The following is an 88,400-nucleotide window of genomic DNA, read 5'->3' as shown; positions in this document are numbered from 1 at the left end:
TGTGAAAACTTGCCCCCTGTGGGGGCGCGGCTTCCCGCGTTTTGGGTTTGCATACAAGCGGGGCAAAGCCTCGCTCCCACAGGGGATTGCAGCTCAGCGGGAAACCGCATTCCTCAAATCACATGCGCCTGCTGCAATTCCGTCAATGACAGGACCTTGAGGCTCGCCAGTATGGCGTCGCGGCGATCCCTCGGATGAGCCAGTTCCACGGCCAGCTCCTGACGGATATTGCTCGGCCGGTTGCACATTACCAGTACCCGATCACTCAGATACAGCGCCTCGTCCACATCATGGGTCACCAGCAACAAGGCGATGGCATGCCGCTGGGCGAGCTGCAGCAGCAGGTCCTGCAGCTTCATGCGGGTGAAGGCGTCTACCGCGCTGAACGGCTCGTCCAGCAGCAAGACTTTGGGGTGTGAGTACAGCCCGCGAGCAATGGCCACCCGTTGCGCCATGCCACCGGACAGCGCCTTGGGCAACGCGTCAGCAAACCCCGCAAGACCGACCTCTTCGATCAACTGCGCGACCCAGTCCTTGTCGTAGTGCTTGTCGTCGCTGAAACCGATGTTCTGCTCCACCGTCAGCCATGGCATCAGGCGCGGCTCCTGGAACACAAACGCGACTTCGTCAGCGGTTCGATGCAACTCACCCTGATAGTCTTTTTCCAGCCCGGCGACGATCCGTAAAAGTGTGCTCTTGCCGCAGCCACTCGGTCCCAGCAGGCTGATGACTTCCCGGTCGTGCAGCTTTACATGCACGTTGTGCAGCACCGTAGTGCTGCCGAACGATTTGCGTTGGACGTTGATATCCAAAAGCACTTCAGTCATCTCTCAATCTCCGGTGCTTTGGCCACTGAACGTGTCGCGCCAGGCCAGGAAGCGTTTTTCAAGACCGGCTAAAGCGCCGTCGCTGATTTTGCCGAGCACTGCCAATACGATGATGGCTGCCAGTACGATGTCTGGTCGCGAGGTTTCCCGGCCGTCACTGAGCAGATAGCCGAGGCCTTTGGTGGCGGCGATCAACTCTGCGGCAACGAGGAACATCCATGCCAGGCTCATGCCGCTGCGCAAGCCGGTGAACAGGCCGGGCAGGGCGGCCGGCAACAGGATGCGGCGGGTCAGGCGACCACGGCTGAAGTCATACATTTGGCCGACTTCGACCAGCTTGCGGTCGATATTGCGAATCGCTGCCACGCCGTTGAGGTACACCGGAAAGAACGCGCCAATTGCGATCAGAACAATTTTCGAGGTCTCGTCGATGCCCAGCCATAACAGCAGCAGCGGCACCCAGGCCAGACTCGGGATTGATCGCAGGCCGGCGAACGTTGGCTCCAGATAGGCTTCAGCCTCACGGCTCAAGCCGACCCACGCGGCGAAAATCAACGCCAGGCTAGTGCCGATGGCGAAGCCGATCAATACCCGCAACAGGCTGGCGCTGATGTGTTTCCACAACGGCCCGTCAGCCAGGTCGCCAAGGGTCAGAGCGATCTCGCTGGGCGCTGGCATCTGGTACGACGGCAGCCAGCCGATGCGCACGATTATCTCCAGAAAAACGATGATCAGGAGCGGCAGCACCAGGCCTTTTCCACGTCGCTTCCATGCAGCGCCGGATGTCGGATTAGGCAGCGCGAGCGGCGCTGGCAGGTCTTTGCTTTTGCTGTTCATGGGGGGGCTCTAGCTAAACATAACCATCTGAACTGAAATGAAGCCGCTCTGGGTTTTACTGACTCGCCGTCAATGTCTTGCTGAAACCCGGATCGATCAGTTGATCAATTACCTGGTCAACATTCACACCACGGCGAACCAGTTCTTCAGACACCAGAATTGGCGCTGCACCTTTGGAAGACGCGACATCCTTGCCGCTCAATTGAGGGGTGCTCAGGTCGGTGCGGGTCAGTTGCAGCTTGGCAACGTCCAGCGGCAGGCCGGATTCCTTGGCCAGCAATTCGGCCAGTTCATCCGGGTGCTTGACCGACCATTCGCGGGCTTTTTCGTAGGCGCTCAGTACGGTTTCGATGGTCTGTGGATGTTCCTTGGCAAACTTCTCGGTAACGCTCAGCACGCCATAGCTGTTGAAGTCCTTGTTGCGATACAGCAGGCGCGAACCGGCCTGGACTTCGCTGGCAGCCATGTGTGGATCAAGACCGGCCCACGCGTCGACATCTCCTTTCTCCAGCGCGGTGCGGCCATCCGGATGCTGCAAGTGCACCAGTTCCACGTCGTCTTTTTTCAGACCTGCCTGTTGCAGGGCGCGCAACGTGAACAGATACGGATCAGTGCCCTTGGTGGCGGCGATTTTCTTGCCTTTAAGGTCGGCGATGGTTTTGTACGGTGAGTCCTTGCGCACCAGCAATGCGGTCCATTCGGCGCGGCTATAGACATACACCGACTTGATCGGGCTGCCGTTGGCGCGGCTGAGTACTGCTGCCAGGCTGGCCGAGGAGGCGAAATCCACGCCGCCGCTGTTCAGGTATTCAAGCGAGCGATTACTGCCCTGACTTAACACCCAACCCACTTTGCTATCCGGAAGGGCCTTTTCCAGCCAGCCGAAATGCTTGAGCACCAGGCTTACTGGCGAGTAATAGGCGTAATCCAGCTTCACTTCCGCCGGGGCGGTTTCTGCTGCGAAGGCCAAGGGATTCATGCCCAGAGCCAGCACACTGGCGCCGATCAACAGCTTTACGCGAGTAAAGGAAAACAGGGTTTTAGCGTTCATTTGGAACAGCTCCAGGCAAGGCGATATCAGAGATTTTTCTTATTCACAAAAATGGCAGTAGGCTGATTGCTTTCCTGCTTAAAAGGAATATTGCAGGCTCTGTGCCAAATGGCCGGGAGTTGAAATACAGGGGCTGGAAGTGTGCGGGACAAGGTTTTGCTGTCGGTGGGGAAACAGTCTGTTGAGCGACTGTTGCCGGAGCAACAGTTCGCGGGGATGCCGACGATGGCCATTCTGGTTGTCATGCATTTTCTGTGAGGCCGCCCGGCGTCCCTGATACAGCGCTGTCGCGCAGCAAACCGGGAATTGTAGGAGCGCGCTTGCCCGCGATAGCGTCACCACAGTCGATACATTTGTCGGCGGATAGAACGAATCGCGAGCAAGCTCGGCTCCTACAGGGGCGGTGGTTTGTCAGGTATTCAGGGCTTCCAGATTTCCACATCTTTGGCATCCACCGCTTTGGGCAGCAAGCTTGCAGCAAAGAACGCGTCGGCGATTTTCTGTTGTTCGCCGAGTTGATCCGCTTTCACCGGGCGCACTTCATACGTGCGGTGGCTGTTGGCGATTTCAACGGTGGCCGGATCAAGGTTGCCCCACAGCGGGCCGAGCAAAGCGGCGGCTTCTTTCGGATTGCCTTTGACCCAGTGACCGGCTTTCTGCAATTGATCGAATACCAGCTTGAGCACCTCCGGATGGGACTTGGCGTAAGGCGTGCTGGTCAGGTAATAGCGTTTGTAACTGGCCAGGCCGGTGCCGTCCGCCAGAGTGCGGGTGGGCAATTGGCGCTGCACGCTGGTCAGGAAGGGTTCCCAGGTCACCCAGGCGTCAACTTTGTTGTTCTCGAACGCAGCACGCCCATCAGCAGGTGTCAGATAAGCAGGCTGGATGTCAGAGAACTTCAGACCGCCCTTGGCCAAGGCTGCGATCAGCAAGTAATGCGTGCCGGCTGCTTTGGTCACGGCGACTTTCTTGCCTTTCAGGTCCGTCAGTTCCTTGATGGGCGAATCCTTTGGTACCACGATGGCCTGGGCGGAGGGCGATGGCGTCTCTTCTGCGAAGTAGGTCAGCCGGGCCTGAGCCGCCTGAGCAAAGATCGGCACGGTATCGGCGACATCTGCGCTGATATCGACGTTGCCGATGTTCAACGATTCCAGTAACGGCAAACCGCTGGGGAATTCATGCCAACTGACGTCGATGTTCGCATCGTTCAGGGCCTTCTCCAGCCTGCCCTGGGTTTTCAGTACGGTGATCAGCGTCGAGGACTTCTGATAGCCGATGCGCACGGTTTCCCGAGCCTGGGCTGGCAGCATCAGCGTCCATGCGGCGGCGATGGCCAGGCCTGCAAGCAGCGGGCGACGCAGGCGAATATTCAATAGCGGTTTCGACATGGCATTCTCGAAGATGGATAAGTATTTGCAGACGAAGAAGAGGGCGCTATTGCGCCCTCTGGAAGTTTTGCAGCGTTATCAGGCGACTTTTTCCTGAGCCTCACGCTCACGCTTGGCCACCAGTTCGCGGGTCAGCGGGATGAGTTTCTTACCGTAGTCGATAGCGTCGTCCAGCGGATCGAAACCGCGAATCAGGAAGGTGGTGATGCCCAGGTCGTAGTAATCCAGCAGCGCTTCAGCGACCTGCTCAGGTGTGCCGACCAGTGACGTTGAGTTGCCTTGCGCGCCCAGCAGGCCGGCGATACCGGTCCATAGGCGTTTGTCCAGGCGTGAACCTTGCGCAGCAGCGGCCAGCAGGCGGCGCGAGCCTTCGTTGGGTGGCTCACGACGCACGAAGCCATTACCTTCGGCGATGGCTTTGGCGCGCTCCAGAATGCTGTCGGCTCGGGCCCAGGCTTTTTCTTCGGTTTCCGCCAGGATCGGTCGCAATGACAGACTGAAACGCACCGTCCGACCATGCTTGGCGGCTTCAGCGCGGACTTCCTTGACGACCGCGCGGACCTGCTCGTAAGTCTCGCCCCACAGCGCGTACACATCGGCGTGCTTGCCCGCTACGGCAATGGCCGCCGGCGAGGAACCACCGAAATACACCGGGATGTGCGGCTGTTGCGGGGACTTCACCAGCGAGTGGGCGCCTTCAAACTGGTAATACTCGCCTTTATGGTCGAAGGGTTTCTCGCTGGTCCATTCTTGACGCACGATGCCCAGGTATTCATCGGTGCGGGCGTAGCGCTCGTCCTTGCCGATATGGCTGCCGTCGGCGCGCAGTTCCTTGTCGTCACCACCGGTAATGATGTGGATCGCGGTGCGCCCGCCGTTGAACACGTCGAGGGTCGCAAACTGACGCGCCGCCACGGTTGGCGAGATGAAGCCAGGCCGGTGAGCGATCAGGAATTTGAGTTTGCTGGTGACGCTTGAGGCATGAGCGGCAACAAAAGCGCTGTCCGGGCTGTTGGAGTGGTAGGCCACAAGTGCGCGATCAAAACCAGCGTCTTCATGGGCTTTGGCAACTTTCGCCACGTATTCGGGCTGGATGGTCGGGCCGCTGCGCGGGTGGATTTCCGAGCCTGGCTGGGTGGCGATGTAGCCGATGAATTCGATGCTCATGAACAGCTCCTTCTTGTATTCATACCGTATGGGGTCGAGACAGTGGGGATGAGTTTTCCCGAAACCTGAATCCTTACCTGCAACATATGGCTATAGAAGCGAGCTGTGAAATTCTATTTTGACCTAAGGTTATTATAAAAATATTGCATGTACTTTTGCTTCAGGATCAGTGTTCGGAATTTTTCTGACCGGTATCAAATCGCCGTAAATCCTGATGTCTGCCTGCGGAGCAATAAGTGCGGCCCGATTTCCGGAATCGAGCAGACCCCAAGCATGGCCATGTCTCGCGACACTTCATCTCTGAGCAACTGAATTGCGTGGTCCACACCTGCTTGCCCGGCCACTGATCCTGCAAAGGCAAACGGTCGGCCGACAAAGACGAAGCGCGCACCCAGCGCCAGCGCCTTGATCACATCGGTGCCGCGGCGCACACCGCTGTCGAGCATCACCGGAATGCCTGGACAGGCTTTGACGATTTCCGGCAAGACTTGCAGGGGGGAGACGGCACCGTCCAGTTGGCGACCGCCGTGATTGGAGACAATGATGCCGTCGACACCGCATTCACGGGCCTTGATGGCATCATCTTTGTGCAGGATGCCCTTGATGATCAGCGTGCCTGGCCACTGCTTGCGAATCAGTTTGAAGTGTTCCCAGTTCAAATGGCCGCGGGGCGCAAAATCCCTGGCCACATGTGACGAAACAATTGGCACGCCGCGATGTGCATAATTATTTTCGAAGTGCGGCATGCCGTGTTTGAGCAGCGTCCTGAAGAATGTACCGAATAGCCATTTGGGATGGCTGATGCCGTCCCAGGCGAGACGCAGCCCGGGTCGCAGCGGCGTGGAGAACCCTGTGCGCAGATTATTCTCGCGATTGGCCGCCGCCGGAACGTCGACTGTGATCACCAGGGTTTTGAAGCCGGCTTTTCCCACTCGCTCGATCAACGCCACGATATTTGCTTCGTCGCCTGGCAGATAAGCCTGAAACCAGGCATCTGGATTGGCCTTGACCACATTTTCAAGCGGGATCAGCGATGATCCGCTCATGATCATTGGCAGGTTGGCGGCCGCTGCGGCCTGGGTCAGGATCAAGTCGCCACGGTAGGCGTAAAGCGCGCTGATCCCCATGGGCGCGATGCCAAACGGGACGGCATAGCGACGGCCGAACAGCTCGGTCGTCAGCGTGCGCCGGGAGATATCCACCAACGCACGCGGTGCGAAACCGTAGTCCTGAAACGCCGCCCGGTTCCACTTCAGCGAGAGATTGTCTTCAACTGCACCTGCTACATAGCCGAAGATCGGTCCAGGCAAGTGTTTCTGTGCCGCCGCTTCGAAGTCATCCAGACGCAGCAGTTTTTTCAGCGCTTTGCCGGGGGCGGCAGCTGAATTCGATGGTGAACGTGCACTTGCGGTTGGCAGGGTCGACACGCTGTTGATTATTCCGATGATTTGAAAGAGGCCACACATTAGTTCTGATGGGCATCATACGTTTATCTGCAGGTGAACTTATATTACCGATCCGCAGGGATATATCACGCTCGTTAATCAATTAAAGGGTTGAAGATGCAGGGGGTATTGTGCAGTCCACGGTTTTACTACTTATAGGCGTTTGGCAGAGGCTTATAACGGGCCGGGTTATAAACTTATATTATCTGAGTATTTCGTTTTACGAGGTTGGGTACTTAGCGTGCGGGCCTTTAGGTCGGGGTGTTCAGGCTGATTGTCTGCAGGGGCGGTCCCGATGTGTTCGGGTTATCAAGGAATGTTAAATGTTCAAGTCAACACTGACGGCCGCGGTGGCGGCGGGTCTGGTTGCACAACAGGCAGCCGCGGCGGGTTTTATCGAGGACAGTAAAGCGACGGTGACGGCCCGTAATTATTATTTCAATGGTGATAGTCGGGACGGCGCAGCCGAACCTTCAAAACAGGAAGAATGGGGGCAGGGCTTTATTATTGATTACACCTCCGGTTTTACTCAGGGTGTTGTCGGTGTGGGTGTCGATGCGTTGGGGCTGGTCGGGATAAAACTGGATTCGGGTAAAGGCACGGCTTACAACTCTGGCAGTTCTTCCGGTGGCGCAGTTTTTCCAAGTGACAGCGATAATCGTGCGGTCGACCAGTTCGGCAGTCTGGGGTTGACGGGTAAAGTTCGAGTTTCGAAAACCGAACTGCGCCTGGGTACCTTGCAACCCAAGTTACCGGTCGTCACCTACAACGACGGTCGCCTGTTACCGCAGACGTTCGAAGGCGGGCAGATCACCAGCAAGGAATTCGACAACTTGACGCTGATCGGCGGCAAGCTTGAACACGCCAAGGGGCGCAACTCCACCAGCGCGGACTCGCTGTCTATTTCCGGCTCCAACAGCCGTACCGGTCAGCGCAGCAATGCCTTTTATTACGGCGGCGCTGATTACCGGATCAGCAAGGACCTGCTGGCGCAGTATTACTACGGCAATCTGCAGGATTTCTATACCCAACACTTCTTCGGCCTGACCCACAACCTTGAGTTGCCCGCGGGCAAGTTGAAAACTGACCTGCGGTACTTCCTCAGTGACTCAGACGGCAAAAATGCCAGTCAGGAAGGACGGCTGGCAGGTTATCGCACGTCTGGCCGCCCAGGTACTTCGGGTGAGGTGGATAACCGGACCTGGAGCGCTTTGTTTACCTACAGCCTGGCAGGGCATGCACTCAGTGCGGGCTATCAGCAGGTTAACGGCAACAGTGACTTTCCTTTCCTGAATCAGGGCGACGGAGCGACGGCGTATCTGATCACCAATAAGCAGATCGGCAAGTTTCAGCGTGCTGGCGAGCAAACCTGGGTCAGTCAGTACGGCTACGACTTCGCGGAAATCGGCGTGCCGGGTCTGAAGAGTTCTATTTCATATTTGCGTGGCAGCAACATCAAAGCGGCTGGCGCGGGACATGAGTGGGAGCGTGACCTGAGCGTCAGCTATGTAGTGCCGACCGGTACGTTCAAAGGGCTGGGTCTTACCTGGCGCAACGCAGCCTTGCGTTCCGGCGTCGCCAGTCAGCGCGACCAGGACCAGAACCGCGTCATCGTCAGCTATTCCCTGGCGTTGTTTTAACCCCTTGAGGTGACCTGTCATGTACAAAAAAACCGTTAATTCGTTGTTGTTCGGCGCCACGCTTCTGGCAGGCATCGGTGCCGCTCACGCTGATGCGACGCTGGACAAAATTCAGCAGCGCCACGTGATCAGCGTCGGGATCATGGTCAGTGGTTTGCCGTTTGGCACTCTGGACCCCGCGACCGGCGAGCCCAAAGGCTACAACGTCGAGCTGGCCCAGGGCGTTGCCGATGGCCTGGGTGTGAAAGTGGAGATGGTTCCGGTCCTCGCGCCGAGCCGTGTGCAGTTCTTGCAGCAGGGTAAGGTCGACATCCTGATCGCCAACATGAATCTCACGCCGGATCGGGCAAAAATGCTCGATTACGTGCCGACGCCTTACGAGGAAATTGCCGCCGCCGCATTGATGCGCAAGGACGCAGGTATCAAGCGTTGGGAGGACTTGCGCGGCAAGCCGGTGTGCGTGTCCCAGGGCAGCAATTTCATCAACTGGTTGCGCGGCACCTATGGCGCTGAAATCAAGGCGTTCCGCAGTCAGTCCGAGTCGCTGCTGTCCTTGCGTGGCAATGGCTGCGTAGCGGCGGTGCATGTCAGCCCGACCTTGCAGGCGTTGTTGGTCAACCCCGAGTGGGCCGACTACGAAATCCCGCTGCCGGCAGATCGAGACCCGCTGCAGTCGGTGATCTGGGTGCGCAAGGGTGAGCATGATATTCAGGGCAAGATCGACGCCATCGTCCGTGACTGGCACCGCAGCGGCTGGTTGATCGAAACCGGCAAACGCAACGGAATGGTCCCGTCGCCCGGGCTGTTGGCGTTGCATGAGAAATATCGTGATTCGGTGCCGTTAGGCAAATAAGTACCCGTGGGACCGGCTTTAGCCGGGACGGCATTGTTCCTGAAACAAGATATACAGCGAAGCTTCCGGCCCCTCCCGGCTAAAGCCGGTCCTACGGTGTTCATGCCGCTGCACAAATGTTGCCAGTCAAACAGGAAACCCAAACATGCCCATAGGTTTCAGAGTCCTCAACCGCCAACGTGCGGTGACGGCTGAGCAGGTCGAGCGTTACCGGAATCTGCCGGTGGCCAATATCAGCGATTCAATGCAGCGCATGACAGCGGGTGGTGCCGGTTTGCGGCCTTATCATCGCGGTGCAGCGCTGGTGGGTGTTGCACTGACGGTCAAGTGTCGGCCCGGCGACAACCTGATGTTGCATCACGCGCTGAATATCGCTGAGCCCGGCGATGTAATCGTGGTCGACGGAGGAGGGGATCTGACCAACGCGTTGATCGGCGAATTGATGCTGACCTTCGCCCGGAAAAAACAGTTGGCCGGGGTGGTCATCAACGGGGCTGTGCGTGATACCGCGAGTATCGCTGCCATCGACTTTCCGGTGTACGCCCGTGGTGTGACTCACCGAGGCCCGTACAAGAACGGTCCTGGCGAAATCAATGTGCCGATTGCCATTGACGGCATGGTTATCGAGCCCGGGGACCTGATCGTTGGCGACTCTGACGGGGTGCTGTGCGTGCCGTTCGATCAGGTCGATGCCGTGTATGAACTGGCCAGTGCGAGACACTTGGCCGAGCAGGCAAAGCTGCAAGCCATCGCCGAAGAACGTAACGACCGCGCCTGGGTGCTGAATGCCTTACTGGCCGCTGGTTGCGACCTCTGATTCAAACCGGCACATCACCCAGGATCGTCGCCCGATGCATGACGCGCCGCTGCGGCCGGTAGTCATCCACTGCGTAATGCTGAGTGACGCGGTTGTCCCAGAACGCCACGTCATCGGCTTGCCAGCGCCAGCGGATGGTGAACTCCGGGCGAGTCGCGTGGCTGAACAGAAAGGTCAGAAGCGCGGCACTTTCTGTTTCACTCAGCTCGTTGATACGCGACGTGAAACCGTCGTTGACGAACAGTGACTTGCGACCACTGACCGGGTGCGTGCGGATCACTGGATGCGAAATCGGCGGGTACTGACGGCGGGTCTGTTCCCAGCGGGCGATGTCTTCCGGTGTGGTGCCAAAGCGCGCCAAGGGAAATGAGCGGGTGAAATCATGCGTCGCAGTCAAGCCATCGAGCAGCGTTTTCAGGGGCAGTGACAACGCTTCATAGGCCGCGATGCCGCTGGCCCACAACGTGTCCCCACCGTATTCCGGCAGTTGTTTTGCACTGAGCACGGCACCCAGCGCCGGAGTCGGCAGGAACGTCACGTCGGTGTGCCAGATCGCGTTATCGCGTACGTCGGTAACCGCAGTATCGAGGATCAATACCTCGGGTTGCTCCGGCACATTCGGGTAGATCGGGTGCACGTGCAGTTCGCCAAAACCGGCGGCAAACCGCGCCTGTTGTTTGGGTGTCAGTGGCTGATTGCGAAAGAACAGCACCTGGTGTTTCAGCAGCGCTTGTTCGATGGCCTCGCGCTGTTCGTGGGTCAGTTCCTGGCTCAGATCAATGCCGCTGATCTGTGCGCCGAGGGCAGGGCTTAGGGGTGATATCTGGATAGGCATGCAAAGGTGTCCGGATTGTGCGCAGTTCGTCGAAGGACCGTGGCGATCTATGTGGCAGCTTCTTCAATGACTCTGCCCATGCCATGGCACCAGCTTGCGCTGCAGTGCGCGCAAGCCCATTTCCATGGCAAAGGCGATCACGGCGATGACGAGGATTCCCAGCACCACCACATCCGTGACCAGAAACTGCGCCGCTGACTGAACCATGAAGCCCAAACCGCTGGTCGCCGCGATCAGTTCTGCAGCCACCAGCGTCGACCAGCCGACACCCAGCCCGATGCGCACGCCAGTGAGGATTTCCGGCAGCGCGCTTGGCAGGATCACGTGGCGAATCAACTGCCAGCGAGTGGCCCCCAACGATTGCGCAGCACGCAATTTCGTCGGGTCAACGGTGCGCACGCCGGTCGCGGTGGAGATAGCGATGGGGGCGAAAATCGCCAGGTAGATCAACAGCACCTTGGAGAACTCGCCGATGCCACACCAGATCACGATCAGCGGCAAATAAGCCAGCGGAGGGATAGGGCGGTAGAACTCGATCAGCGGGTCGAAAATACCTCGCGCGATGCGGTTGTGACCGATGGCGATACCCACCGGAATGGCCGTGAGTACGGCAAAAAACAGTGCCAGACCGATGCGCTGCAAACTCGCCCCGAGGTGCTGCCAGAGGGTGGAATCCATGTAGCCGCTGGTCATCAGCAGCCAGGCTTTTTCCAGCACCGCAGAGGGCGGTGGCAGGAACAGCGGTTCGATAAGTTCTGCGGCAGTCACCGCCCACCACGCTGCCAACAGCACCACCAGTGTCAACACGCTGATTGCACGCGTGCTCAGTTTCCAGCGCACAGGGGCGGGGATAGTTTCAGGGGCAGCGGTCGTGCTGCCCGGCAATTCGTAGCTGTTCATGCGTACTGCTCCCGAGAGACGCCGTGCTGGGAAAAGACGCTGGCCAATACATGTTCCCGGGTGTCGATAAAGCGTGGGTCAGACTTTATCGAACGGGCCGACTCCCCGGCGGCATAACGCTGCCCGAAATCCAGTTGCAGGCGTTCGGCGATGTGTCCCGGATTTGGCGCCAACAGAATCAGGTCGGTGGCGAGAAACACGGCTTCTTCAATGTCGTGGGTGATCAGGAACACCGGTTTGGCGGTTCGCTGCCAGACCTGCAGCAGCAGCTCCTGCATCTGTTCGCGGGTGAATGCATCCAGTGCGCCGAAAGGTTCATCCATTAGCAGTACACATGGATCCGCCGCCAGTGCGCGAGCAAGGCCAACACGCTGCCTCTGGCCACCGGACAGCTGCCAGATCTTGCGTTGGTCGAAACCGGCGAGGTCGACCAGAGCGAGCATTTCCCTGGCTTTGGCCTCACGCCGATCGCGCGGTACACCCGCCAGTTGCAGGCCAAACGCGACGTTGCTCAACACGTCCTGCCAAGGCAGTAATGCATCGTCCTGGAACACTACGCCACGTTCTGCGCCCGGGCCATTGACCGTCACACCGTCCAGGCTGATGTTGCCAGCACTGGGCTGTACGAAACCGGCAATCAGATTGAGCAGGGAGGTTTTGCCGCTTCCCGAGGGACCCAGTGCCACCAGCAATTGCCGAGGGCCGAGGCTGAGGGAAATGTCCGCCAGCACCGGTTCGGTCGCGCCGGGATACTGTGCGCTGATGCGCTCCAGTTTGAGCAAAGCCATGGGCTGAAACTCCGCTTATCGGGTGATGAATTTATCGCTGACGTAGGGTGCGTAATCAGCCAGTACCGCATCGACCTTGCCTTGCTCCTTGAGGAACGCAGCGGTCTTGGTGACAGCATCGATGGTTGGCGCACCAAGCAGCGCGCTTTGATCTGCGGCCAGCGGGTAGACGTTGCCTTGCAGCAGGCCCGGGATGTCCGAGGTTTTAGCGCCGGAGAGCTTCACCAACTTGTCGACGTTGCTGGATTTGGCCAGCCAGGCGGCGGGGTCCTTGCGGTACTCGGCGTAGGCATCGAGGGTGACTTTGGCGAAGGATTTGACGATTTCAGGGTGCTTGTCGGCGAAGTCCTTGCGCACGATCCAGGCATCAAAAGTGGGTGCTCCGACCTTGGCCAGTTCACCGGAAGTAATCAGCACTTTGCCGTTTTCCTTGGCGACACCCAAGGCCGGGTCCCAAACGTAGGTGGCGTCTATGTCACCGCGTTTCCAGGCGGCGGCAATGGCCGGTGGCGCGAGGTTAAGAATGGTGACTTTCGACGGATCGATGTTCCAGTGTTTCAACGCGGCCAGCAGGCTGTAGTGCCCCGTTGAAACGAATGGCACGGCGATTTTCTTGCCGATCAGATCCTGCGGTGAATTGATCCCTGAACCATTGCGCGCCACCAGCGCTTCAGCGGCTCCGATCTGAGTGGCGATCAAGAAGGTTTCAACCGGCAGCTTGCGAGTGGCGGCGGCGGTAAAAGGACTGGAGCCGAGGTAGCCGATTTGTACATCACCGGAGGCGATGGCAGTGATCACGTCGGCACCGTTTTCGAATTTGCGCCAGGAGATTTTCGAGTCAGTGGCTTTTTCGTACGCGTTATCCGCCTGGGCGACTTTGGCCGGGTCGACGGTGGTCTGGTAGGCGACGGTGAAGTCGGCTGCTTGAGCCAGATACGAAGCGCCAGTCAACGACAGTGCCACCAGAAGGCGAAGAGGGAAGTGCAGTTTCATCATGAAGCTCCGAATCAGGCTGGCCGGGGACTGGCTGAGGTTGGAGACTAAATGATCTAAGAAAATCTAAATAAATAACCTTTTAGAATTAGCTTATGAGCGAAGCTCGAGTCGATTGCAAAACAGTTGTCGGTGACGCCTGCCCTTAATCCACCGGTTTTATTGGGGGAACGCTCTGGTTCAAGGGTTGTAACGAGGCTGACACAATTTGACACAATCTACCGTCGGAACTTTTCGAGAATAGCTAACGCAAGTTAATGGTAATCACTACTATTCGCGCCAAATTCAATCTCTCCTTTGGATGCGCTCCAGATGTCTGTTCTTTTGCGTTTTACGCCTGCTGCCCTCGGTTTTTGCTCAATTCTGACCGCGGGTGTCAGCTTTGCAGCTACTGCGGTTTTGCCTGAAACCTCCATCAATGCCGAAACCGAAGCTGAAAACGACGATCCACGCGTCAAGGAAACCAGCACCGCGACGCGTACTGCCACTCCCGTACGCTATGTACCTCAGGCTATTGATTCGGTGAAAACCAGCAGTGTCGCGAGTTACGGGACCAACGATCTGGGCAGCGCCTTGAGCGGTATTCCCAACGTCAGCAGTGGTGCCGATACGCGTTTTGACAGCTTGCGCATCCGTGGTTTTGATGCGAGCAACGACTTTTATCTCGACGGCATCCGCGATGACAGTCAGTACGTGCGCGATTTGCACAACATTGAAAGCATCGAAATCCTCAAGGGGCCGGCCGCCGTGCTCTACGGGCGTGGTAGCCAGGGCGGGATCGTCAACCGGGTCAGTAAACAACCGCAAGCCGGACGCCGCTCAAGCATTGAAGCGCAGGGAGGCAGCGATGATTTGCGCAGCCTTTACGCAGACCTGAGCACCGATCCGAGTGACACGATCAGCCTGCGGCTGAACATGGGCAACATGGATCAGAACAGTTTTCGCGACGGCGTCAGCGGCAACCGTCAGTTGTTCGCGCCGTCCATGAGCTGGCAACTGACTCCAGATCTGAACTGGCTGGTGCAGTACGAATACAGTCGCTACAACCGTACCCCAGATCGTGGCATTCCCGGCATCGGCGGGCGCCCTGCGGATGTGGGCCGCGATACCACCTATGGCAGCGAGCACGACTACATCGATGACAAGTCGCAATCGCTGCGCTCCAGGCTCAGCTACGAACTCAATGACAGCTGGCAGCTTAGGCACACTCTGGGCGTGTTCAAGCTCGACAGCGATTTTGATAACACCTACCTGACCGGTTTCATCCCGGCCACTAACAGGGTCACGCGCCAGCATTGGCAGCAGGACCTGACCACTCGCAATGTATTCAATAACCTTGAGCTGGAAGGTGCGCTGGAAACGTTTGGCCTGGAACACCGTCTGCTGACCGGCGTGGAGACAGGCAGCCAGCGTCGGGATCCAAAGCTTTATACGGCGGCGACATCAGGAGCTGGCTTCTCTGCTGTGCCGTCTTTGGACCTGTACTCTCCCAACCGCGACTTGCGTCACACGGGACGTATGCAGGTATCGAGCGACAATCACACTGAGGTGGAGAGTCGTGGCCTGTATGTGCAGGATCAGTTGCGCCTGAATGATCAATGGCAGGTACTGGCCGGGCTGCGTTACGACACATTCGATATCGAGTCGACCAACCGCCTTCGAGGCTTGACCGAGGAGCGTGACAGTCATAGCACCAGCCCGAGAGTCGGCCTGGTCTGGACGCCGCTGGAAGATCATTCGTTTTACGCCTCCTGGACCAAAACGTTTTCGCCTGTCGGCGGCGGCCTGATTGGCATTACTCCAGGCGCAGCAGGCAATACCAATGACCTGAGCCCGGAGCTGACCAAGCAGAAGGAAATCGGCGTCAAGAGTGACTGGCTGGATGATCGCTTCAGCACGACGTTCGCAATCTACGAACTGGAGCTTTACAACCGTCGTACCAGTGATCCCAATAATCCGACAGTGACCCTGCTCAGCGGTTTGCAACGTTCTCGCGGTATTGAGCTGACGGGCACCGGCAAGATTGTCGGCAACTGGTATATACGCGGTGGTGTCGGTGTGCAGGACGCGACCGTAGTGAAAGACAACAACGGCTTTGAAGGCAATCGCATCAGTAACGTTGCCAAGCGTAACGGCAGTCTGTTCCTGACCTGGAAACCCGAGATGGGCTGGTACGCAGAAACCGGTATGACCTTGGTGGGCCAGCGCTACGCCGACAACCTGAACACTACTGTGCTGCCAGGTTACGGACGTTGGGATGCGTTGGCCGGGTTCCGTCAGAAGGACTGGGATCTGCGCGCTGCGCTGAACAACATCACTGATCAGACCTATTACTCGTCGGCGACCAGTGCCGCGCAGATCCAGCCCGGTGCGCCGCGCAATCTGGTGGTAACCGGTACGTATAGTTTCTGACGGGTTATTTCCACACCGCCTGTTCGACGTTGATCTTTTTCGGGAGCAATTTGTTCTCGAAGAAGAGGTCGGCCGTCGCCTGCTGAGCGGCAAGGATTTTTGCGTCCACCGGCAGGATTGGCGACGGTGGGCGGTTATCCAGGTAGCGGGTGATCACCGGTTCCGGCAGGCCCATTGAGCTGGTCAGGATGTCGATACTCTGTTGGCGCTGGCTGCGTGTCAGCGCTTCGGCAGCGGTGAGTTCTTCAAGCACGGCGTGAATAAAGTCCGGGTGTTGATTGGCGTAGTCGCGACGTGCGCTGTAGATCGGGCCAGACAAACCTAACCCCGTGCCATTGGCCAGCAGACGACTGTGCCCTTCGATCAGGGCCAGTGAGGCATAAGGGTCCCAGATCGCCCAGGCATCGACGCTGCCTTGTTCAAAGGCGGCACGGGCGTCGGCAGGGGTGAGGTAGATCGGCTGGATATCCTTGAAGGTCAAACCGGCCTTGTTCAGTGCTCGCAGCAATACGTTGTTGGAACTGGAGCCTTTCTGGAAGGCGACTTTTTTGCCCTTCAGGTCGGCGACGCTTTGCAGCGGACTGTCCTTGCGCACCAGGATGGTTTCTGCGGCGGGCTTGGCAGGCTCGGCGCCGACGTAGACCAGGTCTGCTCCGGCCGCCTGAGCGAACAGCGGCGGGATATCGCCGGTGGAACCTAAATCCAGCGCGCCGACGTTGAGTGCTTCAAGCATTTGAGGGCCGGCGGGGAATTCGATCCACTGGATTTTGGTGTCGGCGAAGCGTTTTTCCAGCAGGCCTTTTTCCTTGGCGATCACCAGGGCGATGGAGCCTTTCTGGTAACCGACGCGCAGGGTTTGCGGATCGGCTGCCAAGGCTGATTGTGCGGATGCCAGGCCGATCAGACCTGCGAAGAGTAGTGCTATGGATTTCATTGGGTGCTCGCTTATTTCTGACTGCACATAACTTGTCAGGCTAATGAAGATCCCTTGTGGGAGCGGTGCTTGGTCTGGGCGGCATTCCGACGATACATGAGACGCGCATTGACGACATACCGCGTTATCGTTTATCGCGGGCAAGCACCGCTCCCACAAGGGAGGTTGCATTCCACAGTGGAATTGCATTTATTGGCTTTGGATTTCACTCCGCCAACGACGGCTTCTCCCACAGGTTTATGCCGCCTTCCTGAGCGAAGCGGTCGATTTCGGCCAGCTCTTGCGGGCTGAAGTCGAGGTTTTTCAGCGCTTCGACGTTCTCGATGATTTGCTCCGGACGGCTCGCACCAATCAACGCCGAGGTCACGCGTGGGTCACGCAGGGTCCAGGCCAGGGCCATTTGCGCCAGGCTCTGGCCGCGACGCCTGGCGATTTCGTTCAAGGCGCGAACGTGAGCGATGTTGGCTTCGGACAAGTGCGAAGCCTGCAAAGAACCACCACCCGGACGATTGATCCGCGCATCCTGCGGCACGCCGTTGAGGTATTTGTCGGTCAGTAAACCCTGAGCCAATGCAGTGAAGATGATGACCCCTGCGCCCAGTTCATCGGTAGTGTCCAGCAGGTCCTTCTCGACCCAGCGATTGAGCAGGTTGTAGGCCGGTTGGTGAATCAACAGCGGCACCTTCCACTCTTTCAGCAGCGCGGCTATTTCACGGGTTTTGCCGCCTGAGTAGGAAGAAATACCGATGTACAGCGCTTTGCCTTGCTGCACGGCAGTCGCCAGGGCACTGGCAGTTTCTTCCAGTGGTGTGTCTGGATCGAAGCGGTGTGAGTAGAAAATGTCCACGTAGTCCAGACCCATGCGCTGCAGGCTCTGATCGAGGCTGGCCAGCACGTATTTGCGTGAACCTCCACCTTGACCATAGGGGCCAGGCCACATGTCCCAACCGGCTTTGGTGGAGATGATCAGCTCATCGCGATACTGCTTGAAGTCCTCGCGCAACAGCTTGCCGAAGTTACTCTCGGCGCTGCCATAGGGCGGGCCGTAGTTGTTGGCCAGATCAAAATGATTGATGCCCAGATCGAATGCCGTGCGCAGCATGGCGCGCTGGGTGTCGATCGGCGTGCTGTCGCCAAAGTTGTGCCAAAGACCCAGCGATAACGCGGGCAGTACCAACCCACTGCGGCCAGTGCGGCGATAGGGGATTTTTTCGTAGCGGTTTTCGGCAGCGGTATAAGTCATTGTGGCTCTCATTCGGTAGTCGAAGACGGTGTCGCTTGCGCTGGCCAGTGATAGAACTCCAGGCCCAAAGCGCTGCGATTCTTGAAGCCTTTCCAGTAAGTGTGATCAGGTTTTTCGCGTCCGGTTTCGTCCGTCGACCATTTGCCGTCGGCGGCCCGTGGCACCAGAGTCAACCATGCTTGACGGTCTACGCTTTTGAGTTGCTGATCGAGAAAGGCCAGAACAAAGTGCTGATTGATGTTGTTGATCCGGCTGCTGTCCCAGACCGGCTCAGCATAGGCGGAAAAATCATCGGGATGGCTGCTCGCCGCCGCAGGGGGCGGATTAGGCGCAATGTTGTGGCGGGCATTTTCGTAGACGAGCAGGTAGCGGTCAGCGTTTTTGGCGCCTTCAGCCAGGCGTCTGACACCGTCAGCGTAACCGGCGACGTCGTCCTGATCACCCGCGATGAACAGGCTGGGTACGCGCAGTCCTGCCAACCCTTTCTCATCCAGCAGACCTTGCTGTCCGCCCCATGGTGCGAAAGCGATCAGTGCTTTGATGCGTGCGTCTCGTGCCGCTTCGAAGTCGGGGTTACCCGCTTTTCTGGCCTGTAATGCAGTGCCTGGCACAAAGCGTGATGCCACCGCGCTGGTGCCAACGCCTGCTGCATTCAGTACGCCATAGCCGCCCATGGAATAACCGAGCAGGGCGGTGTGGCGGGTGTCTATTTTTCCAGCCAGCGGACTGCCACTGCCTGACTTCGCCCAGTCAGTGATCTGGTCCAGCACGAACAGAATGTCCAAGGGACGGTTGAGCAGGGTGCTGGCAAAACCGGCCTTGTCGGCACGAGTTGCTTCCGTGTGATCGATGGCGACGACTGTATAGCCGTGAGAGGCGAGAAACTCGGTCAGGTAACTCATCTGCAAGCGTGAGCCCGGATACCCATGGGACACGATCACCAGTGGAAACTTCTTGTCTTTGAGCGGCTGCGCATCGCGTGCGGCCCGGCCTTCGAACGTGAACGCGGTGTTGGGCCGAGCCGGGTTGTTGGCGCCTGCGCCGAGCACGTCGGTGTAAGTGCTCAGCTCGGCCTGGCCAGTTTTCAACTGCGCGGGATACCAGACTTCAAGACGCAGCGGACGGTCGTAACGAGGGTTACTGTCGGTACTGGTAACCGCGAGGATGTTGAGTTGATCGCGATGGACCACATCAATGGTTCGCACACCTACCTGATAAGCGCCACGTGCGGCCAGTTCCGGTGCATCCGGGCGTGGATCGCCATTCAGCGCAAATGCGCTGCACGACAGGCTCCATACCAACAGCAGGCTGGCGACTCTCAAGGGGTTGCAGCTCACTTGGAATCCTCCGCAAAACGGTGACGTGGCCGTTGCAGGCCGAGGTTTTCCCGCAGCGTGCTGCCGGTGTACTCGGTACGAAACAGGCCACGGCGCTGTAGCTCAGGCACGACGTAATGAGCCACGTCTTTAAGCCCTCCGGGCAGGTGCGGTACCAGCACATTAAAGCCGTCGGCGGCGCGTTCCTCGAACCAGACTTGCAGTTCATCGGCGATTTGCGTCGGGGTGCCGATCAGGCTGTAGTGTCCGCGACCTCCGGCAATTCGGCGGCCCAGTTGGGCTAGGGTCAGGTTTTCATCCCGGGACAGCTGGGTCAGCAGCTTCTGGCGACTTTGCTGCCCGCTATCGGTCAACGGTAGCGGCGGCAACGGTTCGTCGAGGGCGTAACCGGACAGGTCGAAATTGCCCAGCATCCGGCCGAGCAAGGCGACGCCGACTCGTGGCTCTACCAGCTCCTGAAACGCTTCGAATTTTTCCCGGGCCAGGGCTTCGCTGTCGCCGACCACGACGAGCACGCCGGGCATCACTTTCAGGCTTTCTGGGTCACGGTCGAAGCGTGTCATGCGGCCTTTGATGTCAGCATAAAACGCTTGGGCATTGGCCAGTGACGTTTGCGCGGTGAACACCACTTCGGCGGTTTCAGCTGCCAGGTCACGGCCGACTTCCGAAGAGCCTGCCTGAACGATGACCGGCTGGCCCTGAGGCGAGCGGGCCACGTTCAGCGGGCCTTTGACCCGGAAGTGTTCACCCTGGTGATCCAGCACATGCAGTTTGGCCGGGTCGTAATACTCGCCGCTGGCTTTGTCGCGCACAAAGGCGTCGTCTTCCCAACTGTCCCACAGACCGGTCACGACCTTGTGAAACTCCCGAGCGCGGCTATAGCGTTCAGCGTGGCCGATATGTTCTGCACGGCCGAAGTTTTGCGCCTCGGCGGCAGCGTCGGAGGTCACCAGATTCCAGCCAGCACGCCCGCCAGACAGGTGATCCAGCGAAGCAAACTTGCGCGCCACGTGATACGGCTCGTTGTAACTGGTGGTGGCAGTGCAGATCAGACCGATGTGTTCGGTGACTGCGCTGAGCGCTGCCATCAGGGTCAGCGGTTCAAAATGATCGGAGCGTGCCATGTGACTGGCGCTGGGGCCTGTTGCTGCGGCGACGCTGTCAGCGACGAACAGCGCGTCGAACTTTGCTGCTTCGGCCACTTGGGCCAGATGTTTGTAATGCTTGAAATCCAGCCCGGCGTTGGCCGGCACATCCGGGTGACGCCAAGCCGCTACATGGTGCCCGGTGGCCATGAGAAAGGCGCCGAGCTTGAGTTGGCGAGGTGTGTTGCTCATGTGTTGTTCCTTGTTGAATCAGATCTTTTATAGGCGTTCACGAGCATCGCGAGGCAGCGATGGCGGTCTGTCTGATACACCGCTATCGCGGCCTCGCGGTGCTCGTGTGCTCCTACAGGTTCCCGTTTACTTAGCGACAGCGTGGTGTCAGGGATGCCGAGCTACCTCCTGTCAACATGACAATCTGATTTGAAATGAGGTTTCTGTAGGAGTGAGCTTGCTCGCGATAGCGTCCGTTCATACGATAAATGCGTCGATCAGGAAATCGAATCGCGAGCAAGCTCACTCCTAAAGGTCTGTGTTTACTGCGCGACAGCGTGGTGTCAGGGATGCCGAGTAGCTCCAACTGCTATGCATCAAAAATCCTTACGCAATTGCACACCAAAATAGCGCTCGTCATCACGCGGTACGGCGCGGGTGATGTAGTTGCCGCCGGTGGCCAGGCCGGGTGAATAGGATTTGTCGGCCAGGTTCTTGGCCAGTAACGCGACGCGCCAGCCGTTGGTGTAGTCGGCGAGTGCGACGCTGGCGTTCCAGATGCCGTAGGCGCCTTGTTTGGTGTCCGGGTTCTGACTGATGTCGTACTGCACTTCGCTTTGCCAGCTGTAATCGGTGCCCAGTTCCACATCCAGACCGTTTTCCAGCGGGATGCTGTAATCGGCCCGCACGTAGCTTTTCCAGTCAGGCGAGAAGGGCAGGGTTTTGCCGTCCACGTTGCAGGATGCGGCCGCGCCCGCCGGGCAGGCGAAGGTGTCGATGCGCGCTCTGGTGTAGGCCACTGCGCCGGAAAACTTCAGGTTCTGCGTGGCCTGCAAGGCGAAATCGGCCTCGACACCTTCGGTGGAAACGCTGCCCGCGTTGATCAATCGCGTTACGACGCTACCCGCGACGGTATCGAAGAAGTTCGCCTGATAGTTGTCGTAGTCGCTGTGGAATACCGCAAGGTTGGTGATCAGACGGTTGTTCCAGCTGGTGGCTTTGACGCCCAGTTCCCAGGTGTTGGAAGTCTCCGGTTTGAGGGCATCGGTGTCTCGCGGCTGCATGTTGAAGAACACGTTGTAAGCCGGGCCTTTATAGCCGCGCGAATAGGTCAGGTAGGTCATGACGTTATCGGTCAGGTCATATTGCAGGCCCAGGCGTCCGGACCAGCCATCTTCATCCACTGATCCGGAGCTACTGGTCGCGGGATTGATGCCCGCCACTTGAGTGGCCGAGGTCGAGACCCTGCGGTGATCGTATTCCAGCTCGTCGTGGGTCCAGCGCAAGCCGGCGATCCCGCGAAAGGCCGGGGTGAAGTTCAGGGTGCTTTCGCCAAACACCGAATAGCTGTCGCTGGTGGTGCTGTAGTCCGCTACACCCACGGCACTGGCGGTTGGCGTGACCAGCGTGCGGCGATAGGTTTCTTCATCCTTGCCGTGCATGTAATACAGGCCGCCGACGTATTCCAGAAACTGACCTTTTGGCGAGGCCAGACGCAGTTCCTGCGAGTACTGATTGAAGTCCAGGTCGCCCTTGTCTTCAGTACCGGGGAATGCCGCCGTGATGTTCGCCAGGCGATCGCCGTCCTGCCATTGAGTGTTGTTCCAGCCGCGCCAGGCGGTAATCGACGTCAGGGTGTAATCGCCCAGATTCCAGTCCAGTTGCGCAGACAGACCTTTGTTGATGTCTTCCACGTGGCTGCGGTAATCGCTGACGATATCGCGGTTGTGATTACTGGCAGCGGCAGGCGCCAATGCACCGGCAAAGGCCGGGGTCAGCGCTGAACTGACCACGCCGTTCGGTGCGTCATCGTGGGCTTGCATGTAGTCGGCGATGACGGTCAGTTTCACGTCATCGTTGGGGGTGAACTCCAGCTTGCCGCGTGCGCCCTTGCGGTTGTATCCGTTGACTTCCTGGCCATTGGCTTTGTTATCGACGTTGCCGTCGTAGCTGCCGAACAGCGTCGTGATGGAGGCTTTGAGGGTGTCCGGGATCAGGCTGCCGCCAATGCCGAAACGCGTACGGCTCTCGTTGCCGCTGTAGTACGACTGATCGATGTAACCATGGGTTTCTTCGGTCGGCGCCTTGCTGATCACGTTGAGCACGCCCGCCGAAGCGTTCTTGCCAAACAGTGTGCCTTGCGGACCGCGCAGCACTTCAATGCGCTCCAGGTCGAGCAAGTCCAGCGTCGCCTGACCAGGCCTTGCGTAAACCACGCCGTCGACAACGGTCGCTACCGTCGGCTCGACACCTGGCGAGGTGGAAATAGTACCCACGCCACGAACGAACAACGAGGTGTCCTTGTTCGAGGCGCCGGTCCGGAAGTTCAGGCTGGGGATCTGCTGGACGATGCTGGATACGCCGTTACGGTTGTCGCGTTCCAGTTGTTCGCCTTCAACCACAGAGACCGCCACCGGTACTTTCTGCAGCGATTCTTCGCGACGAGTAGCTGTCACGGTCACAGCTTGCAATGTCGCGGTCTGGCCTTCGCTCGTAGTGGTGGTGTTGCTGTCGGCGGCGAGGCCTGGCAGCGAAGTCAGTGCCAGTGCAGTGGCGATGGCCTGCGCCAGGCGCGCTGGTTTGATGATGTCCCCATTAGTGTGTTGCATGTCGATGCTCGCTTGAAAGATGCCCTGACTGCCGTGACTCTTCGGTCACTGCTCCTGATGTAGGCGTTGGCTGTTCCGCGGCATTCGCTCAAGCGAGTAGCTGACAAGATCATTCCGTTAGCGCTAACATCGCCAGTATCAGGAAGTACGAGATAGATCGTCCAATACTCAAAAATTACTTTTATATTCCTTTTTGTTAGAAGGGCATCAGCCTTGAGCGATCAGAAAAGTCCGCCGCGCAAACGTCGTGGGGCAGGGCGCATCACGCTGGATACGGTGGCTAAACACGTGGGTGTTTCGACGATGACGGTCTCGCGTTATTTCAATCAGCCGGATCAGGTGTCGGATGAGCACCGCGAGCGTATTGCGACCGCAGTGGCCGAACTGGGTTATGTCCCCAATCTGGTGGCGGGTGGTCTGGCATCGGCGCGGGGAAGGATTGTCGGCATGGTGGTGCCCAACATTTCCGGGCCGATCTTTGCCAATACCATTCAGGGTTTCAGTGACACGCTGACGCGTCATGGTTATCAGTTGCTGCTGGCGTCGAGTTACTTCTCGGCGGAGCAGGAGGAGAGCGCTGTTCGTGCCTTTCTCGGCTGGTCGCCTGCGGCGCTGGTGGTGACCAGTCATTTTCACAGCGCAGGCACCGAGAAGATGCTCGCCGACACGGATATTCCACTGGTGGAAACCTGGGATTACCAACCGGATCGGGCGCCGATTCAGATCGGTTTTTCCCACTACGAAGTGGGTGTCACGGCAGCGCGATACCTGCACGGCAAGGGCTACCGACGGATTGCCTTTGTACAAAACAGCGCACCGGGCGACTTCAGTGCTATCGAGCGTCGTGACGGCAGCGCGGCGGCGCTGATCGAGCTGGGGCTGACGCCGATCCTGTTTGCGCCGGATCCGGATCGAGCGCCGTTCGAAGCGGGGAAACAGGCCATGCAGGCCTTGATGAGCTCGGCTGAAAAGCCCGATGCCATCGTCTTCGCCAACGACAACCTGGCGGCGGGTGGTTTGCTGGCGGGGCAGCGCGCCGGGCTACGTATTCCGCAGGATTGTGCGGTGCTGGGGTTTGGTGATTACGCCTTCGCCGAGATGCTGTTGCCAAGTCTGAGCACCATCAAACCACCGGCGCTGGAAATCGGCGTGCTGGCCGCTACGCGGTTGTTGCAGAGCCTTGGGGTAATCGAACTGGAAGGCGAGTTGCAGCGCTTGAATTTGCTCAAGTGTGAAGTGATCGAGCGGGAGAGCACGTGATTCCGAGCTGGGGGATTTTCCCTGTGGGAGCAGAGCTTGCTCGCGATAAGGCTGGGCCCGGTTCACTTTAAATCGCGTCCAGCCTTATCGCGGGCAAGCCCAGCTCCCACGGGTCAGCATTCGCAAATTGAAATTGGGTGTTATGCAATTAACGAATAACTATCTGAGAAAATATTCTTTTAAGAAATATACCCTCTCGTGGATTATTTAACCCAGGCGTCGTCGCAGAGCTAGCCGCTCTGCCTCGGGCTTTTCATTTGAAGGTTTTGCAGGAGCACACAATGGGCAATGTCCAAAGCGCCAGCGCACTTGATGTGCTGTGGCGTCCGGCACCGAGTGGCGAGTTGCTTGATCTGGGGCGCATCTATCGCGGTCCCTTGGCGCTGTCGCGTCTACACAGCACGCCAAAACGGATTTTGAGCCGTCGTGAGGCCGTATTGCTGGGCGTATTCGCCTTGGTGTTGCACGGTGCGGTTATTTACTGGGTCAACCAGAACCCGCCTGCGCCGCTGCCGGTAGCACCACCCGAAGTCCCACCGATGACCATCGAGTTTTCCCAGCCAGCGTCACCGGTTGTTGAGACTCCACCGCCGCCGCCCGAGCCCATCGTGCAACCGGTGGTTCAGGAACCGCCACCGCCCGTGGAAGACGAACTCGCGGTCAAACCCCCACCGCCAAAGCCGATTCCAAAGCCCAAGCCAGTCGTCAAGCCTGTGCCCAAGCCGGTCGCCAAACCCGTGGAACAACCGCCAGCACCACCGGCACTGCCGCAACCGGTCGCAGCACCTGCACCGCCAGCGCCACCCGCACCAAAACCAGTAACGCCTGCATCTGCCAACGCCGGTTACCTGAAAAATCCGGCCCCGGAATACCCGGCACTGGCCATGCGTCGCGGCTGGGAAGGGACGGTGTTGTTGCGCGTGCATGTACTTGCCAGTGGCAAACCGGGTGAGATTCAGCTGCAGAAAAGCAGCGGACGCGATCAGCTCGACGATGCGGCACTGGCAGCGGTGAAGCGCTGGAGCTTTGTACCGGCCAAGCAGGGCGATGTCGCCCAGGATGGTTGGGTCAGCGTGCCCATCGATTTCAAAATTCGTTAACGTCCATTCGTTTTGACTCTGCGAGCTACCTGAACAAAAGGCGCATCGCTACACCACACATGCCTTGTTCAAAGAGAGCCGCGCCATGAACCTACTTGCTTCCCCTTTCGAATCCGTCGAGCACGCCGTCATCTGGCTGCTGGTCCTGTTTTCCGTGGCGACCTGGGGCCTGGCCCTGCTCAAGGGCGTGCAGTTCACTCGCCTGAAGAATCAGGATCGCAAATTCCACAAGCAATTCTGGGCCGCATCGAGCCTTGATTCCGCCGCTCAACTGGCTCAGGAACAACCGGGCGCAGCAGCCCGTGTAGCGTTGGCCGGTTATGCGGCTATTCAGGTGCCGGATGGCGCGCAAGCCACTGATCTGAGCCAGGCGATCAACCATCAGGACCGTCTGGAACGTGCCCTGCGTCAGCAAATCGTCCGCGAACGCCGCTCGCTGGAAACCGGTCTGGCGGTGGTTGCCAGTATCGGCAGCACCTCGCCGTTTATCGGTCTGTTCGGTACGGTCTGGGGCATCATGTCGGCGTTGAAAGGCATCAGCGCTGCGGGCTCGGCGAGCCTTGAAACCGTTGCTGGCCCTATTGGTGCTGCACTGGTCGCTACCGGTGTCGGGATCGCGGTCGCCGTTCCTGCGGTGCTGGTTTACAACTACTTTCTGCGTCGCCTGAAACTGACGGCTGCGGATCTGGACGACTTCGCTCACGACTTCTACAGCCTGGCGCAGAAGAACTCGTTCCGCGTCCTGCTGCACCCCGTATTGAACAAGCACGCTGCACCGGCAACTGGTCAGAAAGTGCAGGAGGCGTCCTGAGATGGCTTTCTCCACACAAGACAGTGACGAAGTGCTGAGCGAGATCAACGTCACGCCGCTGGTAGACGTGATGCTGGTGCTGCTGGTGGTCTTCATCGTGACCGCGCCACTACTGACCAACTCGATCCCGATCAACCTGCCAAAGACCGAATCGGTCGCCCCGGTAGAACAGAAAGATCCTTTGGTGGTGAGCATCGACGGGCAGGGCAAGCTGTTCATCAACAAGGATGAAATCCAGCCGGACCTACTGGAAACCAATCTAAAGGCCGCCAGGGAAAAAGCACCGGACGTACGCGTGCAATTGCAGGCCGACAACGGGGTGAACTACGGCGAAGTGGCGCGAGCCATGGCGTCCATCGAGCGGGCAGGGATTACCAAATTGTCGGTGATCACCGCCAAGTGACTGGCTGAAAGCTATTCAAAAACTTCGTTGTTTTTACAGGCTGTTCCTTTGGCATGAGGGCAGCCTGTTTTTTTATGGGGATTACGCCTATCCCTGTGGGAGCCGAGCTTGCTCGCGATAAGGCTGGATACGGTTCAATTTAGATCGCGCCCAGACCTATCGCGGGCAAGCACAGCTCCCACAGTTATGTGAACACTCGTCCATAGTGTTTCACCCCTTTGGCCAACCACCGCCCAGTGCGCGGTACAGTCTGATCCGGTCAATGGCGGCCGCCGTCGAGCTATCCACCAGAGCACTTTGGGTATCCAGCAGCGCACGTTGCACATTGAGCACGTTGATGAAGTCTGCTGCGCCTTGGGTGTAGCGGTCGCGCGCAGTGCTCAGCGCGATGTTGTTCTGGCTGACGGCTTCCTGCAGGGCAGTGTGCTTTTGTTTCTCGGCTGCGTAGTCGGTCATGGCGTTATCGACTTCATGCCAGGCGCCCAGCACCACTTGCTGATAATTGAGCGCGGCCTCCTGTTCCTGACGCTTGCGCAATTCCAGAGTGCCGGTCAGGCGTCCGCCCTGGAAAATCGGCAGGTACAGGCTCGGGCCGTAGGTCCATTGGCGAGCGCTCCACGCGCCGACATCCGAGCCGTCCAGCGCTTGTGTGCCGAAACTGCCGCCAAGGCTGATGCGTGGATAGAAATCCGCTTGCGCAACGCCAATTGCCGCCGTGGCCCGGTGCAGCGCAGCTTCACTTTGCTGAATGTCCGGGCGCCGCTGAGCCAGTTCCGAGGGCAGGCCCAGCGGTACGTCAGGTGCCGGATGAGGAATGCTTTTCGGTTCGAGCAGTTCAGCGCTCAATGCACGCGGTGGTTCGGCGAGCAAATAACTCAGGGCGTTGATCAGGCGATCCTGCTCGGCACCCAGCGTCGGGATGACAGCCTCGATGGTCGCCACCTGCGCAGCCGCATTGGAGGTATCAAGATTGGTGGTCACGCCATTGTCGAAGCGTGCCTGAGTCAACTGTCGGCTTTGTTTGGCGATCTCCAGGTTCTGCCGCGCGACACCGAGCTTGGCCTGCACGCCGCGCAGGCGAATGTAGTCGGTGGCCGTTTCGGCAGCGATGCTCAACAGCACGCCGTCACGTTGAGCCTGGGTCAGCTCGATCTGCGCATCGGCCGCTTCGACGTTGCGCCGTACATGGCCCCAAAGATCAAGTTCCCAACTGGCATCCAGCGTACCGCTCCACAATTCAAACGGCGCATGACCCTGTTCGCCGGAAGGATCATTCAGGCCTTCAGCGCTGTTGCGCGCGCGGCGATAGCTGCCATTGGCCGCAACGCCGGGCAGTTGCTGACTACCGGTGACCTGACGCATCACCCGGCTTTGCTCAAGCCGATTACTCGCTGCGCGGACATCCAGATTGGCCTTGGCGGCACGTTCAACCAGAGCAGTCAGTTGCGGGTCACCCAACTGCTGCCACCACTGGCTGTCAGCCGGGCTGCCAGGCGCTGTACCGGGGCGCAAGGTGTTTTGCCAGGTCTCTGGCAACTGCGCTTGTGGGCGCTGAAAGTCGGGGCCGACCGAGCAGGCACCCAGGCTGAGCATGGCGGCAAACAGCAGGCAGCGCTTCATATCAATGCTCCTGCGCGGTGTCGATACGCGCCACGACCGACATACCGATCCGCAGCTTCTGCAGATCCGGCTGATCGGCATCGAACCTGATTTTCACCGGCAACCGCTGGGTCACTTTGGTGAAGTTACCCGTCGCGTTATCCGGCGCAATGGGCGAGAACGAGACGCCGGTTGCCGGGGCAATGCTGTCGACGTAGCCGCTGAATGGATGGTCGGGGAAGCTATCCACCGTCAGTTCGACTTTCTGCTGCGGCTGCATGTGAGCGAGCTGGGTTTCGCGAAAGTTGGCCACCACGAAGGCGTCCTGCAATGGCACCACGGCCATTAGCGCCTGGCCTTGCGAAACATAGGCGCCGACGCGTACCGAGCGCTGGCCAATCATGCCGTCTTGCGGTGCTGTGATCCGCGTATAGGACAGGTTCAGGTCAGCCTGTTGCAAAGCCGCCTCGTCTTTAGCCAACGCTGCCCGGGCGACTTCTAGTTGCGCTTTGAGCACATCCAGACTTTTCGACGCGGCGACTCGCGAGGCTTCATCGCGGTCACGCGCGGCCTGCCAGCCGAGCAACTCTGCATCTGCTTTCTGACGTTCCTGCTGAGTGCCTGCACCGGCGTTGGAGAGGTTCAGGTAGCGCTTGGCGTTTTCCTGGGCAAATTTGAGGGACGCAGCGGTGGCGCGGGTGGTCGCAGCGGTCTGATCAATGACCGCCTTTTGGCGTTCGATACTGGCCTGCAGGTTCTGGATCTGCGCGGACGCCGCCTCGACGTTGGCTTTGGCCGACAATTGCGCGACCCGATAATCAGCGCTGTCTATTTCAGCCAGCAAATCACCGGCTTTGACCCGCTGATTGTCCTCTACGGCGATCCTGATGATCTGCCCGGAAAGACGTGGCGAAACCAGTACCGAGTCGGCGCGGATATAAGCGTCATCGGTATGTTGCACGGTACCGCCGCTGATCAGGCGATAGCCGATGTAGGCCACGCAAACGATGACGGCGACGCAGGCCAGGGAGAGGGCGGTTCTGTGCTGTTTCATGACGGTACCGGAGGTTGCGGTGGATAGGCGCGCTTGGGCAGGGTCAGCAGAATGACCAGCAAAACGCCGATGACGGCCAGCAATGCGAGAAAGGCATCGCTGAAACTCAAAACGTAGGCTTGTTCCTTGACCTGCCGAGCCAGCGCAGCGGTGCTCTGCATGCTGTGCAAGGGCTCAAGGCCCTGCAGCCTTGTGCCCACGCCGTCCAGCAGGACGTTGGAGTGGAAGTGCTCACGATGGGTGACAAAGTTTTCCAGCGCAGCCCCGGCAATCACCGAAAACAGCCCGCGCAGCGTGTTGACCATGGACGATGCGAACGGGCCTTCAAGCGGTTGAATCACGCCAGTTGCATTCATCAGCAATGGCACAACCACCAAAGGCTGCCCAAAGGTGTGGAGCAATTGCAGCAGGTAGAAGTCATCACGAACCCATTCGCTGGTGATCTGCGAGCCGCCAAGACAGGCGAGGGTCAGCAAGCCAAGACCGAAGGCAATTACATAGCGCGAGTCGACCCAGTTGCGGTTGATTACCAGCGCCACCAGCGGGGCAATCAGCAGTTGCGGCAAGGCGATAATCAACGCCGTGGGCATGGTCTGCAGCGGACGATAGCCTTGGATCTGAGTCAGGTAAGACGCTGGAATTGCACTGCCCGCCAGCCCGACGAATAGAAACAGGCACAACGTGATCAAGCCATAGCTGAAGTTTCGACGCTTGAGCAGTTGCAGCTTGAACAGCGGCAGCGGATGAAACCATTCGTTGATCAGAAACGCGGGCAGACACACCGCAGCGCCCAGTAACAGGAAGCTGATCAGTGGCGAGTTGAGCCAATCCAGACGCTCTCCCTGCGTCAGGGCAATGATCAGCATGGAGACGCCGCTGACCCCCAGCAATGCTCCGCGCCAGTCGGCTTGTCTGAAGCGCTCCAGACGCAACGGGTCTTGCGGCAGTCCATACGCTATGAGCGCCGCACCGATCAGCCCGGAAGGGATGATCTGCCAGAACACCATTCGCCAGTCGACGCCTTCTGTCCAGAGTGCAGCCAGTGGCATGGCCAGGTTGGGGCCGAAAGTTGCCGTCAGCGCGTAGGCGGACAAACCGTACAGCTTGATATGCCAGGGGAGAAATCGCAGTGCTGCAGTCATCAGCAACGGTGGTAGAGCACCGCCCGCCATGCCCTGTAAAAGACGCAGAGTCACCAGGCTTTCCAGATTGGGCGCGAAGGGAATGATGGCGCCGAAAAAGGTAAACGCGAACGTCGCGACAATAGCGAAGCGGCGCAGAGAAAAAGTCACTGCAAACCAGGGGGCGAGCAACATGGCCGAAACTTCCGCCGCCGCGTAGACCGAACTGACCCATGTGCCGTCATCGTGTCCCAGGCCATACACGCCTAAAATGTCGGCCAGTGTGATATCAGTGACGCGATCATTAATCCCGGAAGTCAGCGCAGCAATCAGCACGCCGATCAGACCCAGGGCTAGACGGAGCGTAAAGGGAGCCGGAGAGGGCGGAGGGGAAGGCGCTGACACGTAAAAAATCCTGCTGAGGTGTTTCAGTTTTTAACTGCAAGGCGGTACACTGTATCAATCAGTGGTACTTATGACAAGGTGTGTCCATGACGATAACGGATTCAGATCGCGGCGGCGTGCAGGTTATTTCCCGGGCAGCGGCGATCCTGCGCAGCCTCGAAGGAGAGCCTGCCGGCTTGAGCCTTGGGGAGATCGCCAAACGCTGCGAGTTGCCTCGCTCCACGGTGCAGCGACTGGTGGACGCCTTGGCGCTGGAGGAGTTGCTGGAAGTGCACGGGCGAGGCGGCATTTGCCTGGGCCCGGCGTTGATGCGTCTGGCTTCTCATAGCCATGTAGATATTGTGCAGAAAGCACGGCCATACCTTGAAAAGCTGGGGGTAGAAACCGGCGAGACGATCGTACTGTCCAGCGCTGCGGGAGCTGAGCTGTTGATCTTGCACACCGTGGTGTCGAGCCATTCCCTGAGGGTTTCTTCCGGCCCCGGCGGCATCCTCAACATCTATGGCATTGGCGGCGGTAAAGCCTTGTTGGCCCGAATGGACAATGAGTCAGTGGTCAAATTGATCGGCCGCAAGATCAAACCGCTGACAGCCAATACCCTGACCTTGCCGCTGCTGCTTGAGCAACTGGATGAGATCCGGCAAACCGGGATCGCGTTCGGCAATGAAGAACATACCCAGGGCGTGGCGTCGGTGGCCGTGAGTCTGCAGACGCCGCAGGGTTTCTACTCTATTGACGTGGCAGGCCCGGCCTGGCGAATTGCCCAGGCCAGGGAAAGCATCGAGAAAGCGCTGCTCAAGTGCCGGGAGGAGTTGATGAGTGGGTTGCGGGGTGTTGAGTGATGGGGCATTGCATCTGCGCTTCCTGTAGGAGCCAGCTTGTTGGCGAAGCGGTGTCTCAGCCAATGACGATACTGGCCATGCTGACGCCTCGCGAACAAGTTCACTCCTACAGTTGATTAGCGGTCAGGCGGATGATTTCGCAAGCCTACCGATAAAGTTTGTTTAACTCCCCTGCAACGGCTTGGCATCCTGGAAGAAGTAGTCCTTCCACGAAGCAGGCTTGTTCTTGATCGCGCCGACCCGGTGCAGGAATTCGGCCAGTGGGTAAGTGTTCTTCGGTGTGATGGTGAACTCGAAGTCCTTGTTGTCGATGATTTTCAGCAATGCATCCCGATCAATTTTGGCTTTGGTGACACGGATGTAAGTGTCTGCCGCAGCGCCTTTGTCTTTACGAATGAAGTCTTCAGCTTCGCTCAGCGCCTCAATGAACGCTTTGTAGGTCTTCGGGTTCTCGTTGCGGAATTTCTCGGTGGCGAACAGCAGTGTCGGCGAATTCGGGCCGAGCAGGTCGTAAGTGTTAAGCACCACATGCACGCCTTTGGCGGCTACTTCCTGCTCCTGGAATGGCGGGTTGGAAAAGTGCCCGGTCAGTTCGGTGCCGCCTGCAATAATGCTTGCGGCGGCATCAGGGTGTGGCAGGCTGACGGTGTATTTGTCCAGACGGGCATATTCCGCATCGCCCCAGAGCTTGGCCGACGCATATTGCAGATAACGCGACTGAACCGAAACGCTCACCGCAGGCACTGCAATGCGATCCTTTTCAGTGAAGTCAGCGATGGTTTTCACGTTCGGATTGTTGCTGACCAGGTAGTAAGGGAAGTTACCCAGCGAAGCCACGGCCTTGACGTTCTGCTTGCCGTGGGTTCGGTCCCAGATAGTCAGCAATGGCCCGACACCCGCGCCGGCAATATCCACAGCACCGGTCAGCAGTGCGTCATTGACGGCCGCGCCGCCCGACAATTGGGTCCAGTCGACTTTGATGTCCACCCCATCCGCCTTGCCGTGTTTCTCGATCAGGTTCTGATCGCGCACCACGTTGAGCAGTAGATAAACAATCCCGAACTGCTCGGCGATGCGCAGTTGCCCTTCGGCCTGGGCAGCGGTCGGCATGGCAAAGCTGCCGGTCAGCAGCGTGGCGGCCAGGCCCAGTGAGCTGGCCAGCCGGGAAAGTCGAGGGCGACGCGTCGAGATGTTTGTCATGCCGTGCTCCAGCGTTGAACAAAGAAAGATGTAAACGATGAGCAGACGATATAGGTATAAGAAAAATTATTTAAATAACATTAGTGAATAACGTTAGGTCATCATCCCTCGCTAGCCCGGGGCAAATGCCCGGGTAATTGTCTTAAATGTTGATATAACATAACATTGATAGCCATTTTCAACGCCTGCAGCATTCAGCCAATTGCTGTTTCTTATCCGTTTTGGCACCAATCCCTCACCATGAGCTTTTCAATGACGACCCTCCCTTCGAAGTCTCAGGCTTCCACTCGATTGCAATCGATCGACGCGTTGCGCGGCCTGATCATTCTGTTCATGTTGCTCGACCACGTTCGGGAAACCTTCCTCCTGCATCTGCAGGTTTCAGACCCAATGGACGTGACGACCACGCCGCCCGAATTGTTTTTCAGCCGCACGCTGGCGCACCTGTGTGCGCCGCTGTTCATCTTCCTCACCGGGCTGTCGGCTTACCTCTATGGCGAGCGCCACGGGGCGAGCGAGGTGTCGGGCTTTCTGTTCAAGCGCGGGCTGTTCCTGATTGCCCTGGAAGTCACGCTGGTCAACTTCGCCTGGACCTTCCAGTTCCCGCCGACCACGGTTTACCTGCAGGTGATCTGGGCCATCGGCTTGAGCATGGTGGCGCTGGCCATCCTGGTAAAACTGCCAAGACCTGCTCTGGCGGTGATCGGTGTGGCGATCATTGCCGGGCATAACCTGCTGGATACGCTGCACTTCACCCAGGAGTCGGCGATGTATGTGCCGTGGGCGATCCTGCATGATCGCGGTTGGCTGGTGCCTTGGGATGGCCTGCGTCTGCGCACGTCGTATCCGCTGCTGCCTTGGATCGGTGTGATTGCCCTGGGTTACGCGGCGGGCCCGTGGTTCGCTTCCACGGCAGACTCTCGAAAGCGTCAAAACCGGCTGATGTTGGCAGGCCTGGGTCTGCTGGTGCTGTTCTTCCTGCTGCGTCTGGTTAACGGTTACGGCGAGAAGCCCTGGTCAATCGGTGAGACCGGCGTGCAGACGCTGATGAGTTTCTTCAACATCACCAAGTACCCGCCATCGTTGTTGTTCCTCAGCCTGACGCTGGGCATCGGTATGTTGTTGCTGGTCTGGTTCGAAAAGGCGGCAGGGCGGGCGTGGTTCAAGCCGTTGCTGGTATTCGGCGCTGCGCCGATGTTCTTCTACCTGCTGCACCTGTATGTGCTGAAAATTCTGTACCTGATTGCCGTGGCGATCTGGGGCACGAACAAAGGCAATTACTTTGGCTTTGATTCAGTGGGCGCGGTGTGGCTCTGCTCGGTGTTGCTGGCAGTGGCACTGTTCCCGGCTGTGAAGGCATTTGCCAGCTTCAAGGCGCGGCGTAAGGACATCGCTTGGTTGAAGTATTTCTGAGAATTTTTCCACCGGTCGGCAATCTCGGTGGGACGAGGGAATTCAATGCCCCTGTGGGAGCTGGGCTTGCCCGCGATAAGGCTAGACGCGGTTCACTTTAGATCGCGCCCAGCCTTATCGCGGGCAAGCCCGGCTCCCACATGGAATTGCATTTCAACTCAAACTGTTATGCGTTTAATCGTGATGCGCCTCACCCAAAAACGTCAGCGAAGTAAACAACCCTTGCTCATCAATGTCCGGATTGCCGCTGACTTTCACAACGGTTTCGGCGGCGATGATGTTCAGGCCCTCGTTGCGCACCACAACATTGGCCCGCCCCTGGGCATCAGTGGTTGCGCTGACTTCATCGGGCTGGCTGCGGTAGTCGCCGATCAGTTTGATCCCGGCCAATGGCTTGCCATCCAGCAGTACTTGTACCGGCAGCGCTTTGCCAGGGCCGACGCTCAGCGGGTCGGCCAGTGGCATGATGATCAGTTTCAAGCCTTTCAGTGTCGGCAACTTCACGCCCGGTTCGTAGATCGCCAGGCTGTACTTGAAGGTCTGCAAGGCTGTGACCGCACCGGGGACTTTGGTGCGGCCTTCATTGGTCCACTTCTTGTCGGCGGTCTGCGACCACATGCCGTTGTTCAGCGCCACGGACATTACTGCAGGCCTGCTCAACGGTTGTAGCCGCGCATGGTCGGCAAGGCGTTCGACGGTCACCGGGATCATCTTGCCGTTGATGTCGTAGGCCCAGGCGCCGCTGACTTTTTCGGCCTTGAACTTGCTGTCCTCGGCGCCATGGCCGTAAACCACTTCGATGTTGCCGCGACGTTCTTCAGTCCACAGGCCATGGGCACTGGCCTGTTGAATGGAGAAGGCGCCGAGCAGGCTCAGGGCCAGAATAGTTTTTGTAACGTGCATGGTAAGTCCTTGTTGATCAGAGGCTAAGGGTCAGGCTGACGGTGAAATTGCGGGGTTCGCCGGGGGCGACCCAATAGTTGCTGTAGGAGCGCTCGTAGTATTTCTCGTCGAACAGGTTGTTCAGGTTCAGGCCAACCGTGACGTTTTCGGTCGCCTTGTAATGCGCCAGCAGGTCGACGGTCTGATAAGCAGGCAGTTCGAAGCTTGTGCCTGCCTCGCCGGATCGATCACCGACATAAGTAAACGCGGCGCCCACGTCCGAGCCTTTGAGCAGTCCATTCTGGAATTCGTAGACGCCCAGCAGACTGCCGCTGCGTTTGGCCACGCCAAGGATGCGGCTGCCTGTCGGAATCGTTGTATCGCCTTTGGTGACTTCGGCATCGATGTAGGCAAACGCGCCAATGACCCGCACCGCGTCGGTGACTTGTCCGGTGAATTGCAGGTCGACACCTTGGCTGCGGGCCTTGCCCATGGCCCGGCTTGAGTCAGTCCCCGGATCAAGCGCCAATACGTTTTCCTTCTCGATATGGAAGGCGGCGACGGTGGCGCTCAGGCGGTCGTCGAACAGTTCGGTCTTGACCCCGGCCTCGTAGCCAACGCCTTCTTCGGGCTTGAAGCTCTTGCCTGCGGTGTCTATTCCGTTGTTGGGCTTGAACGAGGTTGAGGCGTTGGCGAACAGGCCGATTTGCGGCGTGAGTTGATAGAGCAGGCCGGTGCGATAGGTCAGTTCGTCATGGCGCTGCTTATTGGTGACGTCGCGGGTGTAGTCATCCGTGCTTTGCTCAATGTGTTCGAAGCGCGCACCGATCATCCCGCGCAGTTTGTCGGTGAAGACAATCTGGTCTTGCAGGTTCAGCGCCTGGCTTTCGACGTGCTCAAAGAAATCCGTGCCGGAGCGCGCACCATTGGGCTTGGGCTGGCCGTAAACCGGCTGGTAGATGTCGATGGCATATGGGCTGCCTGCGGTGGTGGTCACGCGCTCGTTCTTGCGGTAGTTCTCGTACTCGGTGCCGATCAACAGCTGGTGCTCCCAACTACCGATGTCCACCAGGCCACGCAGTTCAAGCTGGGTAATGCTGTCGTGCCAATTCATGTCGCGTTCGCGATACCGGCGGTTGACTGTCTGAGCATCGGCATTCAGTGCGCGGCTTTCCGAAGCGTAACCGGACAGCTCACCTTCCTTGTAATGACTGGCCAGACGCAGAGACCAGAAGTCATTCAGGCGATGCTCCAGCGCCGCCTGGATCATGTTGTTGTCGTTATCAATGTCGCCGTCGTTGGGTTCACCGAGGAAGGTTCGCCGGGACATGCCGCTCCACTTGTTGTTGGGCGCAACGATGCCTCGGTCAAATGTCGAGCTGTGACGGACAAACTCGGTCTCCACCGATAGAAACGTGTCTGGACTCAACTGCCAACTGAACGTCGGGGCAACGAAAACCCGCTTGCTTTCGACGTGATCGCGAAAGCTGTTGTTGTCTTCCACCGCGAGGTTCACTCGGGAAAGCACGCTCTTGTCGTCGTTGAGCGGGGCGTTGACGTCCAGCGCGGTGCGATAGCGATCCCAACTGCCTGCGCTGGTCTGCAGGGTGGTGAAGGCGTCGGCCTGAGGTTTCTTGGTGACGATATTCACTGTGCCTCCCGGATCGCCACGGCCATAGAGGCTGGCAGCGGGGCCTTTGAGCACTTCGATGCGCTCGACGTTGGCGGCATCCGGTGTGCTCGGATAACCACGGTTGGCGCTGAAACCGTCTTTGTAGAACTCGGACGTAGTGAAGCCGCGAATGCTGTATTCGTAGAGGGTCAGGCCGCCGAAGTTATTCTGTTTCGATACGCCACCGGCATAGTCCAGCGCGCGCTCCACGTTATGACTGCCCAGATCCTTGAGCACGTTGGCGGGGATGACGCTGATCGATTGTGGAATGTCTTTGATCGCGGTATCGGTTTTAGTCGCAGTGGCGGAGCGGGTGGCACGGTAGCCGCTGACCGGGCCTGTTGCCGTTTCATAGTTTGAATCGGCATTGACGGTGAGGGCGTCGAGTTCATAGGTATTCGGTGTTTGTTCTGCGTAGCTGGCGTCGGCCAAAAGACCAAAAGCGAGGCCTGCGAATGAGGCCATTTTGCGAGGGGGCATTTCTGACATTCCTTATAGATTCGTTATAGTATAACGTCTCTATCGGGAATTATTTCTATTTGTGTTTATGTCTGGATGTTTCTGAATGTTGCGGCAGGTCGAAGGGCTTCTTCGACCTGCCGCCATCAATCAAGTCCGGAAACGTTTGACCAGACCGTCCAGCTCACTGGACAGAGCGGCCAGACTGCGTGAGTCGGCGCGGGCCGATTCGGCAAGCTCGGCCACCAACTGCGCATCGCCATGGATCTGGCTGATGTGCCGGTTGATGTCTTCCGCCACGTGGTGCTGCTCTTCAGCAGCGGTCGCGATCTGGGTATTCATGTCGCGGATCACGTCTACCGACTCACGGATCTGCCCGAAGCTGCTGCGCGCCTGGCCGATTTTCTCGACCGATTGCTGCGACACGGCAAGGCTGGCATTCATCTGTTGCGTCACGGATGAAGTCCGGCGGGCGAGGGTGCCTAGCAGGTTGTCGATCTCGGCGGTGGAGTCCGCAGTCCGTTTGGCCAGTGCGCGGACTTCGTCGGCAACTACCGCAAAACCACGACCTTGCTCACCGGCACGGGCCGCTTCGATGGCTGCGTTGAGGGCCAGCAGGTTGGTCTGTTCAGCAATGGAGCGGATGGTATCGAGGATGGACTGAATGGCGTTGCTGTCTTTTTCCAGCTGCACCATGGCGGTGGCAGATTGGGACAGTTCAGAACTCAACTGATCAACGCTGCTCACCGCATCGTCGATCTGCCGCTGGCCTTCGCGGGCCTGCCGCTGGCCGTTGTCTGCCGAGTCTGCGGCCTGGCTGCAGGAGCGGGCGACTTCGTTGGCCGTGGCGACCATTTCATGGAATGCAGTGGACACCATGTCCACCGCTTCACGCTGACGTCCGGCCGCATCGGCCATGTTGTTCGAGACCTGAGTCGAGCTGGTGGAGGTGTCGAGAATCTTGTTGGCGGCCAGACCAATATGCTGAATCAGGTTGCGGATCGCGGCCAGGAACTTGTTGAACCAGTTAGCGAGCTGGGCGGTTTCATCGTTGCCGCGCACATCGAGGTTATGAGTCAGGTCGCCTTCACCCTGGGCAATGCCTTCCAGACCGCTGGCCACACTGCGGATAGGGCGCACGATGAGCGAAGCGAAGCTGGCCCCGACAATAGCGAAAATCACGGCTAATACGGCGGCGATAACCGCGATCAGCCAGGTCAGGCGGGTGGCCGAGCCCATGACTTCTTCCTGTTTGATCAGACCGATGAAGTTCCAGCCCAACTGATCGGAAGGGAACACGTTGGCCATGTAGCGTTCGCCATCCAGCGTCACTTCGACCAGCCCGTTGCTGACTTTCGCCAGGTCCGCATAACCGTCACCCAGCTCGGTGATTTTCTTGAAGTTGTGTTCGGGTTTGCGCGGGTCAACCAGGATATTGCCGTTCTTCTCCAGGAGCATCAGGTAGCCGCTTTCGCCAAGCTTGATCTGCTTGACGATGCTGGTCAGTTGCTTGAGCGTCACATCAATACCCACTACACCGCCGGGGTTACCCAGTGCGTTGGTGATAGTACGTCCGGTGTTGACCATGACCGCGTCGTCAGCCGCCCAGTAATAGGCGTCGCTGCGCACCACCTTGCCCGGGTTGGCCAGGGCCGCCTTGTACCACGGGCGGACGCGTGGATCGTAGTCACCGAATTTCTGCCCTTCAGGCCATGGCACATAACTGCCGTTGGCCAGACCGTAGGAAATATAGGAGTAGGCCGGGTGGCTGACGCCCAGGCGGTTGAACAGGGCAATGATGCTTTTGTCGATCTCAGACTCGGGAGCATTCTGCTGATCAGCGGTCATGTAGCTCTTGAGGCCATTGCCTGCACCGGTCACCAGAGGGTTGGCCGCAAGGTATTCGACGTTTTGGCTGATCCCGTCGAAAAACAGCTGCATCGCGTTGGCGACCTGGCGTATTTCGCGACCGCTGCTGTCGGAGAAGCCATCAGTGGCGTCGCTGCGCAGGTTGATGATGACGATGCTGGCCACGACGATGATCGGCAAAGACGCGATCACCGCGAACGCCCACGTCAGTTTCTGTTTGATGTTCATCCATGCTCCGATTGCAGTTCTGGCTCACGTCCCGAGTGAAACCCCGGGTCAGTTTTGGCAGGCACGCAGTAGTGTTGCGAATTTATTGTTGTGGTAACCCGGCTATCGGCTAGGCGCAGGGGTTCTTGAAGGTCTTCACACGATATGTCGATAACCGACTCGCGCATTTCGTCGGCATTGAATCGCGATGGTCTGAACGTCTCTCATGCGGACTACTCCACCTAACTGACGGTTGCGTCATTCAGGTGTTTTCGCAGCGGTTTACGTCCGCAAATCCAAAGACGATCCATAACCGATTGACGAGGTGCCGACATGGCCAAGACAAACACCAGAACGACCGTTGCCGACTTGTTCATTCATGAGCTGTCCGACGTTTACAGCGCCGAAAAGCAGATCACCAAAGCCTTGCCGCGGCTGGCGCGGGCTTCAACCAATCCGCTGCTCAAGGAGGCGTTTGAAGCGCACCTGGAGGAAACCTACGGGCAGATCGAACGTATCGATCAGTTGGTGGAGCAGGGCGAGCTCAAGCTCAAACGCATGAAATGCGCAGCGATGGAAGGGCTGGTCGAGGAAAGCAAGGAACTGCTTGAGGAGATCGAAAAAGGTGAGGTGCTGGATGCGGCATTGATTGGTGCTTGCCAGAAGGTCGAGCACTACGAAATCGCTGCCTACGGCACGTTGATTGCCATGGCGAAACAGCTGGGCATGAAAGATGCTGCCAAGCTACTGGCCGAGACGCTGACAGAGGAAAAGTCTGCGGATGAAAAGCTGTCGGCCATTGCCGAGCAGGGCGGAAATCAGGCGGCGACGATAGCGTCGTAGAGCGCGTCGTCTCGCAGGAAACGAGCATCTGTAGGCGTGAGCTTGCTCGCGATAACGATTAATCAGGCGAGTTTCTTTTGACTGATCAATTGCAATCGCGAGCAAGCTCACTCCTACAGGGCGGGGGTGTTTCAAGTCAATGTTTGATGAGATACATCCTCTATCAAGCGATGCTGTAACCCTCAAACGCCTTGCCCTGTTGCAGCGCAGTGACGACATTTTTGCGGTTGACCGGCAACTCGTTGCCTTCGTTATCGGTGAATGTCTCGCTCTGCAGGGCAGCTTCGTCGCCTTCGCCAACAAAAGTGAAGCCGAGGAATTCAAAGGCTTCACGGTCGACATTCAGGTTGGAGCGCGGCGTACGCAAAGGCAGGCTGACGCTTTGACCGTCCTTGCTGATGGTGTAGACCTCGGCTTCTTTCTTGGCGCGGGCCACCTTGCTTTTGCCTGTGCTCGGGTTGCTGATCGCCTGATGAGTCTGGTTCAGCACCTTGAGAGCCAGGCTGTAGACCAACTCTTGAAAGGCAGGATCGTCTTTATAGCTGGACAGGATCCGGCTGATCGGGAACTGCGTGCTCAGGTCGGCCAACGCTGCGCTGTCGGCCGCCTCGGCGTCCTTGAGACGTTTCAGTTCGCCCATCAGTTCGTAGGCTTTGTCGTCGTCGAAATCGTCCTGGGCCTGGCGGATCGCGGCCCGCAGCTGACGGATTTCGTCGCTTTCCTTGGCGGTCTGGAATGCATCAAGCACCATCTCGCTGATGGTCTTGGCCTGAGGCACATGCTGTGAAAGACCGATGGAGTTTTCGTACTCCAGCTTGGAGGAGGTCACGGATTCAGTTGTCTGGGAATCAAGCATTGAATTTCACTATTTCAGGTTTGAGGCGCGAAAAGTCACTGGCCTTTCGGGGCGCTTAATCTAGTGGACGCAAGCCCTGTTGTCACGGACCAATGCCCGAGTGGTCTATTTCGCGCGTTTTAGACAAGCATTAGCAAAACCGTACAATGCTGTACTTGTGTTTTCCCCCGCAGCTGTTGATCATCGCGCCCTTGAATCACTGACCAACAGAGAAAGTTGCACATGAGCACAGGCTTGACTGAAGACGATATGCGCAGAGCGCTGGGGCTGGATGTTCCATCACCGGCGACACCAGCACCTGTAGAACAAGAGGTCAAGCCCGAACCGGTTCAGACGCCTGTGCCTGCGCCAGTTGCCAAAGCACCGTCCCCGGCGCCGCGCCCGAAAGCCAAACGCTTGTCCCCGGCTTTGCTGGTGACCTTGAGGGTGACCAAAGAGTTTGAAGGCGAGGAAACACTGTTTGTCCACGAAGCCAAAACCTTGAGCACCTTTGACGCCGAGCAAGAGGCCCGCAAGGCGGCTGCGAAAGAGAAGTACAAGTACTTTGAAGTGGTATCGATCAAGCGCGTTGAATGACAGCATTTTCAGATGAAACACGTTACTGGTAGGAGGCAACTTGTTGGCGAGGCCTTAGCCGAGTTAACACAGGGTAAAAAGCCTCGCCAACAAGTTGCCTCCTACCGGTTATGCGGCGGATAAAGATAACTGTCACCCCACTGCACTCAACCCGTGATATCCCCGATCAAAGTAGACCAGCGCCGCGGCATCCTGCTGTCGACTCAGCGCTACAACCTCGCAGAAAAGAATGTCATGAGTGCCGACACTGACGGTCTGGCTGACCTTGCAATCAAAGGAAGCGGCAGCACCTTCAAGTACCGGCGAGCCGGTGACCCAGGACTCCCATTGCGCCGCAGCAAACCGCTCGGCCATCGGCGTTTTACCGCCAAACAGACTGGACAGGTCTTGCTGCTCACAGGTCAGGGTGTTAACGCACAGTGTGGCGTTGGCCGTCAGCGCCGCGTGGACCGACGCCGAGCGGTTCAGGCAGACCAGCAGCGTCGGCGGGGTATCGGTGACGCTGCACACTGCGGTAGCGGTAAACCCGAAGCGGCCGTGCGGGCCGTCAGTGGTGATCACATTGACGGCTGCGGCCAGTCCGGCCATCGCATTGCGGTAATCCTGTTGAGGGATTGGCAGCAACGTCTGGGCGACCGCGAGAAGTTCGGATGCTTGCATGGGATATCTCCGCTCAGGCCTGTCTGGCCAGATAGTCGAGAAGAACACGATTGAATGGCTCGACGTCGCTGACACTGGACGCATGGCCGCCATATTCAAGTAACGCTAACTGCCCGGCGGGCAGCGTATCGGCGAGGTGTTGCGAGCGTTGCCATGGCACCAGCATGTCGTCGCGGTTAGCGATCAGCAGCGTGGGTGTGTTGATGTTCGCCAACTGACCTTCGACATCAAAGGCCTGAAGCGCGGCAATTCGGCGTAGCAGGTTATCGATATCGGGGAAGTGCGCCAGTGCGTGAGCTTCGTCTTCGGCCAGTTGGGCACTGTGCCCGGCGATCCAGTCTGCGGGATAGAGAAACAGCGCCTGTGCCTGCACGTAGGCAGCGGGGCCAGTGTCGCGCAGCAGGTTCTTGCGCACCGCGAAGCAGCGCTCGCTGTGTGGGTTTGGACTGCTCCAGGCGTTGATCAGGACCATGCTTCGCAACAGTTGCGGCCGTTGCAAAGCCAGTTCCAGTCCGACAAGTCCACCCAGCGCATGGCCGATGAAGTGACAGTGCTGCACGTCAATACGGTCGAGCAGTGTGAGCAATTCGGTGGCCATGGTCGCAATCGAATAATCCTCGGCAAGGGTCGCCGGGCTGCGGCCAGTTCCGGCCTGATCGTAAACCACCACCCGATAGCGCCCAGTCAGCACCGGCAGTTGCGGTGCCCAGAATCGGGCCGAACCACCCAGGCCTGAACTCAGTACCAGTGTCGGCGCGTCAGTTGCCTGATTGCCGAGGATTTCGTAATGCATGCAAGGCTCCAATTCAGACGCTCATGTGCCTGTTTGTTATGGGGAGGGGACTCATCAATGTTGAGCCTCGATTTCGCGGCAAACGTCGGACCTGTAGGAGCTGCCGAAGGCTGCGATCGCGGTATGCCTATATGAATGCTTCGCAGCCTTCGGCAGCTCCTACAGGTCCAATGTTTGCCATCCGATACGGCCAGCTTTACACCCGGAGAAATCAGCCGATGTGGGCGATGCTGGCAATCTCGATCAGCGCTTCGGGCTTCACCAGTCCGCACTGAATGCAATAGCGCGCAGGTTTTTCCCCGGCGAAGTATTCGGCGTAGACCTCGTTGACCTTCGCGTAGTCGGCCCAGTCCTTGATCATGATCATGTTGAACGTAACGTCGTCCATGGTGCCGCCTGCGGTTTCAATCACGTTCTTGATGGTCTCCAGCACATGGCGGGTCTGGGCCGTCGCGTCGCCGACATGCACCACATTGTTGTCCTTGTCGAAGGGCAGGGTGCCAGATACATACAGCACGCCGTCAGCCATGGAGCCTGGAACGAATGGGGCGATTGGCTTGGTGGTGCCAGCAGGAATGATCGCTTTCTTGGTCATGGGTTTTCCTCAGAGAGTGGTCGTTTGTGGGGTGAAAGTGCTGCAGAAATCTTCAACGCTGGACACCCAGCCGAAAAACGTTTCGATGTTGAACAGCGCCGCCTGCTGAGCGAACGCAGGCCCTGCCTGATGCGTGGCATCGGCCAGCACGACACCGAAGTATTCAAGGAAGAAACCGTCGCGCAGGGTTGACTCGACGCAGACGTTGGTGGCGATGCCGGTAAACACCAGATTGCGGATGCCACGGCTGCGCAGCACGCTGTCGAAGCTGGTATTGAAGAAGCCGCTGTAGCGGGTTTTCGGCAATACGATGTCGCCCGGCTGTGGTTGCAGTTCGTCCACCAATTGATAGTCCCAGCCGCCTTTGGCCAATAGCTGGCCTTGCAGCTCGGGGCGCTTGCGCATGGTTTTCAGCGCGTTGGACTTGTGCCAGTTGGGTGAACCCGGGCCGCCTGCCTCGACGTATTCCGGATCCCAGCCGTTCTGGAAGAAAATTACCGGCATGCCCGCAGCGCGTGCAGTGATCAACGCTTTCTGAATGCTGGCGATCACCGGGCCGGTAGTGCTCACATCGAACCCGGCCAGGTCCAGATAACCGCCCGGCGTCGAATAGGCATTCTGCATATCGATCACGATCAGAGCTGTTTCGCTGGCCTTCATGCTCAGCGGTTCCGGGCTTGCCTTCAATTGGCGGGCGGGCTCGTTGGTGTCTGGCGATAGATAGCCTGAAACGGGAGCGAGGGCATTCATCAGGCAGATTCCTTGAGCAGATTGATGTGTTGGCGACTGGTCATCAGCGGCTGGATCTTCTGCCCGAAATCCTCCACGCCCTGTACGAAGTCATCGAAGGTCAGCATCACGCCTTGGGTGCCCGGCACGGTCGCGACCTCGTCGAGCATGCGTGCCACCGAGGCCCATGAACCGACCAGCGTACCCATGTTGATATTCACTGCTGACGTCGGGTCGGCCATCTGGCGCATGTTCGAACCGGGGCTCTTGTCGGCGGAGCCTTTATCGCTGAGCCAGGCAATCGCCTCCTCGTCGGCACCCGCCTTGATGTGCTCCCAGCGGGCGCGGGCGGCTTCATCCGTGTCATCGGCGATGATCATGAACAGTGGGCATGAGGTGACGTTGCGGCCGGTTTTCTCGTTGGCTTCGATCAGCTTTGCAGCGGTCGGCGCATAGGCCATCGGGGTGTTCACGCCTTTGCCGAAACAGAAGTTGTAGTCGGCGTATTGCGAAGAAAAGGCCATGCCCGCTTCGCTCTGGCCTGCACAGATCAGCTTCATGTCGGCTTGAGGTTTAGGGCTGACGCGGCAGTCGTTCATGGTGAAGTACTTGCCTTTGAGATCGCTGTGCCCGGTGCTCCACAGGTCCCGCAGCACTTGGGCGTACTCGGCCAGGTATTCATAGCGCGTCGAGAAGAAGTCATCTCCCGGCCACATACCCATCTGCTCGTATTCCGGCTTCTGCCAGCCTGTCACCAGGTTTACGCCAAACCGCCCATTGGAAATCGAATCGATGGTCGACGCCATGCGCGCGACGATGGCCGGTGGAATGGTCAGGGTCGCAACCGTCGCGAACAGGTGGATGCGGCTGGTAACAGCGGCGAGTCCCGCCATCAGCGTGAAGGACTCCATGTTGTGTTCCCAGAACTCGGTCTTGCCGCCGAACCCACGCAGTTTGATCATCGAGAGGGCGAATTCGAAGCCGTAATGCTCGGCCTTCTGCACGATTGTCTTGTTCAGTTCGAACGTCGGCATGTACTGCGGCGCGTTGCTGGAGATCAACCAGCCGTTGTTACCGATAGGGATGAAGATTCCAATATCCATGTGAAGGCCTCTTGCATGCGGTGGCAATGAACGGTGCGCCCGGCGGAGTCCGGCAGCACGCTACACAAGCCGTTTTGCATGAAGCAGGCCAGCTTTTGATTGTTGTTTTAAAACAAAGGGTTGGTTGGTGAGTGGTCGTGTTTTCAGACCATTTGGTCTGGATTAGAGCACTTGGTTTGTGCGTGGTGCACGCAGACGGGGCAGAGAGTTGGATTTGATCCGTATCCTGACGCCGCGCTGTCTTGAGGCAGGCATGGTTTCTGTAGGAGCTAACTTGTTGGCGAGACGTTGGACCTGCACAGCCAGACATTCCGTCTCGCCAACAAGTTGGCCCCTACAGGTTTCGCGTTTTCTGCGAGAACGCTTTACCCAGCCCCCATCCACCGAGGTAAAGTGCCCCGGTATTCAATGTTGACGCGGTCGTAAATGTGAACAACCAACCTCCAGTGACGCCTCCCAAATCAGTCAAACGCAGCCGTGTGGTGAAGCCCAAGGCGGCTGTGGTCAAGGCCAAAGCCAAGCCTGTGGTCAAAGGCAAGGGGACGCGCGAAGCCAGTGCGTCGACGGTCAATCGGCGGATGCGTTTAATAGAAGGCAAGCGCACGGCGATTCTGGATGCGGCGCTGGAGATTTTTTCCCGCTTCGGTTTGCATGGCACCAGCCTGGACCAGGTGGCGAACATGGCTGATGTGTCCAAGACCAATCTGCTTTATTACTTCGCCAGTAAAGAAGAGCTCTACACCAGTGTGTTGCGACAGCTACTGGATGTCTGGCTAAAACCGCTGCGCGGCTTCAGTGCGGAGCAGGATCCGGTTGAAGCGATCAGTGAGTACATTCGGGTCAAGCTGGAGTTGTCTCGCGATCATCCTGCCGAGTCACGGTTGTTCTGTCTGGAGATCGTTCAGGGGGCGCCGTTGATGCTGGCTGAGCTGGAGCAGCCGTTGCGCGATATCGTCGAGGCCAAGGTCTCGGTGATTCAGGGCTGGATAGAGGCGGGTAAACTGGCGCCGGTTGAGCCGCATCACCTGATCTTTTCGCTGTGGGCCACGACTCAGCACTATGCGGACTTTGCCAGCCAGATCAATGCGGTGACTGGCAAGACGCTTGATGATCCGGTGTTCTTTGCGCAGACGCTGGAAAATCTGCAGGCGATGATTCTCAACGGCATCCGCCCGCGCTAAAAGCCCATCCCATTGACCCACCTCAATGCCCATGCCCGCTTTTCGTGCTCGTCCCGCCCAAACCAAGTGCTCTGCTTTGGACCATTTGATCTGTTTTTAGCGCTCTGAAAAGCTAACCATCTGAAACGTATAGCTATTCAAAGACTGGCACAGTTACTGCTATCCCCTGAGCAGCTGTCCGGTCGGAGATTCTGATCGGTCGAGCCTTATCCCGCTGCTGGCCTACCATCAGGATGATCAACAATGCTCAACAGATTTCTTAAGCAAACCTTGGGTGCGGCAATATTGCTGGGGCTGGCGAATGGCGCTTCCGCAGAGGGGTTGACCCTGGAGAAGCCGGCGAAGATCGCCATGGTTTACATCAGCCCACGCAATGACGGTGGCTGGACTCAGGCGTTCGATGAATCGAGGGTCAAGCTGGAGAAAGAGCTGGGCACCAAAATTCAGTACGTGGAAAGCGTTCCTGAAAACGCCGCTGCAATCACACCGGTGGTTGATCGGCTGATCGCTCGGGGCGCCAACGTCATCATCGGCACCGCGTTTGGCTACTCCGACACCTTCCTTGATCTGGCGAAGAAGTACCCGAAGATTGCCTTCCTCAATGGCTCGGGTACCACCAATGCGCCGAATCTGGAATCCTTTTACGGTCGCACTTACGAAAGTCAGTACCTGTGCGGCATGGTCGCGGGCGCGGCATCGAAGACGGGCAAGCTGGGCTTCGTCGCTGCCAACCCGTTTGGGCAGGTCAATTGGACAGTCAATGCCTTCGCGCTGGGCGCGCAACAGATCAACCCGAATGCCACCGTTAACGTGATTTACACCGGCGCCTGGAATGACCCGGTCAAAGAGCGCGCAGCCGCCATGGCTCTGATCGATAACGGCGCCGATGTACTCGGTCAGCACGTGGACAGCCCGACGCCACAAATCGTTGCGCAAGAGCGCGAAGTGCTGGGCACCGGCTACCACCGTGACTTGAGTGAGTTCGCGCCCAAGGCCACCGTTTGTTCTTCGGCCTGGGTCTGGGATCGCTTTCTTGCCCCTGAACTGAAGAAGATCATTGCTGGTAACTGGGTGCCTGATCCAAAAGGCGCGCTGCTTTCCATGGAGCAAGGTGGCACAGACATTACGCTGACGGCGGGCGAGCACATTTCTGCCGAGAACAAGCAAAAGATCGAGGCCGCTCGTGAGGAGTTGATGAAAGGCCAGAAGATCATTTACAGCGGCCCGATGAGTGATCGAGACGGCAAGGAACGTATTGCTGCCGGTACAAGTTTGCCGGATGCCGACCTGTGGAAGATGGACTGGTTTGTCAAAGGCGTGGCCTCTCAGCAATGAGTCAGGCGAACGCGATCCAGCTCATCGGCATCAGTAAATCCTTCGACGGTTTCAAGGCCCTGACTGACGCGCACTTCTCCGCTAAATGGGGCGAAGTGCATGCCTTGCTCGGTGAAAACGGTGCAGGCAAATCATCGCTGATGAACATCGCCGCGGGTTTGTACGCGCCGGAGAGCGGCTCGCTGTTGATCGACGACAATCCGGTGCGGCTTGGCGGCCCGAAGGATGCGAGCCGCTACCACATCGGTATGGTTCACCAGCATTTCAAGCTGGTGCGACCTTTTACGGTTGCTCAGAACATTCTGCTTGGCCTGCCTGATGCTGTGGGGCAGGGCAGCTACAGCAAACGCTTGAAAGCACTTGAAGAACAGATCAGCGCCAAGGCTCAGGAACTGGGCTTTGCTATTGATCCGCGCCAGACCATCGAAAATCTGTCGATTGCCGAACAGCAACGAGTGGAAATCCTCAAGGTGTTGCTGGCGGGCGCGCGCATCCTGATTCTCGACGAGCCCACCGCAGTGCTGACCGATCAGGAAGCCGAGCGCTTGCTGGCAACGGTTCAGTCATTTGCCCGGCAGGGCGCGGCGGTGGTTTTGGTGACGCACAAAATGTCTGACGTCAAACGCTTTGCCGACCGGGTGACGGTAATGCGCGGTGGCCGGACGGTGGAAACTCTTGATCCGCAAAGCGTATCGGTCGAGCAACTGGTGCGTTTGACGGTGGGGGAATCGCAGACCGTTGCCGAGCACCCGCGAGCATCGGCTGGCGAGGCAAAACTGGTGGTGCGTAACCTGCGCTCTTTAGCGGGTCAGGGGCCGTTGGCTGGCGTCGATATGACGCTGCATGCCGGACAGATTTACGGCATCGCCGGGGTAGGGGGCAACGGCCAGAGTGAACTGGCCAATGCCTTGATGGGCCTGCCGCAAGCCGTCGAGGGGGAAATGTTGCTGCAGGGCTTTGGCGATTTGTGCGGCGCATCTGCCGAGCAACGCCGGGATTTGCGCATCGCGTCGATTCCCGCCGACCGCTACGGCGCTGCGTTGGCAGGCTCGTTGTCCGTGGCCGAGAACTTTGCCATTGGGCAGATTCACAGTGGCCGCTACGGCTCGTTTTTTCGTCTGCGCAGCAAGCGTATGGATGAGGATGCCACCGCCGCTATCAGCGCATTCGATGTGCAGGGTGTTCGCTCGCTGCAACAGAAGGCCGCGCTGCTGTCCGGTGGTAACGCGCAGAAACTGGTGATCGCCCGGGAATTTAGCCGCGACCCGCAACTGGTGCTCGTTCACAGTCCCAGCCGGGGGCTGGATGCCAAGGCGACCGCTGCGGTGCACGGTCGTTTGCGGGCCGCGCGGGACGCGGGGGCGGCGGTGCTGGTGATCAGCGAAGACCTTGATGAGGTGCTGATGCTGGCCGACCGCATCGGAGTCATGAACAGCGGCCGGATCGTCGCAGAATTCGAACGCCCGGCGGATCGCCAGGCGATAGGCAAGGCCATGGTGAGTCATGACTGAAGTGATACTGCAATCCCCGGCCAACAAGCCCGCACGACGTCAGCCGTTGCTGGCGCGCCGCTATGCACTGGAAATTCGTCAACAGTTGGCCTGGTACTGGCAAGCGCTGGTGATTGCCCTGGCATTGGTTGTCGGCCTGGCTATTTCGGCGGCGATTCTGGTCGGCGCGGGCGTTCCGGCAGAAGAACTGCTCAATGAGTTTGTCGTGCTGACCGTGCTGGACCCGCAGAACTTCAAGGCGGTGCTGTTTCAGGCGGCACCCATGATTCTGGTAGGGCTGGCCGGGTGCATGGCGTTTCGTGCGCGGTTCTGGAACCTGGGTCTTGAAGGCCAGATGATCTGGGGCGGCATTGGCGCTACTGCCATCTCGTTGTTCGAAGTTGGCCCGGCGTCGATTCGACTGCCGTTGATGTTGGCGGCGGCAATGATCTGCGGGGTGCTCTGGACCCTGGCGCCGGTGCTGCTCAAACTGCGTCTCAAAGTCAACGAAATCATCTCGACCCTGATGCTCAACTACATCGCCGCCAATTTCCTTCTGCATCTGCTCTACGGCAACTGGAAAGACCCTCGTGACAACTTTCCATATTCCCCGGCATTCCGGAGCTTCGAGCGCTTGCCTGATCTGATCGATGGCTACAACGCGGCGATTGTTCTGGCGATCTTCGTGACCGTTTTCGCGCTGTGGTTTATTGGTATTTCCCGGGCGGGTCTGTACCTGCGTTTTGTTGATGCCAACCCGCGAGTTGCCGACGCCGTGGGTGTGCCGGTGCGCAAAATGATCATCGGTACGGTGTTGCTCTCCGGGGCTCTGGCCGGGATTGCCGGCTTTATCGTCACCGCCGGGCAAGAAGGGCGACTGACTCAGTCGTTTTATCAGGGCTATGGCTTTTCCGGGATTCTCATCGCCTTTCTGGCACGCAATAACCCTTTGGCGGCAACCATCGTTGCCTTGCTGGTCGCGCTGTTGTTCGTCGCCGGGCGCAGCTTGCAGGTCTTCTATCAGATCCCGTTTTCCATGGTGCAATTGATCCAGGCCATTCTGGTGATCTGTGTGGCCTCGTCGGACTTTTTCATTCGCCATCGCATGCGACTGATCCAAAAGGGAGAGCAGTGATGGACATGATTGCCAACTGGCTGGGCAACTCCCCTGACTTTGCTGTGCCATTCGCACTGGCAGCCCTGGGCCTGATTCTGACCGAGCGTGCCGGGGTTCTTGCGCTGGGTGCCGAAGGCTTGATGCTGGTCGGTGCGCTGGCGGCGATCGGCGCACAACTGAGCTTCAGTACGCCGATGATCTCGCTGATCATGGCCATGCTCGCCGCCAGTGTCGTGTCGCTGTTATTCGTGCTGATGGTGCTGGTGATGCGCATCAATCAGGTTATTGCCGGGTTGGCGCTGGTGTTCTTTTGTCAGGGCCTCACCGGGTTGCTCGGTACCTTGCTGGAATGGACCAACCAGCCTGTGACGGGATTGGCCGCTGTTGCGCTTTGGCCGCTTTCAGAGTTGCCGCTGGTCGGGAAGGTCTTTGTACAAAATCCGCTGGTTTACCTGACGCCGCTGATTTTTCTCGGCGTGGTCTGGTTCCTGTATCGCAGTCATGCCGGCCTGCGTTTGCGGGCAGTGGGTGAGAACCCACAAGCCGCGGATGCAGCGGGTATTTCCGTGTTGGGCTATCGGCTGGCTGCGATTCTTGCCGGGGCAGCGCTCATCGGTCTGGCGGGTGGATACATTTCGGTCCTCAGCACCAAGATGTGGATCGCGGACATGACCGGCGGACGGGGCTGGATTGCGGTATCACTGGTGATTTTTGCGCGCTGGTCACCCTGGCGTGCTCTGGCCGGTGCCATTCTGTTTGGCTGCATTGAAGCACTGATTCCACAACTGGCCTCGACCGGGATTCGCCTGCCGCAGTACTTCGTGCTGATGACGCCGTATGCCGTTACGCTGATGGTCATGATCTGGGTGGCAATGGACAAAAACGCAAAGGCGGCAGGTTCAGGCAATCAACCGGGTGCGCTGGGCGAAGCGTTCATTCGTGAGGAACGACGTTGAGGCTTATGAATGCGGCAATGCAGACAGTTGCCCCGCAGGTTCTCGCCAAAGTAGGATGCGCAACCACCTGGCGTTTTGTGACGGCGCTCACAGCACGGCAGGAAACCGAAACGTACGAGTAAACACACGTGACAGCAATGCTACTGACTGATGCCGAGGTCGCAGCGATCGCCGAGGTCGAAGCAACTTCCAATATTTTGCGTCTGGTGACGCGACTGACTTCTATGCGTTTTGCGGCAATTGCCCGCGTGACCGATCAGCGATGGATTGCCTGTGCCGTGCGTGACGAAATCCACTTCGGGGTGGGACCTGGTGACGAGTTGGCTATCGAGCAGACGGTCTGCAATGAAGTTCGCCAGCATCATGCGCAAGTCGTGATCTCCAAAGTCAGCGAAGATCCGCAGTTTATGAACCACCCATTGCCCAAACTGTACGGGTTCGAAAGTTATTTTTCCTTGCCTATTGTGCTCGCTGACGGGACATTCTTCGGCACCCTTTGCGCCCTTGATCCGCTGCCCGCCAGACTGGATGACCCCGATTTGATCCAGACGCTCGAAATCTTCGCCCGCTTGATAGGCGTCACGCTCGATCTGCAGACACGAGTTGCCGCGGCGGCAGCTTAGAAATACTCAGTAATAAATATCCAAAACGCTCTCTAACCCCGCTGTACCCCCCGCAAAGCAGGACCTTGTGCCGGTAGCGCCTGCTAACCGGCCGTCTGTCATTTGAAGCTTATTTTCTCCCGTGCTGAAACGTTTATTATGTGGTGATGTCATTTTGATGTCGCGCAAAATGGATGCGCGTCTAAGAGAGCAGGGCCGCCCTCACCAACTCATCATTCCCGGACGGTTTTATGCTCACAGCGATTAACACAACACTGGCGAATATCAGTGTCAAAGCAAAACTTTCACTCGGCTTCGCGCTGGTGCTGATCCTCACGTGTTTGATCGCTTTTACCGGTTGGTCCGGTTTGCAGTCGCTGGCTGAACGTGGCGACAAAGTGGCGTCGATTGCGACGCTCAACGAGCAGGCCCGCGACCTGCGCATCGCCCGACTGAGTTACATGCTCAACCCGGACGCCGAACGTGCCGCTGCGGTTACCAGCTACATCACCAAGCTGGAAAACCAGACCCGCGAGATGAAAACCTTTTTTGTCACCGGCGCCAGCCTTGGGCTGATTGGCGAAGTCAGTGATGCGGTGACAATCTACAAAACCCATTTCAACAATTTCGTCCAGGCGACTCAAAGTCGTGAAGCGGCACGCAGCTCGATCAGTGTTCAGGTTGATACGATGATCGCCGAACTGGAAAAAATTCAGGATCAGGCTGGCGAGGCGGACCCTCAGGCTCGGGCCATGACCGCGCAGAACCGTCTCATTCAGCAGGCGCGTTCCCACGCCCAGACATACACCTACAGCACCAAGGCTGAATACTTGCAACCAGCACTCGCAGCTGTGGATGCTGCACGCAATAACCTGAAGAACCTCAATCAGGCTTCACCTCAAGCCATTCAGGGTATTGACCAGGCGCTGGTTACCTTTCGGGCTGCGATCGCGCAGTTCAGCGATAGCGTGACCAAGGCCCAACAGGCGCAGATTGCCTTGACGGACGACGTGACCCGATTGCTGGAAGCCAGCAAGAAAATGACTGCCAACCAGGTTGTGTTGCGCACCAACGACGTGAATGACGCCAACATGTTCCTGGCGGGCGCAACCCTCGCTGCGCTGTTGTTCGGCATTCTGGCTGCCTGGGTGATTACGCGTCTGATCGTCGGGCCGCTGATGGAAACCCTGCGCAATGCCGAGTTCGTCGCCAACGGTGACCTGAGCCACAACATGGCGGTCACTCGCAAAGACGAACTGGGCCAGCTGCAAACCAGCATGCAGCGCATGACCGTGGGGCTACGTGATTTGATTGGCGGTATCAGTGATGGCGTGGTGCAGATCGCCAGTGCTGCCGAACAACTGTCGGCGGTGACCGAGCAGACCAGCGCCGGGGTCAACAGCCAGAAAGTGGAGACCGATCAGGTGGCCACGGCCATGAATGAAATGACCGCCACCGTGCAGGAAGTCGCCCGCAACGCCGAAGAAGCTTCCGAAGCAGCGATCAATGCCAGTCGCCAAGCGAAGCAGGGCGATGAAGTGGTGACCCAGGCCATGCAGCAGATTGGTCGGTTGGCCGAAGAAGTCAGCCAATCCACGGTTGCCATGAATGATCTGCAAACCGAAAGCGACAAGATCGGCAGCGTGCTCGATGTCATCAAGTCAGTGGCCCAGCAAACCAACCTGCTGGCCCTCAACGCGGCCATTGAAGCGGCGCGTGCAGGTGAAGCCGGCCGTGGCTTTGCCGTCGTGGCCGATGAAGTGCGAAGCCTGGCGCAACGCACTCAAACCTCGACCGAAGAGATCGAAGGCTTGATCACCGGCCTGCACACTGGCACCCAACGTGTCGCGACGATTCTGGAAAACAGCCGCACGTTAACCGACAGCAGCGTGGAATTGACCCAGCAAGCTGCAACGTCACTGGTGAGCATTACTCGTTCTGTTTCGTCGATTGAATCGATGAATCAACAGATCGCCGCCGCAGCTGAGCAGCAAAGCGCCGTAGCCGACGAGATCAACCGCAGCGTGCTCAATGTCCGGGATATTTCTGAGCAGACGTCTGCTGCCAGTGAAGAGACCGCAGCGTCCAGCGTTGAACTGGCGCGGTTGGGTGTGCACCTGCAGAGCATGGTGGGCAAGTTCAAGCTTTGATGGGGCACTTGCGGTGTCCACGGCACCGCGAGGTCAACGCCAGGAGTCGCACCGGTGTTTGTGCCGCGGCGCTGTCTCGAAGCGAACATTGGACCTGAGTGAGCTTGGTCTGGGCCGCATCCGGACGATTCGGTTTCTTGGTCGACGAACATATCGCCTGAACTGACGCTATCGCGAGCAAGCTCACTCCTACAGTAAAAGGCGCTCTGAATCAGGTAGCTATATTTTTTTAGAGAGCCGCCGAAGGCTGCGATGACGTTGGCAGCGTTAGCAATCGAACTATCCCCAGACGCTACGGGTCGGTAGTACATCGCCAGTGTTGGTGAAGTAACCTGCCCGGAGCATTGCCATGAAGCCTTACGTCATCTGCCACATGATGTCCTCCCTGGACGGTCACGCCCTGACTGATGGCTGGGAGCGGCCTTTCAAAAGTGCGGCGGGTGACCTTTACGAAGAGCTGGCCAAGACCTTCAAGTTTGATACCTGGATTTGTGGGCGCGTGACCATGCAGGAAATCGCTCACAGCGAGGACTACCCCCGCGGTCTGGCCACGTCACCGATCCCGCGTACGCATTATTTTGCTGAGCGCAATGCTGAAAGCTACGCGGTTTCCATTGATCCCCACGGTAAGGTCGCTTGGAAGAGCAATCAGGCGCTGGGTTCCCACGTGGTCGAAGTTGTCAGCGAGTCCGTGGGTGACGATTACCTTGCGTATCTGCAATCCATCAATGTGTCCTACATTTTTGGCGGCAAAACTGACATCAACCTGAATAAAGTCGTCGACATCCTCGCCAGCGAACTGGGCCGTAAACGCTTGATCGTCGAAGGCGGACCTCACGTCAGTGGTTCGTTCCTGAATGCCGGGCTCGTGGACGAAGTCAGCGTTTTGCTGCTGCCCTTGATCGACGGTCGTGGCGAGCATCCCGCGTCATTCGAGGTGTCGAACGAGGCCTGGAAGCAGCCGGCCTATTTGCAACTGGTTTCGGCAGAGGTTCAGGACGCTGGCGGGGTCTGGTTGCGGTACAAGATGCGGGCTTGAAGTGCTTCTACACCAGACCCGCTGCTTCGCGCGCAGTGAGCGAAAACCCTGTAGGAGTGAGCTTGCTCGCGATGGCGTCATACCTGAAAAAAGGCTTCTAAATGACCTACCGAATCGCGAGCAAGGTGGAGCGCCACCCCGGTCACTCCTACAGGTTGGTGTTTGCCACTGGCAACGCAAGACGTTTCTTTTAGCACGACCTCACAAAACCAGACAAAAGTTGTCCACGAAAAGTGGGGGTATGTCTGTGGATAACATTGCCAAAGCCATATGGGCTGCGGTTTTTGGCCGATGATCACGAAATGAACAGCCACAAAAATCCGAATTTTTCCTTGATTTTCAGTTGCTTTGCGGTGCAGCGCGCTGTGTCGGACTGTTCAGCGCACCGCCGCTCACTGGATCTCCTCGAACGGCAAACCTACATAGTTTTCCGCAATGCTGCGGCGGCCAGCGTCCGAACCGACAAAGTAATCCAGTTCGGTCTGCTGCAATCGCTGGCTGAAGGCGTCGCTGTCCGGAAAGCGGTGCAGCATTGAGGTCATCCACCAGGAAAACCGCTCGGCTTTCCAGACCCGGCGCAGGCAAATCTCCGAGTAGCGCTGCAACAAATCGGTGCGTCCTTCGCGATAGACCTTGAGCATGATGCGATACAGCGTATTAACGTCACTGGCTGCCAGGTTCAGCCCCTTGGCTCCGGTAGGCGGCACAATGTGTGCCGCGTCGCCCAGCAAGAACAGCTTTCCATACTGCATGGGTTCGACCACAAAGCTGCGTAGCGGGGCGATGCTCTTTTCGATGGACGGACCGGTAATCAAGCGTTCGGCGACGGTGTGTGGCAGGCGCTGTTTGAGTTCATCCCAGAAGCGCTGGTCAGACCACTCCTCGATCTGTTCGCCAGCCTCCACCTGGATGTAGTAACGGGTGCGGGTTTTGGAGCGCATGCTGCACAAGGCAAAGCCGCGTTCATGGCGTGCGTAGATGAGCTCTTCGTTGACTGGCGGCGTATCAGCCAATACTCCAAGCCATCCGAACGGATAGATCCTTTCAAATACCTTGAGTGCTTCTGCGGGGATCGATTGTCGTGACACACCATGGAAGCCATCGCATCCGGCAATGTAATCGCAGTCAAGGCGAATCCGTTGGCCCTCATGTTCGAAGGTCAGGTACGGTGCGTCGGTTTTCATGGCGTGAGGTTGAACATCGCTGGCGTCGAAGAAGCTGACCGCGCCTGCCTCAGTACGCGCTTGCAGCAGGTCACGGGTGACCTCGGTCTGGCCGTAGACCGTGACATGTTTGCCGCCTGTCAGCCCGCATAAATCAATGCGTTCGGAGCGACCATCGAAGGCCAGTTCGAATCCGTCATGGGGCAGGCCTTCGCTGTCCAGCCGTTCGCTGACGCCTGCTTCACGCAGCAGATCAACGGTGCCTTGTTCAAGCACGCCTGCGCGGATTCGGGAGAGTATGTGCTCGGGATTTTTGCGTTCGACGATGACATTGTCGATACCGGCACGCTGGAGCAATTGGCCAAGCAAAAGGCCGGAGGGCCCACAGCCAATAATGGCAACTTTAGTTTTCATGACAGGACCCGCTTCGTTTGTTGTTTTTGTCTGTTTTGTATTTTTAGTGGCCTGTAGCAAGAGAAGAAGCCATTATTCGCGGTATTTTCTGGACTTTTCGTGACTCGTGAAGGAGGGCATGCATGCGTGGTTCAAGCGTTGAGAGTGTGCCGATATTCAAGCTATACGGGGAAACCACGTTGTGGCCGACCCCCGATCTGCTGCATTGCGAGTCGATTCCGCAGCGCAGTCAGCTTCACGGCTGGGAAATACAAACTCACTCCCACAGCGACCTCGTGCAGTTGCTGTACGTGCAGTCCGGGCAGGCAACCCTGCATGTGGAAGGCTCCACCAGGAAGGTGGGATCTGCTGTGCTGCAAGTGATCCCGGCGTTGAGCGTGCACCGTTTCAGTTTTTCGCCGGATATTCAGGGTTACATCCTGAGTCTCGCGCAGCCGTTGGCCGAGCAGTTGAATACTGCGCTGACGGCTCCGGCATTGAATGTCGCGGTTTGCCATGCGGTGGACCGCGAGCAACGCGCCCAGCTGGATCCGTTATTTGCCGCGATCAGCGAAGAGTATGCCCAGCACAAGTCTTGCCGGGATGCGATGCTGAATGCGCTGGTCACCATGCTGTCGATCTGGCTGGGGCGGCGCAGCATCCTGCCGTTGTCATCCGGCACACCGTCCCTCGAAAGGGGCCGCGAACATTTGCAGGCGTTCAATCGGCTGGCGGGCATTCATTTTCGCCAGCATTGGTCGATTGAACGCTATGCGGAGCAACTGAACATCAGCGCCGCCTGGTTAAACAGCCTGTGTCGACGGTTGAGCGATCAGTCTGCACTGCAGATCATCAATCAGCGCCTGTTGCTGGAAGCCAAGCGTGATCTGGTTTACACCACCCTGACCATCAATCAGATTTCGGACCGGCTGGGTTTTTCGGAGCCTGCGTACTTCTCCCGATTCTTCAAACGCTGCACCGGTCAGTCGCCCAGGCAGTTTCGGGGGCAGAGATGATCTCCAGGGCTGTCCCGGTGTCCATGGCCCTGCAGTGTCTCGGGGCAAATGTAGGACCTGTAGGAGTGAGCTTGCTCGCGATTCGGCTTCTTGGTCGACGAACTTATCGCCAGACCTGACGCCATCGCGAGCAAGCTCACTCCTACAGAAATAATCACGAATTCGTAAAAGTGTAAGGCGACCACCTAATTGAACATCGATACCCGAATCAAATTCCGTCATCTGGTGTGTTTCCTCGAAGTGGCCCGGCAGGGCAGTCTGGCGCGGGCTTCGGATCAGTTGGCGATCAGCCAGCCAGCCTTGTCCAAAACCCTCAAGGAACTGGAAACCCTGCTGGAAACCCAGCTGTTCCAGCGCAGCAAAAGCGGCGCGGCGCTGACCGAGGCCGGGGTAGCATTTCTGCGCTTCGCCGGGCCCAGCGTGCAGTCGCTGCGCGAAGGGGTAAACAGTCTGCGCTCCGGCGAGCATGAACCGGTGACCGCGCGGCTCGGCGTCCTGTCGACGGTGGAAAGTCTGCTGGTGCCGGAAGTGGTGCGCCGTCTTCACGAGCGCCACCCGGCACTGATCGTCAGTGTCATGACGGGTCCCAGCGCCTATCTGCTGTCGCAATTGCGGGTCGGCGAGCTGGATCTGGTGGTCGGGCGGATGACCGATAGCCCGCAGATTCAAGGCCTGACCTTCGAGCACCTGTACAGCGAGTCCATGACCCTCGTGGTGCGCCGCGATCATCCATTGCTGGAAGGCGAGTTGCGTCGTGAAAGCCTGGAAAATTACCCCATGGTGTTGCCGCTGGCTGGAACCACGATTCGCAAGTTCGCCGACAGCCTGTTTGTGCAATGCGGTATCAGCCCGCCGCGCCAACGCCTGGAAACCCTGTCGCTGACCCTGAGCCGTCGCTACGTGCAATGCAGCGATGCGATCTGGATCGCGCCCTTTGATGCCGTGCAGCAGGATCTGCAAGCCGGTGATCTGCGCGAACTGGAGTTGGGCATTCGTGAGCCGGGTGGTTCGGTGGGCATTTGCAGCAACCCGGCATTGCCGTTGTCCAGAGCGGCGCAATGGTGCGTTGCTGTCTTGCAGGAAGTCGGCAAGGCGTATGGTGAGACCGATTATCCATAACCATATGGTTATGGATGTGTTTGATTTATTCAGTTCAGGTTTTGGTTAAGTCGGGAGAGACTGCGGGGCAGCAGTCAATATTCCTAACTATAAGAACCAAGGTGAACCGCATGTCTGATGCGAGCAGCAGCCGCTTTGTCATTCGTGACAGAAACTGGCATCCCAAAGCCCTGACCCCCGATTACAAGACCTCGATCCTGCGCTCCCCGCGTCAGGCGCTGGTCAGCATTCCGCAGTCTGTTTCTGAAGCCACTGGCCCGGACTTCTCCCACCTCAAATTCGGCGAGCACGACAACGACCTGTTGCTGAACTTCAACAATGGCGGCCTGCCGATTGGCGAACGCATCATTGTTGCCGGGCGGGTGCGCGATCAATACGGCAAGCCGATCCCGCACACGCTGGTAGAGATCTGGCAGGCCAACGCAGGTGGTCGTTATCGCCACAAGCGCGACGCCTACCTGGCTCCGATCGATCCGAATTTTGGCGGTGTAGGCCGTGCGTTGACCGATCGTGATGGCAACTACAGTTTCCGCACCGTCAAACCCGGCCCGTATCCGTGGCGCAACGGCCCCAATGACTGGCGTCCGGCACATATCCATGTATCGGTCAGCGGCCCGTCAATTGCCACCCGGTTGATCACCCAGCTGTATTTCGAAGGTGATCCGTTGATCCCGCTGTGCCCGATCGTCAAATCCATTGCCAACCCGGACGCGGTGCAAAGCCTGATCGCACGCCTCGACATGGGCATGGCCAATCCTATGGATTGTCTGGCTTATCGCTTTGATATCGTCCTGCGTGGTCAGCGCGCGACGCACTTCGAAAACCGCTAATAAGGAGCTTTGACATGCCGGTTCAATTGCTGCCTGAAACTCCCTCACAAACTGCTGGCCCGTACGTGCATATCGGCCTGGCGCTGGAGGCTGCGGGCAATCCGCCCCGAGACCTGGAAATCACCCATGAAATGGTTCTGCCCAATGCGCCGGGTGAACATATCGTGCTGCTGGGTAATGTTTTCGATGGTAACGGACACCTGATTCGCGATGCCTTTATCGAGTTCTGGCAAGCTGACCACGAGGGGCGGTACGACCCGATTTATGACCCGCAAAAGCCATTCAACGGTTTTGGCCGCACGGCCACCGGCGAAGATGGCCAATGGTTGTTGAACACCATCAAGCCAGGCACTGTGCATAACGCGGCGGGCGTGCCCATGGCGGCGCACATCAACGTGTCGTTGTTTGCCCGGGGCATCAATATCCATCTGCAGACCCGTCTGTATTTCGACGACGAAGCTGAAGCCAATGCCAAGGACCCGGTATTGAACCTGATCGAACAGCCGATCCGTCGCGAGACCCTGATCGCCAAACGCTGCACGGTCGACGGCAAGCTGGCGTACCGTTTTGACATGCGCGTGCAGGGTGAAGACGAAACGGTATTCTTCGATTTTTGAGTGACCTTTAGGAGTGAGCTTGCTCGCGATTCGATTCTTCTGTCGATGCATTGTCGCCTGACCTGACGCTATCGCGAGCAAGGTGGATCGCCACCCCGGTCACTCCTACAGGAAAGCATCCCAAAGTGACATTAAAACAACAATAAAAGGAACCCCCATGACGCTTTCGGCTCGCGTGCCCGAGGCCGGCACACTCGATGTGCAGGCCTTTATCAATGCTCAACCCTTGTCCCGTTATCAGTGGCGAGTGGTCATTTTGTGTTTCCTGATTGTCTTTCTCGATGGCCTCGACACTGCGGCCATGGGCTTTATTGCCCCGGCGTTGAGCGTGGAGTGGGGCATCGACCGTGCGAGCCTGGGTCCGGTCATGAGTGCTGCGCTAATCGGCATGGTTTTCGGTGCGTTGGGGTCGGGCCCGCTGGCTGATCGTTTCGGCCGTAAGGTCGTGCTGGTGGTGGCGGTTTTTTTGTTCGGCCTGTTCAGCCTGCTGTCGGCGTACAGCAGCAACATCGATCAACTGCTGATCCTGCGTTTGCTGACCGGTCTGGGACTGGGTGCGGCAATGCCCAATGCCACCACGTTGCTCTCCGAATACACCCCGGAGCGCCTCAAATCATTGCTGGTGACCAGCATGTTCTGTGGCTTCAACCTCGGCATGGCCTGTGGTGGTTTTGTTTCTGCCAAGCTGATTCCGGCCATGGGCTGGCACAGTCTGTTGATGCTCGGCGGTATTTTGCCGCTGGTCCTGACCGTGGTGCTGATGATCTGGCTACCGGAATCGGCGCGGTTTCTGGTCGTGCGCAATCTGGGTGTCGATCGTATTCGCAAGGTGCTGGCGCCGATCTCCCGTCAGGAAGTCAACGCCGCCAACGACTTCAGCGTGCCAGAGCAGAAAACCGTGCGCAGCCGTAACGTCTTGAAAGTCATCTTCTCCGGCGCCTACAGCGCCGGTACTTTGTTGCTGTGGCTGACCTATTTCATGGGTCTGGTCATCGTTTATCTGCTGACCAGCTGGTTGCCGACGCTGATGCGTGACAGTGGCGCGAGCATGGAACAATCGGCCTTCATCGGGGCTCTGTTTCAATTTGGTGGTGTGCTGAGTGCAGTCGGCGTCGGTTGGGCCATGGACAAGTACAACCCGCACAAGGTGATTGGTTGTGCGTACTTTCTGGCCGGGGTGTTTGCCTGGCTGGTAGGGCAGAGTCTGGGCAACGTCGCCGTGCTGGCGACGTTAGTGCTGCTGGCCGGTATGTGTATCAACGGCGCGCAATCGGCCATGCCTTCGCTGGCGGCGCGCTTCTATCCGACCCAAGGCCGTGCCACCGGCGTTTCATGGATGCTGGGCATCGGTCGGTTCGGCGCAATTCTCGGTGCCTGGGCGGGCGCTACTTTGTTGGGGCTGGGCTGGAATTTCGAGCAGGTTCTGACTGCGCTGGTGGTGCCTGCGGCGCTTGCTGCGCTTGCTGTACTGGTCAAGGGCTGGGTAAGCCACTCGGACGCCACATGAATTTTGGAGCACGCTTTTGAACACAACGAGCCAGCAACTTTTCGACGCGTATTTCAGCCAGCCGCTGATGAGGGAAATCTTCTCTGATCACGGACGGCTGCAAGGCATGCTTGATTTTGAAGCAGCGCTGGCCCGTGCCGAGGCCAGCACCGGGTTGATCCCCGCAGAAGTGGTCGACGATATCCAGGCCAGTTGCCGCGCCGAGCTGTTCGACCTTGCTGAACTGGCGGTTGCAATAGGCAATGCCGGCAATTCAGCGATCCCCCTGGTCAAGGCGCTGGGCAAGAAGATCGCTGCGCACAACCCCACCGCTGAGCGTTATGTACACATGGGAGCAACCAGCCAGGACGTCATGGACAGCGGGCTGGTGTTGCAACTGCGCGCCGCCATCGTGCTGTTGGAACGTGATCTGTCGACGCTGGCGGATGCTCTGGCGGGACAGGCTCAACGCTACGCCGCTACACCGCTGGCGGGTCGTACCTGGTTGCAGCAGGCGACGCCGGTCACCCTCGGGATGAAAATTTCCGGTTGGCTCGGCGCGGTCACGCGTCATCGGCAACGTTTGCAGGAACTGAAACCGCGGCTGCTGAGCCTGCAGTTTGGTGGCGCGTCCGGAACCCTTGCGGCGTTGGGCGATCAGGCGTTGCCTGTTGCTGAAGCGCTTGCCCATGAGCTGCAACTGAGCCTGCCCGAGCAACCGTGGCACACACAGCGCGACAGGCTGGTGGAGTTTGCCGGTTGGCTGGGCCTGATCGCCGGGAGTCTGGGAAAGGTCGGCCGCGATATCAGCCTGTTGATGCAAACCGAAGTCGGCGAAGTCTTTGAACCTGCAGCAGCAGGCAAGGGTGGATCATCCACCATGCCTCACAAGCGTAACCCTGTGGGCGCGGCCGTGATGATCAGTGCTTCAGTGCGTGCGCCTGGGCTGGTCGCGACGATGTTCGCCGCCATGCCTCAGGAACATGAGCGCAGCCTGGGGTTGTGGCACGCCGAGTGGGAAACCCTGCCTGAGCTGTGCTGCCTGGTGTCGGGATCGTTGCAGCAGGCTTTGCAGGTGATTCCAGCGCTGGAGGTTGATGCCGCACAGATGTTGACCAACCTAGATTCCACTCAAGGGCTGGTGCTGGCTGAAGCGGTCAGTATCGCGCTCGCCCGGCGCATAGGGCGTGACGCCGCGCATCATCTGATTGAACAAAGCTGCCGTCGTGCCGTGCAACAGGGTTTGCATCTGCGCGAAGTGCTGGGCGCCGATCCACAGGTCAGTGCCGAGCTTTCGGCCGCTGAACTGGACCATCTGCTTGATCCCGCCAACTACCTGGGCCTTGCGCAGCAGTGGGTGGAGAGGGCGGTGGTCTTGGCGAAAATTTAACTCGACCTGTTGGAGCGAGGCTTGCCCGCGAAAAACGATAACGCGGTATGTCTGGAATACCGCAGTGAGTCATTCGCGGACAAGCCTCGCTACAACGCCCTCATTCCACAGGAGCCAAAAATGCCCTTCATCCAACTCTCCGACGGCAATCTGCATTACCAACTCGATGGCCCGCAAGGTGCGCCGGTTTTGTTGTTGTCCAACTCGCTGGGCACCGACTTGAAAATGTGGGACTCGCAAATGCCGGCCTTCACGAAGCACTTTCAGGTGTTGCGCTACGACACGCGGGGGCACGGTCAATCGCTGGTGACCGAAGGGCCTTACAGCATCGAGCAGAGTGGTCGCGATGTATTGGCATTGCTGGACGCCTTACAGCTGCCGAACGTGGTGTTCTGCGGGCTATCCATGGGCGGTCTGATTGGCCAGTGGCTGGCGATCAACGCACCGCAGCGCGTGCAACGGCTGGTGGTGTGCAACACCGCCGCGAAAATCGGTAATCCCGATGTCTGGAACCCGCGTATCGAAACCGTTTTGCGCGATGGCAAAGCCGCGATGCAAGCCTTGCGTGAGGCGTCAATTGCGCGCTGGTTCACCCCTGAGTTTGCCAAGGCCGCGCCGCAGCAGGTCGAGCCGGTGGTGGACATGCTGGCCCAGACCTCACCTCAGGGCTATGCCGCCAACTGCGCAGCGGTACGCGACGCAGATTTTCGTGATCAGATCAAAGCGATCACGCTACCGGTGCTGGTGGTCTGTGGCACTCAGGACGCTGTCACTACCCCAACTGACGGGCGCTTCCTCACCGGGCATATTGCGGGTGCCGAGTACGCCGAGTTCCATGCTGCGCATCTTTCCAGTATCGAAGCGGGCAGTGCATTCGGCGAGCGTGTCATCACCTTTTTGAAAGCCTGAATCCGGAGTCTCAAATGGACGAAAAACAACGTTACGAAGCCGGTATGCAAGTGCGCCGCGCTGTCCTGGGCGATGCCCACGTGGACAACAGCCTGAAGAAGCTAACGCCGTTCAACGAAGAGTTTCAGGAAATGATCACCCGCCATGCCTGGGGTGATATCTGGACCCGGCCCGGCCTGCCGCGCCATACCCGCAGCCTGGTGACCATTGCCATGTTGATCGGTATGAACCGTGAAGGCGAGCTGCGCCTGCACCTCAAGGCCGCCAAACACAATGGCGTGACCCGTGAGGAGATCAAGGAAGTGCTGATGCAGAGCGCAATCTATTGCGGTATACCGGCCGCCAACGCAACGTTTCATCTGGCAGAGGAAGTCTGGGATGAAATGGGCGTCGAGTCGCTCGATAAGGCGTGATGACCGCTCCGTGCCTCACTTCGCCAAGGTGCATGTCGCAGGTAGTGTATTGAATTCGCAGTGAATAGTGTGACTGCAAATGTAAAGGCCGCTTATTGACTGATGAGTCGAGCGGTCTTTTTTTTCGATATAACACACGTTCCGTTATACATTTCAGTAGGCGCATTGCAACGGTTCGTTAATTGCGTTTGTCCTCATTGGCAATTTTAATATCAGGTTTATTGGATCCAAGTTTGAATCCGGGGGAAGAACGATTGGGCGCTACTGCCGCCTGTATGTCACGGCGGGCTTGACCTTGACGGCAATAGCAAAGTTCCAATAAATATTATCGTGTCCATTGAAAATAATGATTATCAAGGGCCGCAGAATAACGTAAGTTACGCTCAGTCCATCGTTAATGGCACATAGCCACCCGCTGATCGGATGGTTGTGGTGTTTTATTAAGGAAGTTTCAGTCAGGGCCGACAACGCAGCAATAAGAACCCTGATAATTACTCCCTTGCCGAGACCCGCCCATGTCCACTCCTTCTGCAAACTCATCTGTCGAATCTGCCATCGATCTGAACTCTTTGATGAATGCCATCAATCATTCCCAGGCGATGATCGAGTTTGATCTGGAAGGAAACATACTGCAGGCCAACAGCAATTTTCTCGACAAGGTGGGCTATCGCTTCGAAGAAGTGCAGGGCCGCCATCATCGTATGTTCTGCACGCCGGAATACGCATCCAGCCCCGAATATGCCGAGTTTTGGCGAAAGCTGGCGATCGGGCAGTTTGATCAAGGGCAGTACAAAAGGCTAGGTAAAGGCGGCAAGGAAATCTGGCTGCAGGCGACTTATAACCCGATTCTCAATCAGGCTGGCGAGCCATTCAAAGTGGTTAAGTTCGCCACGGATATCACCGAACAACGTATGCGCAATGCTGAATATGAGGGCAAGGTCGAGGCCATTCAGCGTTCTCAAGGCGTGATCGAGTTTGACCTGAATGGTCGAGTGCTGGCAGCCAATGAAAACTTCCTGAATGTTCTCGGCTATCGCCTGGATGAGGTGTTGGGCCAGCACCACCGCATGTTCTGTGATGATCAATACCTCAACAGCCCGGCCTATCGGGCTTTCTGGGCCAAGCTTGAGCGTGGTGAATACGATTCAGGCGAGTACATGCGGCTGGGCAAGGGCGGGCGTGAAGTCTGGATCAGTGCAACCTACAACCCGATTTTTGACCCGGATGGCCGCCCGTACAAGGTCGTGAAGTTTGCCAACGATGTCACTGACGTGCGCACCCGCAATGCCGAATTTGTGGGCAAAGTCACGGCGATCGAGCGCTCTCAAGCCGTTATCGAGTTTGATCTGACCGGTAAAGTACTGTCCGCCAACACCAACTTCCTCAACGTATTCGGCTATGAACTGGACGAAGTGATCGGCCAGCCGCACCGCATGTTCTGCACCGAAGAATTTGGTTCCAGCATGGGCTATCGCGAGCTGTGGGAGAAACTGGGGCGGGGCGAATACGACACCAATGAATACCGACGCAAGCGTAAGGACGGCAAGGAAATCTGGATTCAGGCGACTTACAACCCGATTCTCAACTCCCACGGCCAGCCATATAAAGTCGTCAAGTTTGCGCTGGACGTCACTGAGATCAAAGAAAGCAGTGCTGAGCGCCAAGGCAAGGTCAATGCGATTGATCGCGCGCAAGCGGTAATCGAGTTTGATATGGCTGGCAATATTCTTGATGCCAACGCCAACTTCCTCAAATCACTGGGTTACAGCCTGCAAGAGCTTCGTGGTCAGCACCACCGGATTTTCTGTGAGGAAGAGTACGTGCGCAGCACCGCCTATCGCGAGTTCTGGCATGACTTGTCTCAAGGGCAGTTTTTCTCTGGACGGTTCATGCGCTTGAGCAAGTTCGGCCAGCACATCTGGATTCAGGCGACGTACAACCCGGTTTTCGACAGTGATGGCAAACCTTATAAAGTGGTGAAGTTCGCCACTGACATCACTCAACAGGTCGAGCTGGAAGAAGCGATCGAGGCCAAGACCCGGGCCATGGACGCATCGGTACAAAACCTGATGAGCGCCATTTCCTATGTGGCGCAGAGCACCGATCAGGCCACTGACCTGGCCAGGCTGACACGGGAGCAGGCCAGTCAAGGCTCGCAAACGCTGGTCAAGGCCGCAGAAGCCATGGCCATGATTGGCAAGTCCGCTGAAGATATTCAGGACATCATTCAGGTCATCAGTGAAATCGCCAGCCAGACCAATATGCTCGCGTTCAACGCAGCCATCGAAGCGGCGCGGGCCGGTGAGCATGGTCTGGGCTTCTCGGTGGTGGCTGATGAGGTGCGCAAGCTGGCCGAGAAGTCCTCGCTGGCCACCAAGGAAATCAACAAACTGATTCTGGAAACCGTCAGCCGTATAAAATCCGGTAGCGAGATTTCCTTGAGTGCCGGCAGTGCGTTCGAGCAGATCGTCAATGGCGTCAACGAGACCACCGTGGCCATCGACAGCATCAATGCCGCAACCGCCAAACAAATGGATTCGGCAGGCGAGGTGGAAACGCTCATTTTCGAATTGCACCAGACCAAGGTTGGCAATGAGCAAGGCGCTGTGAATGTCAGTGCCCGCACCCGTAAAAACTCCGGGCTGCCTGCATGAACACGCTGCGCGCCTACGGCGTGGTGCAGATAAACGGTGCGTTTCTGGGCATCGAAGCTACCTCGTTAATGGAGGCCGTTCACTGGCCGACCAATCTGCAGCGCCATCCGGTCACACGCGGTGTGTTGGCCGGGGTTTTCACCTTGCGGGGCAGACCGGTTCCGTTGGTGGATCTACGACCTTTGCTCAGCGACGACATGCCGGAGCAACGGCCAACCCCGCTGGTTGCCATCCTCAAGTACAACGGCGGCCTGTTGGGTGTTGCCATTGATGCGGTGTGCGACATCGTCAAGGCTGCCGACTCTCAACTCTGTACGTTGGGGCCGGGCGGCGAGGGCAGCGGGCTGATACCCACGTTGATCATGACCGGTGATGACAGTCGCTTGATCTACATGCTGGACCTTGCGTTTCTCGCCAGCCTGCCAGGCGTATTGTTCGCGGCAGATACCGCAGCCGCGCTGGTTAGCCAACAGGCCCTGCAAGCAAAAAGTCAGTTACGTCACTATCTGGTGTTCGAGTGTGACGGGCAGCATTTCAGTATTGATGCCAGCGTGGTCACCGAGTTGGTGGACAAGCCACAGATCGCGCCCACCGACTTCGGCAATGGCTACTGCCTGGGCGTGACGGTGATTCGCGACACTAAAATTCCGGTTTTGAGCCTGTCCCACGTGCTGGGTTTTGACGGCAGTAACGCGCACGCCAAAAGCCAGCTTCTGTTGCTGACGGCGGCAGACGGCAGGGTGTGCGGCTTCGGCTACGATCGAATGGTTGCCATTGAGCGGCGAGACCCGCAAAGCCTGCTGCCCATGCCCGGCTATGGCTTGCGCGAGCCTGAACTGTTGGCGGGTGTAATGAACCTCGCTGAAGGATTGCAGGCTGTCTTGATCAATCATCAGGCTTTGCTGGAGCGACCCGGCGTCAAGAACTACGCCGAGCTTTACCAGACCCAGCCGCAGTCATCAGAGAGCCGGGCAAGCAAGGCGAAAGCGGTCATGCGTCAGGCCTGTCTGTTGTTCAAGTCGCCGACCCAGTTCGTGGCACCGCTCAGCCAGATACTGGAAATCCTTTCGATACCCACGCACATGATCGGCCTTGCCCAGCCGGAAAATCACTTGCTGGGGCAATTCAATCTGCGTGGCGAACAGCTCCCGCTGGTATGCCTGAGCAGCTTGATCGAGTCGTTGCCACAACCTCATACGCCTCTGTCGCGGGTGCTGGTTGTCAGAGGGGACACGTTGACGTTCGGTTTTGCAGTATCTCAGGTTGAAGCCATTGATTCCTTCAACCAGTTCGATCCGACCATGCTTGCCCAAGGTTGGCAGACCAATGCGGGCAAAGTAGTGTCGGTCAATGACCGGGCTCGCTCGCTGGTGAGCATCGGCAGTGGCGCAAACAGTTGGCGGGCTACTCTGATGGACCTGCAGGGTATTGCCCGGCAGCTGGAAGCACGGCTGTTGCAGCCTTCCAGCGCCGTCGCCTGAAACGTTTTTTTATCAGCCAGTGGTCATCGACAACGCCGCCAGTGCGCCTAGCAGCGCGGGTGGCATGACCAGAATCCCCAGCCGTAAAAAGCCCATGGCGGTGACGTTTTCGCCTTCGCGACGGATGGCAATCAACCAGAGCAAGGTTGCCAGCGAGCCGGTGATCGAAAGGTTGGGGCCAAGATCGACGCCGATCACCAATGCACTGGTGGTCGCTGTCGGCAGCTGTGCGATATGGCCGACTGACCCGGCGATCAGGCCGGCCGGAAGATTGTTGATCAGGTTGCTGGTGATCGCCACGCTCACGCCTGCTACCCAGCTGGCTTGAGTGGCAGAATGGTCGGCGAGTGATTTCAGCGCATGGGCCAGATGATCGATAACGCCGGTCAGTGCCAGCCCCTCTACCAGCACGAACAAACCTGCCACCAGCGGCAACACTCCCCAGGAGACCGCCTTGATCACTGGCAGTGGGTTGAGCCGCTGGCGGATATGAATCAGTGCGGCGGTAGCGACACCCGCACAAAACGTGGGCAACCCAAGTTGCACGCCGAATGCCGATGCGCTCAGTAAGACGATGCCGGTCAGCACTATGCCGAACGCTGTCAGACGTGCACCGCTGGACAGCGGTTGCAAGGTGATGTTCGTGGCCAGAGGCTTACGCAGATGAGTGCGCTGTGCAAGGCGTAACACCAGATAGGTCAGGCCGATGGCGGCAATCGAAGGCAAGCTGAAATGCCAGAGCCAAGTGGTCAGCGGCGGCATGTTGCTGCCGAATATCACCAGGTTTGCAGGGTTCGAGATTGGCAAGACAAAACTGGCCGCGTTGGCGATAAAGGCGCAGATAAAAAGATAAGGCAACGGTTCGGCCTTGGCGGCACGGGCTGCGGCGTATACGGCGGGGGTCAGAACAACGGCGGTCGCGTCGTTGGACAGAAACACCGTGACCAGTGTGCCGACCAGAAACACCAGGTCGAACAGGCGTTGTCCCGAGCCTTTTGCATGTTTGGCAGCCAGCATGGCCAGCCAGTCGAACAGGCCTTGTTGTCGGGCCAGCTCGGCCAGGACCATCATGCCGATCAGAAACAGGTAGACGTCACCACCTTCCGCCACCGCGCCAAGCGCCTTGTGCAGAGGGATAAATCCCAGCGCCGTGAGCAGTGCGGCCGCACCCAGAGCCCAGACAAATTCCGGCACTCGCCATGGCCGTGTAATCACGCCGCAGATGGCTATGGCGGCGACGATCCAGATAACCGTTGCAGGGTCGAATGCGGACATTTGTGGTACTCGAGAGGCAGGCTCCTCTCAGACCGGTGGTGATGAGGACAAGTTCGTCAGTAAGGCAGATTTGGAATGCGCTTTGATGCTGCTGAAACGCGGCTTTCGTGTGGCAAGCATTGGACTTGTAGGAGTGAGCTTGCTCGCGATCACGTCAGGTCAGACGACATCTTCTTAACAGATCGACAGCTATCGCGAGCAAGCTCACTCCTACAGGCCCCTTGTTTCTGCGCGACAGCGTGGCGTCTGGACTACGGAGGCGCTACAGGTGTTGTGCTTTGCCTGATAGAGATCTATCAGGCAAAGGTCTCGCATCACGCAGCAGTATCGAGATACTTGCCGACCGGCTTATTGCCGCTCGTGTCGTAACGCTCGGTCAGCGCGGCAACCATGCGGCTCAAGGCTTGAGAGGCTTTGGTGTCGGTGCTGGTACTGCCGTTTGAGGTGGCGCTCAGCGCGCTGGTAAATTCGTCAGCGCTGATGCTGCCGTCGCCATCAGCGTCCAGTGAGCTGAACAACTGATCGCTGGTTTCCTGCGTTGCCACCGGCGGTGCAGGAGGCTGTTGTGGTTGCAGGCTGGCGGTCAGTTCTTCGAGGCTGACAGTGCCATCTTCATTGGTGTCCAGCGCATCAAACACCTGTGCACTGTCGGCGGTGCTGCCCGCGCTGCTCAAGCCTGCGGTCAGTTCGTCACTGTTGATCGTGCCGTCGCCATCGGTGTCCAGCGCGCTGAGCAGATCCTCGGCAACATCGGTCGCTGGTTGACCGCCCGGAGGTGGTGGCGGTGCCGTGATTGCCGCCAGTTCATCGGCGTCGAGGCTGTCATCGTCGTTGGCGTCCAGGTCGCTGAACGCTTTGCTCAGGCTGACGGTGATGCCGTCCTTGCTGTCGGAAGATGAGTTTGCAGCGCTCAGCTCATCTTTGCTGATACTGCCGTCGCCATCGGTGTCCAGTTTGGCCAGCAATTGCTCCTGGAATTTCTTGCTCGCGGCGGTACTCGCGCTTGAGCTGGTGTAGCTCGAATAGCTGTTACTATTGACGCCACTGATCATCGGGCTGACTCCCTCAGGTTGATTGATCCGGCGACGGTGCACCGGCTTATCAAGCATCCAGATGGCAGATGTCGAGGGTATGTGGGTTTTGTATCGGTGCAGATACGTGGTCCTGTCAGAACCGCGGCAAGATCACCAGGGCAGTCAGGCCACCACCGGGTGTCTGCGCCAGTGATAATTCACCGCCCATGCGCCGGGCTGCATCACGGGCGATGGTCATGCCCATGCCGACGCCGCCGGAGTTGCGATTACGCGACCCTTCCAGACGGAAAAAAGGCTCAAACACGGTTTCATGATGTTCGACGGGGATTCCCGGGCCGTGGTCGATGACCCTGATGCTCACCTGCTGCGCCTCATCATGAATCTCGACCCGTGCCTGACCGGCATAACGCAGGGCATTGTCAATCAGGTTGTTGATGCACGAGCGCAATGCCATGGGTTGCGTCTTGAGCGGCAGGCACTGGCCGGTGGATTGAACGTCATCACCATTGTCCTGAGCATTTTCAGCCAGGGACTCGATCAGCGCCTGCAAGTCGAACAACTGCACTATTTCGCTGGTGCGCTGCTCATTCAGGTAGGTCAGGGTAGCGTCGAGCATGCCAATCATGTCGTTCAGGTCCTGAGTCATCTGCCCATGCAGCTTTGGCTCGTCGATCTGCTCGACCCGCAACTTCAGACGCGACAACGGTGTGCGCAGGTCATGGGAAACCGCAGCCAACATGCGCCCGCGCTGCTGCACCTGTTCGCGGATGCGTTGCTGCATCAGGTTGAATGTCTGCGCTGCCTGACGTGCTTCCCTCGGCCCCGTGACTTCCATGGGCGGACTGTCGAGGTTTTCGCTGAGCCTTTCGGCAGCGTTACTCAGACGCTGGATCGGCCTGCTCAAGGCCTTGGCGCCATACCATGCAGCAATCACCAGGGTGATCAACTGGAAGATCAGCGGCACCACCGGCCCCCGGAAAAACGGCGGCTTGTGATCGGGCGGAGGGCGGTCATCCGAGCCTTGGAAGGGAGGCGCGCTCATCTGCTGCCCTGACTGCTCGTGCATGGGTGGCGGTGGCGGTGGCGGGAATCCATACAACCTGAACCACATGAACGCCAGCAAATGTGCAAGCAGAATAGCGATCAATGCCCCCCCGAACAGGCGGGCGAACAGTGTGTCAGCAGAGCGGATCAACCGATGTCCCTTGCATCGAACAGATAACCCTCACCGCGAACGGTTTTGATCAACTGCGGGTTTTTCGGATCGTCGCCCAGTTTCTGCCGCAAGCGCGAGACCAGTAGGTCAATGCTCCGGTCAAACGCTTCAATCGAGCGACCGCGTGCGGCATCAAGCAGTTGTTCGCGGCTCAGCACCCGGCGAGGGCGTTCGAGGAATACGCGTAACAAGCGGAATTCAGCATTGGACAGCGGCACCACGAGGCCATCGGCAGCGGTCAACTGGCGCAGCACACTATTAAGCCGCCAGGCATCGAAGCGCACGATGGAACGCTCATCGTTACGATCATCGCGCACGCGGCGCAGCACGGTCTGGATGCGCGCCACGAGCTCCCGGGGCTCGAAGGGCTTGGCCATGTAGTCGTCAGCGCCCAGTTCAAGGCCAATGATCCTGTCGGTGGGTTCGCATCGTGCTGTAAGCATGAGGATCGGGATGTCCGAGGTCCCGCGCAGCCAGCGGCACAGTGACAGGCCATCTTCGCCGGGCAGCATCAGGTCGAGGACGATGACGTCGAAGTTCTCTTCTTCGAGCGCTTGGCGCATTTCGGTGCCGTCGGTCACGCCCCGGCACTGGATATTGAAGCGCGCCAGGTAATCGCAGAGCAGTTCGCGGATAGGGATGTCATCGTCGACGATCAGGGCGCGGGTGTTCCAGCGCTGGTCGTTGTTCTGTGGGGTTTCAGCGGTGGTGTCGGGAGTTGATTGCATGATGCGACTGCTGCCTGGTGATGCCGCCATCACTGGCCGCTATTGATGATCAACGCTACCCGCCATGCTACTTCGCCGGGAGGCGCGGCGAAAGGGTGGCGTGGGGGGATGTCGGGGGCGTGTCTGGTGTGTATCGGGGTTGGTACAAAGGTTTTGGGTGTAGAGGTTTTTTTGCGTACACAGAAACCAATGAATGGCCAATTCCAATGCATGCCATTCGTTCCAAACCGCCGCACGCCGCGATCTTTACGCCATCTTTACGCCGCACTAACCCCCTCGCTCTCGTTCCTTTACACCCTCAATCCCGACAATTAACCACACGCGGCAATCGCCGTAGAGACGGAGTATTTCGATGAGCGTTGTGGACGGGGTGTCACTGTTGTTAGCCGCAGGGCTGTTCATCTACCTACTGGTTGCGCTGCTACGCGCAGGCCGGAACTAGGAGACGAGCTGCCATGCACAGTTATGACTATCTACTGATTCTGGCTTTCCTGGCATTGGTGCTCTTGCCCGCGCCATTGTTAGGACGTTTTTACTACCGAGTGGTGGAAGGCGAACGCACCTGGCTGACGCCGGTTCTGCGACCGGTTGAAAACATCTGCTATCGCCTGTCGGGCGTTGACCCCACTGTCGAGCAGAACTGGAAGGCTTACCTCTGGGCTTTGCTGGCTTTTAACCTCGTCGGTTTTTTGCTGCTGTTCGCCATGTTGCTGGGGCAGGGCGCTCTGCCCTTGAACCCACAGCAATTGCCGGGCATGGAGTGGTCACTCGCGTTCAACACCGCGATGAGTTTTGTCACCAATACCAACTGGCAAGCCTACAGCGGTGAAGCATCGCTCAGCTACCTGAGCCAGATGGCAGGCCTGACCGTGCAGAACTTCGTCAGCGCCGCCACCGGTGTGGCCGTGCTGTTGGCGTTCTGCCGGGGGATCAGCCGTCGTTCGACGCAGAACCTCGGCAACTTCTGGACCGACATGACCCGCGTTACGCTCTACGGCTTGTTGCCATTATGCGTCGTGTTGGCGTTACTGCTGGTCTGGCAGGGCGTACCGCAAAACTTCGCTCACTATATTGACGCAATGACCCTGCAAGGCGCTGATCAAAGCCTGCCCTTGGGCCCGGCTGCCAGCCAGATTGCGATCAAACAATTGGGTACCAACGGTGGTGGCTTCTTCGGCGTCAATTCGGCGCACCCGTTCGAGAATCCGACCGCATGGAGCAACCTGTTTCAGTTGGCTTCGATCCTGCTGATTCCGGCGGCGCTGGTATTTACCTTCGGCCACTACGTCAAGGACATGCGCCAGAGCCGGGCGATCATGGCCTGCATGCTGGTGTTGCTGATGATTGGCGGTGCGGTGTCGATGTGGGCCGAGTACCAGCCCAATCCCGCGCTGAATATTGCCAACGTGGAACAGACGGCGCCGCTGGAAGGCAAGGAAAGCCGTTTCGGGACCACCGGCACGGTGTTGTGGGCCACGGCAACCACGGCGGCGTCCAACGGCTCGGTGAATGGCATGCATGACAGCCTGAACCCGCTGAGCAGCATGGTCGCACTGGCCAACATGATGGTCGGCGAAGTGATTTTCGGCGGCGTGGGCGTGGGCCTTAACGGCATGCTGCTCAATGTACTGATCGCGGTGTTTCTTGCAGGCTTGATGATCGGTCGTACGCCGGAATATCTGGGCAAAAAACTGCAAGCCAACGAGGTCAAGCTGCTGGTTGCGACCTTGCTGGTAATGCCCGTTGGTGTGCTCGTACTCGGTGCCATCGCCGCGAGTCTGCCGGGGCCGATGGCCTCGGTGAGCAACCCTGGCCCGCACGGTTTCAGTCAGTTGCTCTACGCCTATACCTCGGCCACCGCCAACAACGGCTCGGCGTTCGGCGGTTTCAGCGCCAACACCGTGTTCCATAACCTGATGCTCAGTCTGGCGATGTTCATCGGCCGCTTCGGCTACATCCTGCCGGTACTGGCACTGGCTGGCAGCCTGGCGATGAAGAAGAGTGCGCCGCTGGGCCTGAACAGTTTCCCGACCCATGGCCCGCTGTTTGTCACCTTGTTGACCATGACGATCCTGATTGTCGGCGGCCTGACGTTCCTGCCGACCCTGGCTCTAGGGCCGATTGCCGAACATTTGAGTCTGGGTTTCTGAGGAGCCGACCATGAATATGCACATTGCCAAACCTGCATCGCCCGAACCAAAACCCGCGCAAGCGCAACCTGTGGCTGAGGCGGTGAAAACCGGTTTCGCAGCGCTGTGGCGTCCGGCGCTGATCCAGGCGTTTGTCAAACTCGATCCCCGTCAGTTGGCACGCTCACCGGTCATGCTGGTGGTGGAGCTGACTGCGATCCTCACCACCGTGTTGTGCCTGATTCCCGACCCGGCCGTCTCCACGGGCGTAGCGGTGCAGATTGCGTTGTGGCTGTGGTTCACCGTGCTGTTCGCCAACTTCGCCGAGGCCTTGGCGGAAGGTCGCGGCAAGGCTCGGGCCGACAGTCTCAAGGCGGGCAGCGAAGGCTTGAAGGCGCGCCGTCGTGATGAGTCGGGAGGCTTCAGCGTGGTTAACGCGAGCCTGCTGCGCAAAGGCGATGTGGTGCGCGTCGAAGCCGGGGAAATGATCCCCGGCGACGGCGAAGTCATTGAAGGTATCGCTGCGGTCAACGAAGCGGCGATTACCGGTGAGTCCGCGCCGGTCATTCGCGAGTCCGGTGGTGATCGCTCGGCAGTGACCGGCAATACCCGGCTGGTTTCAGACTGGTTACTGGTACGCATCAGCAGCAACCCCGGCGAGTCCACGCTGGACCGGATGATCGCGCTGGTGGAGGGTGCCAAACGGCAGAAAACCCCCAACGAGGTGGCGCTGGATATCCTCCTGATCGGCCTGACGCTGATCTTCCTGTTGGTGGTCGTGACCCTGCAACCCTTCGCGCATTTTGCGGGCGGCAGTTTGCCGCTGGTGTTCCTGGTGGCGCTGCTGGTCACGCTGATTCCGACGACTATTGGCGGCTTGCTGTCGGCCATCGGTATTGCCGGGATGGACCGTCTGGTGCGCCTCAACGTAATCGCCAAGTCCGGGCGTGCCGTGGAAGCAGCAGGTGACGTACACGTGCTGCTGTTGGACAAGACCGGCACCATCACCTTCGGCAACCGTCGTTGCAGTGCACTCTATGCAGCGCCGGGTGTTACCCCGAAAGAACTCAGCGAGGCCGCGCTACTGGCCTCGCTGGCTGACGATACGGCGGAAGGTAAATCCATCGTCGAGTACCTGCGCAACCTACACCCGATGGTTGAGCCAAAACCTGCTGACGTAACGGGCGTGCCATTCAGTGCTGAAACCCGGTTGTCTGGCGTGGACTATCAGAACCGTGTGTATCGCAAAGGCGCAGTGGATTCGCTGCTGGCTTTTGTCGACATGCAACGCAGTGACTTGCCCGCATCACTGGCCCGGGAAATTGACGGCATTGCCAAAACCGGTGGCACGCCGCTGCTGGTCTGTATCGACAAGAAGTTGATCGGCGCGATTCACCTCAAGGACGTGGTCAAGCCTGGCATTCGCGAACGCTTTGCCGAACTGCGTAAGCTAGGCATTCGTACCGTGATGGTGACCGGTGACAACCCGCTGACCGCTGCGGCGATTGCCGCTGAGGCCGGGGTTGATGATGTGTTGGCCGAAGCCACGCCAGAGAAAAAGCTGGAGCGTATTCGAGCCGAACAGAACGACGGTCGTTTGGTAGCGATGTGTGGTGACGGTGCCAACGACGCCCCGGCGCTGGCTCAGGCTGACGTCGGCATGGCAATGAATGACGGTACGCAAGCCGCGCGGGAAGCGGCCAACATGGTCGATCTCGACAGCGACCCGACCAAGCTGCTGGACGTGGTGCAGATCGGCAAGGAATTGCTGGTGACGCGTGGCGCGCTGACCACCTTTTCGATTGCCAACGACATCGCCAAATACTTCGCGATCCTGCCTGCGCTGTTCGCGGCGATTTATCCGCAACTGGCTGTGCTGAACATCATGCAACTGGCCAGCCCACAGAGCGCGATTCTTTCGGCCATCGTGTTCAACGCTTTGATCATCGTGGTGCTGATCCCGCTGGCCTTGCGCGGTGTACGCGTGCAGGCCGCCAGCGCGGCGCAACTGTTACGGCGCAACCTGTTGATCTACGGATTGGGCGGGATAGTGGTGCCGTTTGTGGGCATCAAGCTGATTGACATGATTCTGGTTGGCTTGGGGTTGGTTTAACTGAAGGAAAACTGACCTGTGGGAGCTGGGCTTGCCCGCGATTATTTGTGAACCCGATCGCGAGCAAGCTCTGCTCCCACAAGAGGTTGCATTTCAAATTCGATTTATGAGGATTCTCACCATGTCCACCATCATCCGTCCCGCCCTGAGCCTTCTGGTCTTGATGACCCTCATCACCGGCGTCGCTTACCCGTTGGCCGTCACCGGCGTTGCTCAGGTCGCTTTCCCTGATCAGGCCAACGGCAGTTTGATCCACGATGCCGACGGCAAGGTTCGCGGCTCGCAGTTGATCGCGCAGTCCTTCGCTGGAGACGAGTGGTTTCACTCGCGGCCTTCTGCAGGCGCTTTTGCCACGGTTGCCAGTGGTGCCAGCAACCTTTCCCCGAGCAATCCGGCACTCGCTACGCGGATCACTGAAGATGCCGCGAAAGAAGTCGTGCCAGGTCAGGGTCCGGTGCCGCTGGCGCTGCTGACGACTTCCGGCAGCGGTCTTGATCCGCACCTTTCACCTGAGGCCGTGGCGTACCAGACTGCAAGGGTTGCCGCAGCGCGCAAGCTGCCCCTGGAGAAAGTCCAGAGCTTGATCGAGGCCAATACCTCGCGGCCGTTGATCGGTCCGCCAGTGGTTAATGTTTTGAACTTGAATCGCAGCCTGAATGAGTTACCGTCTGCGCAACAACAAGCACAGCTTTGAGTGAGCAATATGAGTGATTCCGGCCGTGCCGATGCGTTACTAGCCGAAATGCCCGGAGACGGGCGCGGTCGGCTCAAAGTGTTTCTCGGTGCTGCGCCGGGGGTGGGCAAGACCTACGCCATGTTGCAGGCCGCTCACACTCAGTTGCGCCAGGGTGTGGCGCTGATCGCTGGCGTCGTCGAAACCCATGGCCGGGCCGAGACTGAAGCGCTGCTGGGCGGTTTACCGCAGCAGCCCTTGGTTCGCTCGGAGTATCGCGGCGTGACCCTGGAAGAAATGGACCTCGACGGGCTGCTCAGGCTCAAGCCGAAACTGGTGCTGGTAGACGAACTGGCCCACAGCAACGCCCCCGGCAGTCGTCATGCAAAACGCTGGCAGGATATTCAGGAGTTGCTGGCTGCCGGTATCGACGTCTACACCACGGTCAACGTTCAGCATCTGGAAAGCCTCAACGATCAGGTGCGGGGTATTACCGGCGTGCAGGTCCGGGAAACCTTGCCGGACTGGGTGTTGCAGGAAGCCTACGAACTGGTGCTGATCGACCTGCCACCCCGAGAGCTGCTGGAGCGTTTACGCGACGGCAAGGTGTACGTGCCGGAGCAGGCGCGTGCGGCCATCGACGCGTTTTTCACCCAGACCAACCTGACCGCCTTGCGTGAGCTGGCGATGCAGACGGCTGCGGCTCAAGTCGATGACGACCTGGCTCAGGGCTATCGACAGTTAGGGCAGGCTGCACCGGCTGTTCGTGGCCGTCTGTTGGTCGCCGTCGATGGCGATGCTCACGCCGATCGTCTGGTGCGCCACGCCAGCCGTGTCGCTCAGCGGCGGCATCTGCCGTGGAGCCTGGTGCATGTGGACAACGGTCGGCCGTTCGATGAGCAAAATCGTGCTCGTCTGCAGAGTGCTCAGCAACTGGCCGAGCGGCTGGGCGGTGAAGTGGTGCTGTTGCGTGCCGGGGAAGTGGCGAGAACCTTGATCCAGCATGCGGGTGAACGGCGAGCCAGTGTGGTCCTGGTCGGCCAGTCGCAGCCAAGACTGCGCCGTCGCTGGTTCGGTGGCGGGGTGGCTGAACGTTTGCTTCGTGAAGCCCACGGGCTGGAAATCAGTGTGCTGGACAGTGAGCCTTTGCCGGATCAGCCTCGTGTGCGCTCTTCGCGTCCTGCACGCTGGCAGGACTATTTACTCGCGGTCGTGGCCACGCTGTTGGCCAGTGCTCTGGCCTGGGCCGTGTCCAGCGTGCTGGACTTGCCGAACATCTCGCTGGTGTTTCTGGCAGCGGTGCTGCTGGTGGCGGTACGGACCAGTACGGGACCCGCGCTGGCGTGTTCGATCCTGTCGTTTCTGGCCTATGACTTTTTGTTCATAACACCGAGCTTTTCCCTGAGCATCCAGCGCGAAGAAGACGTGCTGACCTTGTTGTTTTTCCTGTTGATGTCGGCTTTGACCGGTAATCTCGCGGCTCGCCAACGTCGACAAATGCAGGCGCTGCGCGAAACACAGGAAGAAACCAGCGAGTTGCTCGACCTGTCGCGCAAGTTGACTGCAGCGACCGATCGTCAGGCCGTGATAAGTGCTGCCGGGCAGCACCTGAGCGGCTGGCAGGAGCTGGACATTTGCCTGCTTGACCGTGACGGCGCAAATGGCTGGAAAGTGCAAAGTGGTATCGCTCAGCTCTCCGAGCCTGAGCGCGCGGCGGCTGACTGGGCCTGGCAACATGATCAGCCGGCTGGGCACGGCACCGGCACGCTGCCGTCCAGTCGCTGGTGGTGGTACCCCTTGTCAGGCGAGGACGGGCCATTGGCGTTGCTGGGTGTCAGTGCCCATGCTGGCCAGGATTTCAGCGCGCAGCGGCGTCGGCTATTGATCGCGCTGACCCAGCCGCTGGCTCAGGCCCTGGCTCGGGCGCAATTGGCAGATGATCTGGAAGCGGCGCGTTTGCACGGCGAAACCGAGCAGCTACGCAGTGCGTTGCTGGCATCGGTGTCCCATGATCTGCGCACCCCGCTGACGGCCATGCGCGGCAGTATCGACAGCCTGTTGGCGCTGGGCGAAGCCATCCCTCTGGAAGATCGTCGGGAACTGCTTGAAGGCACCCGCGACGAAGCCGAGCGTCTGGACCGCTACATCCAGAACCTGCTCGACATGACCCGTCTCGGACACGGCGCGTTGAAGCTGGCCCGGGACTGGGTTTCGCCGGGTGATATCGTCGGCAGCGCGCTGAACCGGCTGCGTGCGGTAATGGCCCCACTGCAAGTGACGACTTTGTTGCCTGCCGAGTTGCCGCTGCTGTATGTGCATGCGGCGTTAATCGAGCAGGCGTTGGTCAATGTGCTGGAGAACGCTGCGCGTTTTTCACCTGCCAACGGGCGCCTGGAGCTGGAAGCCGGGGCCATCGACGGCGAGCTGTTCTTTGCGGTCAGCGATGAGGGGCCGGGCATTCCGGAAGAGGAGCGGGCAAAGATTTTCGACATGTTCTACACCGCTGCCCGGGGCGATCGTGGCGGGCAGGGCACCGGTTTGGGTTTAGCCATCTGTCAGGGCATGGTGGGTGCGCACGGCGGGCGGATCAGCGTCGGGCAGGGCATTGATGGTCATGGCACGTGCATCACATTATATTTGCCGCTGCAGGCTCAGCCTCAAGGCGAAAGCGAAGCAGAGCTGCTCTCTTGAGCCTGCTTTTCGTTAAAGAATCAGGGTAATCCATGAGTCAGACCGCGACCATTCTGGTGATCGACGACGAACCGCAGATTCGCAAGTTTCTGCGCATCAGCCTCGCGTCCCAAGGCTATAAAGTGCTGGAAGCCGGGACCGGTGCCGAGGGCCTGAGTCAGGCGGCACTGAGTAAACCTGATTTATTGGTGCTCGATCTGGGCTTGCCTGACATGGACGGTCAGCAGGTGCTACGTGATTTTCGCGAGTGGTCCACGGTGCCGGTGCTGGTACTTTCGGTTCGCGCCAGCGAAGCCCAGAAGGTTGAGGCGCTGGATGGCGGGGCCAACGATTATGTGACCAAGCCGTTTGGTATTCAGGAGTTCCTGGCCCGGATTCGAGCGTTGTTGCGTCAGGCTCCGATGGGCGAGCAGCAGGGTGCGGCTCTACTGTTTGGTCCTCTGACGGTGGATCTGGCGTATCGCCGGGTATTGCTCGATGGCGTTGAGGTGGCCCTGACTCGCAAAGAGTATGCAGTGCTTGCGCAACTGGCGCGGCATCCTGGCCGGGTGATCACGCAGCAGCAGTTGCTCAAGGATATCTGGGGCCCGACCCATACCGAAGACAGTCACTATTTGCGCATTGTGGTCGGTCATTTACGCCAGAAACTGGCGGACGATCCAGCCGCGCCGCGGTTTATCGTGACCGAGGCAGGGGTGGGATACAGGCTGCGGGAAAGCTGACTTGAAATGGGCTGAACTTTTCCAGGATTGAAATGCGGGCTTGTGGGAGCGAGGCTTGCCCGCGATGCATGAGACACGGCTGGAAGACACACCGCGTTATCCTTTATCGTCCGGATGCGGTTCGGCCCAGGCGCCGCTCAGATACAGGTACTCGCCTGTAGGAGTGAGCTTGCTCGCGATGAACGATGACACGGTGTAGCTGACAAACCGAGTCGTCTGCATTGCGGGCAAGCCTCGCTCCAACGAATATGACGGTCTTGAATATTGACGGTGCGCCAGGCCAAAAAATCTGCATTTCAGCCGTTGCTTCGATGCTCCGCCTCATACCGATCCAGCGTATCGCTGGCGATCTCCCGACCCAGGGCGATAAGTTCGGGAGCTTTGTAAAACTCGAAGAACCGACACACGCGTTTCGGCACATTGATCAGGATATCCGGCGGATACCCGGCGATCTTGTATTGCGCCAATGAAGTCTGCATCACCTCAAAGCTCTGGTTGATCAGGTCCAGCAGCGAAGCCGGGCCGACGTTGTCGATGATTACCGAACCTGCGGCAGACCTTGGCGCGCTCTCGCCTTGCGGGGCCGCCGCCGGTTGCTGACCTTGCGGGTCGGCGGATTCCAGCCAGGGATTTTCAATCGTCGCAGCGCTGGCCTTGGGGGTGTTCTGCGACAGGTGCAACTCGTTGCCAGCGGCGTCCAGCTTGCGGCGAAACGGCAGTCTTGAACCCAGCGAACTGATCATCGAGTCGACACGGCGTTTTACCGCAGGCGGGCGTTCAATCACCGGCAACTGGTAATGCCCTTGTGTGGTCGAGTTGAGATTGACGGCGACGATCAGATCGCAATGGCTGGAAACCACCGGGACGATGGGCAAGGGATTGAGCAAGCCGCCATCCACCAGCATGCGATTGCCCTGCATGACGGGCGTAAACAAGCTGGGAATCGCCGCCGAGGCTCGCATCGCCTGATGCAGGCAGCCTTCCTGAAACCAGATTTCTTGCTGATGGGTCAGGTCGGTGGCCACTGCCGTATAGGGGATTTGCAAATCTTCGATATTGATCTCTCCGACGATTTCCCTTATCTGGCCGAAGACTTTCTCGCCCCGGATCGCGCCCAGACGGAAACTGACGTCTACCAGGCGCAACACATCCAGATAGTCGAGGCTTTCTATCCATTCCCGGTATTGCTTGAGCTTGCCAGCCGCATAAACCCCGCCCACCACCGCGCCCATCGAGCAGCCTGCTATGCACGCAATGTCGTAACCGCGCCGCTCCAACTCCTCGATGACGCCGATATGCGCATAACCCCGAGCGCCTCCAGAACCCAGCACCAGTGCTACACGTTTCTTCATAAAAGGCCCCCAGAGTCAGATTGATTCACCATACGCCCAAACCGGGTCATATTCGTAACTGATTACCGTGCTGTGAAGGCTCTATTGCAGTAAAAAACAGTTACGCTTGCGCCCCCGATAATGGCACTTTCAGTCAGTGTCACCGTCAAAGCTGCACAATTGATATTTCTTCTTGAGGTAACACCGATGAAAGCCTGGATTGTCCTGCCCTTGTTTGCTCTGGTTCTCACTGGTTGCGCGGGTAAAACCGGTTATCGCGAAAGTTGCGGGACGCAGCTTGATTCGGCCTGGAAGGAACTTGATCTGGCCAAGGCCGAAGGTTTTGCCGGTACTGTCAGCTACTCGAAAGCCTTGTCTTTGTTGACCGGTGCCAAGACTCAGCAACAATTCGAAGCATTTGAAGGCTGCACCGAGAAAGCTGAAAAAGCCCGCTTCTATATTCGTGAATCCCGCGCGGGCAGGTAAGTCGAACGAACCTGTGGGAGCGAGGCTTGCCCGCGATACATGAGACGCAGCCAGAAGGCATACCGCGTTATCGTTTATCGCGCACAAGCGTCGCCCACAATTGTTTAAGGCAATATTCCCCTCTCTGCCACTCCAATTTCCTCTTCTCCCTAGCGAAAACACCTACGCTATCTTTATTGTGACTGCACAGCAGTCCTGTTTTTAGCCATAGGCAGTCGCCTGGAGAGTGTTTTCGATGGGCAGGAAACTCGATGAGTGCCTCAACGCCGTCAATGAGGTGGTGTTGGGTAAGGAGCCGCAAGTCCGACTGGCAATGACCTGCCTGCTCGGCGGTGGCCATTTGTTGATCGAAGACTTGCCCGGCATGGGCAAAACCACCCTTAGCCACACCTTGGCCATAGTCTTGGGGTTGAGCTTTCAGCGGATTCAATTCACCTCGGACCTGTTGCCGGGAGACATCCTCGGTACCTCGGTGTTCGATCGTGAAACTGGACAATTCACTTTTCATCCCGGGCCGATTTTCGCTGAGCTGGTGCTGGCCGACGAGATAAATCGCGCCACCCCCAAAAGCCAGAGCGCATTGCTGGAGGCGATGGAGGAAGGGCAGGTCACCATTGAAGGCGCAACGCGTTTGCTGCCTGATCCGTTTTTTGTCATCGCCACCCAGAATCCCTTTAGCCAGGGGGGCACTTTTGCGTTGCCCGAATCGCAACTGGACCGCTTCCTGATGCGCCTTTCCCTGGGGTACCCGGCCCGTGCAGCGGAGAAGGCGTTGCTGCTGGGCGAGTCGCGTCGGGAGCTGTTACCCCGGTTACAACCCTTGTTGAATCATGCCGAATTGAGGGCGTTGCAGGCGATGGCCCGGCAGGTACGAGTCAGCGACGCTTTGGTGGACTACGTGTTGCGGCTGGTAGATGCGACCCGTGCACAGCCGCAATTCGCTTACGGACTCTCACCCCGCGCAAGCCTGGCAATCCTGAGCGCCGCGCGGGCCTGGGCGCTGCTGGCCGGGCGCGAGTATGTGATACCCGAGGACGTGCAGGCGATTTTGCCCTCTGTGGTCGGTCACCGTTTGCGGGAGCGTACCGACCCAACCGGGAATGGCGGCGGAGCGCTGGTGCAATGGTTGCTGCGAGAGGTGCCAGCCCTTTGATCGAACAGTTCAGACCGTTCTGGCAGCGCTGGCTGGCGCGCCGTATACCACCGGCTTCAAGGGTCCGACTTGACCATCGGCGCATCTTCATAATGCCCACCCGTACCGGTGGCAGTTTCGCGCTGGTGCTGTTTTTGATGTTGTTGGTGGCCATTAATTATCAGAACAGTCTGGCCTACGGACTGACCTTTCTGCTGTTGTCGATGGCCATTCTGGGGATTTTGCACACGTACCGTAACCTCAGCGGTCTGGTGATCAGCGCAGGGGTGTCACGTCCGGTATTTGTGGGCGAGACCGTGCAGTTGAGTCTGCGCCTTGAGGCCGATGGCCGCGCTCATCAGGCGATATCGTTGGGATGGGACGCCGCGTCGGTGCAGCAGGTCGATGTGTCTGCCGAGGAGCGAGTTGAAGTGGAATTGACCTTGCTTGCGCAGAGTCGAGGCTGGCTGCGTGCCCCAAGGCTGCGGATTGAAAGCGTTTTTCCCTTGAGCATTCTGCGCACCTGGAGCTGGCTGGATCTTGAGCAGACTGCGCTGATTTATCCTCGACCGGTCGCAGGCGCCATGCCGCTGCTCAAGGGCGTACAGCCTCATGCAGAGGATCAGGGCCTGGCGACTCAAGGGCCCGGCGTGGACGATTATCAGGGGTTGCGTGTTTATCAGCCTGGTGACAATCGGCGGCGTCTGCACTGGAAAGCTTATTCCCGGGGCCAGGGCTTACTGCTCAAGGACTTCACCGACCTGAGCGGTCATGACCTGTGCCTGGATTTCATGGCGTTGGGCGGCGATATCGAGGAGAGGCTGTCGCGCCTGTGCTATTGGGTGGTGATTCTGTCACAGCGTCAGCAACCTTTTGCCTTGCGTCTGCCGGGATTCCTGTCCACAGTCGACAACGGCAATCAGCATCGCGAAACCTGTCTGCGCGCGCTGGCGCTGTATGGCGTGCGGCAATGAGTAACGCCGCCTCCGGGCTGAGCCTGCCGATCCCCCGCACCAGCCTGACCTGGCTGCTGCTGGCACAGGCGCTGGTTGTCGTGCCGTTCATTCAGCACATTCCAACAATGATCACCGGGCTTTGGCTGGCCTGTACGTTGTGGCGGGTGCAGATATTCCGCATGCGTGCCCGTCATCCCGGTTCCTGGGTGAAAGGCGGGCTCCTGGTCGGCACGGCGGGCGGTGTGTATCTTGCGCGCGGCAGTCTGGTGGGGCTGGAGGCGGGGGCTGCTCTGTTGGTGGCGGCATTTGTCTTGAAAATGCTCGAAATGCAGAATCGACGTGATGCGCTGGTGCTGATTTTTCTTGGTTTTTTCTGCGTCGCGGTCGGCTATCTGTTTGAGGACAACCTGCTGTGGGCGGTGTTTACCTTGTTGCCGGTCAGCACATTGTTGGCGGCATTGATCGGCTTGCAGTCATCCAGTCAGGCGAGCGGTCAGGTCAATAGCTTCAAGCTGGCGTTCAAGTTGCTGCTTCAGGCCGTGCCGCTGATGCTTCTGTTGTTCCTGTTTTTTCCGCGTCTTGAGCCGCTTTGGTCACTGCCGCAGCCGAGTAACAAAGGCCTGACGGGACTTTCCGACAGCATGGCGCCAGGCGATATGGCCGAGCTGAGCAAGTCCGCTGCACTGGTGTTTCGTGCCAGCTTTGAAGGGCCAATCCCGGCGCGTAACCAGCTGTATTGGCGATCGCTGACGCTTGAACAGTTCGACGGTCGACGCTGGTCACAGTCGTTGCGAGCGCAAACCGTGCAAATGCCGCAGTGGCAGAAAAGCGGTGATCCGCTGAGTTACAGCATCGTGATGGAGCCGAGTGGTCGCCCTTGGTTGTCGAGCCTTGATATCGGCGAAAGCGATCTGGCAGACGTGCGCCAGATGAATGATTTCCGTCTGCAGCGGCGTCGACCGGTCGAGCAGTCGTTGCTTTACAACGTCACCTCCTGGCCGGACGCGACCCGTGAGGCTCAGCTCAACGAGAACATTCAACGCCAGGACTTACAGTTGCCCGGCAAAGGCAATCCGCAGGCGCGTCAGTGGGCCAGTGATCTGGTGCGGCGCTACCCCAAACCCGATGCACTGGTGCAGGCGATGCTCGATTACTTCGCCCGCGAGCCTTATCACTACACCCTCAAGCCGCCGACGCTGGGGCCTGACAGCATCGATGATTTCCTGTTCGACAGCCGCCGTGGTTTTTGTGCGCACTACGCCGGGGCCATGACCTTTGTGCTGCGCGCTGCGGGGATTCCAGCACGGGTGGTGGCCGGTTATCAGGGCGGCGAATTGAACCCGGACGGGCAATACCTGACCGTGCGCCAGTTCGATGCGCACGCCTGGGTCGAGTATTGGCAGCCGGGTGTAGGCTGGCGCAGCGTTGACCCTACTGCTGCCGTCGCGCCGCAACGCATCGAGCAAGGCCTTGAACAGGCACTTGCTGCAGATGAAGCATTTCTCGAAGACTCACCCATGTCGGCCCTGCGCTATCGCAATGTCGCATGGCTCAATTCGCTGCGCCTGAGCTGGGACAATCTCAACTATGGCTGGCAGCGCTGGGTCCTCGGCTATCAGGGGCAGGAGCAGTTGCGGGTGCTCAATCGCTGGTTCTCGGGGCTGGAAACGCCGGCCTTCATTGGTGGGCTGGGACTGATTCTGGGGCTGTTTGCCTTGTGGGTGTTCAAGCCCTGGCAGCGGGAAAGTGATTCGCAACTTCGCCTGTTCAGCGCGTTCGAAAGACTGCTGGCCCGCCACGGTTTACGGCGTTTGCCTGGCGAGGGCGCTGAAGAGTTCTCGCGACGTGCGGCGCTGTCGTTGCCTGTGCATGCCGCCGCTATCGGTGCGTTTGCCGAGGAGTTCCAGGCGCAACGTTATGCGGGTAGCAATTCCTCACCGGGCGAATTGCGGCGGCGTTTGAAGTACCTGCGGCGCCGTCTGCCCTGGCGTATGTCGGCGGCTAAAGAACCCACGGTTAACGAGAAGGATTAGTTCATGTCATCGATGGTTGACCATCTGGTTGCTCAACTCCTGGGCTTGCAGATAAAACTGCTGGCCTGTCAGGCGCGTCTTGCTGCCTCTACTGACCCGGAAGCCTTGCATGACCTGCGCACTACGGTGCGTCGTTTGCGCAGCCTGCTGCGCCCGTTGCGCGGCATCGCCGGTGTCGAACAGCTGGAGGCTGCGGCTAAAGCAGTAGGGGAGCTGACGACGCCGCTGCGTGATATGGAGGTGCTTGCCGCGCACCTGGCCGATCAGGGCCTGACGGATGCAGCGAGCGTGCGTATCAATAAGGTCAACAAATCCTATGGGCAGGTGGCGACCGCTGCCGAGCTGAATCGCTTGTTCGGCACGCTAGACCAGTTCCCTGGTTTCTTGCGAGCGCAGCAGCGCCAGCGGTTGCTGCGTGGTTTGCGCAAGACGATTGAGAAAGGCATGGACAAACAGTGGAAGAAACTCCGCGAAGCCATCGCCGACCCGGCTCATGATCGGCATCGCTTGCGGCTGTTGATCAAGCGCGTGCGCTATGCCGCAGATGCATATCCCGAGTTGAGCCACCAACCCAAGAAAATGCAGTCGCGATTGAAAGCCGCTCAAGGCGCATTGGGTGACTGGCACGATCATCTGCAATGGCTGGCTCAAGCCGGGCAGGAACGTGATCTGGCACCGTGCATCGCGGGCTGGCAA

General features: G+C 58.5%; 75 protein-coding genes and 1 pseudogene (1 of these 76 only partly in view). 41 read left to right on the top strand and 35 right to left on the bottom strand.

The annotated features are described in order from the left end of the window. Positions 1–113: 113 nt before the first annotated feature. From ACYASS_RS20625 to ACYASS_RS20600, 6 genes are all read right to left on the bottom strand, one after another. The gene (locus tag ACYASS_RS20625) at positions 114–827 is read right to left on the bottom strand and encodes an ABC transporter ATP-binding protein (RefSeq protein ID WP_463587490.1); all 714 of its coding nucleotides are present in this window, start codon (positions 825–827) and stop codon (positions 114–116) included. A 3-nt stretch (positions 828–830) separates the two neighbouring features. Then, positions 831–1,664 carry an ABC transporter permease gene (locus ACYASS_RS20620; RefSeq protein ID WP_463587489.1) on the bottom strand — a complete coding sequence of 278 codons (834 nt, stop codon included), beginning with the start codon at positions 1,662–1,664 and terminating at the stop codon, positions 831–833. Between the two features lie 55 nt (positions 1,665–1,719). Continuing rightward, complete coding sequence (locus tag ACYASS_RS20615) at positions 1,720–2,715, bottom strand: aliphatic sulfonate ABC transporter substrate-binding protein (RefSeq protein ID WP_463587488.1); 996 nt, start codon at positions 2,713–2,715, stop codon at positions 1,720–1,722. A gap of 419 nt (positions 2,716–3,134) precedes the next feature. Next, positions 3,135–4,103: an aliphatic sulfonate ABC transporter substrate-binding protein gene (locus ACYASS_RS20610; RefSeq protein ID WP_463587487.1), complete on the bottom strand. Its 969-nt coding sequence runs from the start codon at positions 4,101–4,103 to the stop codon at positions 3,135–3,137. Between the two features lie 78 nt (positions 4,104–4,181). Next, complete coding sequence (locus ACYASS_RS20605) at positions 4,182–5,270, bottom strand: LLM class flavin-dependent oxidoreductase (RefSeq protein ID WP_463587486.1); 1,089 nt, start codon at positions 5,268–5,270, stop codon at positions 4,182–4,184. A 194-nt stretch (positions 5,271–5,464) separates the two neighbouring features. Further along, positions 5,465–6,697: an alpha-hydroxy acid oxidase gene (locus ACYASS_RS20600; protein ID WP_463587485.1), complete on the bottom strand. Its 1,233-nt coding sequence runs from the start codon at positions 6,695–6,697 to the stop codon at positions 5,465–5,467. A 341-nt stretch (positions 6,698–7,038) separates the two neighbouring features. On the opposite strand from ACYASS_RS20600, the gene ACYASS_RS20595 reads away from it, so the two are divergent. The 3 genes from ACYASS_RS20595 to ACYASS_RS20585 all read left to right on the top strand — a co-directional run bounded on the left by ACYASS_RS20595 (position 7,039) and on the right by ACYASS_RS20585 (position 10,025). Further along, positions 7,039–8,355: an OprD family porin gene (locus tag ACYASS_RS20595; RefSeq protein WP_463587484.1), complete on the top strand. Its 1,317-nt coding sequence runs from the start codon at positions 7,039–7,041 to the stop codon at positions 8,353–8,355. 19 nt (positions 8,356–8,374) lie between these two features. Beyond that, positions 8,375–9,208 (top strand): transporter substrate-binding domain-containing protein, encoded by an 834-nt coding sequence (locus ACYASS_RS20590; RefSeq protein ID WP_463587483.1) that lies wholly within the window; start codon positions 8,375–8,377, stop codon positions 9,206–9,208. A 145-nt stretch (positions 9,209–9,353) separates the two neighbouring features. Further along, the gene (locus ACYASS_RS20585) at positions 9,354–10,025 is read left to right on the top strand and encodes an RraA family protein (protein WP_463587482.1); all 672 of its coding nucleotides are present in this window, start codon (positions 9,354–9,356) and stop codon (positions 10,023–10,025) included. A 1-nt stretch (position 10,026) separates the two neighbouring features. On the opposite strand, the gene tauD is transcribed toward ACYASS_RS20585, so the two are convergent. From tauD to tauA, 4 genes are all read right to left on the bottom strand, one after another. Beyond that, positions 10,027–10,860, bottom strand: coding sequence for a taurine dioxygenase (tauD, locus tag ACYASS_RS20580; protein ID WP_463587481.1), 834 nt, complete (start codon positions 10,858–10,860; stop codon positions 10,027–10,029). A gap of 63 nt (positions 10,861–10,923) precedes the next feature. Further along, a complete protein-coding gene (gene tauC / locus ACYASS_RS20575) occupies positions 10,924–11,760 on the bottom strand; it encodes a taurine ABC transporter permease TauC (protein WP_463587480.1) in 837 nt (278 codons plus the stop codon). Then, entirely contained in the window at positions 11,757–12,548 is a 792-nt protein-coding gene (tauB, locus tag ACYASS_RS20570; RefSeq protein ID WP_463587479.1) for a taurine ABC transporter ATP-binding subunit, read from the bottom strand. The genes tauC and tauB overlap by 4 nt, the downstream gene beginning before the upstream one ends. A gap of 15 nt (positions 12,549–12,563) precedes the next feature. Then, complete coding sequence (gene tauA / locus ACYASS_RS20565) at positions 12,564–13,541, bottom strand: taurine ABC transporter substrate-binding protein (protein ID WP_463587478.1); 978 nt, start codon at positions 13,539–13,541, stop codon at positions 12,564–12,566. A 312-nt stretch (positions 13,542–13,853) separates the two neighbouring features. On the opposite strand from tauA, the gene ACYASS_RS20560 reads away from it, so the two are divergent. Beyond that, entirely contained in the window at positions 13,854–15,953 is a 2,100-nt protein-coding gene (locus tag ACYASS_RS20560; protein ID WP_463587477.1) for a TonB-dependent receptor, read from the top strand. Positions 15,954–15,957: 4 nt separating this feature from the next. Here the strand turns inward: ACYASS_RS20560 and ACYASS_RS20555 are convergent, their stop codons facing one another. The 5 genes from ACYASS_RS20555 to ACYASS_RS20535 form a co-directional block, all read right to left on the bottom strand. After that, positions 15,958–16,887: an aliphatic sulfonate ABC transporter substrate-binding protein gene (locus ACYASS_RS20555; RefSeq protein WP_463587476.1), complete on the bottom strand. Its 930-nt coding sequence runs from the start codon at positions 16,885–16,887 to the stop codon at positions 15,958–15,960. A 205-nt stretch (positions 16,888–17,092) separates the two neighbouring features. Then, entirely contained in the window at positions 17,093–18,130 is a 1,038-nt protein-coding gene (gene mgrA, locus ACYASS_RS20550; RefSeq protein ID WP_463587475.1) for an L-glyceraldehyde 3-phosphate reductase, read from the bottom strand. 8 nt (positions 18,131–18,138) lie between these two features. Further along, a complete protein-coding gene (locus ACYASS_RS20545) occupies positions 18,139–19,467 on the bottom strand; it encodes an alpha/beta hydrolase family protein (RefSeq protein ID WP_463587474.1) in 1,329 nt (442 codons plus the stop codon). After that, on the bottom strand, positions 19,464–20,804 hold the full coding sequence (locus ACYASS_RS20540; protein ID WP_463587473.1) for an LLM class flavin-dependent oxidoreductase: 1,341 nt from the start codon (positions 20,802–20,804) through the stop codon (positions 19,464–19,466). The genes ACYASS_RS20545 and ACYASS_RS20540 overlap by 4 nt, the downstream gene beginning before the upstream one ends. 356 nt (positions 20,805–21,160) lie before the next feature. Further along, a complete protein-coding gene (locus tag ACYASS_RS20535; RefSeq protein ID WP_463587472.1) occupies positions 21,161–23,392 on the bottom strand; it encodes a TonB-dependent receptor in 2,232 nt (743 codons plus the stop codon). A gap of 213 nt (positions 23,393–23,605) precedes the next feature. Here ACYASS_RS20535 and ACYASS_RS20530 point away from each other — a divergent pair, with 213 nt between their 5' ends. The 4 genes from ACYASS_RS20530 (at position 23,606) to ACYASS_RS20515 (ending at position 26,966) form a co-directional block, all read left to right on the top strand. After that, positions 23,606–24,652: a LacI family DNA-binding transcriptional regulator gene (locus tag ACYASS_RS20530; protein WP_463587471.1), complete on the top strand. Its 1,047-nt coding sequence runs from the start codon at positions 23,606–23,608 to the stop codon at positions 24,650–24,652. A 281-nt stretch (positions 24,653–24,933) separates the two neighbouring features. Continuing rightward, the gene (locus ACYASS_RS20525; RefSeq protein ID WP_463587470.1) at positions 24,934–25,752 is read left to right on the top strand and encodes an energy transducer TonB; all 819 of its coding nucleotides are present in this window, start codon (positions 24,934–24,936) and stop codon (positions 25,750–25,752) included. Positions 25,753–25,837: 85 nt separating this feature from the next. Next, positions 25,838–26,563, top strand: coding sequence for a MotA/TolQ/ExbB proton channel family protein (locus ACYASS_RS20520; RefSeq protein ID WP_122666184.1), 726 nt, complete (start codon positions 25,838–25,840; stop codon positions 26,561–26,563). Position 26,564: 1 nt separating this feature from the next. After that, positions 26,565–26,966 (top strand): ExbD/TolR family protein, encoded by a 402-nt coding sequence (locus ACYASS_RS20515; protein WP_243248433.1) that lies wholly within the window; start codon positions 26,565–26,567, stop codon positions 26,964–26,966. A 210-nt stretch (positions 26,967–27,176) separates the two neighbouring features. Here ACYASS_RS20515 and ACYASS_RS20510 read toward each other — a convergent pair whose 3' ends face one another. From ACYASS_RS20510 to ACYASS_RS20500, 3 genes are read right to left on the bottom strand one after another with little or no spacing between them, the layout of a single operon-like run. Then, positions 27,177–28,586, bottom strand: coding sequence for an efflux transporter outer membrane subunit (locus tag ACYASS_RS20510; protein WP_463587469.1), 1,410 nt, complete (start codon positions 28,584–28,586; stop codon positions 27,177–27,179). A gap of 1 nt (position 28,587) precedes the next feature. Next, positions 28,588–29,619: an HlyD family secretion protein gene (locus ACYASS_RS20505; RefSeq protein WP_463587468.1), complete on the bottom strand. Its 1,032-nt coding sequence runs from the start codon at positions 29,617–29,619 to the stop codon at positions 28,588–28,590. Next, entirely contained in the window at positions 29,616–31,145 is a 1,530-nt protein-coding gene (locus ACYASS_RS20500) for an MFS transporter (RefSeq protein ID WP_463587467.1), read from the bottom strand. Before ACYASS_RS20500 ends, ACYASS_RS20505 begins: the two co-directional genes overlap by 4 nt. Before the next feature lie 86 nt (positions 31,146–31,231). Here ACYASS_RS20500 and ACYASS_RS20495 point away from each other — a divergent pair, with 86 nt between their 5' ends. After that, complete coding sequence (locus tag ACYASS_RS20495; protein ID WP_463587466.1) at positions 31,232–31,987, top strand: IclR family transcriptional regulator; 756 nt, start codon at positions 31,232–31,234, stop codon at positions 31,985–31,987. Between the two features lie 162 nt (positions 31,988–32,149). Here ACYASS_RS20495 and ACYASS_RS20490 read toward each other — a convergent pair whose 3' ends face one another. Next, positions 32,150–33,187 carry an ABC transporter substrate-binding protein gene (locus ACYASS_RS20490; protein ID WP_463587465.1) on the bottom strand — a complete coding sequence of 346 codons (1,038 nt, stop codon included), beginning with the start codon at positions 33,185–33,187 and terminating at the stop codon, positions 32,150–32,152. Positions 33,188–33,439: 252 nt separating this feature from the next. On the opposite strand from ACYASS_RS20490, the gene ACYASS_RS20485 reads away from it, so the two are divergent. Then, the gene (locus ACYASS_RS20485; RefSeq protein WP_463587464.1) at positions 33,440–34,600 is read left to right on the top strand and encodes an acetyltransferase domain-containing protein; all 1,161 of its coding nucleotides are present in this window, start codon (positions 33,440–33,442) and stop codon (positions 34,598–34,600) included. Between the two features lie 174 nt (positions 34,601–34,774). Here ACYASS_RS20485 and ACYASS_RS20480 read toward each other — a convergent pair whose 3' ends face one another. From ACYASS_RS20480 to ACYASS_RS20465, 4 genes and pseudogenes are all read right to left on the bottom strand, one after another. Then, entirely contained in the window at positions 34,775–35,503 is a 729-nt protein-coding gene (locus tag ACYASS_RS20480; RefSeq protein ID WP_463587463.1) for a DUF4198 domain-containing protein, read from the bottom strand. A 16-nt stretch (positions 35,504–35,519) separates the two neighbouring features. Continuing rightward, positions 35,520–37,634, bottom strand: coding sequence for a TonB-dependent siderophore receptor (locus tag ACYASS_RS20475; RefSeq protein WP_463587462.1), 2,115 nt, complete (start codon positions 37,632–37,634; stop codon positions 35,520–35,522). A gap of 129 nt (positions 37,635–37,763) precedes the next feature. Then, the gene (locus tag ACYASS_RS20470) at positions 37,764–38,492 is read right to left on the bottom strand and encodes a methyl-accepting chemotaxis protein (RefSeq protein ID WP_463587496.1); all 729 of its coding nucleotides are present in this window, start codon (positions 38,490–38,492) and stop codon (positions 37,764–37,766) included. Positions 38,493–38,621: 129 nt separating this feature from the next. After that, positions 38,622–39,710 (bottom strand): annotated as a pseudogene (locus ACYASS_RS20465) (HAMP domain-containing protein); the annotation flags it as partial. A gap of 312 nt (positions 39,711–40,022) precedes the next feature. On the opposite strand from ACYASS_RS20465, the gene ACYASS_RS20460 reads away from it, so the two are divergent. Then, positions 40,023–40,532: a YciE/YciF ferroxidase family protein gene (locus ACYASS_RS20460; RefSeq protein ID WP_463587461.1), complete on the top strand. Its 510-nt coding sequence runs from the start codon at positions 40,023–40,025 to the stop codon at positions 40,530–40,532. A gap of 163 nt (positions 40,533–40,695) precedes the next feature. Here the strand turns inward: ACYASS_RS20460 and ACYASS_RS20455 are convergent, their stop codons facing one another. After that, complete coding sequence (locus ACYASS_RS20455) at positions 40,696–41,388, bottom strand: hypothetical protein (RefSeq protein ID WP_463587460.1); 693 nt, start codon at positions 41,386–41,388, stop codon at positions 40,696–40,698. A gap of 222 nt (positions 41,389–41,610) precedes the next feature. Between ACYASS_RS20455 and ACYASS_RS20450 the strand changes: the two genes are divergently transcribed. Continuing rightward, entirely contained in the window at positions 41,611–41,964 is a 354-nt protein-coding gene (locus ACYASS_RS20450; protein WP_243248421.1) for a hypothetical protein, read from the top strand. 132 nt (positions 41,965–42,096) lie between these two features. On the opposite strand, the gene rutF is transcribed toward ACYASS_RS20450, so the two are convergent. The 5 genes from rutF to rutA all read right to left on the bottom strand — a co-directional run bounded on the left by rutF (position 42,097) and on the right by rutA (position 45,844). Beyond that, the gene (gene rutF / locus ACYASS_RS20445) at positions 42,097–42,624 is read right to left on the bottom strand and encodes an NADH-dependent FMN reductase RutF (RefSeq protein ID WP_243248420.1); all 528 of its coding nucleotides are present in this window, start codon (positions 42,622–42,624) and stop codon (positions 42,097–42,099) included. 13 nt (positions 42,625–42,637) lie between these two features. Continuing rightward, the gene (rutD, locus tag ACYASS_RS20440) at positions 42,638–43,417 is read right to left on the bottom strand and encodes a pyrimidine utilization protein D (RefSeq protein ID WP_463587459.1); all 780 of its coding nucleotides are present in this window, start codon (positions 43,415–43,417) and stop codon (positions 42,638–42,640) included. A 211-nt stretch (positions 43,418–43,628) separates the two neighbouring features. Beyond that, complete coding sequence (gene rutC, locus ACYASS_RS20435) at positions 43,629–44,012, bottom strand: pyrimidine utilization protein C (RefSeq protein WP_095097126.1); 384 nt, start codon at positions 44,010–44,012, stop codon at positions 43,629–43,631. Between the two features lie 9 nt (positions 44,013–44,021). Next, a complete protein-coding gene (gene rutB, locus ACYASS_RS20430) occupies positions 44,022–44,762 on the bottom strand; it encodes a pyrimidine utilization protein B (RefSeq protein WP_463587458.1) in 741 nt (246 codons plus the stop codon). Continuing rightward, on the bottom strand, positions 44,762–45,844 hold the full coding sequence (gene rutA, locus ACYASS_RS20425; protein WP_463587457.1) for a pyrimidine utilization protein A: 1,083 nt from the start codon (positions 45,842–45,844) through the stop codon (positions 44,762–44,764). The genes rutB and rutA overlap by 1 nt, the downstream gene beginning before the upstream one ends. Positions 45,845–46,272: 428 nt before the next feature. On the opposite strand from rutA, the gene rutR reads away from it, so the two are divergent. The 8 genes from rutR to ACYASS_RS20385 all read left to right on the top strand — a co-directional run bounded on the left by rutR (position 46,273) and on the right by ACYASS_RS20385 (position 55,714). Continuing rightward, positions 46,273–47,025, top strand: coding sequence for an HTH-type transcriptional regulator RutR (rutR, locus tag ACYASS_RS20420; protein WP_463587456.1), 753 nt, complete (start codon positions 46,273–46,275; stop codon positions 47,023–47,025). A gap of 243 nt (positions 47,026–47,268) precedes the next feature. After that, the gene (locus ACYASS_RS20415; protein WP_463587455.1) at positions 47,269–48,360 is read left to right on the top strand and encodes a BMP family ABC transporter substrate-binding protein; all 1,092 of its coding nucleotides are present in this window, start codon (positions 47,269–47,271) and stop codon (positions 48,358–48,360) included. Continuing rightward, the gene (locus ACYASS_RS20410) at positions 48,357–49,871 is read left to right on the top strand and encodes an ABC transporter ATP-binding protein (protein WP_463587454.1); all 1,515 of its coding nucleotides are present in this window, start codon (positions 48,357–48,359) and stop codon (positions 49,869–49,871) included. Before ACYASS_RS20415 ends, ACYASS_RS20410 begins: the two co-directional genes overlap by 4 nt. Next, positions 49,864–50,985, top strand: a complete 1,122-nt coding sequence (locus ACYASS_RS20405; RefSeq protein WP_463587453.1) for an ABC transporter permease — start codon at positions 49,864–49,866, stop codon at positions 50,983–50,985. The genes ACYASS_RS20410 and ACYASS_RS20405 overlap by 8 nt, the downstream gene beginning before the upstream one ends. Beyond that, positions 50,985–51,923 (top strand): ABC transporter permease, encoded by a 939-nt coding sequence (locus tag ACYASS_RS20400; protein WP_463587452.1) that lies wholly within the window; start codon positions 50,985–50,987, stop codon positions 51,921–51,923. Before ACYASS_RS20405 ends, ACYASS_RS20400 begins: the two co-directional genes overlap by 1 nt. 137 nt (positions 51,924–52,060) lie before the next feature. Then, entirely contained in the window at positions 52,061–52,546 is a 486-nt protein-coding gene (locus tag ACYASS_RS20395; protein WP_463587451.1) for a GAF domain-containing protein, read from the top strand. A gap of 230 nt (positions 52,547–52,776) precedes the next feature. Then, on the top strand, positions 52,777–54,675 hold the full coding sequence (locus tag ACYASS_RS20390) for a HAMP domain-containing methyl-accepting chemotaxis protein (RefSeq protein ID WP_463587450.1): 1,899 nt from the start codon (positions 52,777–52,779) through the stop codon (positions 54,673–54,675). A gap of 349 nt (positions 54,676–55,024) precedes the next feature. Further along, positions 55,025–55,714, top strand: a complete 690-nt coding sequence (locus ACYASS_RS20385) for a dihydrofolate reductase family protein (RefSeq protein ID WP_463587449.1) — start codon at positions 55,025–55,027, stop codon at positions 55,712–55,714. A gap of 392 nt (positions 55,715–56,106) precedes the next feature. On the opposite strand, the gene pobA is transcribed toward ACYASS_RS20385, so the two are convergent. Beyond that, complete coding sequence (gene pobA, locus ACYASS_RS20380; RefSeq protein WP_463587448.1) at positions 56,107–57,291, bottom strand: 4-hydroxybenzoate 3-monooxygenase; 1,185 nt, start codon at positions 57,289–57,291, stop codon at positions 56,107–56,109. A gap of 122 nt (positions 57,292–57,413) precedes the next feature. Between pobA and ACYASS_RS20375 the strand changes: the two genes are divergently transcribed. From ACYASS_RS20375 to ACYASS_RS20330, 10 genes are all read left to right on the top strand, one after another. Then, positions 57,414–58,286: a helix-turn-helix domain-containing protein gene (locus tag ACYASS_RS20375; RefSeq protein WP_463587447.1), complete on the top strand. Its 873-nt coding sequence runs from the start codon at positions 57,414–57,416 to the stop codon at positions 58,284–58,286. 189 nt (positions 58,287–58,475) lie between these two features. Beyond that, on the top strand, positions 58,476–59,405 hold the full coding sequence (gene pcaQ, locus ACYASS_RS20370; protein ID WP_463587446.1) for a pca operon transcription factor PcaQ: 930 nt from the start codon (positions 58,476–58,478) through the stop codon (positions 59,403–59,405). Between the two features lie 110 nt (positions 59,406–59,515). Continuing rightward, complete coding sequence (gene pcaH, locus ACYASS_RS20365; protein ID WP_463587445.1) at positions 59,516–60,235, top strand: protocatechuate 3,4-dioxygenase subunit beta; 720 nt, start codon at positions 59,516–59,518, stop codon at positions 60,233–60,235. A 14-nt stretch (positions 60,236–60,249) separates the two neighbouring features. Beyond that, a complete protein-coding gene (pcaG, locus tag ACYASS_RS20360; protein WP_463587444.1) occupies positions 60,250–60,852 on the top strand; it encodes a protocatechuate 3,4-dioxygenase subunit alpha in 603 nt (200 codons plus the stop codon). 157 nt (positions 60,853–61,009) lie between these two features. Next, positions 61,010–62,359: a 4-hydroxybenzoate transporter PcaK gene (pcaK, locus tag ACYASS_RS20355; protein ID WP_463587443.1), complete on the top strand. Its 1,350-nt coding sequence runs from the start codon at positions 61,010–61,012 to the stop codon at positions 62,357–62,359. A gap of 16 nt (positions 62,360–62,375) precedes the next feature. Then, on the top strand, positions 62,376–63,728 hold the full coding sequence (locus ACYASS_RS20350) for a 3-carboxy-cis,cis-muconate cycloisomerase (protein WP_463587442.1): 1,353 nt from the start codon (positions 62,376–62,378) through the stop codon (positions 63,726–63,728). 120 nt (positions 63,729–63,848) lie between these two features. After that, positions 63,849–64,637, top strand: a complete 789-nt coding sequence (gene pcaD / locus ACYASS_RS20345; RefSeq protein ID WP_463587441.1) for a 3-oxoadipate enol-lactonase — start codon at positions 63,849–63,851, stop codon at positions 64,635–64,637. 14 nt (positions 64,638–64,651) lie between these two features. After that, entirely contained in the window at positions 64,652–65,050 is a 399-nt protein-coding gene (pcaC, locus tag ACYASS_RS20340) for a 4-carboxymuconolactone decarboxylase (protein ID WP_087266202.1), read from the top strand. 515 nt (positions 65,051–65,565) lie between these two features. Then, entirely contained in the window at positions 65,566–67,704 is a 2,139-nt protein-coding gene (locus ACYASS_RS20335) for a methyl-accepting chemotaxis protein (RefSeq protein WP_463587440.1), read from the top strand. Then, entirely contained in the window at positions 67,701–69,185 is a 1,485-nt protein-coding gene (locus ACYASS_RS20330) for a chemotaxis protein CheW (protein WP_463587439.1), read from the top strand. Before ACYASS_RS20335 ends, ACYASS_RS20330 begins: the two co-directional genes overlap by 4 nt. 12 nt (positions 69,186–69,197) lie before the next feature. On the opposite strand, the gene ACYASS_RS20325 is transcribed toward ACYASS_RS20330, so the two are convergent. From ACYASS_RS20325 to ACYASS_RS20310, 4 genes are all read right to left on the bottom strand, one after another. Continuing rightward, positions 69,198–70,460 (bottom strand): arsenic transporter, encoded by a 1,263-nt coding sequence (locus tag ACYASS_RS20325; RefSeq protein WP_463587438.1) that lies wholly within the window; start codon positions 70,458–70,460, stop codon positions 69,198–69,200. A 314-nt stretch (positions 70,461–70,774) separates the two neighbouring features. Beyond that, entirely contained in the window at positions 70,775–71,512 is a 738-nt protein-coding gene (gene xopAW, locus ACYASS_RS20320; protein WP_463587437.1) for a XopAW family type III secretion system calcium-binding effector, read from the bottom strand. A gap of 115 nt (positions 71,513–71,627) precedes the next feature. Beyond that, positions 71,628–72,689, bottom strand: a complete 1,062-nt coding sequence (locus tag ACYASS_RS20315) for a sensor histidine kinase (RefSeq protein WP_463587436.1) — start codon at positions 72,687–72,689, stop codon at positions 71,628–71,630. Then, on the bottom strand, positions 72,686–73,438 hold the full coding sequence (locus ACYASS_RS20310) for a response regulator (protein WP_243249089.1): 753 nt from the start codon (positions 73,436–73,438) through the stop codon (positions 72,686–72,688). The genes ACYASS_RS20315 and ACYASS_RS20310 overlap by 4 nt, the downstream gene beginning before the upstream one ends. Positions 73,439–73,790: 352 nt before the next feature. On the opposite strand from ACYASS_RS20310, the gene kdpF reads away from it, so the two are divergent. The 6 genes from kdpF (at position 73,791) to ACYASS_RS20280 (ending at position 81,766) form a co-directional block, all read left to right on the top strand. Continuing rightward, positions 73,791–73,880 carry a K(+)-transporting ATPase subunit F gene (kdpF, locus tag ACYASS_RS20305; RefSeq protein WP_243249090.1) on the top strand — a complete coding sequence of 30 codons (90 nt, stop codon included), beginning with the start codon at positions 73,791–73,793 and terminating at the stop codon, positions 73,878–73,880. A gap of 13 nt (positions 73,881–73,893) precedes the next feature. Further along, the gene (kdpA, locus tag ACYASS_RS20300; protein ID WP_463587435.1) at positions 73,894–75,588 is read left to right on the top strand and encodes a potassium-transporting ATPase subunit KdpA; all 1,695 of its coding nucleotides are present in this window, start codon (positions 73,894–73,896) and stop codon (positions 75,586–75,588) included. A gap of 16 nt (positions 75,589–75,604) precedes the next feature. Further along, a complete protein-coding gene (kdpB, locus tag ACYASS_RS20295) occupies positions 75,605–77,680 on the top strand; it encodes a potassium-transporting ATPase subunit KdpB (protein WP_463587495.1) in 2,076 nt (691 codons plus the stop codon). Positions 77,681–77,801: 121 nt separating this feature from the next. Further along, positions 77,802–78,374 (top strand): potassium-transporting ATPase subunit KdpC, encoded by a 573-nt coding sequence (kdpC, locus tag ACYASS_RS20290; protein ID WP_463587434.1) that lies wholly within the window; start codon positions 77,802–77,804, stop codon positions 78,372–78,374. A 9-nt stretch (positions 78,375–78,383) separates the two neighbouring features. Continuing rightward, complete coding sequence (locus ACYASS_RS20285; protein WP_463587433.1) at positions 78,384–81,044, top strand: DUF4118 domain-containing protein; 2,661 nt, start codon at positions 78,384–78,386, stop codon at positions 81,042–81,044. Positions 81,045–81,076: 32 nt separating this feature from the next. Further along, positions 81,077–81,766 (top strand): response regulator, encoded by a 690-nt coding sequence (locus ACYASS_RS20280; RefSeq protein ID WP_463587432.1) that lies wholly within the window; start codon positions 81,077–81,079, stop codon positions 81,764–81,766. A gap of 296 nt (positions 81,767–82,062) precedes the next feature. On the opposite strand, the gene ACYASS_RS20275 is transcribed toward ACYASS_RS20280, so the two are convergent. Then, positions 82,063–83,118, bottom strand: a complete 1,056-nt coding sequence (locus tag ACYASS_RS20275; protein ID WP_463587431.1) for a patatin-like phospholipase family protein — start codon at positions 83,116–83,118, stop codon at positions 82,063–82,065. A 186-nt stretch (positions 83,119–83,304) separates the two neighbouring features. Between ACYASS_RS20275 and ACYASS_RS20270 the strand changes: the two genes are divergently transcribed. From ACYASS_RS20270 to ACYASS_RS20250, 5 genes are all read left to right on the top strand, one after another. Continuing rightward, positions 83,305–83,583 (top strand): hypothetical protein, encoded by a 279-nt coding sequence (locus ACYASS_RS20270; RefSeq protein ID WP_027901763.1) that lies wholly within the window; start codon positions 83,305–83,307, stop codon positions 83,581–83,583. A 235-nt stretch (positions 83,584–83,818) separates the two neighbouring features. Continuing rightward, positions 83,819–84,736: an AAA family ATPase gene (locus tag ACYASS_RS20265; RefSeq protein WP_463587430.1), complete on the top strand. Its 918-nt coding sequence runs from the start codon at positions 83,819–83,821 to the stop codon at positions 84,734–84,736. Further along, positions 84,706–85,689, top strand: coding sequence for a DUF58 domain-containing protein (locus ACYASS_RS20260; RefSeq protein ID WP_463587429.1), 984 nt, complete (start codon positions 84,706–84,708; stop codon positions 85,687–85,689). The genes ACYASS_RS20265 and ACYASS_RS20260 overlap by 31 nt, the downstream gene beginning before the upstream one ends. Beyond that, positions 85,686–87,704, top strand: a complete 2,019-nt coding sequence (locus ACYASS_RS20255; RefSeq protein WP_463587428.1) for a transglutaminase TgpA family protein — start codon at positions 85,686–85,688, stop codon at positions 87,702–87,704. Before ACYASS_RS20260 ends, ACYASS_RS20255 begins: the two co-directional genes overlap by 4 nt. 3 nt (positions 87,705–87,707) lie before the next feature. Then, a protein-coding gene (locus ACYASS_RS20250; RefSeq protein WP_463587427.1) for a CHAD domain-containing protein crosses the window boundary here: on the top strand, positions 87,708–88,400 show its 5' portion. It continues 72 nt past the right edge of the window; the window shows 693 of its 765 coding nt (coding positions 1–693); its start codon is at positions 87,708–87,710; the stop codon falls past the right edge of the window.

It is taken from the genome of Pseudomonas sp. HP_14, assembly GCF_055283875.1.
This window is presented reverse-complemented; position numbering and strand designations above follow the sequence as displayed.

Excerpts from the sequence above, each read along its gene's own strand:
- ACYASS_RS20625 (WP_463587490.1), bottom strand. The coding sequence starts at position 827 with ATGACTGAAGTGCTTTTGGATATCAACGTCCAACGCAAATCGTTCGGC.
- ACYASS_RS20620 (WP_463587489.1), bottom strand. The coding sequence starts at position 1,664 with ATGAACAGCAAAAGCAAAGACCTGCCAGCGCCGCTCGCGCTGCCTAAT.
- ACYASS_RS20615 (WP_463587488.1), bottom strand. The coding sequence starts at position 2,715 with ATGAACGCTAAAACCCTGTTTTCCTTTACTCGCGTAAAGCTGTTGATC.
- ACYASS_RS20610 (WP_463587487.1), bottom strand. The coding sequence starts at position 4,103 with ATGTCGAAACCGCTATTGAATATTCGCCTGCGTCGCCCGCTGCTTGCA.
- ACYASS_RS20605 (WP_463587486.1), bottom strand. The coding sequence starts at position 5,270 with ATGAGCATCGAATTCATCGGCTACATCGCCACCCAGCCAGGCTCGGAA.
- ACYASS_RS20595 (WP_463587484.1), top strand. The coding sequence starts at position 7,039 with ATGTTCAAGTCAACACTGACGGCCGCGGTGGCGGCGGGTCTGGTTGCA.
- ACYASS_RS20590 (WP_463587483.1), top strand. The coding sequence starts at position 8,375 with ATGTACAAAAAAACCGTTAATTCGTTGTTGTTCGGCGCCACGCTTCTG.
- ACYASS_RS20585 (WP_463587482.1), top strand. The coding sequence starts at position 9,354 with ATGCCCATAGGTTTCAGAGTCCTCAACCGCCAACGTGCGGTGACGGCT.
- tauD (WP_463587481.1), bottom strand. The coding sequence starts at position 10,860 with ATGCCTATCCAGATATCACCCCTAAGCCCTGCCCTCGGCGCACAGATC.
- tauC (WP_463587480.1), bottom strand. The coding sequence starts at position 11,760 with ATGAACAGCTACGAATTGCCGGGCAGCACGACCGCTGCCCCTGAAACT.
- tauB (WP_463587479.1), bottom strand. The coding sequence starts at position 12,548 with ATGGCTTTGCTCAAACTGGAGCGCATCAGCGCACAGTATCCCGGCGCG.
- tauA (WP_463587478.1), bottom strand. The coding sequence starts at position 13,541 with ATGAAACTGCACTTCCCTCTTCGCCTTCTGGTGGCACTGTCGTTGACT.
- ACYASS_RS20560 (WP_463587477.1), top strand. The coding sequence starts at position 13,854 with ATGTCTGTTCTTTTGCGTTTTACGCCTGCTGCCCTCGGTTTTTGCTCA.
- ACYASS_RS20555 (WP_463587476.1), bottom strand. The coding sequence starts at position 16,887 with ATGAAATCCATAGCACTACTCTTCGCAGGTCTGATCGGCCTGGCATCC.
- mgrA (WP_463587475.1), bottom strand. The coding sequence starts at position 18,130 with ATGACTTATACCGCTGCCGAAAACCGCTACGAAAAAATCCCCTATCGC.
- ACYASS_RS20540 (WP_463587473.1), bottom strand. The coding sequence starts at position 20,804 with ATGAGCAACACACCTCGCCAACTCAAGCTCGGCGCCTTTCTCATGGCC.
- ACYASS_RS20535 (WP_463587472.1), bottom strand. The coding sequence starts at position 23,392 with ATGCAACACACTAATGGGGACATCATCAAACCAGCGCGCCTGGCGCAG.
- ACYASS_RS20525 (WP_463587470.1), top strand. The coding sequence starts at position 24,934 with ATGGGCAATGTCCAAAGCGCCAGCGCACTTGATGTGCTGTGGCGTCCG.
- ACYASS_RS20520 (WP_122666184.1), top strand. The coding sequence starts at position 25,838 with ATGAACCTACTTGCTTCCCCTTTCGAATCCGTCGAGCACGCCGTCATC.
- ACYASS_RS20515 (WP_243248433.1), top strand. The coding sequence starts at position 26,565 with ATGGCTTTCTCCACACAAGACAGTGACGAAGTGCTGAGCGAGATCAAC.
- ACYASS_RS20510 (WP_463587469.1), bottom strand. The coding sequence starts at position 28,586 with ATGAAGCGCTGCCTGCTGTTTGCCGCCATGCTCAGCCTGGGTGCCTGC.
- ACYASS_RS20505 (WP_463587468.1), bottom strand. The coding sequence starts at position 29,619 with ATGAAACAGCACAGAACCGCCCTCTCCCTGGCCTGCGTCGCCGTCATC.
- ACYASS_RS20495 (WP_463587466.1), top strand. The coding sequence starts at position 31,232 with ATGACGATAACGGATTCAGATCGCGGCGGCGTGCAGGTTATTTCCCGG.
- ACYASS_RS20490 (WP_463587465.1), bottom strand. The coding sequence starts at position 33,187 with ATGACAAACATCTCGACGCGTCGCCCTCGACTTTCCCGGCTGGCCAGC.
- ACYASS_RS20485 (WP_463587464.1), top strand. The coding sequence starts at position 33,440 with ATGACGACCCTCCCTTCGAAGTCTCAGGCTTCCACTCGATTGCAATCG.
- ACYASS_RS20480 (WP_463587463.1), bottom strand. The coding sequence starts at position 35,503 with ATGCACGTTACAAAAACTATTCTGGCCCTGAGCCTGCTCGGCGCCTTC.
- ACYASS_RS20475 (WP_463587462.1), bottom strand. The coding sequence starts at position 37,634 with ATGCCCCCTCGCAAAATGGCCTCATTCGCAGGCCTCGCTTTTGGTCTT.
- ACYASS_RS20470 (WP_463587496.1), bottom strand. The coding sequence starts at position 38,492 with ATGGTGTCCACTGCATTCCATGAAATGGTCGCCACGGCCAACGAAGTC.
- ACYASS_RS20460 (WP_463587461.1), top strand. The coding sequence starts at position 40,023 with ATGGCCAAGACAAACACCAGAACGACCGTTGCCGACTTGTTCATTCAT.
- ACYASS_RS20455 (WP_463587460.1), bottom strand. The coding sequence starts at position 41,388 with ATGCTTGATTCCCAGACAACTGAATCCGTGACCTCCTCCAAGCTGGAG.
- ACYASS_RS20450 (WP_243248421.1), top strand. The coding sequence starts at position 41,611 with ATGAGCACAGGCTTGACTGAAGACGATATGCGCAGAGCGCTGGGGCTG.
- rutF (WP_243248420.1), bottom strand. The coding sequence starts at position 42,624 with ATGCAAGCATCCGAACTTCTCGCGGTCGCCCAGACGTTGCTGCCAATC.
- rutD (WP_463587459.1), bottom strand. The coding sequence starts at position 43,417 with ATGCATTACGAAATCCTCGGCAATCAGGCAACTGACGCGCCGACACTG.
- rutC (WP_095097126.1), bottom strand. The coding sequence starts at position 44,012 with ATGACCAAGAAAGCGATCATTCCTGCTGGCACCACCAAGCCAATCGCC.
- rutB (WP_463587458.1), bottom strand. The coding sequence starts at position 44,762 with ATGAATGCCCTCGCTCCCGTTTCAGGCTATCTATCGCCAGACACCAAC.
- rutA (WP_463587457.1), bottom strand. The coding sequence starts at position 45,844 with ATGGATATTGGAATCTTCATCCCTATCGGTAACAACGGCTGGTTGATC.
- ACYASS_RS20415 (WP_463587455.1), top strand. The coding sequence starts at position 47,269 with ATGCTCAACAGATTTCTTAAGCAAACCTTGGGTGCGGCAATATTGCTG.
- ACYASS_RS20410 (WP_463587454.1), top strand. The coding sequence starts at position 48,357 with ATGAGTCAGGCGAACGCGATCCAGCTCATCGGCATCAGTAAATCCTTC.
- ACYASS_RS20405 (WP_463587453.1), top strand. The coding sequence starts at position 49,864 with ATGACTGAAGTGATACTGCAATCCCCGGCCAACAAGCCCGCACGACGT.
- ACYASS_RS20400 (WP_463587452.1), top strand. The coding sequence starts at position 50,985 with ATGGACATGATTGCCAACTGGCTGGGCAACTCCCCTGACTTTGCTGTG.
- ACYASS_RS20395 (WP_463587451.1), top strand. The coding sequence starts at position 52,061 with ATGCTACTGACTGATGCCGAGGTCGCAGCGATCGCCGAGGTCGAAGCA.
- ACYASS_RS20390 (WP_463587450.1), top strand. The coding sequence starts at position 52,777 with ATGCTCACAGCGATTAACACAACACTGGCGAATATCAGTGTCAAAGCA.
- ACYASS_RS20385 (WP_463587449.1), top strand. The coding sequence starts at position 55,025 with ATGAAGCCTTACGTCATCTGCCACATGATGTCCTCCCTGGACGGTCAC.
- pobA (WP_463587448.1), bottom strand. The coding sequence starts at position 57,291 with ATGAAAACTAAAGTTGCCATTATTGGCTGTGGGCCCTCCGGCCTTTTG.
- ACYASS_RS20375 (WP_463587447.1), top strand. The coding sequence starts at position 57,414 with ATGCGTGGTTCAAGCGTTGAGAGTGTGCCGATATTCAAGCTATACGGG.
- pcaH (WP_463587445.1), top strand. The coding sequence starts at position 59,516 with ATGTCTGATGCGAGCAGCAGCCGCTTTGTCATTCGTGACAGAAACTGG.
- pcaG (WP_463587444.1), top strand. The coding sequence starts at position 60,250 with ATGCCGGTTCAATTGCTGCCTGAAACTCCCTCACAAACTGCTGGCCCG.
- pcaK (WP_463587443.1), top strand. The coding sequence starts at position 61,010 with ATGACGCTTTCGGCTCGCGTGCCCGAGGCCGGCACACTCGATGTGCAG.
- pcaD (WP_463587441.1), top strand. The coding sequence starts at position 63,849 with ATGCCCTTCATCCAACTCTCCGACGGCAATCTGCATTACCAACTCGAT.
- pcaC (WP_087266202.1), top strand. The coding sequence starts at position 64,652 with ATGGACGAAAAACAACGTTACGAAGCCGGTATGCAAGTGCGCCGCGCT.
- ACYASS_RS20335 (WP_463587440.1), top strand. The coding sequence starts at position 65,566 with ATGTCCACTCCTTCTGCAAACTCATCTGTCGAATCTGCCATCGATCTG.
- ACYASS_RS20330 (WP_463587439.1), top strand. The coding sequence starts at position 67,701 with ATGAACACGCTGCGCGCCTACGGCGTGGTGCAGATAAACGGTGCGTTT.
- ACYASS_RS20325 (WP_463587438.1), bottom strand. The coding sequence starts at position 70,460 with ATGTCCGCATTCGACCCTGCAACGGTTATCTGGATCGTCGCCGCCATA.
- xopAW (WP_463587437.1), bottom strand. The coding sequence starts at position 71,512 with ATGATCAGTGGCGTCAATAGTAACAGCTATTCGAGCTACACCAGCTCA.
- ACYASS_RS20310 (WP_243249089.1), bottom strand. The coding sequence starts at position 73,438 with ATGCAATCAACTCCCGACACCACCGCTGAAACCCCACAGAACAACGAC.
- kdpF (WP_243249090.1), top strand. The coding sequence starts at position 73,791 with ATGAGCGTTGTGGACGGGGTGTCACTGTTGTTAGCCGCAGGGCTGTTC.
- kdpA (WP_463587435.1), top strand. The coding sequence starts at position 73,894 with ATGCACAGTTATGACTATCTACTGATTCTGGCTTTCCTGGCATTGGTG.
- kdpB (WP_463587495.1), top strand. The coding sequence starts at position 75,605 with ATGCACATTGCCAAACCTGCATCGCCCGAACCAAAACCCGCGCAAGCG.
- kdpC (WP_463587434.1), top strand. The coding sequence starts at position 77,802 with ATGTCCACCATCATCCGTCCCGCCCTGAGCCTTCTGGTCTTGATGACC.
- ACYASS_RS20285 (WP_463587433.1), top strand. The coding sequence starts at position 78,384 with ATGAGTGATTCCGGCCGTGCCGATGCGTTACTAGCCGAAATGCCCGGA.
- ACYASS_RS20280 (WP_463587432.1), top strand. The coding sequence starts at position 81,077 with ATGAGTCAGACCGCGACCATTCTGGTGATCGACGACGAACCGCAGATT.
- ACYASS_RS20275 (WP_463587431.1), bottom strand. The coding sequence starts at position 83,118 with ATGAAGAAACGTGTAGCACTGGTGCTGGGTTCTGGAGGCGCTCGGGGT.
- ACYASS_RS20270 (WP_027901763.1), top strand. The coding sequence starts at position 83,305 with ATGAAAGCCTGGATTGTCCTGCCCTTGTTTGCTCTGGTTCTCACTGGT.
- ACYASS_RS20265 (WP_463587430.1), top strand. The coding sequence starts at position 83,819 with ATGGGCAGGAAACTCGATGAGTGCCTCAACGCCGTCAATGAGGTGGTG.
- ACYASS_RS20260 (WP_463587429.1), top strand. The coding sequence starts at position 84,706 with ATGGTTGCTGCGAGAGGTGCCAGCCCTTTGATCGAACAGTTCAGACCG.
- ACYASS_RS20255 (WP_463587428.1), top strand. The coding sequence starts at position 85,686 with ATGAGTAACGCCGCCTCCGGGCTGAGCCTGCCGATCCCCCGCACCAGC.